The 115,343-nt window shown below is 74.2% G+C and carries 86 protein-coding genes and 2 pseudogenes (2 of these 88 cut by a window edge); 60 read left to right on the top strand and 28 right to left on the bottom strand.

Features of this window, described 5'->3' with window-relative positions; genetic code table 11:
• From OG896_RS04685 to OG896_RS40395, 10 genes are all read left to right on the top strand, one after another.
• Positions 1 to 1,539 carry the 3' portion of a ricin-type beta-trefoil lectin domain protein gene (locus OG896_RS04685; RefSeq protein ID WP_443056934.1) on the top strand. Its footprint begins 372 nt before the window's first position, so only the last 1,539 of its 1,911 coding nucleotides appear in the window; its start codon lies off the left edge, out of view; it ends in the stop codon at positions 1,537 to 1,539.
• Positions 1,540 to 1,849: 310 nt separating this feature from the next.
• The gene (locus OG896_RS04680) at positions 1,850 to 2,827 is read left to right on the top strand and encodes a lysylphosphatidylglycerol synthase domain-containing protein (RefSeq protein ID WP_329362645.1); all 978 of its coding nucleotides are present in this window, start codon (positions 1,850 to 1,852) and stop codon (positions 2,825 to 2,827) included.
• Positions 2,828 to 3,093: 266 nt separating this feature from the next.
• Positions 3,094 to 4,371: an RICIN domain-containing protein gene (locus tag OG896_RS04675; protein WP_329362643.1), complete on the top strand. Its 1,278-nt coding sequence runs from the start codon at positions 3,094 to 3,096 to the stop codon at positions 4,369 to 4,371.
• The gene (locus OG896_RS04670; protein WP_329362641.1) at positions 4,371 to 5,741 is read left to right on the top strand and encodes a ricin-type beta-trefoil lectin domain protein; all 1,371 of its coding nucleotides are present in this window, start codon (positions 4,371 to 4,373) and stop codon (positions 5,739 to 5,741) included. Before OG896_RS04675 ends, OG896_RS04670 begins: the two co-directional genes overlap by 1 nt.
• Positions 5,742 to 5,861: 120 nt before the next feature.
• Positions 5,862 to 6,716 carry a response regulator transcription factor gene (locus OG896_RS04665; protein ID WP_329362639.1) on the top strand — a complete coding sequence of 285 codons (855 nt, stop codon included), beginning with the start codon at positions 5,862 to 5,864 and terminating at the stop codon, positions 6,714 to 6,716.
• Positions 6,713 to 8,185: a sensor histidine kinase gene (locus OG896_RS04660; protein ID WP_329362637.1), complete on the top strand. Its 1,473-nt coding sequence runs from the start codon at positions 6,713 to 6,715 to the stop codon at positions 8,183 to 8,185. Before OG896_RS04665 ends, OG896_RS04660 begins: the two co-directional genes overlap by 4 nt.
• Before the next feature lie 108 nt (positions 8,186 to 8,293).
• Complete coding sequence (locus OG896_RS04655; protein ID WP_329362635.1) at positions 8,294 to 8,746, top strand: hypothetical protein; 453 nt, start codon at positions 8,294 to 8,296, stop codon at positions 8,744 to 8,746.
• A 17-nt stretch (positions 8,747 to 8,763) separates the two neighbouring features.
• Positions 8,764 to 8,970 carry a hypothetical protein gene (locus tag OG896_RS04650; protein WP_329362633.1) on the top strand — a complete coding sequence of 69 codons (207 nt, stop codon included), beginning with the start codon at positions 8,764 to 8,766 and terminating at the stop codon, positions 8,968 to 8,970.
• A gap of 140 nt (positions 8,971 to 9,110) precedes the next feature.
• Positions 9,111 to 9,503: a hypothetical protein gene (locus OG896_RS04645; protein ID WP_329362631.1), complete on the top strand. Its 393-nt coding sequence runs from the start codon at positions 9,111 to 9,113 to the stop codon at positions 9,501 to 9,503.
• Positions 9,436 to 9,786, top strand: coding sequence for an ATP-binding protein (locus tag OG896_RS40395; protein WP_443057226.1), 351 nt, complete (start codon positions 9,436 to 9,438; stop codon positions 9,784 to 9,786). Before OG896_RS04645 ends, OG896_RS40395 begins: the two co-directional genes overlap by 68 nt.
• Here OG896_RS40395 and OG896_RS04640 read toward each other — a convergent pair.
• Entirely contained in the window at positions 9,764 to 11,041 is a 1,278-nt protein-coding gene (locus OG896_RS04640; protein WP_329362630.1) for an MFS transporter, read from the bottom strand. The genes OG896_RS40395 and OG896_RS04640 overlap by 23 nt on opposite strands.
• An 82-nt stretch (positions 11,042 to 11,123) precedes the next feature.
• Between OG896_RS04640 and OG896_RS04635 the strand changes: the two genes are divergently transcribed.
• Positions 11,124 to 11,900 (top strand): DeoR/GlpR family DNA-binding transcription regulator, encoded by a 777-nt coding sequence (locus OG896_RS04635; protein WP_329362628.1) that lies wholly within the window; start codon positions 11,124 to 11,126, stop codon positions 11,898 to 11,900.
• Positions 11,901 to 11,960: 60 nt separating this feature from the next.
• Here the strand turns inward: OG896_RS04635 and OG896_RS04630 are convergent, their stop codons facing one another.
• Positions 11,961 to 13,658, bottom strand: coding sequence for a bifunctional 3'-5' exonuclease/DNA polymerase (locus OG896_RS04630; RefSeq protein WP_329362626.1), 1,698 nt, complete (start codon positions 13,656 to 13,658; stop codon positions 11,961 to 11,963).
• 265 nt (positions 13,659 to 13,923) lie between these two features.
• The gene (gene trxA / locus OG896_RS04625) at positions 13,924 to 14,322 is read right to left on the bottom strand and encodes a thioredoxin (RefSeq protein WP_329362624.1); all 399 of its coding nucleotides are present in this window, start codon (positions 14,320 to 14,322) and stop codon (positions 13,924 to 13,926) included.
• 120 nt (positions 14,323 to 14,442) lie between these two features.
• Between trxA and OG896_RS04620 the strand changes: the two genes are divergently transcribed.
• Positions 14,443 to 14,700: a hypothetical protein gene (locus tag OG896_RS04620; protein WP_329362622.1), complete on the top strand. Its 258-nt coding sequence runs from the start codon at positions 14,443 to 14,445 to the stop codon at positions 14,698 to 14,700.
• A 69-nt stretch (positions 14,701 to 14,769) separates the two neighbouring features.
• Here the strand turns inward: OG896_RS04620 and OG896_RS04615 are convergent, their stop codons facing one another.
• On the bottom strand, positions 14,770 to 16,203 hold the full coding sequence (locus tag OG896_RS04615; protein WP_329362620.1) for a citrate/2-methylcitrate synthase: 1,434 nt from the start codon (positions 16,201 to 16,203) through the stop codon (positions 14,770 to 14,772).
• Positions 16,204 to 16,308: 105 nt separating this feature from the next.
• On the opposite strand from OG896_RS04615, the gene OG896_RS04610 reads away from it, so the two are divergent.
• The 4 genes from OG896_RS04610 to pspAB all read left to right on the top strand — a co-directional run bounded on the left by OG896_RS04610 (position 16,309) and on the right by pspAB (position 20,312).
• Entirely contained in the window at positions 16,309 to 17,469 is a 1,161-nt protein-coding gene (locus OG896_RS04610) for a citrate synthase/methylcitrate synthase (RefSeq protein WP_328472043.1), read from the top strand.
• A gap of 224 nt (positions 17,470 to 17,693) precedes the next feature.
• On the top strand, positions 17,694 to 18,647 hold the full coding sequence (locus OG896_RS04605; protein WP_329362618.1) for a quinone oxidoreductase family protein: 954 nt from the start codon (positions 17,694 to 17,696) through the stop codon (positions 18,645 to 18,647).
• Positions 18,648 to 18,852: 205 nt separating this feature from the next.
• Entirely contained in the window at positions 18,853 to 19,752 is a 900-nt protein-coding gene (gene htpX, locus OG896_RS04600) for a zinc metalloprotease HtpX (protein WP_329362616.1), read from the top strand.
• Positions 19,752 to 20,312 carry a PspA-associated protein PspAB gene (gene pspAB, locus OG896_RS04595; protein ID WP_328472049.1) on the top strand — a complete coding sequence of 187 codons (561 nt, stop codon included), beginning with the start codon at positions 19,752 to 19,754 and terminating at the stop codon, positions 20,310 to 20,312. The genes htpX and pspAB overlap by 1 nt, the downstream gene beginning before the upstream one ends.
• Before the next feature lie 76 nt (positions 20,313 to 20,388).
• On the opposite strand, the gene OG896_RS04590 is transcribed toward pspAB, so the two are convergent.
• Both OG896_RS04590 and OG896_RS04585 read right to left on the bottom strand, forming a co-directional pair.
• Entirely contained in the window at positions 20,389 to 21,939 is a 1,551-nt protein-coding gene (locus OG896_RS04590) for an APC family permease (protein ID WP_329362613.1), read from the bottom strand.
• A 105-nt stretch (positions 21,940 to 22,044) separates the two neighbouring features.
• Positions 22,045 to 23,001 carry a hypothetical protein gene (locus OG896_RS04585; protein ID WP_329362612.1) on the bottom strand — a complete coding sequence of 319 codons (957 nt, stop codon included), beginning with the start codon at positions 22,999 to 23,001 and terminating at the stop codon, positions 22,045 to 22,047.
• Positions 23,002 to 23,282: 281 nt separating this feature from the next.
• Here OG896_RS04585 and OG896_RS04580 point away from each other — a divergent pair, with 281 nt between their 5' ends.
• Both OG896_RS04580 and OG896_RS04575 read left to right on the top strand, forming a co-directional pair.
• Positions 23,283 to 24,899: a hypothetical protein gene (locus OG896_RS04580; RefSeq protein ID WP_329362610.1), complete on the top strand. Its 1,617-nt coding sequence runs from the start codon at positions 23,283 to 23,285 to the stop codon at positions 24,897 to 24,899.
• A gap of 434 nt (positions 24,900 to 25,333) precedes the next feature.
• Complete coding sequence (locus OG896_RS04575; protein ID WP_329362608.1) at positions 25,334 to 26,791, top strand: MFS transporter; 1,458 nt, start codon at positions 25,334 to 25,336, stop codon at positions 26,789 to 26,791.
• Positions 26,792 to 26,920: 129 nt separating this feature from the next.
• On the opposite strand, the gene OG896_RS04570 is transcribed toward OG896_RS04575, so the two are convergent.
• Positions 26,921 to 27,361, bottom strand: coding sequence for a nitroreductase family deazaflavin-dependent oxidoreductase (locus OG896_RS04570; protein WP_329362606.1), 441 nt, complete (start codon positions 27,359 to 27,361; stop codon positions 26,921 to 26,923).
• A 197-nt stretch (positions 27,362 to 27,558) separates the two neighbouring features.
• Between OG896_RS04570 and OG896_RS04565 the strand changes: the two genes are divergently transcribed.
• From OG896_RS04565 to OG896_RS04550, 4 genes are all read left to right on the top strand, one after another.
• On the top strand, positions 27,559 to 28,755 hold the full coding sequence (locus OG896_RS04565) for a CaiB/BaiF CoA transferase family protein (protein WP_329373703.1): 1,197 nt from the start codon (positions 27,559 to 27,561) through the stop codon (positions 28,753 to 28,755).
• A 58-nt stretch (positions 28,756 to 28,813) separates the two neighbouring features.
• On the top strand, positions 28,814 to 30,028 hold the full coding sequence (locus OG896_RS04560) for an acetyl-CoA C-acetyltransferase (protein ID WP_328472063.1): 1,215 nt from the start codon (positions 28,814 to 28,816) through the stop codon (positions 30,026 to 30,028).
• A 115-nt stretch (positions 30,029 to 30,143) separates the two neighbouring features.
• The gene (locus tag OG896_RS04555; RefSeq protein WP_329362603.1) at positions 30,144 to 32,324 is read left to right on the top strand and encodes a 3-hydroxyacyl-CoA dehydrogenase NAD-binding domain-containing protein; all 2,181 of its coding nucleotides are present in this window, start codon (positions 30,144 to 30,146) and stop codon (positions 32,322 to 32,324) included.
• 187 nt (positions 32,325 to 32,511) lie between these two features.
• A complete protein-coding gene (locus OG896_RS04550; RefSeq protein WP_329362601.1) occupies positions 32,512 to 33,936 on the top strand; it encodes a M1 family metallopeptidase in 1,425 nt (474 codons plus the stop codon).
• A 48-nt stretch (positions 33,937 to 33,984) separates the two neighbouring features.
• On the opposite strand, the gene OG896_RS04545 is transcribed toward OG896_RS04550, so the two are convergent.
• Positions 33,985 to 34,461, bottom strand: a complete 477-nt coding sequence (locus OG896_RS04545; protein WP_329362598.1) for a macro domain-containing protein — start codon at positions 34,459 to 34,461, stop codon at positions 33,985 to 33,987.
• 100 nt (positions 34,462 to 34,561) lie between these two features.
• Complete coding sequence (locus OG896_RS04540; RefSeq protein ID WP_329362596.1) at positions 34,562 to 35,674, bottom strand: fatty acid desaturase family protein; 1,113 nt, start codon at positions 35,672 to 35,674, stop codon at positions 34,562 to 34,564.
• Between the two features lie 197 nt (positions 35,675 to 35,871).
• Between OG896_RS04540 and OG896_RS04535 the strand changes: the two genes are divergently transcribed.
• The 6 genes from OG896_RS04535 (at position 35,872) to OG896_RS04510 (ending at position 41,823) form a co-directional block, all read left to right on the top strand.
• Positions 35,872 to 36,063, top strand: a complete 192-nt coding sequence (locus OG896_RS04535; RefSeq protein ID WP_329362594.1) for a hypothetical protein — start codon at positions 35,872 to 35,874, stop codon at positions 36,061 to 36,063.
• 153 nt (positions 36,064 to 36,216) lie between these two features.
• The gene (locus OG896_RS04530) at positions 36,217 to 38,688 is read left to right on the top strand and encodes a Tex family protein (protein WP_329362592.1); all 2,472 of its coding nucleotides are present in this window, start codon (positions 36,217 to 36,219) and stop codon (positions 38,686 to 38,688) included.
• Between the two features lie 183 nt (positions 38,689 to 38,871).
• Positions 38,872 to 39,054, top strand: coding sequence for a hypothetical protein (locus OG896_RS04525; RefSeq protein WP_328472075.1), 183 nt, complete (start codon positions 38,872 to 38,874; stop codon positions 39,052 to 39,054).
• 65 nt (positions 39,055 to 39,119) lie between these two features.
• Positions 39,120 to 39,665, top strand: coding sequence for an MOSC domain-containing protein (locus OG896_RS04520; RefSeq protein WP_329362589.1), 546 nt, complete (start codon positions 39,120 to 39,122; stop codon positions 39,663 to 39,665).
• Between the two features lie 8 nt (positions 39,666 to 39,673).
• Positions 39,674 to 40,411, top strand: coding sequence for an NADAR family protein (locus tag OG896_RS04515; protein ID WP_443056932.1), 738 nt, complete (start codon positions 39,674 to 39,676; stop codon positions 40,409 to 40,411).
• Positions 40,408 to 41,823, top strand: coding sequence for an FAD-dependent oxidoreductase (locus OG896_RS04510; RefSeq protein WP_329362587.1), 1,416 nt, complete (start codon positions 40,408 to 40,410; stop codon positions 41,821 to 41,823). Before OG896_RS04515 ends, OG896_RS04510 begins: the two co-directional genes overlap by 4 nt.
• Here the strand turns inward: OG896_RS04510 and OG896_RS04505 are convergent.
• Positions 41,810 to 42,723, bottom strand: a pseudogene (locus OG896_RS04505) (hypothetical protein). The gene OG896_RS04510 and the pseudogene OG896_RS04505 overlap by 14 nt on opposite strands.
• 175 nt (positions 42,724 to 42,898) lie before the next feature.
• Here OG896_RS04505 and OG896_RS04500 point away from each other — a divergent pair.
• A complete protein-coding gene (locus OG896_RS04500) occupies positions 42,899 to 43,321 on the top strand; it encodes a hypothetical protein (RefSeq protein WP_329362585.1) in 423 nt (140 codons plus the stop codon).
• A 36-nt stretch (positions 43,322 to 43,357) separates the two neighbouring features.
• Here the strand turns inward: OG896_RS04500 and OG896_RS04495 are convergent, their stop codons facing one another.
• Entirely contained in the window at positions 43,358 to 43,966 is a 609-nt protein-coding gene (locus tag OG896_RS04495) for a class I SAM-dependent methyltransferase (protein ID WP_329362583.1), read from the bottom strand.
• A gap of 13 nt (positions 43,967 to 43,979) precedes the next feature.
• On the opposite strand from OG896_RS04495, the gene OG896_RS04490 reads away from it, so the two are divergent.
• The 3 genes from OG896_RS04490 to OG896_RS04480 all read left to right on the top strand — a co-directional run bounded on the left by OG896_RS04490 (position 43,980) and on the right by OG896_RS04480 (position 46,368).
• Complete coding sequence (locus OG896_RS04490) at positions 43,980 to 44,315, top strand: YnfA family protein (protein ID WP_328472085.1); 336 nt, start codon at positions 43,980 to 43,982, stop codon at positions 44,313 to 44,315.
• Between the two features lie 118 nt (positions 44,316 to 44,433).
• Positions 44,434 to 44,838, top strand: a complete 405-nt coding sequence (locus tag OG896_RS04485) for a roadblock/LC7 domain-containing protein (RefSeq protein ID WP_329362581.1) — start codon at positions 44,434 to 44,436, stop codon at positions 44,836 to 44,838.
• Positions 44,839 to 45,234: 396 nt separating this feature from the next.
• Entirely contained in the window at positions 45,235 to 46,368 is a 1,134-nt protein-coding gene (locus tag OG896_RS04480) for a DUF6397 family protein (RefSeq protein ID WP_329362580.1), read from the top strand.
• On the opposite strand, the gene OG896_RS04475 is transcribed toward OG896_RS04480, so the two are convergent.
• Entirely contained in the window at positions 46,275 to 48,788 is a 2,514-nt protein-coding gene (locus OG896_RS04475) for a DEAD/DEAH box helicase (RefSeq protein ID WP_329362578.1), read from the bottom strand. The two genes, OG896_RS04480 and OG896_RS04475, sit on opposite strands and share 94 nt — an antisense overlap.
• A gap of 133 nt (positions 48,789 to 48,921) precedes the next feature.
• Between OG896_RS04475 and OG896_RS04470 the strand changes: the two genes are divergently transcribed.
• Complete coding sequence (locus OG896_RS04470) at positions 48,922 to 49,716, top strand: metal-dependent hydrolase (RefSeq protein ID WP_329362576.1); 795 nt, start codon at positions 48,922 to 48,924, stop codon at positions 49,714 to 49,716.
• Here the strand turns inward: OG896_RS04470 and OG896_RS04465 are convergent.
• On the bottom strand, positions 49,652 to 50,983 hold the full coding sequence (locus OG896_RS04465; RefSeq protein ID WP_329362575.1) for an MFS transporter: 1,332 nt from the start codon (positions 50,981 to 50,983) through the stop codon (positions 49,652 to 49,654). The genes OG896_RS04470 and OG896_RS04465 overlap by 65 nt on opposite strands.
• A gap of 137 nt (positions 50,984 to 51,120) precedes the next feature.
• Here OG896_RS04465 and OG896_RS04460 point away from each other — a divergent pair, with 137 nt between their 5' ends.
• Entirely contained in the window at positions 51,121 to 51,873 is a 753-nt protein-coding gene (locus tag OG896_RS04460; RefSeq protein WP_329362573.1) for a hypothetical protein, read from the top strand.
• Positions 51,874 to 51,909: 36 nt separating this feature from the next.
• Here OG896_RS04460 and OG896_RS04455 read toward each other — a convergent pair whose 3' ends face one another.
• A complete protein-coding gene (locus OG896_RS04455; RefSeq protein ID WP_329362571.1) occupies positions 51,910 to 53,136 on the bottom strand; it encodes a DUF3500 domain-containing protein in 1,227 nt (408 codons plus the stop codon).
• A 149-nt stretch (positions 53,137 to 53,285) separates the two neighbouring features.
• Between OG896_RS04455 and OG896_RS04450 the strand changes: the two genes are divergently transcribed.
• Complete coding sequence (locus OG896_RS04450) at positions 53,286 to 53,702, top strand: winged helix-turn-helix transcriptional regulator (protein ID WP_329362570.1); 417 nt, start codon at positions 53,286 to 53,288, stop codon at positions 53,700 to 53,702.
• 81 nt (positions 53,703 to 53,783) lie between these two features.
• On the opposite strand, the gene OG896_RS04445 is transcribed toward OG896_RS04450, so the two are convergent.
• Together OG896_RS04445 and OG896_RS04440 are read right to left on the bottom strand one after the other, a co-directional pair.
• Positions 53,784 to 55,568 (bottom strand): ABC transporter ATP-binding protein, encoded by a 1,785-nt coding sequence (locus OG896_RS04445; protein WP_329362568.1) that lies wholly within the window; start codon positions 55,566 to 55,568, stop codon positions 53,784 to 53,786.
• Positions 55,565 to 57,547, bottom strand: coding sequence for an ABC transporter ATP-binding protein (locus OG896_RS04440; RefSeq protein WP_329362566.1), 1,983 nt, complete (start codon positions 57,545 to 57,547; stop codon positions 55,565 to 55,567). The genes OG896_RS04445 and OG896_RS04440 overlap by 4 nt, the downstream gene beginning before the upstream one ends.
• A 298-nt stretch (positions 57,548 to 57,845) precedes the next feature.
• Here OG896_RS04440 and mscL point away from each other — a divergent pair, with 298 nt between their 5' ends.
• A complete protein-coding gene (mscL, locus tag OG896_RS04435) occupies positions 57,846 to 58,319 on the top strand; it encodes a large conductance mechanosensitive channel protein MscL (RefSeq protein ID WP_329362564.1) in 474 nt (157 codons plus the stop codon).
• Between the two features lie 76 nt (positions 58,320 to 58,395).
• Here mscL and OG896_RS04430 read toward each other — a convergent pair whose 3' ends face one another.
• Positions 58,396 to 59,019 carry a MarR family winged helix-turn-helix transcriptional regulator gene (locus OG896_RS04430; protein WP_329362562.1) on the bottom strand — a complete coding sequence of 208 codons (624 nt, stop codon included), beginning with the start codon at positions 59,017 to 59,019 and terminating at the stop codon, positions 58,396 to 58,398.
• A 210-nt stretch (positions 59,020 to 59,229) separates the two neighbouring features.
• Here OG896_RS04430 and OG896_RS04425 point away from each other — a divergent pair, with 210 nt between their 5' ends.
• Together OG896_RS04425 and OG896_RS04420 are read left to right on the top strand one after the other, a co-directional pair.
• Positions 59,230 to 61,014, top strand: coding sequence for an ABC transporter ATP-binding protein (locus tag OG896_RS04425; RefSeq protein WP_329373699.1), 1,785 nt, complete (start codon positions 59,230 to 59,232; stop codon positions 61,012 to 61,014).
• 93 nt (positions 61,015 to 61,107) lie between these two features.
• Positions 61,108 to 61,485 (top strand): DoxX family protein, encoded by a 378-nt coding sequence (locus OG896_RS04420; RefSeq protein ID WP_329362560.1) that lies wholly within the window; start codon positions 61,108 to 61,110, stop codon positions 61,483 to 61,485.
• Here OG896_RS04420 and OG896_RS04415 read toward each other — a convergent pair.
• The 5 genes from OG896_RS04415 to OG896_RS04395 all read right to left on the bottom strand — a co-directional run bounded on the left by OG896_RS04415 (position 61,477) and on the right by OG896_RS04395 (position 66,831).
• Positions 61,477 to 62,193 (bottom strand): LutC/YkgG family protein, encoded by a 717-nt coding sequence (locus OG896_RS04415; protein ID WP_329362558.1) that lies wholly within the window; start codon positions 62,191 to 62,193, stop codon positions 61,477 to 61,479. The two genes, OG896_RS04420 and OG896_RS04415, sit on opposite strands and share 9 nt — an antisense overlap.
• Positions 62,190 to 63,686 carry a lactate utilization protein B gene (locus tag OG896_RS04410; protein ID WP_329362556.1) on the bottom strand — a complete coding sequence of 499 codons (1,497 nt, stop codon included), beginning with the start codon at positions 63,684 to 63,686 and terminating at the stop codon, positions 62,190 to 62,192. Before OG896_RS04410 ends, OG896_RS04415 begins: the two co-directional genes overlap by 4 nt.
• Positions 63,683 to 64,462: a (Fe-S)-binding protein gene (locus OG896_RS04405; RefSeq protein ID WP_329373697.1), complete on the bottom strand. Its 780-nt coding sequence runs from the start codon at positions 64,460 to 64,462 to the stop codon at positions 63,683 to 63,685. The genes OG896_RS04410 and OG896_RS04405 overlap by 4 nt, the downstream gene beginning before the upstream one ends.
• Before the next feature lie 175 nt (positions 64,463 to 64,637).
• Positions 64,638 to 65,864, bottom strand: a complete 1,227-nt coding sequence (locus OG896_RS04400; RefSeq protein WP_329362554.1) for an NAD(P)-binding domain-containing protein — start codon at positions 65,862 to 65,864, stop codon at positions 64,638 to 64,640.
• A 187-nt stretch (positions 65,865 to 66,051) separates the two neighbouring features.
• Complete coding sequence (locus tag OG896_RS04395) at positions 66,052 to 66,831, bottom strand: glycoside hydrolase family 3 N-terminal domain-containing protein (protein WP_329362552.1); 780 nt, start codon at positions 66,829 to 66,831, stop codon at positions 66,052 to 66,054.
• A gap of 224 nt (positions 66,832 to 67,055) precedes the next feature.
• Between OG896_RS04395 and OG896_RS04390 the strand changes: the two genes are divergently transcribed.
• The 5 genes from OG896_RS04390 to mftF all read left to right on the top strand — a co-directional run bounded on the left by OG896_RS04390 (position 67,056) and on the right by mftF (position 72,147).
• Entirely contained in the window at positions 67,056 to 67,478 is a 423-nt protein-coding gene (locus OG896_RS04390) for a secondary thiamine-phosphate synthase enzyme YjbQ (protein ID WP_329362550.1), read from the top strand.
• A 385-nt stretch (positions 67,479 to 67,863) separates the two neighbouring features.
• Positions 67,864 to 69,057: a pre-mycofactocin synthase MftD gene (mftD, locus tag OG896_RS04385; RefSeq protein WP_329362547.1), complete on the top strand. Its 1,194-nt coding sequence runs from the start codon at positions 67,864 to 67,866 to the stop codon at positions 69,055 to 69,057.
• Positions 69,054 to 69,797 carry a mycofactocin biosynthesis peptidyl-dipeptidase MftE gene (mftE, locus tag OG896_RS04380; protein ID WP_329362545.1) on the top strand — a complete coding sequence of 248 codons (744 nt, stop codon included), beginning with the start codon at positions 69,054 to 69,056 and terminating at the stop codon, positions 69,795 to 69,797. Before mftD ends, mftE begins: the two co-directional genes overlap by 4 nt.
• Complete coding sequence (locus OG896_RS04375; protein WP_329362542.1) at positions 69,794 to 70,597, top strand: mycofactocin-coupled SDR family oxidoreductase; 804 nt, start codon at positions 69,794 to 69,796, stop codon at positions 70,595 to 70,597. The genes mftE and OG896_RS04375 overlap by 4 nt, the downstream gene beginning before the upstream one ends.
• On the top strand, positions 70,594 to 72,147 hold the full coding sequence (mftF, locus tag OG896_RS04370) for a mycofactocin biosynthesis glycosyltransferase MftF (RefSeq protein ID WP_329362540.1): 1,554 nt from the start codon (positions 70,594 to 70,596) through the stop codon (positions 72,145 to 72,147). The genes OG896_RS04375 and mftF overlap by 4 nt, the downstream gene beginning before the upstream one ends.
• 96 nt (positions 72,148 to 72,243) lie before the next feature.
• On the opposite strand, the gene mftC is transcribed toward mftF, so the two are convergent.
• The 3 genes from mftC to mftA are packed head-to-tail and all read right to left on the bottom strand — an operon-like array spanning position 72,244 to position 73,958.
• Positions 72,244 to 73,410, bottom strand: coding sequence for a mycofactocin radical SAM maturase (gene mftC, locus OG896_RS04365; protein WP_328472129.1), 1,167 nt, complete (start codon positions 73,408 to 73,410; stop codon positions 72,244 to 72,246).
• Positions 73,407 to 73,754, bottom strand: coding sequence for a mycofactocin biosynthesis chaperone MftB (gene mftB, locus OG896_RS04360; protein WP_329362538.1), 348 nt, complete (start codon positions 73,752 to 73,754; stop codon positions 73,407 to 73,409). The genes mftC and mftB overlap by 4 nt, the downstream gene beginning before the upstream one ends.
• A 24-nt stretch (positions 73,755 to 73,778) precedes the next feature.
• On the bottom strand, positions 73,779 to 73,958 hold the full coding sequence (mftA, locus tag OG896_RS04355; protein WP_329362536.1) for a mycofactocin precursor MftA: 180 nt from the start codon (positions 73,956 to 73,958) through the stop codon (positions 73,779 to 73,781).
• Positions 73,959 to 74,492: 534 nt separating this feature from the next.
• Here mftA and OG896_RS04350 point away from each other — a divergent pair.
• The 4 genes from OG896_RS04350 (at position 74,493) to OG896_RS04335 (ending at position 79,190) form a co-directional block, all read left to right on the top strand.
• Complete coding sequence (locus OG896_RS04350) at positions 74,493 to 75,341, top strand: mycofactocin-coupled SDR family oxidoreductase (RefSeq protein WP_328472135.1); 849 nt, start codon at positions 74,493 to 74,495, stop codon at positions 75,339 to 75,341.
• Positions 75,342 to 75,370: 29 nt separating this feature from the next.
• A complete protein-coding gene (locus tag OG896_RS04345) occupies positions 75,371 to 76,675 on the top strand; it encodes a KamA family radical SAM protein (RefSeq protein ID WP_443056930.1) in 1,305 nt (434 codons plus the stop codon).
• 235 nt (positions 76,676 to 76,910) lie between these two features.
• Positions 76,911 to 78,167, top strand: coding sequence for a pyridoxal phosphate-dependent aminotransferase (locus OG896_RS04340; protein WP_329362533.1), 1,257 nt, complete (start codon positions 76,911 to 76,913; stop codon positions 78,165 to 78,167).
• A 72-nt stretch (positions 78,168 to 78,239) separates the two neighbouring features.
• Entirely contained in the window at positions 78,240 to 79,190 is a 951-nt protein-coding gene (locus OG896_RS04335; protein ID WP_443056929.1) for an ACP S-malonyltransferase, read from the top strand.
• A 98-nt stretch (positions 79,191 to 79,288) separates the two neighbouring features.
• Here OG896_RS04335 and OG896_RS04330 read toward each other — a convergent pair whose 3' ends face one another.
• The gene (locus OG896_RS04330; protein WP_328472139.1) at positions 79,289 to 79,540 is read right to left on the bottom strand and encodes a phosphopantetheine-binding protein; all 252 of its coding nucleotides are present in this window, start codon (positions 79,538 to 79,540) and stop codon (positions 79,289 to 79,291) included.
• Between the two features lie 123 nt (positions 79,541 to 79,663).
• On the opposite strand from OG896_RS04330, the gene OG896_RS04325 reads away from it, so the two are divergent.
• Complete coding sequence (locus OG896_RS04325; RefSeq protein WP_329362529.1) at positions 79,664 to 81,178, top strand: AMP-binding protein; 1,515 nt, start codon at positions 79,664 to 79,666, stop codon at positions 81,176 to 81,178.
• A gap of 94 nt (positions 81,179 to 81,272) precedes the next feature.
• On the opposite strand, the gene OG896_RS04320 is transcribed toward OG896_RS04325, so the two are convergent.
• The gene (locus tag OG896_RS04320; RefSeq protein ID WP_329362527.1) at positions 81,273 to 82,829 is read right to left on the bottom strand and encodes an AMP-binding protein; all 1,557 of its coding nucleotides are present in this window, start codon (positions 82,827 to 82,829) and stop codon (positions 81,273 to 81,275) included.
• Between the two features lie 164 nt (positions 82,830 to 82,993).
• Between OG896_RS04320 and OG896_RS04315 the strand changes: the two genes are divergently transcribed.
• The 9 genes and pseudogenes from OG896_RS04315 to OG896_RS04275 all read left to right on the top strand — a co-directional run bounded on the left by OG896_RS04315 (position 82,994) and on the right by OG896_RS04275 (position 108,649).
• Positions 82,994 to 99,922: a type I polyketide synthase gene (locus tag OG896_RS04315; RefSeq protein ID WP_443056928.1), complete on the top strand. Its 16,929-nt coding sequence runs from the start codon at positions 82,994 to 82,996 to the stop codon at positions 99,920 to 99,922.
• 11 nt (positions 99,923 to 99,933) lie between these two features.
• A pseudogene (locus OG896_RS04310) lies at positions 99,934 to 101,304 on the top strand (type I polyketide synthase); the annotation flags it as partial.
• Between the two features lie 20 nt (positions 101,305 to 101,324).
• On the top strand, positions 101,325 to 101,915 hold the full coding sequence (locus tag OG896_RS04305) for a flavin reductase family protein (RefSeq protein WP_329362523.1): 591 nt from the start codon (positions 101,325 to 101,327) through the stop codon (positions 101,913 to 101,915).
• Positions 101,916 to 102,005: 90 nt separating this feature from the next.
• Complete coding sequence (locus tag OG896_RS04300; RefSeq protein WP_329362521.1) at positions 102,006 to 103,268, top strand: LLM class flavin-dependent oxidoreductase; 1,263 nt, start codon at positions 102,006 to 102,008, stop codon at positions 103,266 to 103,268.
• Positions 103,269 to 103,332: 64 nt separating this feature from the next.
• Positions 103,333 to 104,103: a thioesterase II family protein gene (locus tag OG896_RS04295; RefSeq protein WP_329362520.1), complete on the top strand. Its 771-nt coding sequence runs from the start codon at positions 103,333 to 103,335 to the stop codon at positions 104,101 to 104,103.
• A complete protein-coding gene (locus OG896_RS04290) occupies positions 104,100 to 105,341 on the top strand; it encodes a cytochrome P450 (protein WP_329362518.1) in 1,242 nt (413 codons plus the stop codon). The genes OG896_RS04295 and OG896_RS04290 overlap by 4 nt, the downstream gene beginning before the upstream one ends.
• 14 nt (positions 105,342 to 105,355) lie before the next feature.
• Positions 105,356 to 105,553 (top strand): ferredoxin, encoded by a 198-nt coding sequence (locus OG896_RS04285; RefSeq protein WP_328472155.1) that lies wholly within the window; start codon positions 105,356 to 105,358, stop codon positions 105,551 to 105,553.
• Positions 105,554 to 105,632: 79 nt separating this feature from the next.
• Entirely contained in the window at positions 105,633 to 106,763 is a 1,131-nt protein-coding gene (locus OG896_RS04280) for a polysaccharide pyruvyl transferase family protein (RefSeq protein ID WP_329362516.1), read from the top strand.
• A 245-nt stretch (positions 106,764 to 107,008) separates the two neighbouring features.
• Positions 107,009 to 108,649 carry an MFS transporter gene (locus OG896_RS04275; RefSeq protein ID WP_329362513.1) on the top strand — a complete coding sequence of 547 codons (1,641 nt, stop codon included), beginning with the start codon at positions 107,009 to 107,011 and terminating at the stop codon, positions 108,647 to 108,649.
• Positions 108,650 to 108,944: 295 nt separating this feature from the next.
• On the opposite strand, the gene OG896_RS04270 is transcribed toward OG896_RS04275, so the two are convergent.
• Positions 108,945 to 109,376 (bottom strand): SRPBCC family protein, encoded by a 432-nt coding sequence (locus OG896_RS04270; RefSeq protein WP_329362512.1) that lies wholly within the window; start codon positions 109,374 to 109,376, stop codon positions 108,945 to 108,947.
• 237 nt (positions 109,377 to 109,613) lie between these two features.
• Between OG896_RS04270 and OG896_RS04265 the strand changes: the two genes are divergently transcribed.
• The 3 genes from OG896_RS04265 to OG896_RS04255 form a co-directional block, all read left to right on the top strand.
• On the top strand, positions 109,614 to 110,846 hold the full coding sequence (locus OG896_RS04265) for a DUF993 family protein (RefSeq protein WP_443056927.1): 1,233 nt from the start codon (positions 109,614 to 109,616) through the stop codon (positions 110,844 to 110,846).
• Entirely contained in the window at positions 110,843 to 112,252 is a 1,410-nt protein-coding gene (locus OG896_RS04260; RefSeq protein ID WP_329362507.1) for an FAD-dependent oxidoreductase, read from the top strand. Before OG896_RS04265 ends, OG896_RS04260 begins: the two co-directional genes overlap by 4 nt.
• A gap of 279 nt (positions 112,253 to 112,531) precedes the next feature.
• On the top strand, positions 112,532 to 115,343 hold the 5' portion of the coding sequence (locus tag OG896_RS04255) for an SDR family NAD(P)-dependent oxidoreductase (protein ID WP_329362504.1). It continues 6,938 nt past the right edge of the window; only the first 2,812 of its 9,750 coding nucleotides appear in the window; the start codon lies at positions 112,532 to 112,534; its stop codon lies beyond the right edge, outside the window.

Below are 115,343 nucleotides of genomic sequence, written 5' to 3'. Positions count from 1 at the left end.
ATGCAGAAGCTCTTCGACCCGGTCAACGGGATCGGCCTGGACTTCCTGCGCAACCCGATGGGCGCCTCCGACCTGGCCCGCAACAACTACACGTACGACGACATGCCGGCCGGCCAGACCGACCCGACGCTCGCCCACTTCTCCATCGCCCACGACCAGACGGACGTCCTGCCGCTGACCAAGCAGGCCGAGCAGATCAACCCGGACGTCACGGTGATGGCCACCCCGTGGACCCCGCCGCCGTGGATGAAGGACAACGGCAGCTACGTGCAGGGCTGGCTCCAGTCGCAGTACTACGCGGCCTACGCGCAGTACTTCGTGAAGTACATCCAGGCGTACCAGGCCGCGGGCGTGCCGATCGACTACGTGTCGGTGCAGAACGAGCCGACGGTCGGCGGCGACTACCCGGGCGCGAACTGGAACGGCTCCGGGCTGGCGTACTTCACCAAGAACGACCTGCTGCCCGCGCTGCACACCGCCGGCCTGTCCACGAAGGTGCTCGCGCTGGACTGGAACCCCGACTCGTACGACAGCTTCGCCGCGCCCACCGTGGACGACGAATCCATCCGCGACGACCCCAACTTCGGCGGGATCGCCTGGCACGGCTACGAGGGCAGCACCAGCGAGCAGACCACGATCCACAACCAGTACCCGAACGTGCCGGACTTCGACACCGAGCACTCCGGCGGCACCTGGATCGGCAACCAGCAGAAGGAGGACATGGAGAACCTGATCGACTACACCCGCAACTGGGGCCAGAGCTGGGTCAAGTGGAGCCTGGCGGTCGATCAGAACATGGGCCCGCACAACGGCGGTTGCGGCACCTGCACCGGCCTGGTCACCGTGCACAACGGCGACAGCCGCAGCGGGCAGGTCGACTACACCATCGAGTACTACACGATGGGCCAGCTGACGAAGTTCGTGCGGGCCGGCGCGCACCGGATCAGCTCCGACGACAACTCCACGATCCGCAACGTCGCGTGGAAGAACCCGGACGGCTCCAAGGCCCTGGTCGCCTACAACGAGTCGACCTCCGCGCAGCCGGTCACGGTCAACTGGGGCAACGAGCACTTCACTTACACCATGCCCGCGGGCGCCTCGGCGACGTTCACCTGGTCCGGCACCCAGGGCAGCGGCGGCGGCACCAGCCCCGGCCACACCGGCGCGATCACCGGCTACGGCGGCAAGTGCGCCGACGTGGCCGGCGGCAGCTCCGCCAACGGCACCGCGGTGCAGCTCTACGACTGCAACGGCTCCGCCGCCCAGCAGTGGACCGCCTCGGGCAACACTCTCCAGGCGCTGGGCAAGTGCCTGGACGTGACCTCGGCCGGCACCGCCGACGGCAGCCAGACGCAGTTGTACGACTGCAACGGCACCGCGGCCCAGCAGTGGACCAGAGGCCCGGACAACGAGCTGGTGAACACCGGCTCGGGCAAGTGCCTGGACGCCACCGGGCCGAGTTCGGCCAACGGCACCCGATTGCAGATCTGGACCTGCACCGGTGCCGCCAATCAGCAGTGGACGGCGCCCGCCGCCTGATCCGCTGCCCGAAACGGCCGGGTGGTGGACCTCTCACCACCGCCCGGTCGCGCTGAGGGAAGAGCCGCCGGTCCGCGCGTCCCGCGGACCGGCGGCCGGCGCGCGCCCGTGTCCGCCCCCGTATCCGCGCTCCGCGTCCGGGCCGTTCGGGGGCGCCGGCGGCCGCATAGTCGTCCATTGCGGGGCGGCGAAGTCGTCCCGTCGGCTGATGTTCCCCGGCGCGTTGACCCAAGTGGCCCTGCGCGGGTAGGAGAGCGGGTCCGTGACGTCCTAGCCTGGACGTGCCGTCCCCACGCGCCGAGGAGCCGCCGTGTCCGTCGCACGCACCGATGGAGCCTTGTGGCAGCGCGCTTCCGTGCGTTCGACGGCGATGGTGCTGCCGCTCGCCGCCGTCGCGGTGCTGCTGGCCAGCAAGTGGACGCTCATCAACTCCGGGGCCGGGCAGCTCGGTTCCGCCGACGGCGAGTGGCTCGCGGTGGCCTGCCTGGCCGCGGTCATGACCTGGGTCTTCTCCGCCGTCGCGCTCCAGGGCGCGGTGCTGCGTCCGGTCCCGCCCGGGCGGTTGCTGGCCGCGCAGTTCGCCGCCTCGGCCGCCAACCACGTGCTGCCGGCCGGCGTCGGCGGCAACGCGGTGAACCTGCGGTTCCTGGTCCGGCGCGGGATGACCCCCACCGCCGCGCTGGCCGCCCTCGCGGTGCGCGCGGCGGCGGCCGTGGCCGGGCGGATCGTGCTGCTGCTGGTGGCGCTGCTGGTCTTCCCCGACGCGCTGCACATCCGGCGGGTGGTCTCCGGGCGGCCCGCGCTGCCGGACCACCCCGTGCTGCTCGCGGTCGGCGGCGGCGCCGCGCTGGCCGGGATCGTGCTGCTGCTGCGGTACGCCCGCAGGCTCGGCGCGCGGCTGCGCGGCTTCGTCGCCTCGGTCGCGCACGACGTGCGGGCGGTGCACCGCGACCGGTCCAGGGTGGCGGCCCTGTGGGGCGGTTCGCTCGCCTTCCCGATGATGCACGGCGCGGTGGTGGCCGCCGTGATCCGCGCGGTGCACGCGCCGGTGCCGGTCAGCGGGGTGATGGTGGCGTACCTGTGCGCGAGCACCGCGGCCGGCTGGCTGCCGACGCCGGCCGGGATCGGTTCGCTGGACGCGGCCCTCGCGCTGGCGCTGGTCACCGCGGGCGCCTCCGGGGTCGCCGCGACCTCGGCCGTGCTGGGATACCGCCTGCTCACCACGTGGCTGCCGCTCATTCCCGGTGCCGCCGTGCTCGCCGTGCTGGTACGCCGCGGGGAACTTTAAGGTACGGACCTTTGCCGTTTCTCTTGACGACTCACAGGTTCGCCATTTAAATCACGTCCTGAACTAAGACGTGGCGTAAGTCTTTCCGGGGTCTCGGTGGCCCCGTTCGCCCCGAGCGTTCCCCATGTTCCCCCCACAGCGTTTCCCCCAGCACGCGAGTGGCGTCCCTCGCCTCGCTCCCGGTCCCGGCCGACCGCGTGTCAGGGGCATGACCAAATCTGCCCGCTCGATCGCTGCCCCGCCCCCCACCGACCGAGGAGTCCGGCATGTCGGCACCACCCCGCACCCGGCGTATCCGTCCCTTCGCGCTGCTCGCCGTGGCCGCGCTGCTGCTGTTCGGCTGGCTCCAGCAGGCCGCCGCCGCGACGAGCGCGAGCAGTTCGGCCGCGCCCGCGGCGGCGTCCCCCGCCGCGGCCACCTTCACCGACGACTTCAACGGCCCGGCCGGAAGCGCCGTCGACAGCTCCAAGTGGGGCTACGAGACCGGCGACAACGTCGACAACCACGAGCGCGAGTACTACACCAGCGGCACCCAGAACGCGGCGCTCGACGGGCAGGGCGACCTGGTGATCACCGCCCGCAAGGAGAACCCGGCCAACTACCAGTGCTGGTACGGCACCTGCCAGTACACCTCGGCGCGGCTGTCCACCCCGCAGAAGTTCACCCAGGCGTACGGCCACTTCGAGACCCGGATGAAGCTGCCCCGCGGACAGGGCATGTGGCCCGCGTTCTGGCTGCTCGGCGACGACATCGGGTCGGTCGGCTGGCCGAACAGCGGTGAGATCGACATCATGGAGAACGTCGGCTTCGAGCCCGGCTCCGTGCACGGCACCATCCACGGCCCCGGCTACTCCGGCTCCAACGGCATCGGCGCCGGCTACACGCTGCCCGGCGGCCAGAGCTTCTCCGACGCCTTCCACACCTTCGCCGTCGACTGGGCGCCGAACTCGATCTCCTGGTCGGTGGACGGCCAGGTCTACGAGACCCGCACCCCCGCCGACCTCGGCGGCAACCGCTGGGTCTTCGACCACCCCTTCTACATCATCCTCAACCTCGCGGTCGGCGGGTACTGGCCCGGCGACCCCGACGGCAGCACCTCCTTCCCGCAGCAACTCGTCGTGGACTACGTCCACGTCACCACCAGCGACTCCTCCGGCGGCGGCACCGGCGGCGCCATCACCGGCATCGGCGGCAAGTGCGTCGACGTGACCGGCGCGAACAACGCCAACGGCACGCCCGTCGAGCTCTACGACTGCAACGGCACCGGCGCCCAGCAGTGGACCTCCACCGGCGGCACCCTCCAGGCGCTCGGCAAGTGCCTGGACGTGACCGCGGCCGGCACCGCCGACGGCACACCCGTGCAGCTCTACGACTGCAACGGCACCGCGGCCCAGCAATGGGTGGTCAACAGCGCCCACGACATCGTCAACCCGGCGGCGAACAAGTGCCTGGACGCCACCGGGAACAGCTCCGCCAACGGCACCAGGCTGCAGATCTGGACCTGCACCGGCGCCGCCAACCAGAAGTGGACGTACACGGGCTGATGCGGAAGACCACCGGAATCCTCGCCGGCGCGGCGCTCGCCGCCGGCGCGCTGAGCACCCTCGGCCCGGCCCAGAGCGCGTTCGCGGCCACCGGCGCCATCACCGGCTACGGCGGCAAGTGCGTGGACGTCGCCTCGGCGAGTTCGGCCAACGGCACCGCGGTGCAGCTCTACGACTGCAACGGCACCACCGCGCAGAGTTGGACCGTCGGCTCCGACAACTCCCTCCAGGCGCTGGGCAAGTGCATGGACGTCACCGCCGCGGGCACCGCCGACGGCACGCCGGTGCAGCTCTACGACTGCAACGGTTCCGCCGCCCAGCAGTGGACCGCGAGCAACGGCGCACTCGTCAACACCGGCTCCGGCAAGTGCCTGGACGCCACCGGCCCGAGTTCCGCCAACGGCACCCGGCTGCAGATCTGGACCTGCGCCGGGTCCGCCAACCAGAAGTGGACGCTGCCCACCGGCGGCGGCACCACCCCACCGCCCGCGAGCGGCGTCCAGGCGGTCGCCCCCTACCTGTACAACGGCTGGGGCAACCCGCCCGACCCGACCACGATCATGAACGCCACCGGCGTGAAGTGGTTCACCCTCGCCTTCGTGCTCAGCAATGGCACCTGCAACCCCCAGTGGGACGGCAGCCGTTCACTCACCGGCGGGGTCGACCAGAGCACCATCGACAAGGTGCGCGCGGCCGGCGGCGACGTCGTCCCGTCCTTCGGCGGCTACAGCGGCAACAAGCTGGAGCAGTCCTGCACCAGCGCGAGCGCGCTCGCCGGGGCCTACCAGAAGGTGATCAGCGCCTACGGCCTGAAGGCGATCGACATCGACATCGAGGCCGACGCCTACAGCAACGGCACCGTCCAGCAGCGGGTGGTCGACGCGCTCAAGACCGTCAAGGCGGACAACCCGGGGCTGACCGTCTACGTCACCATCGGCACCGGCCAGTCGGGCCCCGACACCGGACTGATCAACAAGGCCGCCGCCTCCGGCCTGACCGTCGACGCGTGGACCATCATGCCGTTCGACTTCGGCGGCGCCGGACAGAACATGGGCACCCTCACCGAGCAGGCCGCGGACGGGCTGAAGAACGCCCTGAAGAGCGCCTACGGCTACAGCGACGACGTGGCGTACCGGCACAGCGGCATCTCGTCGATGAACGGCATCACCGACAACAACGAGACGGTCACCCTGGACGACTTCCGCACCATCCTCGGCTACGCCCAGGCCCACCACCTGGCCCGGCTGACCTTCTGGTCCGCCAACCGCGACCGGCCGTGCCCCGGCGCGTACCCCAACGACGACACCTGCTCCGGAGTGTCCCAGCAGGCCTGGGACTTCACCCGCATCCTCGCGCAGTACGCGGGGTGAGGCCCCGCGTACCGGGCTCCGACGGCGGACGCCCGGTACGCGGCTTCCCGCTCCCCGGCGTGCGGTCCCGGCCCGTGCGATGCGACCATGACCGCTGCCGGATAGCGGAGGGTCGTTCGGATGAGCGGGACAGCGGCAGACGGAAGCGGCAGGGACGCGTCCGGGGCGGACGCGTACGGTACGGGCCGCGGCGGGACGGGCCCGGGTGGCGGTGAGGGCGGGGCACCGACCGGGCGGGTCCTGGTGGTGGACGACGACGCGGCGATCCGCCGCTCGCTCGGCCGCGCGCTGCGGCTGCGCGGTTTCACCGTCGCCGAGGCGGGCGGCGGAGCGGAGGCGATCGAACTGCTCGCACGCACGCCACCGGACCTGCTGGTGCTGGACATCTCCATGCCCGACGTGGACGGCATCCAGGTCTGCCGCACGCTGCGCGGTGCCGGCAACGACCTGCCGGTGCTGGTGCTGTCCGCCCTCGACGAGGTCGCCGACCGCGTCGCCGGGCTCCAGGCCGGCGCCGACGACTACCTGGTCAAGCCGTTCGCGCTGGAGGAACTGGTGCTGCGGCTGCACGCGTTGCTGCGCCGCCGCCCCCCTCGCCCCGACGACCAGGTGTGTGCCTGCGGCCTCGTCCTGGACCCCGCCGCCCGCACCGCCAGCCGCGACGGTACCGCGCTCGACCTGACCCGCCGGGAGTTCGAACTCCTCGAAGTGCTTGCCCGCAACCACGGCCTGGTGCTCACCCGCGACCAACTCCTCGACCGTGTCTGGGGCTACGACTTCGCGGTCCGCTCCGACGCCGTCGACACCTTCGTCAGCTATCTGCGGCGCAAGCTGGAGGCCGGCGGGCGGCCGCGCATCCTGCACACGGTCCGCGGAGTCGGCTTCGTGCTGCGCGCTGACGCGGCGGGCCCGGACGAACCGGGGGGCGGGCACGGCGGGGACGTCGCCGGTGCCGGGCGGGACGCCGGCCGGTGAGGCTGTCCACGAGGATCGCCGTGGCGGTCGGCCTCCTCGTCCCGGTGCTGGTGATCTCCTCCGGCTGGATCATGGTGCGGCTGGTGGCGGGCGACATCCACCGGCAGGCCGACGCGCACCTGCGGCAGCGTGCCGCCGACGTCGAACCGCAGGCCCGCGACCTGCTGCGGGCGATGGCCAACGACCGTCCGCCCGATGTCGAGGAGGCCCGCAGCCGCAAGCTGTTCAGCTCCGCGCTCGACGTCGGCATCCGGGTCACCGGCTCCGGCGGCACCGTCTCCGGCGGCCCGCAGCCGGCCGGCTCCGCGCCGCTGCCGTCCGCCGCGAGCGCCGCCGGCCCCGTCACCGTGCGGGCCGGCGGCCAGAGTTGGCGGGTGCTCGCCGTGCCCGTGCGCGGAGTGCGCGCCGCCGCGTCCGGCACGCTGTGGGTCTTCAGCAGCGACACCGCGGGCCAGGCGCAGATCGGTCAGGTGCGACGCCGTGTCCTCACCGTGGCGCTGCTGACCGCACCCGTCGCCGGCGCCGCGGCCTGGTTCGCCGCCACCCGGCTCGCCCGCCCGCTGCTGCTCCTCCAGCGCCGCGCCGCCGGGATCGACCCCCGGGCCCGCACCGCGCGGCTCGACCACACCCCCACCCGGGTGCCCGAGATCGACGACCTCGCCCGCACCCTCACGACCGTATTGGCCCGGTACGACGAGCAGGCCGCCCGCAGCAGTGAAGCCCTCGCCACAGCCCGTACGTTCGCTGCCAACGCCTCGCACGAGTTGCGCACGCCGCTGATGAGCATGCGCATCAACCTGGACGTGCTCGACGGCACGCCCGCGCCGGGTGCGGCCGAGCGCGCCGAGATCGTCGCCGACCTGCGTGCCGAGCACGAACGGCTGCTCGGGCTGCTCGTCATGTTGCGTGCCCTCGCGGACGGCGACCTGGTCGAGGCCGGGTCCTTCGGCTGCGTCGACCTCGCCGAGGTGGTCGGCGCCGCCGTCGCCGACCTGCGCCGTACCCACCCGGCCGCGCGGGTCACCCTCGACCTCGCGCCCGGCTGCGCGGTGTACGGCTGGCCGCAGGGACTGCGCTCCGCGGTCGACAACCTCCTCACCAACGCGGCCGTGCACGGCCGCGGAGGCGACGGCACCGCGGCCGTCGAGGTCCTGCTGCGGCCGTCCGCCGACCGGGCCACGGTCCGCCTCACCGTCGCCGACCACGGTCCCGGCATACCCCCGGCGGCCCGTGCCGACGTCTTCCGCCGCTTCCACCGCCGCCCCGGCAGCCCCGGCTCCGGCCTCGGTCTGGCACTGGTCGGCCAGCAGGCGGCGCTGCACAGCGGCACCGTGGCCGCGGCGGGCCGCCCCGACGGGCGCCCGGGCACCGCCATCGTCCTCGACCTGCCCGCCGGTGCCGCGGGTGACGCGGACACCCTCGTCCTGCCCCGCCGCCGGGACTGGCTCTCCGGCCCGCCGCCCGCCTGACATCCGCGCGGGAGCGGGCGCCGGACGGCCACATGGTTTCCACAAAAAGCCTTCCTACGGTGACCGCGCCGGCGGGCGAAGGGCCCGCGGAGCGAAGGGAGCAGGACGATGCGCAGGTTCCGCAGCGCGGTCACGGCGACCGCGGCGATGGCGGCGGTGCTCGGGGCGGCGGGAAGCGCGGCGGCGGACACCGGAAGCGGGGCGACGCCCGGTGCCACGTCGAGCACTTCGGCCGGGACGGGAGCCACCAAGGGCGCGGGCGGTTCCAGGGACGGGGCGGTGCGCCTCTGCAAGCGCGTGCCGGCCATCGACGCCCGGATCGACCGCGCGCTGGCCCGCCTCAACGGCCCGGCCACGAAGCGCGGTTCGGTCGCCCGCTTGCAGAAGCGGGTGAGTGCCGCGCAGAGCAAGGGCCAGACGGCCGTGGAGACCTACCTCAACGACAGGCTGACGTTCCGCAAGTCGCTGGTGCCGACCCTGACCCAGCGCAGCAGCGACCTCGACGCCGTGCGGACCTGGTGCGGCGCACAGGGGTACGCCTCGAAGCCGGCAGCGAAGTGACCGCGCGCAAAGGGGCGTTGTCGGCACTGCCCGCGGTCGTTCTGGGAGCCGCTCTGCTGGCGGGGTGCGGGCAGCACGACCACGCGGCCGCCCCCGGCGCGTCCGGCACGGCATCGGCTCCGCCCGCGCCGTCCGCGTCCGAACTGGCCCACATGCGCAAGCTCGTGGACGGTGCGGACGCCGCGGCCTCGGCTGCCGAGAAGGACGCGGCCGGCGACAACTGACGGCCCGGCCGGCAACCCACCGGCTGCCGGCCCCCGTCACTGCCCCCGATGAGTTTCCGCCGGTCCGCCGGTCTGCCTTCCGTGGGCCGGGCCGGATACGGCCGAGGGCACGGCGGCGACGTCGGGAAAGGACGGGCGGCGTGGGCGTGGCGCGGCTCCAGTCGCTCACCTCCGACATGCTGTTGCCAGCCCGGCTCGACGCCCGCGAACCGCCGCGCAGGCAGGAGGTGGACCTCGCACAGCTCGTCGCGGAGGAGGCCGCGCGCCGCCGCCCGCGGCTGGACGTGCGGGTCACCCTCGACCTCACCCCGGAGGTCCCCGTGCGGGGCTCGCCTGAGCAGGTGCGCCGCCTGGTGGCGAACCTCGTGGACAACGCCGTCCGGTACGCGGCCACGGAGGTGGGCGTCGCCCTCGGCAGGTCCGGGACCCGGGCCGTGCCGGACGTCACCGACGACGGCCCCAGGCATCCCGCCGGAGCACCACGCCACCGTCTTCGACCGGTTCGCCCGTCTCGATCACGCCCGCCGGCGTGACACCGGCGGCTCCGGCCTGGGCCTGTCCATCGCACGGGACATCGCGACCGCGCAGGACGGCAGCCTCGTGGTGGTGCCGCGCGCCCAAGGCGCCCACCTGCGGGCGGAGTTCCCGATGCCGGCCCGCGCGGCGTTCGGAGCTGAGCCGGGCGGAGGTGAGCTGCGGGGACGTGAGCCGGGCGGAGGCGAGCCGCGTGGACGTGACCCGCGTGGACGTGAGCCGGGCGGGCGTGAGCCGGGCGGACGTGAGCCGCGTGGTGCTACGGGGCCGCCGTTCGGGTAGCGGGGGCGGCCGGCGCCTGGGCGGTCCGGTCCGGGGTGGCCGCCTCGGGCGGGGTGCGCAGCGAGCCGGCCGCGGCCGCGGCCACCGCGCACAGCAGCAAGGGCAGCAGGAACGCCACGTTGAGGGGGACGATCCGGGTCAGCGCGCCGATGGCCGCCGGGCCGGCGAGCATGCCGAGGTAGCCGAGCCCGGCCACCCGGGAGACGTTGGCGCCCGCGGCTTCGTGGTCCGCGTGGCCCGCCACGCTGAAGAGCTGGGGCACGCATCCCGACAGGCCGATGCCGAACACCGTCCAGCCGACGAGCGCCAGTGCGATCCAGGGCGAGCAGACGACCGCGACCATCCCGACCGCCGCCGTGCCCGCGCCCCACCGGACCACCGCGACCGGGCCGAACCGCCCCGCCACCCGGTCGGTGAGCAACCGTCCGGCCGTCATGGCCGTGGCGAAGCAGCCGTAGGCGAAGGCGGCGGTGGCCGGCGACGCGTGCAGGACGTCCCGGGTGGCCAGCACGCTCCAGTCGTTGGCGGCGCCCTCGGAGAGCATGACCATCAAGGCGAGCGCGGCCAGCAGCCAGATCCGCCCGGGCACCCGGCGCCGGGTCCGCTTCGCGGCGGCAACGGTGCCGGTCCCGGCCGCGTCGGGGGCCGGCGCACCCGTATCCGCGTCGGGTGCCTGCGCTTCCGCAGTCGCGGCCTGCTGCCGGGGCAGCAGCGCGGGCGCGACCAGCAGGGCGGCGACCAGGCACACCCCGGCGGTACCGCTCAGCGTGGCCGGCGCGCTCCAGCCCCAGCCGAGCGTGCGGGCGCCGACCAGCGACGCGGCCACCCCGCCGAGCGAGAACACCGCGTGGAACGAGGACATCACCGGCCGCCCGTAGCCGCGCTCCACCTGGACGGCGTGCGCGTTCATGCCGACGTCCAGGCAGCCGTTGCCGAAGCCGAGGACGAGCAGCGCCGCGCCGAGCGCCCATCCGCTGGTGGCCGTGCCCGGCAGGGCGACCGCCGCCGCGCACAGCGCCGCGCTGACCGGGACGACCCGGCGCGCGCCGAACCGGTCGGCGAGCGGGCCGACCAGCTGCATCCCGGCGAACGCCCCCGCGCCCAGCAGGAGCAGCAGTGAGCCGAGCACGGCGTGGCTGATGCCCGCGCGCTGCTCGATCGCCGGGATGTGGACGACCCACATCCCCAGGACGAACCCGTTCAGGGCGAAGTACGCGAAGGTGGCCGCCCGGGCGGCACGAAGGGTTCGCTGCATGGCCGCGAACATAACAAACATTCTTGGTGTTCGTCACTGCCGATATCGCACACCAATTTTGTTCGTGGTGTTCAATGGGGGCATGGCAAGCAGCGAGCGACACCGGCAGATCGTCGAGGCGGTACGAGCGGAGGGCCGGCTGGGCGTCGCCGAACTGGCCGCCCTGACCGGCGCCTCGGAGATGACCGTCCGCCGGGACCTGGAGATCCTCGCGGGGCAAGGCGTCCTGGAGCGCTACCGGGGAGGTGCCCGCAGCCTGCTGCTGCGCGGCGAGGAACCGCCGTTCGCGCTCCGGGAGACCGAGAGCCGCGCGGTCAAGCAGCGGATCGCGGCCGAGGTCGCCGCGCTCGTCGCCGACGGCGAGACCGTCGTGCTCGACAGCGGCACCACCTGCCTGGAGGTGGCGCGGGTCCTTCAGCAGCGGCGGCTCACCGTGATGCCGCTGTCCCTGCACGCGGCCAACGCGCTGACCGGCGCGGCGCGGCTCCGGCTGATCATCCCCGGGGGCGAGCCCCGCCCCGGCGAACTCGCCCTGACCGGCCCGCTCACCGAGTCGGCCCTGGCCGCACTCCGCTTCGACACCGCCGTGCTCGGCTGCTGCGGGCTGAGCGCCGCCGACGGGCTCACTGCCTACGACCTCGCCGAGGCCGCCGTGAAGCGTGCCGCGATCGCCTCCGCCCGCCGGGTGATCGCGGTCGCCGACGCCGCCAAGTTCTCCCGTACCGCCCTCGCCTTCGTCGTGCCGGTCACCGCGCTGCACACCGTCGTCACCGACGACCGCGCCCCGCAGGACGAACTGTCGGCCCTGACCACGGCCGGCGTGACCGTCCGCACGGTCCCCGCCGCCCCTACCGCCTGACCCCTGGCGTCGGGGTCGGGCGCTGGGGGTGGCGGGACGCGAACCCGCTGCTCCGGGGCGCTACTTCGCGTCCGCGTAGCACTCGACCGCGAGGGTCTCCAGCGGGAACGGCACCGGGGTCGGGCCGAACACCAGGCGGCGGGCCTCGTCGCCGGCAGCGGCGACGGCCGACTCGACGGCGGGGGCGAGTTCGGTGGGGGCGTGGACGATCACCTCGTCGTGCTGGAAGAAGACCAGACGCGGCTCGGGGCCGATCGCGGTGAGCCGGCGGCGGAGCGCGGCGAGCATGGCCAGCGCCCAGTCCGAAGCGCTGGCCTGGATCACGAAGTTGCGGGTGAAGCGCCCCCAGGAGCGGGCGGCGCGTTGATCGAGGGCGGAGGCGTCACCCGGGTCGGCGGCCTCCCCGGCGAAGCCGCCTTCCGTGTCGATGAAGCGACTTGCCGAGGGCGTGGGCGAGGTACGGCCGAGCTGGGAGCGTACGACGCCGCCCGCCTCGCCGGTGCGGGCCGCGGCCTCCACCAGGGCGAGCGCGGCGGGGAAACGGCGCCGCATCACCGCGAGGAGCTGCCCGGCCTCGCCACTGGTCTGCCCGTACATCGCCGCGAGCAGGGCGATCTTGGCGCGTGGCCGGTCACCGGCGAAGGCGTCCAGGGCGAGCGCCGCGTAGAGGTCGCCGGCGGCGGAGGCCCTGGCGAGCCCCGGGTCGCCGGACATCGCGGCCAGCACCCGCGGTTCGAGCTGGCCGGCGTCCGCCACGATCAGCCGGTACCCCGGGTCGGCGACCACCGCGCCCCGCAGCAGCCGCGGGATCTGCAGCGCGCCGCCGCCGCGTGTCGCCCACCGCCCCGACACCACCCCGCCGACCACGTACTCCGCCCGGAACCTGCCCGCCCGCACCCACGCCTCGCGCCACGCCCAGCCGTGCGCGGCGTGGATACGGGACAGCTCCTTGTAGCGCAGCAGCAGGGCGGCGGCGGGGTGGCCGACCTCGCGCAGTTCGTGCGAGCGGGTGGTGCGCAACTGGACGCCGACCCGGGCGAAGGCGGGCAGCACCTGGGCGGGGGAGTCGGGGTTGACCGGGCGGCCCAGCTCCTGCTGGATGCGCAGCGCGAGGTCACCGAGGATCGCGGGGCGGGCGCCGCCGGCCGGGCGCGGGCCGAGCAGGCCGGTGAGGAGTTCGTCGTGGACGGCCGCGCTCCACGGCAGGCCGTCCTGGCCCATCTCCACCGCGGCCAGCGCGCCCGCGGACTCCGCGGCGCACAGCAGCAGGGTGCGGTCCGGGTGCTCGCTCGCCGCGATCCGGCGCCGCTGGTCGGCGTAGACGGCGGTCAGGGCCGTCAACGGGTCGGTGTCCTGCGGCAGATGGTGCCGGTCGGCCGCGAACAGCACCGGCTGGTCGTCGGCGCCCGGCTCGGGCGCGTCCGGCGGCTCGGGCAGGTCCCGCAGCCGCGCCCACGCGGCGCCGAGCGACCGCGGCCGGCCGTGCCGCCCCGCCATCCCCAGCAGCAGCGACTCGACGAGCTTCACGTCATGGCACCGCGCCGGCCGCACCGCGGCGCGCTCCAGCAGCCGCGGGTACATCTCGTCGGTGGCCGCCCACACCCAGCGCGGCCGCTCGGCCGCCTCGCGCCGCGCCACCGCGGCGGCCAGATCGGGGGCCGTCTCGCCGGCCCCGACCGGCCGCCCGTCCGGGCCGAGCGGGCACAGCCGACCACCGGACCCCACCGGGTCCGGCACCACCGCCACCACGCTTTCCATACCCCGACCCTAGGTGCGACCTCTGACAATTCCCGCCGCCCGCGCGGGCGGCGGCTCCGGCCGCCGCGGCCGGACAGCGAACGGTGCCCCTCCCCCACGGAGGGGAGAGGGGCACCCGGGGTCGATGGGGAGCACGGCTCGGGCAGGGCGGAAGGCGCCGAAGCGCCGTCCCGGTCGGCGTCATTCCGTCCGCATCGGCTCGGCACCCGCTCGGCACCCTGCCGACCGGTCCGGCCGCACCGACGGCTTCCGCCGCGGCCGCGGGCTACGCGGAAGCGCCGCCCGCCGCGTCGCCGGCCTCGCCGGCCTGCGCGTCGGCGACCGCTTTGTGCACCTCGCCCATGTCCAGCGCGCGGGCCTGCGCGATGACGTCCTCGAGCGCCGGCTCGGGCAGCGCGCCGGGCTGGGCGAAGACCGCCACCTTGTCGCGCACGATCATCAGCGTGGGGATCGACTGGATCTGGAAGGCGGCGGCCAGCTCCGGCTGCGCCTCCGTGTCGACCTTCGCGAAGATCAGGTCGCCGTGCTTCTCCGACGCCTGGTCGTACACAGGCGCGAACATCCGGCACGGTCCGCACCAGGCGGCCCAGAAGTCGATGAGGACGAAGTCGTTGTCGGACACGACCTCGTCGAAGTTCTCCTTGGTCAGCTCTACAGTGCTCATGGCAGGAGAACGGGCGGTGCCCGCCGGAAATTCCGGGTCCGCGCGGTGCCGTTGTCACTCGTTCGTGTGCCGCGCCCGCCGCCGCAGTGGCGCACCTGACTTGTCCTCGTTGATCGGCGTATGGCAGCAACGAAGTGGATTCGCCAGGATCTCACGGTCAGCGGCACCGCCGCGGCCCCGCCCACCGGGGCGCCGGCGGCCTGGCGGTCGGGGAACGCTCCCGCCCCCGCTGGCGTAACGGTTCTGCAGGCGCGCGACGCGCCCCTCTTCGCCGCCCTGGTCGCCCAATGGCAGTCCGCCGGCCGCATGGTGCCCGGCCAGACGGACTCGGAGTGGGCCGAACTCGTCGGCCGCGTCCCCCGCCTCACCGGCGTCTGAACCGGGCGACACGGCCGACCCTCATGCCCTCCCGGCCCGGTCGTCCTGCCCCGGTCAGTCCCGGCCCCGTCAGTCCTGGCCGGCCCGGGGGAGGGGGCGTCCGGGCCGCGGGCCGGTGTAGGCGCCGATCAGGCGCATGCGCAGCGGGGGCTCGGCGTACTCCTCCAAGGCGTGGGCGATCCATCCGGCGGTACGGGCGACCGCGAACACGGTCTCGCCCGCCTGCGCCGGCATCCCGTGGGAGACGGAGAGCACGCCCAACGCCAGGTCCACGTTGGCGTGCAGGTCGCGGTGGCGGGCCGCGGTCGTCGCGACCACATCGCGGGCCGCGCCGAGCGCGGACGCGGCGGCGGGCACCTCGTCGAGCAGCGCGAACAGGGTACGGGCCCGGGGGTCCTCGCCCCGGTAGAGCCGGTGGCCGAGGCCGGGAACGCGCTGCCCGGCCCGCAGGTACTCCGCGACGACCGGACCCGCGCCGCCCTGCGCCGCGACCTCGGCGAGCATCCGGTGGGCGAGCGCGCTGGCCTGCCCGTGCAGCGGCCCGTCGAGGGCGCCGAGCCCCGCCGAGACGACGGCGTACGGGTGCGCGCGGGCCGAGGCGGCGACCCGTGCCGCGAGGGTGGACGCGGCCAGGTCGTGGTCAATGAGCAGCGAGAGCGCGGTGTCCAGGACGCGCAGCGCCGCCTCGCCCGCGGGGGCCGCGGTCAGCTTCGGCCACAGCCGCAGGGCCAGCGGGCCGTCGCCTTCGTGGGGGCGGCCGACCGGCGGCAGCGCGTCCACCAGCGTCGCGATCAGGCTGCGCGCGGTGCCCAGGACGGCCGGCCCGGACAGGTCGAAGCGCAACGGGTCCGCGCTCGCCGCCGCCGCGACGGCCACCCGCAGCCGGTCCATCGGACCGCTCCCGGCGGGCAGCGCGCCGGCCACCGTACGGGCCGCGGCGAGCGGCGCCGGGGCGGCGGTGAAGCGTGTGCCGGGCCGCAGCACCCCCGTCCACAGCCACTCCGCGACCTCCTCGTAGCCGTACGTCCCGGCGAGGCCGACCGCGTCGACGCCCCGGAAGAAGTACCGGTCGGAGTCGATCAGGGTGATCCCGGTGCGCAGCCGGCCCCAGCCTTCGGTGATGCCGCCGCCCGCAGCCGCGCCGGGGCCCGATCCCGCCGGGTCCGGCTGCGCCGCGGGTCGCCCGCGCCTGGCCAGCGCCGCGACCTGCTCCGGGTCGAAGGTGCTGCCCCGGCCGCCCTGCGCGCGGCGGCTGTCCAGCAGCCCGCGGCTGACGTACGCGTACAGCGTCTCCGGCTTCACCCCGAGCCGCCGTGCCGCCTCCCGGGTGCCGATCCGCTCCTCCGTGGCCGGACCGCCCAGGAGGCCGCTCACCGCGTCGGCCGGCGCGCCGGCCGGGTCCGGGGCGGTGCCCCCGCCCGTCCTGTCGACGCTCTCCGCGCTGTCCGTGCCCGCGTCCCGCGGTCCCGGCCGTCCTGCCTGCTCCGGCTGCTCCCTCGTCATGGACCCACCGTATCTGTACTCGACCACCCATCATATTGATTCAATCAACATTGACACTCCTGAATCAATCATGGACAGTCACGTACATACCCAAGGAGGAAGACCATGCCGACCACCGAGCCCAGCGCCCCGATCGACGTACCCCGCGGTCTCAAGGGCGTCGTCGTCACCGAGACATCCATCGGCGACGTGCGAGGGGCCGAAGGCTTCTACCACTACCGCGAGTACTCGGCGGTGGAGCTGGCGCGCACCCGCACCTTCGAGGACGTGTGGCACCTGATGTTCCACGGCGCGCTGCCGGACGCGGCGGAGCTGGCCGCGTTCCGGGCCCGCACGGCGGAGCTGCGGCACCTGCCCGCCGACGTCGCGGACGCGCTGCCCGCGATCGCCCGCTCCACGGCGCTGTCAGGGCCGCTCGCGGGACTGCGCACCGCGCTGTCGCTGGCGGGGGCGTCCGCCGGGTTCCGCCCGGTGTACGACATCGACCCCGAACGCCGCCGGGCCGACGCCCTGGCCGCGTGCGCCGCCGTACCCACGCTGGTGACGGCCTTGCACCGGCTCGGGCAGGGCCTGGCGCCGGTCGAGCCGCGCGACGACCTGCCGTACGCGGCGAACTACCTGTACATGCTGACCGGGCGGGAGCCGGAGGCGGCCCAGGCGCGGGCGGTGGAGAGCTATCTGATCTCCACGGTCGACCACGGCTTCAACGCGTCCACGTTCACCGCGCGGGTGATCGCCTCCACCGGTGCGGACCTGGCCGCCTGCCTGGTCGGAGCCCTGGGCGCGCTGTCGGGGCCGCTGCACGGCGGCGCGCCGAGCAGGGCGCTCGACACCCTGGACGCGATCGGCACCCCGGACCGGATCGACGACTGGCTGCGCGAGCGGGTGCTCGCCGGCGACCGGATCATGGGCTTCGGCCACCCCGTGTACACCACCGAGGACCCGCGTTCGCGGATGCTCAAGGCCATCGCGCGCGAATTCGGCGGCGACCTGGTCGACTTCGCCCTCCAGGTGGAGGAGCGGGCCGAGGCGATACTCGCCGAGCTGAAGCCGGGCCGCGACCTGCACATCAACGTCGAGTTCTACGCCGGTGTGGTCATGGAGCTGTGCGGACTTCCCCGGGAGATGTTCACTCCGACCTTCGCGGCCGCCCGGATGGTCGGCTGGAGCGCCAACGTGCTGGAGCAGGCGGAGGACAGCAAGATCATCCGCCCGCTGGCCCGCTATGTGGGTCCGCCGCCCGCGCGCCCGGTGCCGGCCGCCTGAGCGGTCCGCCCAGCAGACCGCCGGCCGATCGGCCGAGCCGCCCATCCGCCGATCGGCCCGGGGCGCCCGGGGCGCCCCGGGGCGCCCGGATCGCGGGGCCGGGCGGCGACATCCGGGCGACACCCGGGCGCCCCGGGTGCGGCACATACCGACCAGTCGGTAGTCTCTGGGGTCGAGGTTCCCGTCACCCGGCGGGCACCGCCCCACCCGGAGGAGTGGCGACCGTGCGCGCGATCCAGATCACCGAGTTCGGCGGCCCCGAGGTGCTGCGCCTCACCGAACTGCCCGACCCCGTCCCGCAGCCCGGACAGCTCCTGATCGAGGTCGACTCCGCGGGCGTCAACTACGCCGACACCCACACCGTCGAGAACAGCTACCTGGCGGCCTCCTCGCTGCCGATGGTGCCCGGCGCGGAGGTGGTCGGCCGTACCGCCGACGGCCGGCGGGTCGTCGCCCTCACCGACAACGGCGGCTACGCGGAGAAGGCGCTCGTGGCCGACCGCCTCGCCCACGACGTGCCCGACGGCGTCGGCGACGGGCAGGCCCTCGCCCTGGTCATCCAGGGCGTGACCGCCTGGCACCTGCTGCGCACCTGCGCGCGGCTCGCCCCCGGCGAGAGCGTCGTGGTGCACGCGGCGGCCGGCGGCACCGGTTCACTGGCGGTGCAGCTCGCCAAGGAGTTCGGCGCCGGCCGGGTGATCGCCACCGCGTCCACCGAGGAGAAGCGGGCGCTCGCCCTGGAACTGGGCGCCGACACGGCCGTCGACGCCGACCCGCGGGACCTCAAGGAGCGCCTGGTCGAGGCGAACGGCGGCCACAAGGTCGACGCCGTCCTGGAGATGACCGGCGGCCCGGTCTTCGACGCCTCGCTGGCGGCGCTCGCCCCCTTCGGCCGCCTGGTGACCTACGGCATGGCCTCGCGCGTCCCGCCGACCCCGATCGAGCCCGCCCGGCTGATGGGCCGCTCGCGGGCCGTCATCGGCTTCTGGCTCGCGCACTGCCTCGGCCGCCCCGGCATGTACCACGAGCCGCTCGACGAGCTGCTCGCCATGACCGCCGAGGGCCGGCTGCGCCCCCTGATCGGCGCGGTCCACCCGCTGGCCGACGCCGCCCGCGCCCACGAGGACCTGCGGGCCCGCCGCACCACCGGCAAGCTCGTCCTCGACGTGCGCGCCTGACCCCTGGGGCGTGGGTCGTAGCCCGTCCGGAGCACCGCTGTGGGCAAGACCACCCGAATGCCGTGGTGGAAGTGGAACCGGGCGGGACGTCCGAGACGTTGCATCGTTGGGTAGGTAGCCGACAGGCGCACCTGTTCACCAACCTCGGGAGTACGACGGGCCGCGGCCTAGCGACCCGCGCGCCCCGTACGACTCGGGAGGGGCCATGCCACGTAACCGCTTCGCCCCCGACCGGGGACTGACGACCCGCATGGTCGTCACGATGTTCCTGATCGGACTGCTCTACGTCGTCTTCGTCGGCGTGCTGCTCGCTCTGCTGCGCGGCGCCTGGCCGATGATCCTCCTCATCGCGGGCGGACTGTTCATCGCGCAGTTCTGGTTCAGCGACAAGATCGCCGCCTTCAGCATGGGCGCCCGTGAGGTCACCCCCGAGCAGGCCCCCGAGCTGCACGGCGTCGTCGACCGCATCTGCGCCCTGGGCGACATGCCCAAGCCCAAGGTCGCGATCGCCGACTCCGACGTGCCGAACGCGTTCGCCACCGGGCGGAACAAGAAGAACACGATGGTGTGCGCCACCACCGGCCTGCTGCGCCGCCTGGAGCCCGACGAGCTGGAAGGCGTCATCGCGCACGAGATGTCGCACGTCGCCCACAAGGACGTCGCCGTCATGACGATCGCGTCGTTCCTCGGGGTGCTGGCCGGCATGATGACCCGCGTCGCCCTCTTCGGCGGTTTCCGGCGCAGCCGCGATCCCAACAGCAGCGCGCTCATCATCCTCATCCCGCTGGTCAGCGCCGTCGTCTACGCGATCAGCTTCCTGCTCACCCGGATGCTGTCGCGCTACCGCGAGATGTCCGCCGACCGCAGCGCCGCGCTGCTCACCGGCCGCCCCTCCTCGCTGGCCTCCGCGCTCACCAAGGTCAGCGGCCAGATCGCCGCCATCCCCACCGAGGACCTGCGCAGGTCCCAGCCGTTCAACGCGTTCTTCTTCGCCCCCGCGCTGAGCGCCGGCTCCACCGCCTCCAAGCTGCTCTCCACCCACCCGACGCTGGAGCGGCGGCTGGAGCAGCTCAGCCAGATCACCCGCGAACTGGACCGCCGCTGATGGGCCTGCTCGATGTGCTGCTCGGCCGCAGCAAGCCGGTCCGCCCCGACCTCGACCAGCTCTTCGGCCTCACCTCCGCCGCGATCACCCTCCAGGCGGCGAGCGACCTGCGCCCCACCGGCATGGGCGCGGTCTGCTTCGCCGCGGTCGAGGGCGGCGCGTTCGCCGAGATCCAGCAGGACCTGCGCGCCCTGCTGCCGACGGTCGAGACCAGCCAGGACGGCTACGGCTACACCTGGCTGCTGTCCCGGCACGGTCCGGAGGAGACCACCGACCTCGTCACCGACCTGCACGCCATCAACTCGGCGCTCGAACAGCAGGGCTTCGGACCCCAGCTGCTGTGCTCGCTGGTCAGCTTCAAGGACCCGGCCGGCCGCACCCTCGCGCTGGTGTACCTCTACAAGCGCGGCAGCTTCTACCCGTTCTGCCCGCTTCCCGGCGAGAAGCGCGACAGCGCCCTGGAACTCCAGGTCAAGGCGCTCGTGGCGAACGACCTGCGGCTGGAGGAGGACCTGTCGCGCTGGTTCCCGGTATGGGGCGCGCCGGGGCTCGCGGACTGAGCCCCGGCGCGTGCCGCCGGGCGGAACCGGGTCCGGGCCGAGGCCGTGGCGGGCCAGGACCAGCGTCGGGGAAGGGTCAGGCGGTGCCTTCCGCCGAACCCGCGGCCGCGGCCGCCTTCTCCAGCTGGAACGCCTCGTTGCCCTTGCCGATCCTGGCGTGCACCTCCGGCCGCCGGGCCCGCAGCACCGCGCCGTAGACCAGGCCGATCACCGCGGCCAGCGCGATGATGCCCGGCAGAATCCAGCGCAGCCCGTGGCCCGGGTTGGCGCCGAGCAGCACCGCGAAGTCCTTCACCGAGTAGACGAAGATGACCAGCAGCCCGATCGCGGCGAGGCCCGAGGTCACCAGCCGCCAGCCCTGCACCGCGGCCGCGCCGCGCTTCACGAAGAAGACGATCACGGCGACGGCCGCCGTCGCCATCAGCAGCACCACGCCCAGCGCGCCGACGTTGCCCGCCCAGGTGAACAGCCGCAGCACCGGCGCCGTCGGGTCCGGGCCCTGCGGCCCGAACTTGCCGTGGTCGGTCACCGCGAAGAGCACCACGACGACCAGCGCCACCACCGACTGGAGGAACGACCCGACCGCGGGGGCGCCGCTGGACTTCGAGGTCCGGCCGACCGCCGGGGGCAGCAGGCCGTCGCGGCCCATCGCGAACGCGTAGCGGGCCACCACGTTGTGGAAGCTCAGCATCGACGCGAAGATGCCGGTGATGAAGAAGACGTTCAGCGTGTCGGTGAACGCCCCGCCGAGCCGGCCCTGGTTGAGCGCGAAGATCAGGTTCGCCGACTGCTCCTGCGACTGCCCGACCACGTGCGAGGGGCCGGTCGCCACGGTGATCGCCCAGGAGCTGAACGCGAAGAAGAGAGTGGCGAAGCCGATCGCCAGGAACATCACCTTCGACACCACGCGCTGCGGCTCGCTGGTCTCCTCGGCGTAGACCGGCGCCTGCTCGAAGCCGACGAAGCCGGCGATCACGAAGCACAGCGCGGTGCCGAGCCCGGCCCCGCTCAGCGTGCTGGGGTTGAACGCGTGCATCGACACGCCCTGCGGCCCCGGGTCGCCCAGGAAGCTGAAGTCGAAGACCAGCGTCAGCAGGGTCTCCACGATCAGCAGCACGCCCAGCGTCCTGGCGTTCAGGTCGATCTTCAGCGCGCCGAAGACCGCGGTGATCACCACGCCGCACAACGCCGGTATCCACCAGGACACGTTGTGGTGCCAGTGCTGGAAGATCTGCCCGGATATCTCGAAGCCGAAGATCCCGTAGGTGCCGACCTGCATGATGCTGTACGCGAACAGCGCCACGTAGGAGGCACCCGCGCCCATGGTGCTGCCCAGGCCGCGCGAGATGTACGCGTACAGGGCGCCCGCGTTGTGCACGTGGCGGCTCATCTCCGCGTAGCCGAAGCTGAACAGGGCCAGCACGACACCGACGATCACGAACAGCAGCGGCACCCCGATGATGCCCATGGTGCCGAAGGTGGTCGGAATGACACCCGCCACCACCATCAGCGGCGCGGTCGCGGCGAGCACCGACAGCAGCAGTGCGGGTGCGCCGATCCGGTCCGCGCGCAACGCGCGTTGCTCGCCCTTGAACGTGCTGATCTCGTTGGTACTACCCGTCAGCATGGCCGCGGTTCCTTCCGGTGCAAGGTGGGAGGTACGGGAGGTACGGGTGGAGCAGGGTCTGTCGGGGGGAGTTCGGGGGGGAGTTGGTGGGGAGTTCGGGGGGAGTCACGACGAACCGAAACCGAGCGCGTAGTTGCGCGCGGCGCGGAACGCCTTCTTCGGGTCGCGGTCCGGATACGACCAGGGCACGCGGGTCGCGTCCGCGCCGATCCGGTTGAACAGCGCTGCCGCGGCCACCGTGTCGCCGGAGTGGAACTTGCCGTACGCCAGGTGGTTGAGGTCGACCGGCAGCCGCGGGTACGGCACGCGGTCCCAGTCCAGCCACCAGTCGAAGCCCGCCCGCACGCTGTTGCGGGCCCGCGCGCTGGTCCAGTACGGCAGCCGGGCCGGGTCGGACGGCAGCGCGCCGGACGCCGCCAGCGCGCGGTACCGCTCCACGAGCGCGACCAGCGGCAACGCGGACAGCGGCGAGGTGCGCCCGGCCTCGCCGGCCGCCCACTCCGCGAACTCGTACACCTCGTGGAACGGGTCGTCCCCGTCGGTCTTCTGGCGCTCGGCGAGGCACTGCGTCATCAGGTGGTGCGCGTGGTGGTGGCCGCGGTGCCGGCCGCGCACCTGGTCGAAGGCGCGCACCTGCTCGTCGTCGCTGCCGGTGCGCCGGGCCAGGACCAGCAGGAACAGCCAGGGCGTCGGGTCGGTCGGCGCCATCCGCGCCACGCGCAGGCACAACTCCCGTGCGTCCTCGGGCTTCTGCTTGCCTCTGATGGCCCGGAAGACGGCCGCGGCGGCGGCCAGTGCCGCGGCGTCCGCGCTCTCCGGCTCGGCGAGCCGCCACTCCTCGGCCCACGCGGCGGAGGACTTGCCCTCGCCGAGGACCACCAGGCGGTGCCCGCGCGAGTCCCAGTCGTCACCGGTGGAAGCCAGCAGCGCGCGGACGTCTGTCCAGCGGCCCTGGGTGAGAGCGGCGCGGGCGGCGACCAGCTCCTCGTCGCCGAAAGCGGGATCGAAGGTGACGTCGTCCTTGCCTCGCCTGAAGCGGAAGGGTGGGGGCGGTGGGGTCATCCGCGGGCAGCCCTCCACGGCGCACGTGACGTCCAGTGATCGCGAACAGCCAATCGGTATGCGCCGGTTCAGGACAAGACCGGACCTGTTGTCTCGGTGTAGTCCCGTATTGTTGCCGGGGTTTGGGAACCGGATTCGGACCCGGGACGTCCGGGTAGGCCGGTCGCCGACAGGTGTGGGACACGGCATAGTTGACATTCGAAAACCTGATCGTCGCGCGCGGGCGCCGCGCGATGAGACGGGTGAGTCCAGTGGGGACCAGGTGAATGGACGAAAGTAACGTGGCAAGAGAGGGTACGCCCGCCGCGTCCACGCATCCACTGGCCTATGTGCGACGCCGGCACGGCTGGAGCTACCAGGACCTGGCGCGGGTGATCGCGGACCACGCGCGGGTGCTCGGCGTACCGATGGCCGCGCGGCGCGAGAAGGTGTGGCGGTGGGAGCACTGGGGCGTGGTGCCCGAGGCCGACAGCCAGCGCGCCCTCGCCCGCGCGCTGGGCATCGCCCCGCGCGAGCTCGAACTGCACCCGTGGCCGCGCTGGTTGCCCGCGCACACCGGGATGCCGGACGGCCTGCCCTGGGACGTGGACGGCAGTTGCGCCGCCCTCGACGCGCTCCTGGACGACGCGGCGGACGACTCCCGCGGCTTCCCGATCGCGGAGGGCATCGGGCTGCGGAACGCGATCGCCGACTGGGACACGGCCGTCGCCGCGCCCTGCGTACCCCCCTCATCACCGTCAGATCCCGTCCCGGACAAAGCATTTCCCGCTGCCGGCGGGCCGGGCGCGCCCATGCGGAGCGCGGGGCCGCGCGGCTCCGCCCTTCGCGGGGGACGAACCGGCCCTGACACGCGGGCGGTTCCCGGTGCGTGGCCCGGTCCCGACGTACGGGCCGTTCCCGGTGCGCGGACCGGTCCTCGCTCCGCCGGCCCCGCGAGCCGGGTGGCCGTATGGCCGGTCGGGCCGGGACGCGGCGCTCAGCCGGCGCCCCCGGGCCCGGCGCCCGGATCTGCCCGGCGCGCGCGGGTGCCCGAGCAGGTGGGAGCCCCCGGGACCGTCGACAGCGGGGTGCTGGACTGGCTGGAAGCCGGTGCGCTCGGGCTGCGGCGGCTGGACGACCGGCTCGGCGGCTCGGCCGTACGGCATCGGGTCGAGGCCGATCTGCGGCTGGTCCGCGGGCTGTTGGAGCGGCAGCCGCAGAGCCCCGCCATCGAGCGGCGCCTGCTGCGGGTCGCCGCCGACCTCGCCCAGCTCGGCGGCTGGGCGGCCACCGACGGGGGCCGGTACGGCGCCGCCCAGCGCCACTACCTGACCGGGCTGCGGCTCGCCCACGCCGCAGGGGACCGCCCGCTCGCGGTCGCCCTGTGGGGCGGCCTCGCGCTCCAGGCCGTCATCACCGGGCATCCGCAGGACGCGGTCGCCGCGTCCGAGGCGGCGGTCCGCGCCGCGGGCGGCACCCCTTCGGCGGTCCGCGCGCTGGCCGCGATCCGGCTGGCCCGCGCGCACGCCGCGCTCGGCGCCGAGGGCGCCTTCCGGCGGGCCGCCGCCGAGGCCGAACGCCGCCTGGACGCCGCCGAGAGCGAGTCCGCCCCGCCCTGGCTGTACGGGTTCGACACCGCCGAACTCGCCGCCCAGCAGGGCCTGGCGCTGCTCGACCTCGGCCTGCCCTACGAGGCCCGCCCGCTGCTGGAGCAGGCCCTGGCGATGCAGGACCCCTGCTTCGTCCGCGACCGCGCGCTGTACTCGGCGCGCACCGCCCAGGCCCGCGCCCTGACCGGTGACCACGACGCCGCGCGCTCCCTCGCCCGCGACGCGGCCCGGCTCGCCCGCCACTGCACGACCCCGAGGCTCACGCAGGCGCTCGACGCGCTCACGCCCCTGCTCACCAGCCCGCGCTGACGGTGCGTCCGCCCGGCTGACGGTTCGGCCGGCTCGCTGACGGCGCGGCCGGCCGCGTCATGGCCAAGCGGTCGAGGCGCGGGCACCCCATCGGGCGCGGCGCGGCCGCGTTGTGCCGGTGTACGGCCCGTTCCCGACGTCGTCCGGCCGTGTCGTGCCGGTGTACGGCCCGTTCCCGACGTCGTCCGGCCGCGTCGCCTCGGTGCGTCGCCCCGGTCGTGCCGCGCGGGTCATGACGGCGTGTCCGATACCGGCCGTCGCAAGTACCTAACCGTGACTGATTCGGCCGACCGGCTCGCTCCGTACCGTCTTGACCTGCAAGGACAACGCGCAAGCGACTCGGCTCCCAGGAGCCGGGGACGCGTCCCGCGATCCGGCCGGTCCGTGGTCCCCCACGGTCCGGCGGTCCCGCAGACAAGAACAGGAGCACCGTCATGGCCTCGGCCTCCTCCACCCTCAGCCCCTCCGTGCCCCACCGCCCCGCCGCGGACTCGGGCCGGTCCGGGCTGGGCCTCATGGTCCTGCTGGCCGCGACCTTCATGGCGGCCCTGGACATCTTCATCGTCAACGTGGCGATCCCCGCCATGCAGAGCGACCTGCACGCCGGAGCCGCCTCGATCCAGTGGGTGGTCGCGGGCTTCGGGCTGGCCGTCGCGACCGGCCTGATCACGGCCGGCCGGCTGGGCGACATCTTCGGCCGCCGCCGGGTGTTCGCTGTCGGGCTGGCCTTGTTCACCGTCACCTCGGCGGCGTGCGGTGTGGCGCCGACCGCCGACACCCTGATCACCGCCCGCGTCCTGCAAGGCTTGTCGGCGGCGCTGATGGGCCCCCAGGTGCTCGCGATCCTCCAGTCCGCCTACACCGGCAAGGCGCAGGCCCGCGCGTTCGGCATGTACGGCATGACGATGGGCGTCGGCGCCGTCTTCGGGCAGCTCATCGGGGGTCTGCTGATCAAGGCGGACGTGCTCGGCCTGGGCTGGCGCGCCTGCTTCCTGATCAACGTGCCGGTCGGGCTGGCCGCCCTGGTGCTCGCGCCCAGGGCGCTGGCCGAGTCGCGCGCTGCACGCCGGCCGCGGCTGGACAACACCGGTGTGGCGCTGTCGACCGCGGCCGTGGTCGCCCTGGTCCTGCCGCTGATCCAGGGCCGCGCGCAGGGCTGGCCGCTGTGGACCTGGCTCAGCCTGGCCGGCTCGGCGATACTCGGCGCCGCGTTCGTCGCGCACCAGAGCCGGCTGGGCCGGGCGGGCGGCGACCCGGTACTGAACACCGCGCTGTTCCGCGAGCGCGGGTTCGCGTGGGGCGCCCTGGCGCAGTTGGTCTTCTGGACCGGGCAGGGCTCGTTCTTCCTCGTCCTCGCCCTCTACCTCCAGGCCGGCCGCGGCCTCGGCGCGCTGGAGTCCGGCACCGTGTTCCTGTCCATCGGCGGCGGTTATCTGATCACCTCCACCACCGCGCACCGCATCGCGGCCCGCATGGGCGCCGCCACGGTTCCGGTCGGCGCGCTGCTGATGGCCGTCGGGCTGGGCGGGCTGTGGGACGCGGTGCACGCCTCGGGCACCACCGGCAGCCTGTGGGAGCTGGTGCCGGGCCTGGCCGTGGACGGTATCGGGATGGGCATGGTGATCGCGCCGCTCACCCACACGGCGCTGGGCACGGTCCGGGAGGACCTGGTCGGGTCGGCGTCCGGAGTGGTGGCGACCATCCAGCAGATCGGCGGCGCCCTCGGCATCGCGCTGATCGGCATCATCTTCTACGGCGCGACCGGCGACGGGGCTCCGGCCCGCTACCCGCACGCCTTCGGGCTCGGCCTGATGTTCCTGCTGGCGCTCGAAGTGGTGCTCGCGGCACTGACCGCGTCGCTCGCCGCCCGCGGCAGGAAGCACGGGAAGTAGTCGCCGGGGCGCGCGGGGCCGGGCCGTCCGTACGGGGTCGGGGAGCAAAGGAGTAAGGGGCATCCTCCAGGGAGGGTGCCCCTTACTCGTCCTACTCGGCGCGTTACTTGTCGCGCGGAGGCGGCCCGGTCAGACCCGGCGCAGGCGGACCACCGGGATGTCCCGCTCGGTCTTCTCCTGGTACTCCTGGTACGGCGGGTAGACCTCCACCAGATGCGGCCACACCCGCGCCTTCTCCTGCGGCGAGAGCACCTCGGCCCGCGCGGCGAAGCGCTCGGTGCCCACCCGCAAGTGCACCTCGGGGTTGTCCCGCACGCTCAGGAACCACACCGGGTGCTCGTCGGAACCGCCCTTCGACGCGACGATCAGATAGTCCTCCCCATCGCGCCCGTAGATCAGCACCGTCCGGTGCCAGACGCCGCTGCGGCGCCCGAGGTAGTCGATGAGCAGGCAGGGCGAGCCGTTCATGTCGGTGCCCTCCGTGCCGTTGGAGGACTCGTACCGCTCGGCCTGTTCGGCCACCCACGTCGACGGGCTGATCTTCACGTTGTTCGGGTCGTACGCGCTCATCGGCAACGCTCCATCGCAAAGGGTCGTGGAAGTGACGTTCAAGCGTAGGTACATCTGCCCACCGGGTCGCCACGCGACCCGCTGAGCGAGCGCTCAGTCAGCCCTTGCCAAAACTGGAACACGTTCCTACCATCGCGGAAGTGACACGAGAACCGTCGAACCCGGCCGCCGGCTCCCCACCCGGCCCGCTGGCGGGAGTGCGCGTCGTCGAACTCGCCGGCATCGGGCCCGGTCCGTTCGCCGCCATGCTCCTCGCCGACCTGGGCGCCGACGTCGTGCGCGTCGACCGCCCCGGCGGCCAGGGCCTGGGCGTCGACCCCGCCCACGACGTCACCAACCGCAACAAGCGCTCCGTCCTGGTGGACCTCAAGGCCGCCACCGGCCCGCCCGCCGTCCTCGACCTCGTCGCCCGGGCCGACATCCTCATCGAGGGCTACCGCCCCGGCGTCGCCGAGCGCCTGGGCGTCGGCCCGGAGCCCTGCCTGGCCCGCAACCCCCGTCTGGTCTACGGCCGGATGACCGGCTGGGGCCAGGACGGCCCGCTCGCGCACACCGCGGGCCACGACATCGCCTACATCGCGGTGACCGGCGCCCTCGACCTGGCAGGCGCCCCCGACCGACCACCCGCCCCCACCGCCAACCTCCTCGGCGACTACGCGGGCGGCTCCCTCTACCTCGTCACCGGGGTGCTCGCCGCCCTCCACCACGCCCGCGCCCACGGCCGCGGCCAGGTCGTGGACGCGGCCATCGTGGACGGCACCGCACACCTGACCGCGATGCTCCACGGCATGCGCTCCGCCGGCGCCTGGCAGGACCGGCGCGGCTCCAACCTGCTGGACGGCAGCGCCCCCTTCTACGGCGTCTACGCCACGGCGGACGGCGGCCACATGGCGGTCGGCGCCTTGGAGCAGCGCTTCTACGACGAGTTCACCGCGCTGCTCGGCCTGCCCGCCGAGGCCGCGGCCCTGCGCACCGACCCCGCCCGCTGGCCGGAACTGCGCGAGGCCGTCGCCGCCCGGTTCCGTACCCGCACCCGCGAGCAGTGGGCCGGCGTCTTCGACGGCACCGACGCCTGCGTCGCGCCCGTACTGCCGCTCGGCGAGGCCCACGACCACCCGCACCTCGCGGCCCGGGGCACCCTGGCGGCGTACGAGGGCGTGGTGCAACCCGCTCCCGCGCCGCGCTTCTCCGCCACCCCGGCCGCGCTGCGCCGCCCGCCCGCGCTTCCGGGCGCGCACACCGCGGAGGTGGCCCGGGACTGGGAATCCCCCGCCCTGATAGCCGCCGACCCCGCGCCCGCCGCAGGCTCCGTAGCTGCCGCCGGCTCCGTACCCGCCGTCAACACCGCGCCCGCTTCCGACGACTCCGGACCAGCCGGCGATCCCTCCGGCTGACCAGGTCCGACGCACCCAGCGCCACCCCACCCGCGAACCCTCACCGAAAGGCACGACGTTGAGCACCGACGCCTACGTCTACGACGCCGTACGCACCCCGCGCGGGCGCGGAAAGGCCAACGGCTCCCTGCACGGCACCAAGCCGATCGACCTCGTCGTCGGCCTCATCCACGAACTGCGCCGCCGCTTCCCGAACCTGGACCCCGCGGCCATCGACGACATCGTGCTCGGCGTGGTCAGCCCGATCGGCGACCAGGGTTCGGACATCGCCCGGATCGCCGCCATTGCCGCGGGCCTGCCCGACACCGTCGCCGGCGTGCAGGAGAACCGCTTCTGCGCCTCCGGCCTCGAAGCGGTCAACCTCGCGGCGGCCAAGGTCCGTTCGGGCTGGGAGGACCTGGTGCTGGCCGGCGGCGTGGAGTCGATGTCCCGCGTTGCCATGGGCTCCGACGGCGGCGCCTGGGCCATGGACCCGATGACGTCGTTCGAGACCGGGTTCGTGCCCCAGGGCATCGGTGCCGACCTGATCGCCACCATCGGCGGCTGGAGCAGGCACGACGTCGACACGTACGCGTCCTTGTCGCAGGAGCGCGCCGCCGAGGCGTGGAAGGAGGGTCGCTTCGACCGCTCCGTCGTCCCGGTCGTGGACCGCGCGGGCCTGACCGTCCTGGACCGCGACGAGCACATGCGGCCGGGCACCACCCCCGAGTCGCTGGCCGCCCTCAAGCCGTCCTTCGCCACCATCGGCGACGCCGGCGGCTTCGACGCGGTCGCGCTCCAGAAGTACCACTGGGTGGAGCGGATCGACCACGTCCACCACGCCGGCAACTCCTCCGGCATCGTGGACGGCGCGGCGCTGGTCGCCATCGGGAACCGCGAGGTCGGCGAGCGCTACGGCCTCACCCCGCGCGCCCGCATCCTGTCCGCGGCCGTCTCCGGTTCCGAGCCGACCATCATGCTCACCGGCCCCGCGCCCGCCTCCCGCAAGGCGCTGGCCAAGGCCGGGCTGAGCGTCGGCGACATCGACCTGATCGAGATGAACGAGGCGTTCGCGGCGGTCGTGCTGCGCTTCGCCGCCGACCTCGGCGTCAGCATCGACAAGGTCAACGTCAACGGCGGCGCCATCGCGCTCGGCCACCCGCTCGGCGCGACCGGCGCGATGATCCTGGGCACCCTCATCGACGAACTGGAGCGCCGCGACCAGCGCTACGGCCTCGCCACCTTGTGCGTGGGCGGCGGCATGGGCGTCGCCACCGTCGTCGAACGCCTCTGACCCGGCCGCGCTCCCGCACCCCGCGGCCGCCCGTGCCCCGCACCACCGCGCACGGCCGTTCCACCCCTCGCCCGCACCTCGCCGGACCAACCGGACCAACGGAGCTTCGAAGACCATGAGCGAGTCCACCAACATCCGCTGGGAGCAGGACGCCGAGGGCGTCGTCACCCTCGTCCTCGACGACCCGGCGCAGTCCGCGAACACCATGAACGCGGCCTTCGCCGACTCCCTCGACGCCACCCTCGACCGCCTGGAGGCCGAACTCGACGGCATCCGCGGCGTGATCGTCACCTCCGCCAAGAAGACCTTCTTCGCCGGCGGCGACCTGCGCGACCTCATCCGCGCCACCCCCGAGACCGCCGAGAACGTCTTCGCCGGGTCCCTGCGCATCAAGCGCCGCCTGCGCCGCCTGGAGACCCTCGGCAAGCCCGTCGTCGCCGCGATCAACGGCGCGGCGCTCGGCGGCGGTTACGAGATCGCGCTCGCCTGCCACCACCGGGTCGCCCTGGACGCGCCCGGCAGCAAGATCGGCTGCCCGGAGGTCACCCTCGGGCTGCTGCCCGGCGGCGGGGGCGTGGTGCGCACCGTCCGGCTGCTCGGCATCGCCGACGCCCTGCTCAAGGTGCTGCTCCAGGGCCGCCAGTACACGCCGGAGCGCGCCCTGGCGGCCGGTCTGATCCACGAGGTGGCCACCGACCGCGACGACCTGCTCGCCCGCGCCCGCGCCTTCATCCTCGCCAACCCCGAGGCCCGGCAGCCCTGGGACGTGCCCGGCTACAAGATCCCCGGCGGCACCCCCAAGAGCCCCGCGTTCGCCGCGAACCTGCCCGCCTTCCCGGCGAACCTGAGCAAGCAGCTCGCCGGCGCCCCGTTCCCGGCGCCGCGCGCCATCCTGGCGGCCGCCGTCGAGAGCTCCCAGGTCGACATCGACACCGCCTTCACCATCGAGGCGCGCTACTTCACCGAACTCGCCTGCGGCCCCGTCTCGAAGAACATGATCCAGGCGTTCTTCTTCGACATGCAGGCCGTCAACTCCGGTGCCAGCCGCCCCAAGGACGTGCCTGCCCGCCAGGTCGCCAAGGTCGCGGTGCTGGGCGCCGGCATGATGGGCGCCGGCATCGCCTACTCCTGCGCGCGCGCCGGCATCGACGTCGTCCTCAAGGACGTCACCCAGGAGGCCGCCGAGCGCGGCAAGGCGTACTCCGCCGGGCTGCTGGACAAGGCGCTCGCCAAGGGCCGCACCACGCCGGAGAAGCGGGCGGCGCTGCTCGCCCGGATCACCCCGACCGCCGACCCGGCCGACCTCGCGGGCTGCGACGCCGTCATCGAGGCGGTCTTCGAGGACGCCGCCTTGAAGCACAAGGTGTTCCAGGAGATCCAGGACGTGGTCGCCCCGGACGCGCTGCTGTGCTCCAACACCTCCACCCTGCCGATCACCGCGCTCGCCGAAGGAGTCCGGCGGCAGTCCGACTTCGTCGGGCTGCACTTCTTCTCCCCGGTCGACAAGATGCCGCTGGTCGAGATCATCCGCGGCCGGGACACCGGCGACGAGGCGCTGGCCCGCGCGTTCGACCTGGTCCGGCAGATCCGCAAGACGCCGATCGTCGTCAACGACTCGCGCGGCTTCTTCACCTCCCGGGTGATCGGCCACTTCCTCAACGAGGGCGTCGCCATGGTCGGCGAGGGCATCCCGGCCGCCTCCGTGGAGCAGGCCGCCGCGCAGGCCGGCTACCCCGCGAAGGTGCTCTCCCTGGTGGACGAGCTGACGCTGACGCTGCCGCGCAAGATCCGGGCCGAGGCCCGCGCGGCGGTCGAGGCGGCCGGCGGCACCTGGCGCGTGCACCCGGCGGAGCAGGTGATCGACCGCATGGTCGACGAGTTCGACCGCACCGGGCGCGCCGGCGGCGCGGGCTTCTACGACTACGAGGACGGCCGCAGGACACGGCTGTGGCCGGGCCTCGCCGAGCACTTCGGGGCGGCGGAGCCCGCGACGGCGGCCGGGTCGTCGCTGCGCGACATGCAGGAGCGCATGCTCTTCGCGGAGTCCCTGGACACCGTACGGCTGCTCGAGGAGGGCGTCCTGACCTCCGTCGCCGACGCCAACATCGGCTCGGTGCTGGGCATCGGCTTCCCGGCCTGGACCGGGGGAGTGCTCCAGTACATCAACGGGTACGACGGCGGCGTCGCCGGGTTCACCGCCCGCGCCCGGGAGTTGGCCGCCGCGTACGGGGAGCAGTTCGAGCCGCCCGCGCTGCTGGTGGCCAAGGCCGAGCTCGGCGAGCGGTTCGCGGACTGACGCGTCCGCGAACGCCCGGTGTCCCGGGGCACCGGGCGGCACCCATGGCACCGGGAGGGTCGCGGTAAGCCCCGCTCTCCTGGTGCACGGGCCTTACGGCCTGCCTGGACCCAGGTCGTCAGGCCGGCGGCGCGCCACCGGCCGCCTGGGCACGGCTACCGGCCGGACACCTCGTACGCTGGCCGGCGTGCGCCTACGCCCGCCGCCGCGCGCGGTCCCGCTGCCGCTGCTCGCGGGCTGCCTGCTCGCCTGCTGCCTGTCCTGCACCGGCGGCGACCGGGCGGGCGGCCCCGACGCCGGCGCGCCGGGGGTCGGCGACCGGCTCTTCCCCGACGCGGGCAACGGCGGCTACCACGTCGGCCACTACACGCTCGACCTCGACTACGACCCCGCCTCCGGCCGGCTGCGCGGCACCGCCACCCTCACCGCCACCGCCGACCAGGACCTGTCCCGCTTCGACCTCGACCTGGCAGGGCTCGACGTCCGGCGCGTCACCGTCGACGGCACGAAGGCCCGCACCTCCCGCGCCGGCACCGAACTCCGGATCAGCCCCGCCCACCCCCCGCGGCGCGGCGCGCACTTCACCACGACCGTCGAGTACCAGGGCGTGCCCCGGCTGCTGACCGACCCGGACGGCTCCCACGAGGGCTGGTTCCGCACCGACGACGGCGCCCTCGCGCTGGGCGAACCCGTCGGCTCCATGGCCTGGTTCCCCGGCGACGACTACCCCTCCGACAAGGCCGCCTACGACATCACCGTCACGGTCCCGCACAACCTCACCGCGGTCTCCAACGGCGAACTCCTCACCACCCGACCCGCCTCCGGCGGCCGCACCGCCTACCACTGGCGCAGCGCCGCGCCAATGGCCACCTACCTCGCGACCGTCGCCATCGGGCACTTCGACGTCACCCGTTCGACGACACCGGACGGGCTGCCGCTGTACGTCGCGGTCGACCCGCGCTCCGACGACGCCGAGACCGCCGCGACGCTGGCCCGCATCCCCGAGATACTGCGCTGGGAGGAGGGCCTGTTCGGGCCCTACCCCTTCGCGTCGGCGGGCGCGATCGTCGACCACCTGCCGCGCGGGCGGGTCGGCTACGCGCTGGAGGCGCAGAACCGCCCGGTCTTCCCCGGCGACGGCCCGCCGCCCGCGGTCGACCCCGTCACGCTCGTGCACGAGCTGTCGCACCAGTGGTTCGGCGACTCCGTCACCCCCGCCGCCTGGCAGGACATGTGGCTCAACGAGGGCTTCGCCACCCTCACCGAGTGGCTGTGGCAGGAGCACGAGGGCGGCCCGTCCCTCGACGCGAGCGCCGCGGACGCCTTCGCCGACAGCGCCAACTGGGCCTTCCCGCCCGCCTCCCCGCCCGACGCGGCCGCGGTCTCCGCCGCCCCTGTCTACGGCCGCGGCGCCCTGGTGCTGTACGAACTGCGCCGCACGCTCGGGGCGTCCGCCTTCGACCGGCTGCTCAAGGCGTGGCCGGCCGCGCACCGCCACGGCAACGCGTCCACCGCCGACTTCACCGCGTTCTGCGCACGTTTCACCTCCCGGGACCTGCGACCGCTCTTCGCCACCTGGCTGTACGGCGCGGAGCGGCCCGCGCACCTGTGAGGCGCGCCCCCCGCCCCGTCGGCAACGGGCGATCCACGGCCCGGCCCGTCAGTCGTGGTCGTAGACCGTGACAGCGATTCCGCGCTCCACCAGCCGGGCGGTGACCAGCGGCTCGACCCGCTCCCACTTCCCGCCGGCCAGGCCGCACCCGATCCGCGGCATGTGCACCGACGCGCCCAGCTCCAGGGCCCGTTCGGCCAGGGACCCGAGCGCGGTGCCGATCGCCTCGTACCGCACCGGCACGCCCTTGCTGCCGGTGCGTATGCCGCGCTGGCCGACCATGTTGGCCACCCATGTGTACGTGCCGACCCGGACGAGCTGGACCCCGCCCAGACCGAAGTCGTTGCGCGCCCGCTCGCGGTGCCAGCGCCGGTAGGCCGTCTCGGGCTCCGGCCAGCGGCGCGAGACCGCCAGCACGAACCCCTTGCCCCAGCCGCCCTGGTCGTTGCAGACGTGCGCGATCACCTTGACGCCCTTGCCCTGTGGTGCGGTGGCGTCCCCCCGCACGTACACGATCTCCCCCATGCCTCCACGCTAGCCCCGGCCACCGACAACCGGCCACCGACAATCGGCCCGGCCACCGACGACCGGTCAGGGCGCAGCTCCCGGCGCGGTCCCGGCCCGCTCAGCGCAGCGGCTCGCCGACCGCGTGCATGTGGCTCAGCGCCTGCCGGTAGGAGTCGATCAGCCCGGTCTCGGTGTACGGGATGCCGAGGCGGGCGCAGTGCGCGCGGACCAGGGGCTGCGCCAGCCGCAGGTGCGGCCGCGGCAGGCTCGGCACGAGGTGGTGCTCCACCTGGTAGTTGAGGCCGCCGAGGAAGAAGTCGGTCACCGGGTTTCCGCGTACGTTGCGCGAGGTGAGTACCTGGCGGCGCAGGTGGCCCCAGCGCGAGCCCTCCTCGGGCATCGCCATCCCCTTGTGGTTGGGCGCGAACGCGCACCCCAGGTGCACCCCGAACAGCGCGTGGTGCAGGGCCGCGAACGCGATCGCCTGCGCCGGGGACAGCGCGGTCAGCAGCAGTGCCGCGTATCCCGCCAGGTGCGCGACCAGCAGGCCGCCCTCCACCAGCCGCTCCCGGCGGTCCAGCCGGCGCAGGTCCTGGAAGCTGGCGACCTTCAGCGCCAGCCCTTCGAGCAGCAGCATCGGAAAGAACAGCCACGCCTGGTACTTCGTCAGGAACCGTGCGAAGCCCTTCCGTTCGATCGCCTGCGCCCGTGTCCACACCAAGGCGCCCACCTCGACGTCCGGGTCCTTGCCGACGTGATTGGGGTTGGCGTGGTGCTTGTTGTGCTTGTCGGACCACCAGGCGGCGCCCATCCCCAGCAGCAGGTTGCCGTGCAGCAGCGCGATCACCCGGTTCGCCCGCCGGCCCGCCGCGATCTGCTGGTGCCCGGCGTCATGCCCGACGAAGCCGGTGCGGGCCGACAGCACCGCTACCGGCAGCGCCAGCGCGAGCACCCACCACGACCCGGTTCCGCCGACCAGGAAGACCGCCGCCCACACCGCGGCGAAGGCCAGCAGGTTCACCGTCAGCGACAGCGCGTAGTGCCCGCGCCTGCGCCGCAGCAGGCCGGCGTCCTTGATCTGCCGCAGCAGCGGGGCGAACTCGCTGCCCGGGGCCCGTTCCTGCGCGCGTGGGACGGCTGGCGTGGCGGTCGGCGCTGCGGCAGGCGCGACGGGCGCGGCAGGCGGCGGCACGGGCGGCGCGACGGCGAGAGTGCGGCTGGCAGGCGGCATGGGCGCTCCTCGGGCATGGTTCCGCACCGCGTGTGTGCCGCGGGCCGGAAAAGTCGGTGGGCGGCCTTCGTCGGCCGCACTCCTGACGCTAGGAACCGGCGCGGCCCGCGGCCATGGCGCCATCACCCGGCTTCCCCTGGGGCGGCCCCACGGAGAACCGGGGGATAACCCCACCCCGCTACTGCCAGGACGGCGCCGTGACCTCGCCCGACCACCCCGACCGGAGCAGTACCGCGGGCACCCATCCCGTTGCCGCGATCGTCCTCCTGGGCGCCCGCAAGGACCTGGTCGAGGCCCGCGCGTTGTGCGCCCGGCTCGGCTACCGCGAGATCGAGGCGTACACCGAAAGCCCTTACGCGGACCACTGGTTCGAGAAGAAGCCGACCTGAGCCGCGCGTCCTGCCCGCACCGGCCGGCCCGGGTGCCGTGGCGCGGCCGGACCGCGCGGGCGTTCGGGTGCACCTACCGCTCCTGGTGCGGCCAACGACGTCCACCGCCGCCCGGCGTCTACGATGCAAGACACACGCGGGGCGGTGCGCGGGATGCGCCGCCCGGCAGGCGAGCTTAGGAGCGAGATCATCAGCGGCAACGTGTCGGTGGAAGCCAGGATCGCCGAGGAGCTTGGCGTACGCGAAGGACAGGTCAGGTCGGCGGTCGACCTGCTGGACGGCGGTGCGACCGTGCCGTTCATCGCCCGCTACCGCAAGGAGGCGACCGGCACCCTGGACGACGCGCAGTTGCGCACCCTGGAGGAGCGGCTGCGCTACCTGCGGGAGTTGGACGAGCGCCGCACCGCCGTCCTGGAGTCCATCGACGCGCAGGGCAAGCTCGACGACGCGCTGCGCGCCCAGATCATGGCCGCCGACTCCAAGGCGCGCCTCGAGGACATCTACCTGCCCTACAAGCCCAAGCGGCGCACCAAGGCCCAGATCGCCCGCGAGGCCGGTCTCGAACCGCTTGCCGACGCTCTGCTTGCCGACCCCGGCCTCGACCCGCAGGCCGAGGCGGCCGGATACGTGTCCGCCGACAAGGGCGTCGAGGACGCGGCGGCGGCACTGGAGGGCGCCCGGGCCGTGCTGACCGAGCGCTTCTCGGAGGACGCCGACCTCGTCGGAGAACTGCGCACCCGGATGTGGAACCGCGGCCGGCTGGTCGCCAAGGTGCGCGACGGCAAGGAGGAGTCCGGCGCGAAGTTCGCCGACTACTTCGACTTCGGCGAGCCGTTCACCAAGCTGCCCTCCCACCGGGTGCTGGCGATGCTGCGCGGCGAGAAGGAGGAGGTCCTCGACCTCACCCTGGAGCCCGAGGAGCCCGCCGAGGGCCCGACCAGTTTCGAGCGGCGCATCTCCCAGCAGTTCGGGATCACCGACCGCGGCCGGCCCGCCGACCAGTGGCTCGCCGACACCGTCCGGTGGGCCTGGCGCACCCGCTTCCTGGTCCGGCTGGGCATCGACCTGCGGGTCCAGCTCCGGCAGCAGGCCGAGGACGAGGCCGTCCGGGTCTTCGCCGCCAACCTGCGCGACCTGCTGCTCGCCGCCCCCGCCGGCACCCGCGCCACCATGGGTCTCGACCCGGGCCTGCGCACCGGCGTCAAGGTCGCGGTGGTCGACGGCACCGGCAAGGTCGTCGCCACCGACACGATCTATCCGCACGCCCCCCGCAACCGCTGGGACGAGTCCCTGGCCGCACTCGCCCGGCTCGCCGCCGCCCACCGGGTGGACCTGATCGCGATCGGCAACGGCACCGCCTCCCGCGAGACCGACAAGCTCGCCGCCGACCTGATCAAGGCGCACCCGGATCTGAAGCTCACCAAGGCGGTCGTCTCCGAGGCCGGCGCCTCGGTCTACTCCGCCTCGGCGTACGCCTCGGCCGAACTGCCCGAGATGGACGTCTCGTTGCGCGGCGCGGTCTCCATCGCCCGCCGCCTCCAGGACCCGCTCGCCGAACTGGTCAAGATCGACCCGCGCTCCATCGGCGTCGGCCAGTACCAGCACGACCTGTCCGAGGTGAAGCTGTCGCGCTCCCTGGACGCGGTCGTCGAGGACTGCGTCAACGGCGTCGGTGTCGATGTGAACACCGCGTCCGTGCCGCTACTGCGCCGGGTGTCGGGCATCACCGAAGGCCTGGCCGGCAACATCGTCGCGCACCGTGACAGCAACGGCCCGTTCCGTACCCGCAAGGACCTCAAGGACGTCGCCAGGCTCGGCCCGAAGGCGTACGAGCAGTGCGCGGGCTTCCTGCGCATCCAGGGCGGCGACGACCCGCTGGACGCCTCCAGCGTGCACCCGGAGTCGTATCCGGTGGTGCGGCGGATCAGCGCGAGCGCGGGGACCGAGATCCCGGCGCTGATCGGCAACGGCGCGGTGCTGCGGGCCCTTCGGCCGCAGGAGTTCGTGGACGACTCGTTCGGCCTGCCGACCGTCACGGACATCCTCGCCGAGCTGGAGAAGCCCGGCCGCGACCCCCGCCCCGCCTTCAAGACCGCGACCTTCAAGGAGGGCGTGGAGGAGATGAAGGACCTGCGGCCGGGGATGCTGCTGGAGGGCGTGGTCACCAACGTGGCGGCGTTCGGCGCGTTCGTCGACGTCGGCGTCCACCAGGACGGCCTGGTGCACGTCTCCGCGCTGTCCGACTCCTACGTGTCCGACCCGCACGACGTCGTCAAGTCCGGTGACATCGTGCGCGTCAAGGTCCTCGACGTGGACCTGCCGCGCAAGCGGATCTCGCTGACGCTGCGGCTCCAGGACGAGGCGCGCCCGCGCGGCGGCGATCAGCGCGGTGGTGAACGGCAGGGCGGCGAGCGGCGCGGTGGGCCGCCGCGCCAGGGCGGTCGCGGCGGTCAGGGCGGCGGTCGCGGTGGCAACGGCGGCAATGGCGGTCAGGGCGGTCAGGGCGCCGGTCGGGGCGGCAACGGCGGCCAGGGCGGCGGGCGGCGCGGTGGCTCCGGTCAGCCCGCGCCGAGCGGTGCGATGGCCGACGCCCTGCGCCGGGCCGGCCTGACCGGCGGCAAGTAAGCTCCACGACCCAGGAGGGGCACCCCTTACATCCCGGGCGACACCCGTGATGCCTTGCCCGGTTTTTACCCGCCGGGTCTTGCGTCGCGGGGCCCGGGGAACCAGGAGGGCTCGCGGCGCGTTCCACTGGATAGGTACGGTGAGCGCGCGGCGCGGGCCGCCGTGAGACGGAGGCTGGGGAGCATGACGAATCGTACGAAGGTCGCCATCGGCGGCGTGGTGGTGGGGCTGATCCTGCTCGCCTGGATTCCCTGGTGGGTGTTCTTCCTGGTCGTGATCGGCGTGCCGGCCGTCGCGTATTTCACGCTCGACTCCTCCCAGCGGCGCCGGCTGCGCCGGGTGAGCCGCCGGCAAATCGGTCGCTGACCGCGCGGTCCCCTCGATAGGATGAAGCGTCGGGTCAGGGAATCCGATCGAGGGGAAAAAACCTCATGCTCAGCGGTTCCGTCGTCGCGGTCAGCCGTGACGCCACGCACCGGTTCAGCAAGGTCAACCAGGACAGCGTCCGGCTGCTCGCCGGGCTCGGTATCGAGGGCGACGCGCACCTCGGCGTCACCGTCCAGCACCTGTCGCGGGTGGCCCGGGACCCCACCCAGCCGAACCTTCGGCAGGTGCATCTCATCCATGCCGAACTCTTCGACGAACTGCGCGCGGCCGGGTACCACGTAGGGCCCGGCGAACTCGGCGAGAACATCACCACCAGCGGCCTCGCGATCCTCGACCTGCCCGCGGGCACCCGGCTTCGGCTCGGGTCCGCCGCCGTGATCGAGCTGACCGGCCTGCGCAATCCCTGCGCTCAGATCGAGACGTTCCGCAGCGGCCTGCTCAAGCAGGTCGTCGGCCGTGACGAGGCAGGGGCGATCATCCGCAAGGGCGGTGTGATGAGCGTCGTCCTCGAGGGCGGCGTCGTACACCCAGGCGACCCGATCGCCGTCGAGCTGCCCGCCGCACCGCACCGCCCACTGGAAAAGGTCTGAACCCGCCCATGACGGCCGATACCCCCGCAGCCGCTCCGGGGCGCCCCCCGGTGTCCAAGGCCGGCGCCGTGCGCTCCGTCCCCGAACTGGCCGCCCTTGTGGCATCCGGCACCCGGGTGAAGTACCTGCACTTCTGGGGCCACCGCCCGCAGCGCGACGGCAGCGTCGGCCCGGGCTGCCTCAGCCAGTGGTGGCCGGCCCCCTTCACGGTGGACGGCGTCACCTATGCCACCGCCGAGCACTGGATGATGGCGGGCAAGGCCCGGCTGTTCGGCGACGAGGACGCGGCGCGCCGCGTCCTCGTCGCCGGCCACCCGAAGGCCGCGAAGTCCGTGGGCCGAAGCGTCCGCGGCTTCGACGAGGCGGTGTGGGAGCGGGAGCGCTTCGCTCTGGTCGTCGCGGGCAGCGTGCACAAGTTCGGCCAGCACCCCGACCTGCGGGCCTACCTGCTCGGTACGGCCCGCCGGGTGCTGGTCGAGGCCAGCCCGCTGGACCGGGTCTGGGGTATCGGCCTGGCCGCCGACGACGACCGCGCCGAGCGCCCCGACGCCTGGCGCGGCCTGAACCTGCTCGGCTTCGCCCTCATGGCGGCCAGGGACGAGCTCGCCGCCCCCGAAGGAGCTGCCCTGGAGGGTCAGGCGCCCGGAGCGCGGACTCTCGGCGGGCCGGTCCTCGGCGGACAGGTCCCCGACGGACAGGTCCTCGACGCGCAGGCCCTCGGACGAGAGGCACCCTTCGCCCCATGACCGAACGCCTCGTGGTCGTCGGTGGCGACGCCACCGGCATGTCCGCCGCCTCCCAGGCCCGTCGCCGCAGGCCGGCCGACGACCTGGAGATCGTCGCCTTCGAGCGCGGCCGGCACGTCTCCTACAGCGCCTGCGGCATCCCGTACTGGATCGCCGGCGACACCACCGGCCCCGACGCGCTGGTCGCCCGCACCGCCGCCGAGCACCGCGACCGCGGTATCGACGTACGCCTGGGCACCGAGGTGACGGAGATCGACCGCGACGGCGCCCGTGTCCTGGCGCGGGACGCCGACGGCCGCGAGCGGTGGACGGGCTACGACCATCTGGTGATCGCCACCGGTGCGCTGCCCGTACGGCCGCCGATCCCGGGCATCGACGCGCCCGGTGTCTTCGGGGTGCAGACCCTGGACGACGGCGAGGCCGTACTGCGCGGCCTGGACCGCGACGGGGTGCGGCGGGCCGTGGTGGTCGGCGGCGGCTACATCGGCGTCGAGATGGCCGAGGCGATGCTGCGGCACGGCCTCGACGTCACCCTCGTCGACCGCAACCCGCAGCCGATGACCACACTGGACCCCGACATGGGACGCCTGGTGCGCAAGGCCCTCGAAGGACTCGGCGTCACCGTCGTCTCCGGCGCCGCCGCCCGCGAGGTGCTCACCGACTCCGACGGGCGCGCCCGCGCCGTCGCCACCGACGACGCGGAGTACCCCGCCGACCTGGTCGTCCTCGGCCTCGGCGTCCGGCCGAACACCGCGCTCGCCCGCGACGCGGGACTCCCGCTGGGAACGCATGGCGGGCTGCTCACCGACCGTTCGATGCGGGTGCGCGACACCGAGCGGATCTGGGCCGGCGGGGACTGCGTCGAAGTGCTCAACCTCGTCTCCGGCGCCTGGCAGCACATCGCGCTGGGCACCCACGCCAACAAGCACGGCCGGATCATCGGCACCAACATCGGCGGTGGCTACGCCACGTTCCCCGGTGTGGTCGGCACCGCCGTCAGCAAGGTGTGCGACGTGGAGATCGCCAGGACCGGCCTCAAGGAGTCCCAGGCCAGGGCCGCGGGCCTCGACTTCGTCAGCGCGGTCATCGAGTCCACCAGCCGTGCCGGGTACTACCCCCAGGCGGCCTTGATGACCGTCAAGATGCTCGCCGAGCGCGGCACAGGACGGCTGCTCGGCCTCCAGATCGTCGGCGGGGAGGGCGCCGCCAAGCGCGTGGACGTCGGTGCGGTCGCGCTCACCGCGGGGATGACCGTCGGGCGGATGGTCGATCTCGACCTCGGCTACGCCCCGCCGTTCTCGCCGGTGTGGGACCCCGTGCTGGTCGCCGCACGCAAGGCGGCGGACACGGTGGCCGCCGACATCGCGCGCACGGCGGGCGGCTCCGACACCCGGGGCGTCAGCCCGACCTGACCTCGGCGGTGGCGAGCCGGCCGAGGGCTTCGAGCAGCGGCGGCAACGCCGGACCGCGCCCCACCGGCAGGACCTCGCCGGGCGCGTCGTCCAGCAGCACGAACGCCATGTCGTCCGTCCTGGCCACCAGGCTCCAGCCGGGCCCGTCGGCGCGCACCGCCCCGTACGTGGTGCGGACCCGGCCGGGCGGAGGGGGCTCGCGGGTGTACGCCTCGGCGCTTTCCAGGGCGCGCCGGACCCCGTCGTGGGAGAGGGCGGGGACGGGGGTCTCCACGTCGGTGTCGGTGGCTGTGCCGGTACGCGCGGCGGGCGCGTGGCTGCTCTCGGGTGCGGCGGGTGCGGCGGGTGCGTCGGGTGCCTTCGTGGCGGGGGCGTCGCCGCTGGTGTCCGCGTCCGCGGTGTCCTCGGCGGCGGAGCCGATCTGGTCGCGCCATTCGCGCCAACGGATCGCTATCTCGTCGGCGCCCAACCGCCGTTGCTGCGGCCCCCACACCGATGTGTCGGGCGGGGCGAGGGCGGGCCCCGCGCCGGCCGTCTCGTCGGGGTCGTGCGGCGCGGGGACGCCCGGCGCCGCGACGGCGACCGGCAGCGGCCAACCCGGGAGGGACGCGACCATGGTGCTCTCGTCCGGCGACAGGTCGTACTCAAGTCCGCAGTCCCACGCGGCGAGCGCGCACGCGACCATCGCGGCGTCGGTCGTGGCCACGGTCCAGCGCGCCCCGGCGGAGTCCTGACCGAACACCACCCGTAGCCGCCGGCCAGCGGTTCGAGCCCCAACCGCGAGCACGCCGCGGGGTAGTCGTCGCCCAGCACCCCAGGGAAACCGCCCGGCGTCAGCATCGCCGCGGTCAGCACGAGCAGCGCGTCCTCCTCCGGCGTGTCCTGCGCGTTGCCGTCCATCCCTGCCTCCCTGTCACCGCCCGGTCCGCCGCACCCTAACCAGCGGGTAACCTCCGCGTCGAGGGGCCTGGAAGTGAGGAAAACGTGCGTGCGGCGTTCCGGTGCCGCGCAGGAAGGCGCGTGCTCGACGCAAATCGTTGGCAGCAGGGGGGAGTTGGCGCCTACGATCGCGGCCATGGCCCGGATCATGCGCTCCCACTTCGTCTGCGTGCCGTGCCGCGCTTCGTGGAAGAAGCAGGGCAACGGCGTTCGCGGGGACGTCTGTCCGCGCTGCGGCGGCGCGCTCGTGGACGCGGGCGCGCAACTCGCCGTGCCGCCCAAGCGGGACACCGCCGGTTGGCGCGCCCTGGCCGCCGTGCTGGCCGCGGGGCTCCGGTTCGCCCCCACCTGCATGTGCTGCCTGGACGGGCCCGGATACCGTCCGCGCACCCCGCGCGAGGTCCGGGAACGGCTCGTACACGCGGCGGCCACGGGCGTCCCGGTCGAGAGGGCGCTCGCCTGCGAGGACCCCACCCATACCGATGTTCGCCGGGCGCCAGGGTCGGGGCGTTCCGCGCGGTCGGGGCATGCGGTGCGGTCGGGGGTGCGGCGGCGGTGAACAGCGGCTTCGCCGCGGCAGGTTCCGCCGGGTCGTTCAGGGCTTCCTGACCGCCAGCGCCAGATAGCGCGCGTCGGAGTCGTCGAGGAGCAGCAGTTCCCACCCGGTGCTGGCAAGCAGCCGGCCGAGTCGGGGCTGGGCGCGCATGTCATCGGGCGCGAGCGGGCGGCCGTGGCGGGCGGCGAGGGCGGCGCGGCCGAGCGGGTGGAAGAGCGCGAGACGGCCGCCCGGCTTGGTCACGCGGGCGAGTTCGCGCAGGCCGGCGGCGGGGTCGGGGAGGTGGTGCACCAGCCCCGAGGCGAGCACGGCGTCGAACGTGCCCGCCGCCAACGGCAGGCGCCCGCAGTCGGCTTCGACCAGCACCCCATGCGCCCGGCGGCCGAGCGCCACGGCCTCCCGCAGCATCTCGGAGGTCAGGTCCACGCCGACGACGACGCCCTCGGGGCCGACCGCGGTCCGCAACTGCGGCAGCGCACGCGCCGTACCGCATCCCGCGTCGAGCACCGTGTCGCCCTGCCGCGGTTCCAACTCGGCGACCACGGCCGCGAACGCCGGGCCGTCGCCGGGAAAACGACCTTCCCAGCCGGCGGCCCGTGCCGCGAAGAACTCCCGCACCTGCTCGTTTCCGCGCTCCATTCCGGCCATGCATCATGGTTGCATGATCACGCTGCGCTCCGTCGCATTGTTCCTGCTGGCCGCCGTTCTGGAGATCGGCGGCGCGTGGCTGATCTGGCAGGGCTTGCGCGAGCACCGCGGAATCGGCTGGATCGCCGCGGGTGTCGTCTCCCTCGGCTGCTACGGATTCGTCGCGACGCTCCAGCCGAGCGGGGACTTCGGGCGCATCCTGGCGGCGTACGGCGGGGTGTTCGTCGCGGGATCGCTGGTGTGGGGCATGATCCTCGACGGCTACCGGCCGGACCGCTTCGACGTGATCGGCGCGGTGGTCTGCCTCGTCGGGGTCGGCGTGATCATGTACGCCCCGCGCGGTGGCTGATTCCGTCCGTCCGCGGCCGGGCGAACTCCCGTCCGATCGTGCTCGCCACCGGGAGGGGCTTGCCCTCGCGCGCCCGGCGTACCAGGCTGCGTAGCGCAGCGGAGACGGGAGGTAGGCCATGACGGTGGGCAACGGGCTCGCATGGCTGCTCGATGACCTGACCAAGCGGGTGCCGCACGTGCAGCACGCGCTCGTGCTGTCCAACGACGGCCTGGTCACGGGTGCCAGCGGTGATCTCGACCGGCCGACCGCCGAGCACCTGGCCGCTGTGTCATCGGGTTTCCACAGCCTCGCCAAGGGCGCCGGCCGGCAGTTCGGCACCGGCGGGGTGCGGCAGACCATGATCGAGTTCGAGGAGGGTTTCCTCTTCGTCACGGCGGCGGGCGACGGCAGTTGCCTGTCGGTGCTCAGCGGGATGGACGCGGACATCGGCCAGGTCGCGTACGAGATGACCCGGCTGGTGCGGCGGGTCGGCGAACATCTCGGTGTCGCACCGCGGCAGTCCGGAACGACACGCGCCTGACCTGCGGGTTCGTCCTGTTTTCGGAGTTATCCACAGGCTCTCCGCGGGGTGTCGGCGTTTCGCGCTAGTTTGGTCACTGTCAGTGATCGAGCTTCGCGGAAGGTGATGGACATGGGTGCGACGCAGCAGCGGCAGCAGCGGCAGGAACGGGTCGGACGGGCGGGCGCGGACCGGGCGCGGGTCGCGCGGTCGAAGCAGGATCGGCGCCGTGTGGACCGCGGACTTCCGGGCCACGGTGGTCCGGTTCGCGGTGGACCGGGTGGACCGGATGGACCGGGTGGACCGGGCGGGGCGGGGCCGGAGAGCGTCGGGCCGGACCGCGGTGGGCCGGAGCGGGTGCGGCAGGACCGGCTCGTGGCGGACGGCCCGCCCCCGGCGGTGCCTGACGGCCCCTTGATGACGCTCGCCCGGGCCCGGGACGCGCTCGGCCTCGACTACGACGAGTTCGACCTCGCCGTGCAGATCGGGGAGGTCCCCACGGTCGCCTGCGGCTCGCGCAGTTGGAAGGTCAGATCGGACGAGGTGGACCGGCTCGTCGCGGAGGACGGCCACCCGCTGCCCCTGCTCGACCGGATCAGGCTGGTCGGCAGCGCCGAGGCGGCGAAGGAACTCGGTGTGGGCCGGGAGCGGTTCGTCCGGCTGGCCAGGGTGGGGCACATCCGCCCGGTCCGCTGGTATGTGAACCGATATCACGCGCTGGTGTGGATGTACCTGGCCCGGGACCTTCCGGTGCTCGCCGAGCACTGCCCGGCGCTGTTGAGCGGCCCCCTGCCCGAGGGGCTGCGGGCGGCGGTGGCCGACGGTGAGGACGAGCGGGCCCGCGGTTGGCGTTCCCGCCGTGTCGCCCAACTCGTGCGCGACACCTACGACGCGTGGGACGAAGCCGCCGTGTGGTCGGCGCTGCTCGGGCCGGAGCTCATCGACAGCGCGCTGCCCGACCCTTACGAACGGGCGCATCTGCGCAAACTGCGGGCGGCCCTGCCACCTGGCCGTCCCGGTCTGGCCACGCCCGAGCAGATCAAGGTGATCAGCACCGCCGACCATCCGGACGAGATCGCGCTGGCCCTCGTGGCCCTGGCCGACGCGCTCGGCCGGGCAAGGGAACTGCGGCCGGCACCGGGCCGGGCCGTCGGCGCCGCCGCGGAACTCGCTGCGGAGCCTGCGTCATGGCCCGTGCCACTGTCTGCCACGGCGCCGCTGGTTCCGCGCCCGCTTCCGCTGCCGGACGAGCTTGCCGCTGAGGTCGGGGAAGGCGCGGATGGCGCGGAACGCGCCGGTGTCGACGGCGCCGCCGGCCCGGCCCGGCCGGACGGTTCTGGCGACGACGGCCGGCCGGGCCTGCGGGGGCTGCTGCGGCTGCTGGGGCGCAGAAACCGGTCAGCGGATGCGGGTGCGGGTACTGCGGGTGCGGCTGGTGGTGGGGTGCGCGGCGGCCCTCACAGTTCGCCGACGTCGGTGACCCGGACCACCGCGCGGCTCTCCTCGTCGGAGGCCGCCAGGTCCACCTCCGCCGAAATGCCCCAGCCATGATCGCCGTTGGGGTCGGCGAAGGTCTGCCGGACCCGCCACAGGCCGTGCTCCGGCTGTTCCTCGATGAGCAGCAGCTTCGGCCCACGGGCGTCCGGCCCGGTACCGAGGTCGTCGTACTCGTCCCAGTAGGCGTCCATGGCGTCGGCCCAGGCGTCGGCGTCCCACCCGGACTCGGCGTCCAGCTCGCCGAGCTGGTGGTACTTCTCCAGCGCCGCCAGCTCGACCCGGCGGAAGAGGGCGTTGCGGACCAGCACCCGGAAGGCACGGGCATTGGCGGTCACCGGCTTGACCTGGTCGGCGCGCTCGGCGGCCTCCTCGGCGCTCTCCACCTCGGGGTTGGCCAGTTGCTCCCACTCGTCGAGCAGGCTGGAGTCGACCTGCCGCACCAGCTCGCCGAGCCAGGCCGTGAGGTCCTGGAAGTCCTCCGACTTCAGGTCGTCGGGCACGGTGTGGTCCAGCGCCTTGTAGGCGCCGGCCAGGTAGCGCAGCACGATGCCCTCGGTCCTGGCCAGCTCGTAGTTGGAGACGAACTCCGAGAAGGTCATGGCCCGCTCGTACATGTCGCGGATGACGGACTTCGGCGACAGCGGGTGGTCGCCGACCCACGGGTGGCTCTTGCGGTACACGCCGTAGGCGTGCAGGAGCAGCTCCTCCAGCGGCTTGGGGTAGGAGACGTCCTGAATCCGCTCCATCCTCTCCTCGTACTCCACCCCGTCGGCCTTCATCTCCGCGATCGCCTCGCCGCGCGCCTTGTTCTGCTGGGCGGCGAGGATCTGGCGGGGGTCGTCGAGGGTGGACTCCACCACGGAGACCATGTCCAGGGCGTAGGAGGGGGAGTCGGGGTCGAGGAGCTCGAAGGAGGCGAGCGCGAAGGTGGACAGCGGCTGGTTGAGCGCGAAGTCCTGCTGGAGGTCGACGGTGAGCCGGACGATCCTGCCCTCGGCGTCCGGCTCGTCGAGGCGTTCCACCACACCGCCGTCGAGCAGCGAGCGGTAGATCGCGATGGCCCGCCGGATGTGCCGGAGCTGGGACCTGCGGTCCTCGTGGTTGTCCTCCAGCAGGTGCCGCATCGCGTCGAAGGCGTTGCCCGGCCGGGCGATCACCGACAGCAGCATCGCGTGGGTGACCCGGAAGCGGGAGGTCAGCGCCTCAGGCTCGGAGGCGATCAGCTTCTCGAAGGTGTTCTGCCCCCAGCCGACGAACCCCTCCGGTGCCTTCTTGCGCACCACCTTGCGGCGCTTCTTCGGGTCGTCGCCGGCCTTGGCCAGCGCCTTCTCGTTCTCGATCACGTACTCGGGAGCCTGCGCCACCACGAACCCGGCGGTGTCGAAGCCGGCCCGCCCGGCCCGCCCCGCGATCTGGTGGAACTCCCGGGCCCGCAGCACCCGCACCCGCTGCCCGTCGTACTTCGTCAGCGCGGTGAACAGCACCGTGCGGATCGGCACGTTGACGCCGACGCCGAGGGTGTCGGTGCCGCAGATCACCTTCAGCAGCCCGGCCTGCGCCAGCTTCTCCACCAGCCGGCGGTACTTCGGCAGCATCCCCGCGTGGTGCACCCCGATGCCGTGCCGCACGTAGCGGGAGAGGTTGCGGCCGAAGGCGGTGGTGAAGCGGAAGTTGCCGATCAGCTCGGCGATGGCGTCCTTCTCGGCGCGGGTGCACATGTTGATGCTCATCAGCGCCTGCGCCCGTTCCACCGCGGCGGCCTGCGTGAAGTGCACGATGTACACCGGCGACTGGCGGGTCTCCAGCAACTCGGTGAGGGTCTCGGTCAGCGGCGTGGTGCGGTACTCGTAGCTCAGCGGCACCGGCCGGGTCGCGGACCTGACCACCGCGGTGGGACGCCCGGTGCGCCGGGTCAGGTCCTCCTCGAACCGGGCCACGTCGCCGAGTGTCGCCGACATCAGCACGAACTGCGCCTGCGGCAGCTCCAGCAGCGGGATCTGCCACGCCCAGCCACGGTCCGGTTCGGCGTAGAAGTGGAACTCGTCCATGACGACCTGGCCGACGTCGGCGGTCCGCCCGTCGCGCAGCGCGATCGAGGCGAGCACCTCGGCGGTGCAGCAGATCACCGGGGCGTCCGGGTTGACCGAGGCGTCGCCGGTGAGCATGCCGACGTTCTCGGTGCCGAACATCTTGCACAGGTCGAAGAACTTCTCGGAGACCAGCGCCTTGATCGGCGCGGTGTAGAAGGTGACCTCGTCGCGGGCCAGCGCGGCGAAGTGCGCACCCGCCGCCACCAGGCTCTTTCCGGAGCCGGTGGGGGTGGAGAGGATCACGTTCGCCCCCGAGACCACCTCGATCAGCGCCTCCTCCTGGGCCGGGTAGAGGGCGATGCCCTGGCCCTCGGCCCACGTCGAGAACGCTTCGAAGAGGGCATCGGGGTCGGCTTCGGAAGGGAGCTGATCGATAAGGGTCACCCCTCCATCTTGCCCGTCCGGACGCCCAAGGGCGGAACCGGCGGTGAAGCCGATGATCACCACGGGTAGGGTGTGGCGTCGGCCACGTGTCAACTCCGCCTGTGGGCGGCCGAATCGGGGGTATCGCCAGACCATGATGGGACCAGCACACTCGCTGTCGGGAGCGACGGCCTGGTTGGGTGTCGGCGCCATCGCGGCCGGCCTCGGCGATCCGATGCCGTGGCCGACTCTCGTGGTGGGTGCGCTGATCTGTGCGGGTGCGGCCCTCGCGCCCGACCTGGACCACCAGGCGGCGACCATCTCCCGGGCCTTCGGTCCGCTGTCCCACCTGGCCTGCAAGTTCATCGACTCGCTCTCCCACGTCACCTACAAGGCGACCCGGAAGAGTGGCGACCCCCGCCGGGCCGGCGGCCACCGGACCTTGACCCACACCTGGCTGTGGGCGGCGCTGCTCGGCGTCGGTTTCTCGGCGCTGGCCGTCTACGGTGGCCGGTGGGCGGTGCTGGCGATCCTCTTCGTGCACATGGTGCTCGCGGTGGACGGCCTGCTGTGGCGGCAGGCACGCGCCTCCAGCCACGTCCTGGTGTGGCTGCTGGGTGCGACGAGCGCGTGGATGCTCGCCGACGTGCTGGACGACCCGGGCAACGGCAAGGCGTGGCTGTTCACCGAGCCCGGCCAGCACTACATGTGGATCGGCATGCCGATCGTGCTCGGCGCGCTGGTGCACTGCCTCGGCGACGCGCTGACCGTCTCCGGCTGCCCGATTCTGTGGCCGATACCCGTCGGCCGCAGGCGCTGGCACCCGCTGGGGCCGCCGAAGTTCATGCGCTTTCGGGCCGGAAGCTGGGTGGAGATCAAGATCCTCACCCCGGTGTTCTTCGTGGCGGGCGGCGCCTGCGCCGTCGGCGCCCTCGGGCTGTTCGGCTAGTTCGGCCAGCCGCCTCCTCATCGGCCGGCGGCTCCGCGGGGCCGCCGTGGAGGGGGCGCTGCGGGCCGACGGCACGTATCGCGGGATGGGCGAGCACCGCGATCACCGCGGAGGTCTGCCACAGCACGCCGAAGCCGAGCACCCCTGAGGTGCCGACGAGCAGGGCGACCGGCCCGGCGGCGGCCAGTCCGACGGGGCCGAGGACGAAGGCCCCGAAGGAGCTGTAGGCGCTCACCCGGGCCAGCACCTCGCGCGGCACATGACGCTGCACGGCGGCCGGGTAGAGGGTGCCGCAGACCGCCGAGCCGATGCCCGCCAGGAAGGCGGCGCCACAGACCCCCGCCAGCGGCAGGCCGGTGGCGAGCGCGGCGGAGGGCAGTGACCAGCCCAGCGAGGCGGCGATCGCCACGAACAGCGGCCGTCGGGGCCGCCGGAGGAGCATGGCGATGCCGCCGGCCACCGCGCCCGCACCGTCGACGGCCATCACCAGGCCCCACGACGACGCCCCGCCGAGCCGCCGCTGGGAGACGACGGGACCGAGGACGAGGAACGGCCCCCAGACGAAGAGGTTCATCAGGCCGATGTGCGCCGTGGTCACCCACAGCCAGGTGCGGGAGCGGAACGCGGTCCAGCCTCCTTTCAGGTCCGCCGTGAAGGACGCAGCGCGTGCGGGCAGCGGGGCCGCACGCGGCAGCAGGAGGAGCACGACGACGCTGACGGCGTAGCCGGCCGCGTCCAGGGCGAGTACGCAGGACGGGCCGCTGACCGCGGTCAGGACGCCGGCGAGCATCGGGCCCGCGATGGACGTCGCGGACGCGGCCATGCCGAGCAGGGCGTTGGCGTCGGACAGCGCCGCACCGCGGGTGAGGTGCGGGACCAGGGCGTTGAGGGCCGGGTTGAACAGGGCTTCGGCCGCGCCCCAGAGGGCGACGAGGGAGACCAGCGCCCACAGCCCGGGACGCGCCCCGAGCAGGACCAGGGCGAGGGCGCCCTGGGTGAGGCAGCGCACCGTGTCGGCGGCCAGCATTACCCGCCGGCTGCCGAGCCGGTCGGTGACGACGCCGCCGGCGAGCAGGACGAGGACGAGCGGCAGGGTCCGGGCGGCGAGGACGCCGCCCAGTTCGGTCCCACCGCCACCGGTGTCGAGGATCGCGAAGGCGACCGCGACGGAGGCCATGGAGGAGCCGAGCAGCGAGGTGCCGTAGCCGATGAAGAAGCGGCGGAAGTCGCGCTCGCGCAGTACCGCCAGGCCGTTGGGGAGGGGCATGAGCGCAGCGTGCAAGGGGCCGTTGACGACACGCCAGATACGCGGTCGAGATAACGTGAGTCGGATCGAATCAAGTTAAGCTCCTGTTCGAGGCATTCAAGGGTGCGTTTACTGCGGTGAGTTGATAAGGGGGAGGTATGAGTCGACCCGTCGAGTACGCCGTGGCCGTGGACGGATTTGTTGCCGCCGCCGCGTTGGGAGCGGGCTCGCGCCGGGTCTACCGGATCGCCCTCACCACGTGGGCCTGGGCGCTGGTGGACAAGGTCCCGCCGGTGGGGGAGCAGCGGCGCAACGCCCTGCCGCCGGCCGTGCCGTTGGCCCTGCTGGACGCCCCGCACACCCCGGGGCGGCTGCGGGACGCCTTCGCCGCGCGAGCCGCGGTGGTCGGTGCCCGTACGGCCAATCGCGAGTTGTCGGTGCTGGCCGCCGCGGTCAACTGGTGGCGCGGGCAGGGCTGGTTGGCGGGAGACCCCCTCGCCGGCGTGCGGCGCCTGCCGGTGTCGGCCGCGCCGGCGGCCGGAATCCGGCTGGACGCCGCCCAGGTCGGAGCCGTTCTCGACCTGCCGGTCCCGCTGCGGGAGACGACCTTCTGGCACCTGCTGCACGAGACCGGGGCGACGATCGAGCGCGTCCTCGCTCTCGACGTCGACGACCTGGACCTGCCCGGCCGGCGCACTCGTGGGCGCGGCGCCCTGCGCTGGGGCGACGGATCGGCCGGGCTGCTTCCGCTGCTCACTCTCGGGCGCGTGGACGGACCGCTGTTCACGACCGCCCGGGGCCGGTTGTCCTACCGCCGCGCCGCGGAGGTCTTCACCGCCGCCACCCGGCCGCTCGATCCGCGGGGGCGCGGGTGGACGCTTCGCCGGTTGGCGGCCGGGGAACGGCGGTAGCCCGGCCGCCAGGGACTGGTCTCCGTTCCGCCCCGGTCAACCGCCGTGGTGGAGCCGGTAGTGCTGGGCGAGGAGATCACGTCCGTAGTCGTTGCCGTTGGGGGCTCGCACGATGGTGTGGACGTGGAAGCGGGCGGGCTCGGGGTTGGCGAGGAAGACACCGGGATGGTTGTCGTACTCGACCAGGAGCACGGGTGAGTGAATCCGGTAGTAGAAGGCGCACTCGTCGTCGTGGCCGCCGCGCCAGGCGAACCGCGTCTCGTCGAAGTGCTCACGGACGAGCGCCAGGGTGCGCTCGGCCTGGACCTGCGGGAGACGGTCGAGATAGACCCGGATCAGCTCCACCAGAGCGTCACGCTGGTCGGCCGGCAGGCTTGCGGCGACGATCCCCTCGGGAGCCAGGATGAGGTTGTCACTGCCCGCGCCGGCGAGGTGCCGGCCCTTCCACGGGCCGGCGAGTTCGGGCGGAAGGTCCTCCGCGCGAAGCGAGGGACCCATCAGGAACTCGCCCTCCCGGTCGGGGTCCAGGGCGCGGCGGAAGGAAAGGGCGACCTCGGTCTCGTCGCCGAAAGCCGTGACGCCCGCGAACCGTCCCGTCCCGGACGTCGGCTCGGCGCCGAGGAACACGGGGGCGAGAACCACCTGCCCTCCGACGAAGACGCAGTGCAGGTCCACGTGATGCCCCATCAGCTGCCACCCCCACGGGGAGTCGCCCGAAGGAGTCCCGAAGACGGTGAACCAGTAGGCGAATTCGGTGAGGGTGTCCCGGTAGTCGTCGATGAGCTCGCCCAGGTGCTCGTTGAGTGCCATCGCGGCTCGTACCTGGGCGTAGCCGGCAGGGCTGAGGCTCGCCTCGACGACGGCGAGCGCGCGATCGCGGTCACGGTCGGTGAGCCGCTCCAGGCGCATGCCCTTCGGGTGCCAGGTCGGGATCGCGTTCGTCCACAACCGCCATTCCGGGGCGTCCATCGGCAGCGCGGCGACCGCCCTCTGGTGGGGCGCCAGCCCGTCGAGGTAGGCCCGGGCGGCCGTGACGGTGGTCTTCGGGGATGCCGCCGGGTGGTGGAGACGGTAGAGGCCCCGGCGCGGGGTGCCGTTCTCGGTGATGCCGACGTAGGGCTCGCGATGCCGGCGTAAGGGTGTGGTCAGCTCGAAGGCCGCCTCCGGCGGGATCAGGTCGTCGAAGAGGTGGGAGTCGACGATCGGCAGGTCGCTTCGGGTGGCCGGCAGGGGGAAGTCCTCCGGGCGGGCTGGGCGCGACATGTTTCTCCGTACGTTGTCAGGTGGCCCGGGAGGGCCGGGCGCGGATACGGCGCCGACACACGAAGTGCCCTTCTCCGGGACGGGTGACGTCGGGCGACGCGATGCGATTACCGTAAGAAAGCAGCTCTCCCATGGGAAGAAGGCACTTTGTGGTAACCACCCGGGCCGAGTCGATGCTCCGCGACAGCCCCTACCGCGCGGACTGCCCGACTCGCCGCATCCTGGATCGGATCGGCGACCGTTGGACGGTGCTCATCGTGGGCGCCCTCTGGGACGGCAGCGCCCGCTTCTCGGAGTTGCGCCGGCGCATCGAGGGCATCTCGCAGAAGATGCTCACCCAGACCCTCCGCGGGCTCGAACGGGACGGGCTGGTGCGCCGCACCGTCCACCCCGAAGTCCCGGTCCGCGTCGAGTACGCGCTCACCGAGGCGGGCCGCACCCTGCGCGGGCCGCTGCGCGCGCTGGAGGAATGGTCGATCGCGCACCTCGGCGACGTATCAGCCTCGCAGGAAGCCTACGACCGCAGGGACCGACCTCCTCCTGGCTCCACGGGCCGCGACACGTGACGCTGCGACATCCGCGCCGCGCACTGCCGACATTCACCCTCCACCCGCCGCGGAAGGCTCACCCGTCCCGCCGTGGACGGCTCACCCGTGCCAGGAGCGCCACAGCGCCGCGTACGCGCCCTCCGCCTCGACCAGTTGGTGGTGGCTGCCCAACTCGCTGATCCGGCCGTCCTCGACCACGGCGATCACATCGGCGTCGTGCGCGGTGTGCAGGCGGTGGGCGATGGCCACGACGGTACGTCCGTCCAGCACCCGGGACAGGGACCGTTCGAGGTGGCGGGCGGCGCGCGGGTCGAGCAGGGAGGTCGCCTCGTCGAGCACCAGGGTGTGCGGGTCCGCCAGCACCAGCCGGGCGAGCGCGAGTTGCTGCGCCTGCGCCGGGGTCAGGACGGAGCCGCCGGAGCCGACCTCGGTGTCCAGGCCGTCGTCCAGCGCGCGCGCCCACTCCTGCGCGTCGACGGCGGCCAGCGCCTCCCACAGTTCGCCGTCGCCGGCCGTCGGACGGGCCAGCCGCAGGTTGTCGCGGAGGGTGCCGACGAAGACGTGGTGCTCCTGGTTGACCAGGGCGACGTGCTCCCGCACGCGCTCGGCGGGCATCCGGGCCAGCGCGGCCCCGCCGAGGGTGACCTCGCCGGTCCGCGGCGCGTACAGCCCGGCCAGCAGCCGCCCGAGCGTGGACTTGCCCGCGCCCGACGGCCCGACCAGCGCCAGCCGGGTGCCGGGCGGCACGTTCAGCGACACGTCGTGCAGCACATCGGTGCCCTCGACGTAGCCGAACCGCACCCGGTCCGCGGTCATGGTCCGGCCGTCCGGCGTCAGCGCGCCGTCGCCCTCGTCGACCGCGACCTCGCGCACCCCGACCAGCCGGGCCAGCGACGCCTGCGCCGTCTGCAACTCGTCGTACCAGCGCAGCATCAGGCCGATCGGGTCGACCAGCATCTGCGCGTACATCGCGCCCGTGGTCAGCGCGCCCACGGCCAGCCAGCCGTGCAGCGCGAATCCACCGCCGATCATCAGCACCGAGGTGAGGATCAGCACGTGGGTCATGGTGATCGCCGGGAAGAGCACGCTGCGCAGCCACAGCGTGTAGCGGCTCCAGCCGACCCAGTTCCGCAGCCGGGTCCGGGACAGCTCCTCCCGGCGCTCGCCCAGGCCGTGCGCCTCGATGGTGCGGCCGGCGTCGACGGTCTCGGCGAGCGCGGCGGCGACGGCCGCGTAACTCGCCACCTCCGCGCGGTAGGCGGCCGGTGCCCGCCGGAAGTACCAGCGGCAGCCGGCGATCAGCAGCGGCAGCCCCACCAGCACGGCCAGCGCCAGCGGCGGCGCGGTCACCGCGAGGGCTCCGAGCAGCAGCAGCGCCCACACCACGGCGATCGCGAGTTGCGGCACCGCCTCCCGCATCGCCTCCGACAGCCGGTCGATGTCGGTGGTGATCCGCGACAGCAGGTCGCCGGTGCCGGCCCGCTCCAGTACGCCCGGCGGCAGCGAGACCGAGCGCACCAGGAAGTCCTCGCGCAGGTCGGCGAGCATGCGCTCGCCCAGCACCGCCCCGCGCAGCCGGACCATCCGCACGAAGCACGCCTGCACCGCCAGCGCGGCCAGGAACAGGCAGACGGTACGGGTCAGATGGATGTCGCGATGGCCGTCGGCCAGGTCCTGCACCAGGTCACCCAGCAGGAACGGCCCGATCATCGACGCGACGACCGCGACCGTGTTGACACCGAGCAGCACGGCGAACGCGCCCCGGTGCCGCCGGGCCAGCTCGCGGACGTAACCGCGCACCGTGGCGGGCGAACCGACCGGCAGCGTGATGCTGTTCCGGGTCGGCATCGAGGGGTCGTGCTCCGGCGGTCGTACGCCGATCATGCGGACTCCTCCATCGACATGTCGTCACGGACATCGGCGGTTCCGGCGGTTCCGGCGGTTCTGGCGGTTCCGGCTGTTCCGGCTGTTTCGTCTGTTCCGGTTTCGCCCGCCGCGCGAGCCGCCGCTCCGGTCTCCGCTCCGGTCGCGGTCGCGGCGTCCCCCTGGGCCTCGTCCTCACGGGTGACCACGGCCCGGTACAGCGGGGTGGCGCGCAGCAGTTCGTGGTGGACACCGGCGGCGACCGCGGTGCCGTCGTGGACGAACACCACCTGGTCGGCACGGTCGAGCACCAGCGGGCTCGACGTGAACACCACGGTGGTACGGCCGGCGCGGATCTCCCGCAGACCGTGCGCGATCCGCGCCTCGGTGTGCGCGTCGACCGCCGACGTCGGCTCGTCGAGCACCAGCACCTCCGGGTCGGCCACCAGCGAACGGGCCAGCGCGAGCCGCTGCCGCTGCCCGCCCGACAACGACCGGCCGCGCTCGATGATCCGGGCCCGCATCGCGTCGCCGGAGTCCGCGTCAGCCCCGTCCAGGGACCGCACCAGCGCGTCGAGCACGTCGGCGCACTGCGCGGCGGCCAGCGCCGCCGGGGCGGTGACGCGCCCGGACGCGGGCACGTCGAGCAGGTCGGCCAGGGTGCCGGACAGCAGCACCGGGTCCTTGTCGTGCACGAGTACGGCGGAGCGGGCCACCGCCAGGGGTACGGCGTCCAGCGCCCTGCCGCCGATCAGCGCCGACGGCTCGCCCTCGACGGCGACCGGGCTGTGCCCGCCCAGCCGGTCGGCGAGCCGGCCCGCGGCGTCCGGGTCCCCGCACACCACGGCCGTGAGCAGCCCGGACGGCGCGCGCAGCCCCGTCGCGGGGTCGTACAGTTCGCCGCTGAGCGCGAGCGGGTCGCCGGCCGCGCCGTCGAGCGCCCCGCCGCCCACTCCGCCGGCGACCTCTCCGGCCACCTCTGCGGGCGCCCCGTCGACGTCGCTCCGCCGCAGCGCCAGCACCCGCGCGGCGCGCTTCGCCGACGGCCTGGAGAACGACCAGGCCATGGCGATCTCCTCGAAGTTCTGCAGCGGGAACATCAGGAACGACACCGAGCCGTAGACCGTGACCAGTTGGCCGACCGAGATCTGCCCGTCCAGCGCCAGCCGCGCCCCGTACCAGGCCACGCCGACCAGCAGCAGTCCCGGCAGCGCGACCTGGACGGCCGCGATGGTGGCCCACATCCGGGCGCTGTGCACGGCGGCCCGGCGCACCTCCTGCGACACGCGGCGGTAGCGGTCGAGGAAGAGCTGCTCGCCGCCGATCCCGCGCAGCACCCGCAGCCCCGCCACCGTGTCGGCGGCCAGCTCCGTGGCCCGGCCGCCCTTCTCCCGCTGGAGGTCGGCGCGGCGGGTGGCCGCGGGCAGCAGCGGCAGCACGGACAGCGCCAGCACCGGTACGGCCGCGGCGACCATGACACCGAGCTTCGGTTCGTACACCAGCAGCGCCACGGCCACGCCCACGGTGGCCAGCAGCGCCGAGGTGAAGCGGGCCAGCGCCTCGACGAACCATCCGATCTTCTCGACGTCGCCGGTACTCACCGCCACGACTTCTCCTGCCGCCACCCGCCGGGTCAGGATCGCGCCCAGCTCGACCGCCTTGGCGGCGAGGAGCTGCTGCACCCTGGTGGCGGCGCTGATCCAGTTGGTGACCGCGGTGCGGTGCAGCATGGTGTCGCCGAGCGCGGTCAGCAGGCCGAGCACGAGCAGCACGACACCGGCCAGTACCAGCCGGGTGCCCGAGCGGTCCACGACGGCCTGCACGGCCACCCCGACCACCGCGGGGAAACACGCCAGCGAGGCCATGTGGAGGGTGCCCCACGCGGCCGCGGCCACCTGACCGCGCCACTGGCCCAACTCCAGCCAGATCAGGAGCCGTCGGCCGGAACGGGTGTCGGGCCGACCCGGGTCGGCGAAGGGGATGCTGCTGAGGGACGGCATGATGTCCTGAGGTGGATGCGGGCGTGCGGGCAGGAGTCGGAGCCCGGACGGAACTGCGGCCCGGGCGGCGGCGGACGAGGTACGGCGCTCCGGGTCTTCCGGGCGATCCCCCGCAATCGGGCCGGAAACAACCGTGAGCCGTGCAAGACTCGCCGCGCCCCCGCCGTCGGGTCAAACGGTTTTCGAACTCGGCCGCCACCCGTGCGAGTGACCTGAACCACACCGACTTTGCAGGTCCGCGGCCGGAAACGGCACACTGTGTGGCTCCACACCATGGTCACCAGAGGAGACCCCCCACATGAAGGGCTTTCGGGCATTTCTGCTGCGCGGCAACGTCGTCGACCTCGCGGTCGGCATCGTCGTCGGTGCGGCCTTCACCGCGCTGGTGAACGGTTTCGTCGGGGCGTTCCTGACACCGATCGTCGGCCTGGTGAGCGGTGCCACCGGAGATTTCAGCCACCGGAACTTCCACGCCTCGGGCGTCACCTTCCCGTACGGCGTGTTCATCAACGCGGCGATCAGCTTCGTCATCGTGGCTGCGGTGATCTACTTCCTGGTCGTGCTGCCGATGAACCGCATGCAGGAGAAGTTCTTCCCGAAGGCCGCGAGCGCCCCGACCCGCGAGTGCCCGGAGTGCCTGAGCGCGATCCCCGCCGCGGCCAAGCGGTGCAGCGCCTGCACCGCGGTGCTCACGCCGACGGTGCCGGCCCAGGGCGGTGAGAAGGACGGCGCCGGTGTGAGCGACGCCGCCGGGGTCGACATCACGAAGTAGCGGCACAGGCAGCCACGCGCTGCCGACGAAACGGCGCGCCGCGTCTCCACCGCGGCGCGCCGTTCGCCGTCCCTCCCTACTGGCGACCGTGCCCGCGCTCGTGCCCGTGCCCGTGTCCTGACGGCTCGCCCTCGCCGAGCACGTCCAGCAGCGCCGACAGCGCGGCGCGCTGCTCGCCGTCCAGCGGCGCCAGCAGTTCGGCCGCGGCGGCCCGGCGCGCCCCGCGCAGCGCGGACAGCGCCCGCGCGCCGTCCTCCCGCAGCTCGATCCTGATCACCCGCCGGTTGTGCGGATCGGGGACCCTGCGGACCAGTTCCAGCTCCTCCAGCGCGTCCACGAGCGTGGTGACCGCGCGCGGCACCACGTCGAGGCGCTGTGCGAGGTCGGCCATCCGCGGCGGCGCCTCGCAGTGCGCGAGGGTGCGCAGCAGCCGGGACTGGGCGGGTGTGATGCCCAGCGGCTCCATCAGCCGGCGCTGCGAGCGGTGCAGCCGCCGGCTCAGCGTCAGCAACTGGTCGGCGAGTCGGCCGGTGACCTCGTCGGCGCCGGACGCGAGCGCCCGGGCGGCGGCTTCGTCGCGTGCCTGGCCGGCGGCCGTGGCGACCTGGCCGGAATCCGGAGCTGCTGCCTCGCTGTCCGCCGGACGCGAAGCCTGTCCGGCCGCGCTCTCCTCGGCGGTCGCGGTGGTGCGGGGGTCCATGTCCTCAGGCTATCAGGACACACTCCATTGTGAGTATAGGTAACAATGACCTACACTCCCTATGTCCGCGTATCCCGAACGCGGACCCTGGCCCGTATCCGTACCCGAACCCGGAGGAGCCCTTTGCGCCCCGAGAACGACCTCGTCAGCCGGTGGACGCCACCGAAGAGCACACCCGGCACCCGCGCGGACGTCGACGTCCGCCGCATCATGCGCCTGTTCCGCCCGTACCGCGCCCGGCTGGTCTTCGTCGGCCTGCTGGTCGCCCTGTCCTCGCTGGTGTCGGTCGCCTCGCCGTTCCTGCTGCGCGCGATCCTCGACACCGCCATCCCGCAGGGCCGCACCGGCCTGCTCGCCGTGCTGGCCCTGGGCATGATCGCCACCGCCGTCGCCAACGGCGTGTTCGGCGTGATGCAGACCCTGATCTCCACCACCGTCGGCCAGCGCGTCATGCACGACCTGCGCACGTCCGTCTACGAGCGGCTCCAGCGGATGTCGCTCGCCTTCTTCACCCGCACCCGCACCGGCGAGGTGCAGTCCAGGATCGCCAACGACATCGGCGGCATGCAGGCCACCGTCACGTCCACCGCCACCTCCCTGGTCTCGAACCTCACCTCGGTGGTCGCCGCGGTGGTGGCCATGGTCGCCCTGGACTGGGAGCTGACGATCGTCTCGCTCCTCCTGCTGCCGGTGTTCGTCTGGATCGCCCGCAAGGTCGGCCGCGAGCGCAAGAAGATCGCCACCAAGCGGCAGAAGCAGATGGCCACGCTGTCCGCGATCGTCACCGAGTCGCTGTCGGTCAGCGGCATCCTGCTCGGCCGCACCATGGGCCGGGCCGACTCCCTGACCCGCGACTTCTCGACCGAGTCCGAGAGCCTGGTCGACCTCGAAGTCCGCTCGAACATGCAGGGCCGCTGGCGGATGGCCGTGATCGGCATCGTGATGTCCGCGATGCCCGCGCTGCTGTACTGGGCGGCCGGCCTCACCGGCGGCGGCGGTCCCGGCTCGGCGATCTCCATCGGCACCCTGGTCGCGTTCGTCACCCTCCAGCAGGGCCTGTTCCGGCCGACCGTGCAGCTGCTCGCCACCGGCGTGGAGGTGCAGACCTCGCTCGCGCTCTTCCAGCGCATCTTCGAGTACCTCGACCTGCCGGTGGACATCACCGAGCGCCCCGACCCGGTGCGCATCGACCGGGTCCGCGGCGACATCCGCTTCGAGGACGTGGACTTCGCCTACGAGGCGGAGGGCGGCAAGCACGCCGCGCCGACCCTGCGCGGCATCGACCTCACCCTGCCCGCGGGCGGCAGCCTGGCCGTGGTCGGCGCGACCGGCTCCGGCAAGAGCACCCTCAGCTACCTCGTGCCGCGCCTGTACGACGTGACCGGCGGCCGGGTCACCCTCGACGGCACCGACGTGCGCGACCTCAGCTTCGACACGCTCGCGGCCGCCGTCGGCGTCGTCTCCCAGGAGACCTACCTCTTCCACGCCTCCGTCGCCGACAACCTGCGCTTCGCCAAGCCCGAGGCCACCGACGCCGAGATCGAGGCCGCCGCCAGGGCCGCGCAGATCCACGACCACATCGCGGGCCTGCCCGACGGCTACGACACCCTCGTCGGCGAGCGCGGCTACCGCTTCTCCGGCGGCGAGAAGCAGCGCCTGGCCATCGCCCGTACGATCCTGCGCGACCCGCCGGTGCTGATCCTGGACGAGGCCACCAGCGCGCTCGACACCCGCACCGAGGCCGCCGTCCAGGACGCGATCGACGCCCTCTCGGCGGGCCGCACCACCATCACCATCGCCCACCGGCTGTCCACGATCCGCGACGCGGACCAGATCGCCGTCCTCGACGCCGGACGCATCGTCGAACGCGGCACCCACGACGAACTCCTCGCCCTCGACGGGCGGTACGCGGCCCTCAGCCGGCGCGGCGAGCAGCACGCCGACGAGGCCGCCGGAGCCCCGGCCGCGCTCGAACCGGCGGTCATCGCGCCCTGAGAATCCGGTGCGCGGGCTTGCCGACACGACATTACCCGTGGGTAAGGTGGGCTTCCGGCGGGAATCGCCCGCCCGTTCGAGGAGGCCGTCCACGTGCTCATACGCCCCGCACCGCTGCTCGCCGGACTGCTCGCGACCGCCGGCGCCCTGCACTTCCTGCGGCCCGAGCCCTTCGACTCCATCGTGCCCACCGCCCTGCCGGGCCGCCCCCGCGACTGGACCCGGGCCAGCGGCGTCGCCGAGGTCGCGCTCGCGGCCGCCGTCGCGCTGCCGGCCACCCGCAGGACCGGCGGCCTGCTCGCCGCCGGCCTCTTCGCCGCGGTCTTCCCGGCCAACGTCAAGATGGCCTACGACTGGCGGCACCGCCCCGCCCCGCTCAGGGCCGCCGCCTACGCCCGGCTGCCGCTCCAAGTGCCGCTGGTCATCTGGGCCGTGAAGGTCAGCCGCTCGGCGGCGTCCGGCTCACACTGAGCCCGGCGCTGAGCCCGGCACCGAGTCCGGCGCGGACCCGGACACGGGCGGCTCGGCCCCCGACACCAGCACGACGTCCAGGGTGCGCGGGCCGTGTACGCCTTCCACGCGGTCGAGTTCGATGTCGCTGGTGGCCGAGGGGCCGGAGATCCAGGTCAGCGGGCGGACCGGGTCGAGCCTGGGCAGCGCCTGCGGCACCGAGTCCACCACCTGCTCCGGTACCCGTACGACGCACACGTGGTGGTCCGGCACCAGCGTGATCCGGCGCCGGCCCTGGTCCGGGCTCGCGTCCAGGACGATGGTGCCGGTCTCGGCGATGGCGAGTGCGCAGCAGGTGACGACGCTGTCGATGCGGTCGAGTTCGTGCGTGCCGAGGTCGTCACCGCCGACGGTGATCTCGATGTCCGCCGCGTCCCGCAGCCATCCGTCGGGCAGCGCGGGTGGCACCACGACGCTGCGGCTGCCGTGTGCGGTGAGCAGTTCCGCGATCGTACGGGGCAGGTCGGCGGCGGTGCAGCGGTGGACGTGGGCGCGGTAGTCCGACAGGTGCTCGGCGAGCAGGTCGGTGCTCTGCTCCGGGGTGCGCTCGGCGTGGACGACGGCGTAGTCCCGGAGGATCGGCCGCTCGTCGGGGGTGCCGGGCACGTCGGTCAACGCGGCGCGGATACGGCGCAGGATCTCGGTACGGCTGCTGTTGTCGTCGGTCACTTCTGCTCGCCCTTTCCGCGCTTCGCGTCCTTCTCCCGCTGCTGCCACCAGGCGCGGAACCCCTGTGCGGGCACCTCGGGGAGGTCCCGGCTGCCGCTCCACGCCTGTGCCGGGCCGGGCAGCGGCAGCCGCCTCGGGTGCAGGCGGCGGGTCGCGCCGGCCATCCGCTGGGTCGTGCCCCACACCGCCGGACGGTCCAGCGTCCACCGGGCGGCGCGCATGGCGGCTCGCTCGGCGGCGTGGCCCTTGGCGGGCTTGATGGTGGTGCGGGTGCCGCGCACGGTGACCGGGCCGCCTTGGACCACGCGTTCGCGGAGGTGGACGAGGATTTCGGGGATGTCGATGGCGACGGGGCAGACGTCGTAGCAGGCGCCGCAGAGGGTGGAGGCGTAGGGGAGGGAGGCGTCGAGGGGGGTGGTGGTGCCGCGGAGTTGGGGGGTGAGGATGGCGCCGATGGGGCCGGGGTAGGGGGAGCCGTAGGCGTGGCCGCCGGCGCGTTCGTAGACGGGGCAGACGTTGAGGCAGGCGGAGCAGCGGATGCAGCGGAGGGCTTGGCGGCCGGTGGTGTCGGCGAGGGTGTCGGTGCGGCCGTTGTCGAGGAGGATGAGGTGGAAGTTTTTGGGGCCGTCGTGGGTGGTGGTGCCGGTCCACATGGTGGTGTAGGGGTTCATGCGTTCGGCGGTGGAGGAGCGGGGGAGTGTTTGGAGGAAGACTTCGAGGTCTTGGAAGGTGGGGATGGTTTTTTCGATGCCGACGATGGAGATGAGGGTGTCGGGGAGGGTGAGGCACATGCGGCCGTTGCCTTCGGATTCGACGACGACGAGGGTGCCGGTTTCGGCGATCATGAAGTTGGCGCCGGAGATGGCGATTTTGGTGCGGAGGAATTTTTCGCGGAGGTGGAGGCGGGCGGCTTCGGCGAGGTCGGTGGGGTTGTCGGTGAGGTGGTCGGGGGCGGGGCGGCCCCAGTGGGTCATTTCGTGGTGGAAGATGTCGCGGATTTCGGTGCGGTTTTTGTGGATGGCGGGGACGAGGATGTGGGAGGGCTTGTCGTGGGCGAGTTGGACGATGAGTTCGGCGAGGTCGGTTTCGTAGGCGTGGATGCCGGCGGTGTGGAGGGCTTCGTTGAGGCCGGTTTCCTGGGTGGCCATGGATTTGACTTTGACGACTTCGGTTTCGCCGGTGGTTTGGATGATGTGGGTGGTGATGCGGTTGGCTTCGTCGGCGTCGGTGGCCCAGTGGACGGTGCCGCCGGCGTTGGTGACGGCGGTTTCGAGTTGTTGGAGGTAGTGGTCGAGGTGGTGGAGGGTGTGGTCTTTGATGGCGGCGCCGGCGGTGCGGAGTTGGGGCCAGTCGGGGAGTTCGTTGATGGCGGTGGCGCGTTTGGTGCGGATGGTGTGGGTGGCGTGGGTGAGGTTGGCGCGGAGTTGGGTGTCCTTCGTCGAGGTGTGTGCGGCTTCGGGGAAGGAGGGGAGTCCCAGGTAGGTGCCGCTCATCGGACGACTCCTGTGTCGGTTCGCCGGTAGGGGTGTTGTTCGGTGGAGGCGAGGATTTCGGCGAGGTGGAGGGTGTGGAGGGGGGCGTGGTCGCGGCGGAGGATGCCGTCGAGGTGGAGGAGGCAGGAGTTGTCGGCGCCGCACAGGACGCGGGCGCCGGTGTCGAGGGCGTGGCGGACTTTGTCCTGGCCCATGGCGACGGAGACGTCGGGGTTTTTGACGGCGAAGGTGCCGCCGAAGCCGCAGCATTCCTCGGCGCCTTCCAGCTCCCTGAGTTCCAGGCCTTTGACGGCTTGGAGGAGTTTGCGGGGGCGTTCGCCGAGGCCGAGCATGCGCAGGCCGTGGCAGGAGGGGTGGTAGGTGACAGTGTGCGGGAAGTAGGCGCCCACGTCGGTCACTTCGAGCACGTCCACCAGGAACTCGGTCAGTTCGTAGGTCTTCGGAACGGCCGCGGCCGCCGCGGCGGCCAGCCCGTCGTCCCGGCCCTCGGCGGCGGCCCGCTCCGCGATCCGCGGGTAGTTGTCGCGCACCATCGCCGCGCACGAGCCCGACGGGGTGACCACGTAGTCGTAGCCGTCGAAGGCGTCGGCGTACCGGCGGACCAGGGGCTCGGTCTCGTGGCGGTAGCCGGTGTTGAACTGGGGCTGCCCGCAACAGGTCTGGGCGGCGGGGAAGTCCACCTCCACGCCCAACCGCTCCAGCAGGGTCACCACGGCCCGGCCGGTGTCCGGGTAAAGGAGGTCGTTGACACAGGTCACGAAGAGGGCGACCCGCAGGGCGCCTTCGTGCCGCACCCCGCCGCCGCTCGGCTGTCGATCACGCATGCGCTCATACTGCCCCAAGCGTGCACAGCAGGGGAAGTATACATCCGATGTCTGTTGGGCGAGTTGGCGCTGAACTGGCCTGTGAGCTGCGCCCGGACGCGGTTGCGGGTGACGCCGGCGGGCCGCGTCAGCGGGCGGCCACGGGCATCGGTGCGGGGGCGGGCGAGGCAGCTTCGGGCGACGTGGCGTCGGCGGACTCGGCTCCGGACGGCGTGCCGTCGGAGGACTCGGTGTCGGGCGCGGCGCCGGTGCCCGCGAGCAGCGCGCGGATCTCGCGGACCGCGCTGCGCCCGGCCCGGTTCGCGCCGATCGTGCTCGCCGAGGGCCCGTAGCCGAGCAGGTGCACCCGCGGGTCCTTCACCACGCGGGTGCCCTCCAGCCGGACCCCGCCGCCCGGTTCGCGCAGCCGCAGCGGGGCGAGGTGGTCCAGGGCCGCCCGGAACCCGGTCGCCCACAGGATGACGTCGGCGTCCAGCGTGCGGCCGTCGGCCCAGGCGACGCCGTGCGGAGTGATCCGGTCGAACATCGGCTCGCGCCGCAGGATGCCGCGGGCCCGCGCGTCCCGGACCGCCTCGGTCGCCGCGAGACCGGTCACGCTCACCACGCTCTGCGGCGGCAGCCCCCGCCGTACCCTGTCCTCCACCCGGGCCACCACCGAGCGGCCCCACTCCTCGTCGAACGCCATGTCGCGGAAGACCGGCGGCCGACGGGTCACCCACGTGGTGCGCGCCGCGCCGCCCGCCTCGTGCAGCTCCATCAGCAGCTGCACCGCAGACGTGCCACCGCCCACCACCACGACGTGCAGTCCCGCGAACTCCGCCGCCCCCCGGTAGCCCGCGGTGTGCAGCTGCCGCCCCAGGAAGCTCTCCTGACCCGGGTAGTACGGCAGGAAGGGCCGGTCCCACGTGCCCGTCGCGTTCAGCAGCGCCCGCACCGACCACGTGCCCCGGTCCGTCTCCACCCGCAGCCGCCCGCCGGCCCCCTCGCGTACCGCCGACACGTCCACCGGGCGCAGCACCCGCAGGTCGAACGCCTCCTCGTACCGGCGGAAGTACTCCCCGACGACCTGCGACGACGGCTGCTGCGGGTCGCCGCCCTCCAGCTCCATCCCCGGCAGCGCGTGGACCCGGTGCGCCTTCCCGTACGTCAGCGAGGGCCACCTGAACTGCCAGGCGCCCCCGGGGCCGGGGGAGTGGTCGAGCACCACGAAGTCCGTGCCGGCCCGCAGCCCCGCCCGGCCCAGGAAGTACGCCGCCGACAGCCCCGCCTGCCCCGCACCCACCACGGCGACGTCCGCGTCCACCACCGCGGATTCGCCTGCTTCCGGCCGTCGCCCCGCACCCGAGTCCTTCATGCCTCTGCCAACCAGCGCCGCCGCCCATTGCTTCCCCCGCCGCGCCAGGTTCCCCCGCCGCCCCCGCTTCTCCCGTCGCGCCCGGCGGCGAGGGGGCGGGGGCGCCGTGACGGCACGCGTAGAGGCCGGCGGAGGAGGCGGGGTGCCCTGGGCCCCGGGTCGTGTCGGGCGGGTCGGGGCGGGCGGCTCAGGCCCCGCAGGGCTGGGCGAGCGGGTTGGAGGCCCACCGCCGCAAGCGGGCGACGCGTTCCGCCGCTTCTTCCAGGCGGGAAAGCGGGAGGTCGCCGTCGGAGACCGCACGGGCGGTGGCCGCGTGGATCGCGTCGCGCACCCCGGGCCCGCTGGCCGGGCCGAGCCTGATGAGGTCGACCCCGGCGATCCAGGCGAGGACGGCGGCGCCCGGCACCCCCCACCCGTCGACGATGGACGGCGCGTCGAGGGTGTCGCTCAGCACGACGCCGGTGTAGCCGAGTTCGCCGCGCAGCACCCCGGTGATCGCGTGGCTGTGGAGCGCCGCGGGCACGGCGGCCGAGATCGCCCGTACCCCCGCGGCCGTGCCCTCCGCGAAGGGAAGCAGGTTCCCGGCGCCGGTGAAGGGCCCCAACGCCGCCGCCACGCCGTGTGTCTGAAGGTCCGTCACGAACGTTCGGGTCTCGCCGGGCCGCGCGCCCGGCCGCACCCCGAGGTGGAGATTCGCCCCGGTGGCCATCGACGCCGCGGCGGCGGCGCCACCTCCCACGGCGGCGTCTACCGGTCCGCAGTGGGCGGTCAGCGCGTCCGGCAGGGCGGCCCGTACCGCGTCGGCGGCGGCCCGGGCGGCGGCGGGCTCGTACGCGTGGACGGCGGCGCCCGGCGTGCCCCGTTCCAGCCCGCGCAGAATCCACTCCGGCAGAGCGGAGCCGCCGCCGTTCACGGACGGCAGCAGGCAGGAGTCGACCAGCACGGCGAGCCGGTGCAGCGTCTTCACGTCTGGGGTCCCCCTCCGGGGCGCGGCAGTCGGCGAACCCCCCGAATGGTACAGACCAATCTGCGGCCGGGGCAATGATCCCCATCACCCGCGACGCTCGCCCACGACGCTCGCCCACGACGTTCACCCGCAACGTTCCGCCCCGGGCCGCGGACCGCCGGTCGGCTCCCGACGCCGGACGCGGCATCCGGACGGGCGGGCCACCATGGGCCACCATGGAAGGCATGGCCGAACGCTTTGGAACCCGTGTCCTCGACATCCACACCGGCGACCGTGAGATCGTCCACGACCTGACCGACGCCTGCACCGGCTTCCTGCGGGGGACGGCGCAGGGGCGGGACGGGCTGCTCAACGTCTTCGTACCGCACGCCACGGCGGGCATCGCGGTCATCGAGACCGGCGCGGGCAGCGACGAGGACCTGCTCGCCCTGCTCGGCGACCTGCTGCCGGCCGACGACCGGTGGCGGCACCGGCACGGCCCGCGCGGCCACGGCCGCGACCACGTGCTGCCCGCGCTGGTGCCGCCGCACGCGACGCTGCCGGTGATCGGCGGCCGGCTGGAGCTGGGCACCTGGCAGTCCGTCGTGCTGGTGGACACCAACGTCTCCAACACCGACCGCCAGGTCCGCCTGAGCTTCCTGGGCTGAGCGAACCGCGGTCCGGACGAAGCCGCGGTCCGGACGAAGCCGCGGTCCGGACGAAGCCGCGGGCCGGACGGAGCTGCGGGCCCGACGAATCCGCGGTCCCGGCGAAGCCCTGCCGGCTCCGAACCGTGCCGGCCCGGCCGTACGCGCTGAGTGCGGCCGCGGGCAAGGGAGTTGGGCCGGCCCGGCGAGCCGGGGCAGTGATCGGCGACTTCGGCATGTGCCCTTCTTTTCCCCACCCGGCGCCACTATCGTCCAGATGCACGGCGGACGACCGCCTCCCCCCGGAGCCGTGGGGGCAGCCTCTCATGGGCCACACGCCGTGAGCTCCCGTGCCCGAGTCCCCATCGGCGGCGAGCGCGGCCTCCACCGAGTGAAGGGGTATGTCGTGGGCAGCAATTGGTTCGAGACCGTCGCACACGCCCAGCGACGAGCCGAGAAGCGCCTTCCGAAATCCGTCTACGGCGCGCTGCTCGCCGGGTCCGAGGCGGGGGTGTCCTACCGGGACAACACCGCGGCGTTCCGGGAGCTGGGAATGGCCCCGCACGTGGCCGGCCAGCCCCCGGAACAGGATCTGGCGACCACGGTCATGGGGCAGCCGATCGCGCTGCCGGTGGTCATCTCCCCGACCGGGGTCCAGGCCGTCCACCCCGACGGCGAGGTGGCCGTCGCCCGCGCCGCCGCGGCGCGGGGCACCGCGATGGGGCTCAGCTCCTTCGCGAGCAAACCGGTCGAGGAGGTGGTGGCGGCCAACCCGAAGACGTTCTTCCAGATGTACTGGATGGGGTCGAAGGACGCGATGGTCCGCATGATGGACCGGGCCCGTACCGCCGGGGCGGTGGGCCTGATCGTCACCCTCGACTGGTCCTTCTCGCACGGCCGCGACTGGGGCAGCCCCTGGATACCGGAGCGGCTGGACCTGCGGGCCATGGCGAAGCTCGCCCCGCAGGCCCTGACCCGGCCCTCCTGGCTGCTGGACTACGCCCGCTCCGGCAAGCTCCCCGACCTCACGACTCCCAACCTCACCGGCCCGGACGGCGTCACGCCGACGTTCTTCGGCGCCTACGGCGCGTGGATGCAGACCCCGCCGCCCAGTTGGGACGACATCCGCTGGCTGCGGGACGAATGGCGCGGCCCCTTCATGCTCAAGGGCGTCTCGCGGCTGGACGACGCCCGCCGGGCCGTGGACTGCGGGGTCACCGCGATCTCCGTCTCCAACCACGGCGGCAACAACCTCGACGGCACCCCCGCCCCCATCCGCATGCTGCCCGCGGTGGCCGAGGCGGTGGGCGGAGAGGTGGAGGTGCTGATGGACGGGGGCATCCGGCGCGGCAGCGACGTCGTCAAGGCCCTCGCCCTCGGCGCGCGCGCCGTGATGATCGGCCGCGCCTACCTGTGGGGGCTCGCCGCCGCGGGACAGGGCGGCGTGGAGAACGTCCTGGACGTCATGGCCGGCGGCATCCGCTCCGCGCTGCTCGGCCTCGGCCGGGCCGGCGTCGGGGAGTTGGTGCCCGACGACGTGATCGTGCCGGCCGGCTTCACCCGCACGCTCGGTGACACCGACCGCACGGGGCGGAAGTGAAGCCGGGCGCGCAGCCCGCGAACCTGGCCCACCGCACCTGGACCTCGCTGCCGCACCGCCCGGTGGTCCTGGTGCCGGTCGGCTCGATCGAGCAGCACGGCCCCCACCTGCCGCTGGACACCGACACCACGGTCGCCACCGCCGTGGCCGAGGGTGCGGCCCGGCGCCTGGCCGGCACCGGCCCCGCGGACCGGATACTGCTGGCGCCGCCGATCGTCTACGCGGCCAGCGGCGAACACCAGTCCTTTCCGGGCACGATGTCGATCGGCAACGAGGCGCTGCGGTTCATGCTCGTCGAACTCGTCCGCTCCCTGTCCCTCTGGTCCGGCCGGGTCGTGTTCGTCAACGGCCACGGCGGCAACCTCGCCTGCCTGACCGGCGCGGTCGGCCAACTGGTCGACGAGGGGCACGACGTGGGCTGGGTGGCCTGCGTACCGGAGGGCGGCGACGCGCACGCCGGCCGCTGCGAGACCTCGCTGATGCTCCATCTGGCCCCGGAGCGGGTCGACATGCTCCGGGCCGAGCCCGGAAACCCCGCGCCGCTCGCGGAGTTGCTGCCGACGATCATCGCCGGGGGCGTGGCCGCGGTCTCGCCGTCCGGCGTGCTCGGCGACCCGACCGGCGCGACCGCGCAGGAGGGCGCCCGCCTCCTCGACGCCCTGGTGGCGGACGCGGCCGAGCGGATCGGCGGCAGCCCTGACGCCCGCGGCCGGCTGAGCCGCGCCGGGGCCCGGGCATGACCGGCACCCGGCGGGTCGCGCTGGTCACGGGCGCCGCGCGCGGCATCGGCGCCGCGACCGTACGGGCGCTGTGCGCGGACGGGTACGCGGTCGTCGCCCTCGACGGCTGCGCGGGCGACGGTCCCGGGCGCGGCCCCGGCGTGGACTACCCGCTGGCGAGCCGTGCGGAGTTGGAGGCGCTCGGCGCGCGGTGCCCCGGCCAGGTCGTCACCCGGGTCGCCGACGTCCGCGACGCCGACGCGCTGCGGGCCGCCGCGGCCGCCGCGGTCGAGGAGTTCGGCCGGCTCGACGCGGCGGTGGCGGCCGCGGCCGTCATCTGCGGCGGCCTGCCGGTGTGGGAGACCCCGCCGGAGCAGGTGCGGACCCTGTGGGAGGTCGACGTCATGGGGGTGTGGAACACCGCGGCGGCCTGCGTGCCGCACATGCTGAGCGGGCCCGACCCGGCCGGCTGCCGGTTCGTCGCCGTGGCCTCTGCCGCGGGCACCCGCGGCCTGTTCCACCTGGCCGGGTACGGCGCCGCCAAGCACGCCGTCGTCGGCCTGGTCCGCGGGCTGGCCGCCGACCTCGTGAACACCGGGGTGACCGCCGTCGCGGTGTCCCCCGGCTCGACCCGGACGGCCATGCTGGACGCCACCGCCGCGCTCTACGACGTCGGCACCGAGACGTTCGCCGGCTCGCAACTCGACGGCCGGCTGATCGAGCCCGAGGAGGTCGCCGACGTCGTCGCCTTCTGCTGCTCCCGGCCCGGCGGCGTCGCCAACGGGACGGTCGTCAGCGCCGAGGGCGGGTTCCGCGGATGACGCTTCCGGTCGGTTCCGTGGTGGAACTCGGCTCCAGGGTCAGGCGGTACGACCGCGGACGCGTCCTCGTCGGGGGAGCGCCGCCCCGCCTGCTGCGCCTGTCCGCGCCCGCCGTGGCGCTCCTGGCGGGCCGGCGGATACGGATCGACGGTCCGACCTCGCTGCGGCTCGCGACCCGGCTGGTGGCGCTGGGGATGGCGCACCCGGTCGTCACCGCGCTCCCGCCGGCCGACCTCGGGCAGCTCACCGTGGTCGTGCCGGCCCACGGCCGGCCCGACGCGCTGGAGCGGCTGCTGGCCGGCGTGGCCGGACGGGTCGAGGTGATCGTCGTGGACGACGCCTCCCCCGACCCGGACCCGGTGGCCCGCGTCGCCCACCGGCACGGCGCTCGCCTGATCCGCCACCCCGGCAACCGCGGGCCGGCCGCCGCCCGCAACACCGGGCTGCGGCAGGTCCGCACCCCCTTCGTGGCGTTCATCGACAGCGACATCACCGTCGAGCCCGACACCCTGCCGATGCTGCTGCGCCACTTCCACGACCCCGAACTCGCCGTCGTCGCCCCCCGGGTCCTCGGCCTGCACGGGCCGGGCACGCCGGAGCGGGGCAACTGGATCGTCCGCTACGAGGGGGCCCGTTCCTCGCTCGACCTCCAGGCGCACCCGGCCCTGGTCCATCCGCGCTCGCGCGTGTCGTGGGTGCCCAGCGCCTGCCTGGTGGCGCGCGTCGACGCGCTCGGGCCGGGGTTCACCGAGTCCATGCGGGTCGGCGAGGACGTCGACCTGGTCTGGCGGCTGGCCGCCGAGGGGCACCGGGTCCGCTACGAGCCGTCCGTCGCGGTCCGGCACGACCACCGCAGCGGCCTCGCCGACTGGCTGGGCCGCAAGGCGTACTACGGCACGGGGGCGCACACGCTCTCCGCGCGGCACGGCCCGGCGGTGGCCCCGGCGGTCCTCACGCCGTGGGCCGCGGCCGTCGGCGTAGCGGCGCTGGCGCAGCGGCGCTGGTCGCTGCCGGCGGCCGCGGTGGTGCTCACCGCGGTGACCCGCCGGAACCTGCGCAAGGTGCCGGCCGGGAGCGCCGGACGGCACCGGATCGCCGTTTCCCTGACCGGCCTGGGGGTGGCGGCCACCGCCGAGCAGGCGGCCGCGCTGCTGCTGCGGCACTGGTGGCCGCTGAGCCTCGCCGGCTGCGTGGTGTCGTCCCGGGCCCGCCGGGCGGTGGCGCTGGCCGCGGTCGCCGACGGGCTGCTGGAGTACCGCCTGCGCGCCCCCGACCTGGACCCGGTGCGTTTCGCGCTGGCCCGCCGGCTGGACGACCTCGCGTACGGCTCGGGGCTGTGGGCGGGGGCGGTCAGGGGGCGGTCGATCCGCTGCCTGCTTCCCGAGATCCGCCGCTCAGGGGCGGGGGCGGGGGCGGGGGCGGGTGTGCGTGCGCGTTCTGCCGCGGGTGCCGCGGGTACTTCGGCCGCTGCTGGTGCTTCGGCCCCTGCTGCAGCGCGTCCGGGGGCCGGGACCCGGGGCGACCGGCCGTTCCCGCGCAACGCACCGTGAACGCCCCGGGGGGACCGCGACGCCCGCCGCGATCCCCCCGGGCCACCCGAGATCCGAGGGCACCGGCGCCCGAACGGCCGCCGGTGCCCTCCGGGTTCACAACGGGCTCTCGTCGCAGGGCTTGGCCGGCATCCGCCGCCCGATGGTCACCGGGACCGGCCCGACGCCCGCGCGTACGGGCCGCGAGTGGTCCTGGGAGGGGCGCGGCGCGTGTCCCGCCGCCACCCCCTCCAGGGCGCGTTCGCCGAACCCCCGCACGCACTCGGGGTCGGGGCCGTCGAGCGGCAGTCCGGTGAAGAACTTGGCCGCCATGCAACCGCCCTGGCAGGCGTCGAAGTGGCCGCAGGACGCGCAGGCGCCCGCGGACTGCGGTTCACGCAGCTGCTCGAACAGCTCGGAGGACCGCCACACCGAGGTGAAGCCGCCCGGCTCGCGGACGTTCCCGGCCCGGAAGGCGTCGTGGATGGCGAACGGGCACGCGTAGACGTCGCCGACCGGGTCGATCAGGCAGACCACCCTGCCGGCTCCGCACAGGTTGAGCCCGGGCATCGACTGCCCGAAGGCCGACAGGTGGAAGAACGAGTCGCCGGTGAGCACCTTCTCCCCGTGCGCCACCAGCCAGTCGTACAGCTCGCGTTGCTGTTCGGGCCGCGGGTGCAGCTCGTCCCAGGTGTCGGCTCCGCGCCCGGAGGGGCGCAGCCGGGTCAGCCGCAGTTGGGCGCCGTAGCGGTCGGCGAGTGCCGCGAAGTCGTCGAGCTGGCCGATGTTGTGCCGGGTCGCGACGACCGAGAGTTTGAAGCCGCGGAACCCGGCCGCCGCCAGGTTGCGCATCGCCCGGACCGCCGTGTCGTACGAACCCGGCCCGCGCACCCGGTCGTTGACCTCGGCGGTGGCGCCGTCCAGCGAGATCTGCACGTCCACGTAGTCGCTCCCGGCGAGCCGGGCCGCGACCTCCTCGGTGATGCGTACCCCGTTGGTCGAGAACTTGACGCCGACCTGGTGCGCGGTGGCGTAGTCGACGAGTTCCCAGAAGTCCGGGCGCACGGTGGGCTCGCCGCCGCCGATGTTCACGTAGAAGACCTGCATGCGCTGCAACTCGTCGATCACCGAACGGCATTCGGCGGTGGACAGCTCGCGCGGGTCGCGCCGCCCGGAGCTGGACAGGCAGTGCACGCAGGCGAGGTTGCAGGCGTACGTCAGCTCCCACGTCAGGCAGATGGGGGCGTCCAGCCCCCGCTGGAAGTGTTCCACCAGGCGGGTCACGGAAGCCTCCTGTCCTCTCGGCCGGGCGCGGCAGAGGGCACCCTCGGCGCGTCCCCGGCGGTTTCGGTGCTCGCGGCGTGCCGCTCGACGATCATCCGGGTGCGGGCGAGCGTGGACAGCGCGGCCGTGAAGGCGGGCAGGCGGTCGCCCGCGACCACCTCGCACGCCCGGCGAGCACTGGGCTGCGCGTCCAACTCCCGTACCACGCTCAGAAGTTCGGGGTCCTTGAGGAATGACAGCCGCCGCGTGCCGAAGTGGTACAGCAGCGCGCCGAACGGCTCGGGGCGTACCGAGACCTGCGGATGCAGCGTCCAGGCGCGCTCGATGTCGAACTCCACGGGCATACGGTCCTCACTCCTCGTCGCCGGTCAGTACACGCCGCACATGCCGTCGATCGACACGTCCTCGACGAGCAGGTCCTCCTCGACCGGCTGCTCGGCGCCGCCGGGGGCCGGGGAACCGGCAGCGGTGGAGGCGGCGGTGGAAGCGGCGATGGAGGCGGTGGTCGAATCGGCGGTGGCGGGATCGGTGGTGGCGAGATCGCTCATGTGACGCTCCTTCATGGGGCACAGGCGGTGCGCGGAAGGATCGCCGGGAGCGCGGAGGGAGCCGCGAACCGGCGCGGACGGCACCACGTCGTGGGCACCGGACGCACGGATGATATGGCCCGGTCCGGCTGGGGCGGAAGAGGCGCCAGGGCCCGCCGGACCCGGGCCGGCAGCGCCTGGGGCCGCCTCCCGCGAACACCGCGCGAGCCCCCCGCGGCCTCCCGCAGGGCACCGGACCAGGGCCGGGAGCGGCGTGCGAGCGCGGCGGCCGGCCGCCGTCAGGGGAGCCGGACCGGTGCCGGTCGGCTCACCCCCCTAAAACCGTCCCTTCCCGCGATCCACGGAGGATAGGGGGACCCCTGAGGTGCGGTGACGGCGTGGGCTAGGGGTCATCGGCGGCCGTTCCGCCCGGGCCCGGGCGGTAGAAAAGCTGCGGGATCGCCGCTGCCGCCCCGCCTGCCGGCGGGCGCGGTTCGACTTCCCTGGTACGTCCAGGAGTTGAAGCACGTCCACAACGCATCAAGGAGGGCCTCGATGGGCCGGGTGGAAGGCAAAGTCGCCGTGGTGACGGGCGCCGCGCGCGGGCAGGGGCGCAGTCACGCAGTGCGACTGGCCGAGGAGGGCGCGGACATCATCGCGATCGACGCGTGCGAGGACAACGACGCGGCGACGTATCCAATGGCCACGCAGGCCGACTTGGACGAGACCGCGCGGCTGGTCGAGAAGGCCGGCCGCCGCGTCTTCGCCAGGCGCGCCGACGTGCGGGACGCGGCCGCGCTGCGCGCCGCGATCGACGCGGGAGTGGCCGAACTCGGCCGGCTCGACGTGGTCGTCCCGAACGCGGGCATCCTGCCGATGGGCGCCCAGCTTCCGGTCGGCTCGTTCACCGGCACCATCGACGTCAACCTCGTCGGCTCCATCAACACCGTGCACGCCGCGCTCCCGCACCTGGGAGAGGGCGGCTCGATCATCCTCGTCGGCTCGATCATGGGCTTCCTGCCGCCCGGCCCCGAGGACGCCATGGCCGGCCCCGGCATGGGCGGCTACAAGTTCGCCAAGCACGTCATGGTGGACTACGCGAACGCGCTCGCCAACCAGCTCGCCGCCTCCGGCCGCCGGGTCAACGCCGTCCACCCGACCAACGTGGACACCTCCATGCTCCTCAACGACGCCGTCTACCAGGCGTTCCGGCCCGACATGGAGAACCCCGGCCGGGCCGACGCCGAGCCGATCTTCACCACCATCCAGGCCATGCCGGTCCCGTACGTGCACGCCGAGGACGTCTCCAACGCCGTGGTGTACCTTGCCTCGGACGAGTCGCGGTACGTGACCGGGCTGCATCTGCGGATCGACGCCGGCGCGCTGGTCAAGCAGGGCCGGTGACCGTGTCCGCGGCCTTGCCGGACGCGGGGGTGTCCCGATTCCGTGCGTACGGCCCGCGCCAGATCGACACGATCGCGGCGCGGTACGGCCTGCCCGACGAGCTCAGGAAGACGGTGCGGCTGGTCTCCCAGGTGCTCCCCTTCCGGGTGAACGAGTACGTCCTGTCGAACCTCATCGACTGGCAGAACCTCCCGGACGACCCGATCTACCAGCTCGTCTTCCCCCAGCAGGGGATGCTCTCCAGCGAGGACGAGAAGCGGCTGTCGGTGCTGCTGGACGCCGACGACACCGTCTCGCGCCGCGAGCTGACCGAGACGGTGAACTCGATCCGCGCGCGGCTCAACCCGCACCCGTCGGGGCAGATGCAGCTCAACGTGCCACAGCAGGACGGCGTCGAACTCAAGGGCATGCAGCACAAGTACCGCGAGACGGTGCTGTACTTCCCCGGCCACGGCCAGAGCTGCCACGCCTACTGCACGTACTGCTTCCGCTGGGCGCAGTTCGTCGGCGAGGCCGACCTGCGCTTCGCCGCGCCCGACCCCGGGCACCTGCTGACGTACCTCGGCGACCACCCGGACGTCAGCGACGTGCTGGTCACCGGCGGCGACCCCGCGATCATGTCCACCGACCGGCTGCGCAGCCACCTCGAACCGCTGCTGACGGTGGACACGCTGCGCACCATCCGGATCGGCACCAAGGCCGTGGCCTACTGGCCGCAGCGGTTCGTCACCGACCAGGACGCGGACGACCTGCTCCGGCTCTTCGAGCAGGTCGTCGCCTCCGGCCGCAACCTCGCGGTGATGGCGCACTTCAGCCACCCCCGCGAGCTGGAGACCGACATCGCGCGGCGCGCGGTGTCGCGCATCCGGTCCACCGGGGCCCTGGTGTACTGCCAGGCACCGCTCATCGCGCACGTCAACGACGACCCGCGGACCTGGGCGGAGCTGTGGCGCCGGGAACTGGCCGCCGACGCGGTGCCGTACTACATGTTCGTCGAGCGCGACACCGGCCCGCACGACTACTTCAAGGTCCCGCTGGCCCGTGCCGCCACCATCTTCCGCGAGGCGTACCGGACCCTGCCCGGCCTCGCCCGCACCGTGCGCGGCCCGGTGATGTCGGCGACCCCGGGGAAGGTCCTCGTCGACGGCGTCCAGGACACCCCCGAGGGGCGGTACTTCGCCCTGCGCATGGTGCAGGCCCGCGATCCCCAGCTGGTCGGGCGGCCGTTCCGGGCCCTGTACTCGCCGACCGCCTGCTGGATCGACGAGTTGGAGTGCGACCCCTCGACCCCGGAAGACATCGTCGCCGCCGTCGCGGGCCGGGTGCGGTCCTAGGCCGTGTTTTGGAAGTCCCGCCTGCCCCGTGGCGCCTGATACGCACGCTCGCTGCGTTGTCGGGCTTGTCCGAGTAGGCCCACTACGAGGACAACCCTCCGCCTTGCGATCGCACGCACCAGACGCCACGGGCCCCGCCCAAAGGGCGGACGGCGCTACTTCCAAAACACGGCCTAGGCGCGAGCCCCGACGGGCCGCGGGTGGCCCGCCTCGAACAGACTAAGGAGCCCGGAGCATGGCCGGTCGGAAAGTCTCGCCCAACCTGGAGCTCAACCGCATCGTGGACGAGCGGCGTGCCGTCGGCGAGTCACTCGTGCACCTGGGGTTCGGAGAGGCCCGCCTGCCCGTCTTCGCCCCCCTCGCGCGGCAGCTCGCCGCCGGGGCGGCGTACAACGCGTACGGCCCGGTGGCGGGCGGCCTGCCGGTACGGGAGGCGGTGGCGGGCTACTTCACCCGGCGCCGCCTGCCCACCGGGCCGGACCAGGTACTGGTGGCCCCCGGCAGCAAGCCGCTGCTGATGGGCCTTCAGCACGTGACCGGCGGCGAGGTGTACCTCCCCAAGCCGGCCTGGAACACCTACGCCCCGCAGGCCGCGCTCGCCGGCAAGCGGGCGATCGGGGTCCCCATCCCGCCGGAGAGCGGCGGCATACCGGACCCGGCCGTCCTGCGGGAGGAGTTGCGCGCCGCCCGCACGCGCGGCGCGACGCCCGGGATGGTGATCCTCACGCTGCCCGACAACCCCACGGGGACCATCGCCCCCGCCCGGCTGGTCCGGGAGGTGTGCGCCCTGGCGGAGGAGTACGACCTGCTCGTCGTCTCCGACGAGGTCTACCGCGATGTGATCCACGACCCGGCCACCGAGTTCCTCAGCCCCGCCGACGTGGTGCCGCACCGGACCGTGGTGACCACCGGCCTGAGCAAGAGCCTCGCCCTGGGCGGGTGGCGGATCGGCTGCGCCCGCTTCCCGGACAACCCGCTCGGCCGGCGGCTGCGCGACGACGTGGTCGCCGTCGGCAGCGAGGTGTGGTCGACGCTGGCCGCCCCCATGCAGGAGGTGGCCGAGTACGCCTTCTCCGAACCGCCGGAGCTGCGGGCCTGGCTGGGCCGCGCCGCCCGTCTGCACGGGACGGTGGCCCGGGCGGTGCACGCCCTGCTCACCGACGCCGGCGCCTCCTGCCGGCCGCCGACCGGCGCGTTCTACGTCTACCCCGACTTCGAGCCGGTCCGGGACGCGCTGGCCCGGCGGGGCGTGACCGACTCGCCCTCGCTCTTCGCGCACCTGCTCGACGAGTACGGCATCGCCGTGCTGGCCGGTCACCAACTCGGCGACGACGAAGGGGCGTTGCGTTTCAAGGCGGCGACCAGCCTGCTGTACGGGCCGACCCGCGAGGAGCAGCAGGCGGCCCTCGACGCGGAAGACCCGCTGCGGCTGCCCCACGTGGACTCGGTACTGACCCGGCTGGCCGAGAGCTTCGCGAAACTCACCGCCTGAACCGCACGCCGGCACCCGCCGGACCCGCCCGCACACCCCGGCAGACACCCCCAACCGTCAGGAGGACGAGCCGTGTCGGGAACCGACGAACGGACCGCGAACGCCGTGGCGTTCCCCGGCATGGGGCCCTCGCGCTACGCCGACGTGGCGAAGTTCATGCTGGTCAACCCCTGCGCCAGGGACCTGCTCGGGCGCGCGGAGAAGGTCCTCGACTACGACCTGCTCCAGCGCTACCGCGACGCCGACGACGACTACTCCGAGTACGCCCAGGTCGCCTTCCTCGTCAACTGCCTCGCGCTGGCCCAGTGGTCGGAGCGGACCATGGACGCGCCGCCCGTCGCCTGCGCCGGGGCGAGCTTCGGCGGGAAGGCCGCCGCCGTCCACGCGGGCGCCCTCGCCTTCGAGGACGCGGTGTGGATGACCGCCCGCATGGCCCGGTGCGAGACCGAGTACTTCGCCGAGCACCACCAGGACGTGGTCACCCACTCCTTCGCCCGCACCCCGTGGGAGACGCTCGATCCGATCCTGCGGGACCTGGCGGAACAGGGGGAGTGGTACGACATCTCCTGCTACATCGACGCCGACTTCTACATGGTCTCGCTGCGCGAGGAGAAGGTCGCCTGGCTGGAGGAGCGGCTGCGCGCCGCCTCCGGGCTGCCCATCTACACCATGCGCCCGCCCATGCACTGCGCCGTGTTCGCCCCGCTGCGCGACCGGGTCGAGGAGGAGGTCGTCGGGCGGCTGGAGTTCCGCGACCCCGAACTGCCTTTCGTCGCCGACCAGGACGGCTCGGTGCTGACCACGGCCGCGCAGGTGCGCGCGACCCTGCTGGACGGCTACGTGCGGCCGGTGCGCTGGCCGGCCGTGATCGAGGGCCTGCGCGGGCTGGGGGTGGGCCGGCTGCACGTGTGCGGCCCGGACGCGCTCTTCGGCCGGGTCGGCTGCACCGTCGCCGCGTTCGAGGTGGTCAACGTGCTGCCGAGGAACGTCATGCGGCCGCGCGGAGGACGGCCGGCCGCCTGATGGCAGTGGCCGGTACGACGGTCCGTCCCCGCCCCCCGGTGAGCCGGGCGGCGGGGACGGACGTCGGTCGTCGGCGGTGGCCGCCGGGGTCGGAGAGGTCAGCCGGCGGTGGACCGGGTCAGCTCGCACAGCCCGGACCACAGGACGTCCGGCGTGGCGAAGGTCTCGACCCGCATCATGTCGTTCACGAACCGCACGTTATACGTGTTCTCCAGAGCGGCCATCAGGCCGACCATACTCAACGAGTCGAGACCGAGGTCGCGCAGATCGCTGTTCTTCTCGATCGGCTGCTCCGGCGAGAGGAACGGAAGATAGGTGCGCAGAATTTTCTCGAACCGATCGTCCCACATGACGACTCCGAATTGTCGTGGACCCGAGCCACCGGGCGATGGCTCTCCTGTTCCATGATGCAAAGCCCGGGACGACTGCGGGCAACCCTTGCCACCCCCTATTCCCTGTGACCGGGAGCGAGAATGGACTCCATCGCCGAGCACGCCCTGTACGCGCGATTCCTCCGCGGGCTGCGCGCATTTCCGCGGCGCCCCGCGCTGCGGGTCGGCACCCGGACCGTCAGCTACGAGGAGGCCCACGAGACGGCGCTGCGGTGGTCCGGCGCCGCGCTGGCCGCCGCCACGCCGCCGCCGCGCGCCGTCGGCGTGCTCACCGGCCGCAGCACCGACGCCTACCTCGCCGTCCTGGCCGCGCTCTACACCGGCGCCGCGGTCGTACCGCTGCACGCGGAGTTCCCGGTGGAGCGCACCCGCGAGATGCTGCGCGCCGCCGGGGTGTCGGTGGTCCTGGCCGACGAGCAGGGCTTGGCGACGCTGGCCGCCACCGGCCTGGACCTGCCGGCGGTGCCGGCCGCCGCGGCCCGCGGGCCGGCCGGCCGCGCGGCGGGCCTGGCCGCGCCGCGCCCGGTCGCCCCGGACGACACCGCGTACGTGCTGTTCACCTCGGGGTCGACGGGCCGGCCCAAGGGCGTGCCGATCACCCACGCCAACACCGCCCACTACTTCGGGCTGATGGACCGGCGCTACGACTTCAACGAGACCGACGTCTTCTCGCAGACCTTCGACCTCAACTTCGACTGCGCGATGTTCGACCTGTTCTGCGCCTGGGGAGCCGGGGCCCGGGTGCAGGCCATCCCGCCGCTCGCCTACCGCGACCTGCCGGACTTCCTCACGGAGTGCGGGATGACCGTCTGGTTCTCCACACCGAGCGTGGTCGCCCTCAGCCGGCGGCTGAGCGGCCTCGTCGCGGACTCGATGCCGACGCTGCGCTGGAGCCTGTTCGCGGGCGAGGCCCTGCGCCAGGCGGACGCCGAGGAGTGGCAGCGGGCCGCCTCCCGTTCGACGCTGGAGAACATCTACGGACCGACCGAACTGACCATCACCATTGCCGGCCACCGCTGGGACCCCGAGCGCTCGCCGGCCCGCTGCGTCAACGGCCTGGTGCCGATCGGAGCGGTGCACGCCGGCCACGACCACCTGCTGCTCGGGCCCGACGGAGGCGTCGACCCGACCGAGGGCGAACTGTGCGTCTGCGGGCCGCAGACCACCCCCGGCTACCTCGATCCGCGGGACGGCGAGGGGCGGTTCCTGGAACGCGCCGGAGCCGTCTGGTACCGCACCGGCGACCGGGTGCGGCGGCTGGACGGCGGCGAACTGGCGTACCTCGGGCGGCTGGACGCCCAGGTGCAGGTGCAGGGCTGGCGGGTGGAGCTGGCCGAGGTGGAGGCCGCGGCGCGCACCTGCGACGGCGTGGAGGACGCGGTCGTGGTGCCGAGGAGCACCGAGGACGGCACCGAACTGGTCGTCTTCTACACCGGAGTGCCCACCGCGCCGGCCGTGTTGGCCCGCCGGATGCGGGAGGTGCTGCCGAAGGGGATGCTGCCCCGGGAGTACCACCACCTGGCGGAGTTCCCGCTCAACGCCAACCGGAAGATCGACCGCAGGCACCTGGCGGGTCAGGCCGTACGCCCGGACTGACGCCCCGCGAGGCCCCGGCCGCCACCCTCTCCGACAAGCCCGGCCCGCCCGATGTTCGCATCGGGCGGGCCGGGCGCGTTGCTCTGTCCTCTGCTCAGCGGACCGGCGCCGCCGCGTACCGCTCGGCCAGCGCCGCCTTGTCGACCTTGCCGTTGGCGGTGATCGGCAGCCGGTCCACGATCCGGATGCGCGCGGGGGCCATGTAGGCGGGCAGGGCCTGCTTGCAGAAGACCGCGACCTCCGTCTCGCCGAACGGCGCCGCGTCCGAGGCGGCGACCACGAACGCGTGCAGCGCGAGTTCCCCGCCGTCCAGCGGATGCGCCAGCACCGTGGCCGCGGTGATGCCGGGGAACTCCAGAATCCGGCGCTCGACCTCGTCCAGCTCGACCCGGTTGCCGCGGATCTGCACCTGCGAGTCCTTGCGCCCGCAGAAGTGCACCTCGCCCCCGGGCCCGAGGTAGCCCAGGTCGCCGGTGCGCAACACGAGCCTGCCGGAGGCCGGTTCGAGCGGGTCGGGCACGAGCGCGGCGCGGGTGGCCTGCGGGTCATCCCAGTAGCCGGTGAACAGCGCCGGGCTGTAGAGGTGGATCTCGCCCAGCACGCCGGGCCCGTCCACCGGCTGCCCCGACTCGTCGAGGACGAGCATCTCGGCACCGGGGTGGGCGAATCCGATCGACAGCTCCCGCGTGTCCTCCGGGAGCGGGTTGGGCACGTCGGCGAAGGACGACGCCATCGACTCGGTGGCGCCGTAGCAGTTGATGATCCGGATGGTGGGCCGCAGCCGCTGGAGCGCGCGCAGTTCGGGCAGCGGGAACATCTCACCGCAGAACAGGATGCTCGCCAGGTGCTCCAACGCGGCCAGTTCCTCGGGCTCGTGGGTGAGCACGGGCCGCCAGATCGACGGCACGCCGTCGACGTGGGTGACCTCGGCCTCCCGCAGCAGCCCCAGGAACCGCCGGGGGAAGTGCAGTACCGCCCGCGGCACCGGCACCAGGGTCGCCCCGGTGCCGAGCGCCAGACCGATGTCCAGCAGCGAGAAGTCGAACTGCAGCGGCGAGGTGGTGGCCACACGGTCGTCAGCGGTGATCAGCCGCTCCGCCAGCATGCCGCGGTAGAAGGAGGTGACGCCGCGGTGGCTCATCACCACGCCCTTCGGGCGCCCGGTGGTGCCCGACGTGAAGATCATGTAGGCGGTGTCGGTCTCCACCGCCACCTGGCGCCGGCGCGGGCGCCGGGCCGGCATCCGCTCGACGACCAGCCCGCCGGGCCCGAACCTGGCGGTGCCGAGATCGGCCGGCAGTCCCTCGCGCGGAGCGGGCGCCGCCCGCAGGTGCAGGGCGGGCCGCGCGGTGTCGATGATGGCGGCGAGCCGCGCCGGCGGGGTCTGCGGGCTCACCGGGATGAACGCGGCGCCCACCGTCGAGCAGGCGAGGAAGGCCGCGATGGCGGCGGCGGAGGTGTCGGACTCCAGCACCACCCGGTCCCCGACACCGATGGACAGATCAGCCAGGGAATTCGCGTATTCCCTTACCAGGGACTCCAGTCGGCGAAATGAGGTGGTAACCGCGCCGTCCGGCCCGTCGAATTCCATGACGGCGGGTCGGTCCGGAGTCGACCGCGCGGCGCTCAACATGAATTCATGAAGCAGCATTGCGGCAGCGTAGGCCAGGGCGGTTCCGAGCCGTCCCGGCCCGGCGGAAAGCTAGGGGTGCGTCCGGGCGGTCCGCCGAACCCGGCGGGCGGCTAGGGGGACCGAATAGGGGTGGGGACGGCAATGGTCGGCGCAGTACGCTCAAGCGCGTTTTGGGTCCCACCGTGCTCATGAATACGGCCGCATTGCACATATTGGTTGAGGGGAAACGAATGGCGTTCGCCCGCGCGCTGGAGGGGCTGCCCGCGACGGAGCAGACCAGAATGCTGCTCGACGTGGTGTCCGAGCAGATGCTGACGGTGCTGCGGCGGTCCGACGCCGAGGCGCCGGCCACCGTGGCGGCGCAGCGCCCGTTCCGCGAGCAGGGCCTGGACTCGCTCGGCCTGGTCGCACTCCATCTGCTGGTCAACACGGCCACCGGTCTCTCCCTGCCGCCGACCGCCGTCTTCGACCATCCGACGCCGGACGCCCTCGCCGCGCACCTGCGCCGCGAACTCCTCGGGCTCGGCGACGACCCGGCCGCCGCCACGAGCCCGTCGGCCGCGGCCCGTTCGGCCGCGACCGGGCCGGTCACGTCGGGGCCGGAGGAGGCCGTCGCCATCGTCGGCATCGGCTGCCGCTTCCCGGGCGGGGTGCGCTCCCCGGAGGACCTGTGGCGGCTGGTGGACGACGGCCGGCACGTGCTGACCCCGTTCCCCGAGGACCGCGGCTGGGACCTGGCGGCCCTGTACGACCCGGACCCCGACGCTCCCGGCACCACCTACGTCCGGCACGGCGGATTCCTCGCCGACGCCGCCCACTTCGACGCGGAGTTCTTCGGGATCGGGCCGCGCGAGGCGTCGGCGATGGACCCGCAGCAGCGGCTGGTGCTCCAGACCGCGTGGGAGGCGCTGGAGCACGCCGGCATCGACGCGCTGGGACTGCGCGGCGACGACTGCGGCGTCTTCGTCGCGGCCGAACCGCAGGAGTACGGCACGCGGCTGCACGAAGCGCCCGACGGGCTCGACGGATACCTGCTGACCGGCAACTCGCCCAGCGTCGTGTCCGGCCGGGTCGCGTACGCGCTCGGCCTGCAAGGGCCCACCCTCACCGTCGACACCGCCTGCTCCGGCTCCCTGGTCGCCCTCCACCTCGCACTGTCCGCCCTGCAACGCGGCGAGTGCTCGATGGCGCTGAGCGGCGGGGTGGCCGTCATGGGCAGCCCCGGCGTCTTCACCGCCTTCAGCCGGCAGCGCGGCCTGGCGCCCGACGGCGTGTGCAAGCCCTTCGCCGCCGCGGCCGACGGCACCGCCTGGGCCGAGGGCGTCGGCATCCTGGTGCTGGAGCGGCTTTCCGACGCCGTCCGCCTCGGCCACCCCGTGCGTGCCGTGATCCGCGGCTCGGCCGTCAACCAGGACGGCGCGAGCAACGGCCTGACCGCCCCCAACGGCCTGGCGCAGCAGCGCGTCATCCGGCAGGCGCTGGCCGCCGCCGGGCTCGACGCCGGCCAGGTCGACGCCGTGGAGGCGCACGGCACCGGCACCACGCTCGGCGACCCCATCGAGGCGCACGCGCTGCTGGCCGCCTACGGCCGCGACCGCGCTGCCGACCGCCCGGCGTGGCTCGGCTCGATCAAGTCCAACTTCGGCCACACCCAGGCGGCCGCGGGCACCGCCGGCGTCATCAAGATGGTGATGGCCATGCGGCACGGGCGGCTGCCCGCCACCCTGCACGTGGACCGGCCCAGCCCGCACGTCGACTGGTCCGCCGGAGGCGTCCGCCTGCTCACCGAGGCCCGGCCGTGGGACACCGGCGACGCCCCGCGCCGGGCCGCGGTCTCCGCGTTCGGCGTCAGCGGCACCAACGCCCACGTCATCCTCGAGCAGCCGCCCGCCGGGACCCTCGGCACGCGGGAGGAACGGCCCAGCGCCCCCGGGCAGACCGGCTCCGACAGCGCCCGCGCGGACGCGCCGCTCGTACCGGCCACCGAGGCGCGGCCGCCACTGCCGGTGGTGCTGTCCGCCAAGAGCACGCCGGCCCTGCGGGAGCACGCCGGCCGGCTGCTGGAGCACCTCGCGCGGCAACCCGCGGACACCCTCGCCGACATCGGGCTCTCCCTCGCCGCCGGCCGCGCCGCGCTCTCCCACCGGTCGGTCGTCGTCGCCGAGGACCGCGACGCCCTGGCCGACGCCCTGCGGGCGCTCGCCGCCGGCGAGGACGCCCCCGGCACGGTGCGCGCGCAGCCGCAACACGGACGGCTCGCCTTCCTGTTCACCGGACAGGGCAGCCAGCGGCCGGCCATGGGCCGCACGCTCTACGAGGAGTACCCGGTCTTCGCCGACGCGCTGGCCGACGCCATCGGCCACCTCGACCTCCAGCTCGAACACTCGCTGTGGGACGTCCTGTTCGCCGCGCCGGACTCCCCGCACGCCGCGCTCCTCGACCACACCTCCTACGCCCAGGCGGCCCTGTTCGCCGTCGAGGTGGCGCTCTTCCGGCTGCTGGAGTCCTGGGGGATGCGCCCGGACTACCTGGCCGGGCACTCCGTCGGCGAACTGGCCGCCGCCCACGTAGCGGGCGTGCTGTCGCTGGAGGACGCCGCCACCCTGGTGGCCGCGCGCGGCCGGCTGATGGGCGCGCTGCCCGCGGGCGGCGCGATGGCCGCGGTGGAGGCCACCGAGGAGGAGGCGCTGCGGCTGGTCGCCGAACTGCCCGGCGCCGCCGACCGGGTGGGCCTGGCCGCCGTCAACGGCCCTCGGGCGGTGGTGCTTTCCGGCGAGGAGGACACCGTCGAGGCCCTCGTGCGGCAACTCGCCGACCAGGGCCGGCGCACCCGGCGGCTGCGGGTCAGCCACGCCTTCCACTCGCCGCTCATGGAGCCCGTGCTCGCGGAGTTCCGGCGCGTCGCCGGCGTCCTGTCCTACCACCCGCCGGCCACGCCCGTCGTCTCCGCGGTCCACGGCCGCCTGGCCACCGCCGAGGAGCTGTGCGACCCGGAGTACTGGGTCGAGCACGTCCGGCGCACGGTCCGCTTCGACGACGTGCTCGGCTCCCTCGACGGCGCCGGGGTGCGCACCTGCCTCGAACTCGGCCCGGACGGCGTGCTGTCGGCGATGGCACGGGACCGCGCGGCGGACGCCGACGACGACGCCGCCGACGATGGCAGCGACGGCGACGGTGGCGCGCCGGTCTTCGCGCCGGTGCTGCGCCGTGACCGCGACGAGGCGCGCGAGGTGCTGTCGGCGGTCGCGCTGGCCCACACCCGCGGCGTCCCGGTGGACTGGGCCGCCTGCTACGCCGGGCGCGACGCGCGGCGGGTGGACCTGCCGACCTACCCGTTCCAGACCCGCCCGTACTGGCTGACCGATGCCGCCCGGCACGGCACCGACGCCTCGGGCCTGGGCCAGATCCCCGCCGGGCACCCGCTGCTCGGCGCGGTGCTGCGGCTGGCCGGCGGCACGGGCACCGTACTGACCGGACGGGTGTCCCCGCACTCGCACCCCTGGCTCGCCGACCACGTGATCGGCGGTGTCCGCCTCGTCCCCGGCACGGCCTTCGTGGAGCTCGCGGTCCGGGCCGGCGACGAGGCCGGCTGCGGGACGGTCGAGGAACTGACGCTGCACAGCCCGCTGGTGCTGCCCGACAGCGGCGCCGCCGCGTTGCAGGTCGTGGTCGGCGAACCCGACGCGGCCGGCCGCCGCGCGGTCGCGGTCCACTCGCGCCCGGAGCAGGCCCCGCCGGACGCCCCATGGGTCCGGCACGCCGAAGGCGTCCTGGCCCCCCAGTCGTCGGCGACCGACTCCTCGGCACCCGACTCCGCGGCGCTCAGCTCCCGTACGCCCGCCGCAGCAACGGCCGCCGGAACACCCGCCGCGGCGCCATGGCCCCCCGAGGGCGCGCGACCGCTCGACGTGAGCGGCCTCTACGACGACCTGGCCGACCACGGGTACGCCTACGGGCCCGCGTTCCAGGCGGTGCGCGCCGCCTGGCAGCACGGCGCGGAGATCCTCGCCGAGGTCGTACTCCCCGAAGCCGCGGGCGACGCGGCGGTGTTCGGGCTGCACCCGGCCCTGCTCGACGCGGCCCTGCACACCGCCGACCTGCTCGCGCCGGAGGAGGAGAAGGCGCGGCTCCGGCTGCCGTTCGCCTGGTCCGGCGTGACGCTGCACGCCGCCGGCGCGTCCTTCCTGCGGGTGCGGATCACGCCCGCCGGCACCGACACGCTGTCGCTGCGGCTCTCCGACGCGCAGGGGCGGCCCGTCGCCACCGTCGAGGGCTTCGCCCAACGGGCCGTCGACTCGGCGCAGTTGGCCGGGGCGGGCGCCGACGTGCCGCTGCGCGTCGAGTGGACCGCCGTCCCCGCCGGCCCGTCGCGGGCGACCGCCGGGTGGGTGTGCGCCGGGCCCGACCCGCTCGGGCTGGTAGCCGCGCTCGGCGCGCGACCCGCCGACGGCCCGGACGGGCTGTCCGGCGAGGCGGCTGGCGAGGCGGCCGGGGCGGTGTCCGGGGCGGTGGTGTTCGCGGCCCCCGCGACGCCGCAGGGTCCGGTCCCGAAGGCCGTACGGGCGGTCACCTCCTGGGCGCTGGAGCGGATCGGCCCGTGGCTGGCGGCCGATCACCCCGCCGCGTCCCGCCTGGTGGTGGTCACCCGCGGCGCGACCGCCGCCGTTCCGGGGGAGGAGGCCGACCTCGCCCAGGCGTCGCTGTGGGGGCTGCTGCGCTCCGCGCAGGCCGAACACCCCGGCCGGATCGTGCTGCTCGACCTCGGCGAGGACACCGGGCCCGAGGCCATACCCGGCGCCGTCGCCACCGGCGAACCCGAACTCGCCCTGCGCGGCGACCTCCTGCTGGCGCCGCGGCTCGCCGCCGGGCCGCGGCCCGACCCGGACGCGCCCTCGCCCTGGCCGGCCGACGGCACCGTGCTCATCACCGGCGGCACCGGCGGGCTCGGCGCGCTGGCCGCCCGCAGCCTGGTCACCGAGCACGGCGTGCGCCACCTGCTGCTCGCCGGCCGCCGCGGCGAACAGGCCCCCGGCGCAGAGGAGTTGCGCGAGGAACTGACCGCGGCCGGCGCGACCGTCACGATCCGCGCCTGTGACGTGGGCGACCGGCGGGCCCTCGCCGACCTGCTGGCCGCCATCCCGGCGGACCGTCCGCTCAGGGCCGTGCTGCACACCGCGGGCGTCATCGACGACGGCCTGTTCGCCGCCATGACCCCCGAGCGCGTGGACACCGTGCTGCGCCCCAAAGCGGACGCGGCCTGGCACCTGCACGAACTCACCCGTGACCTCGACCTGTCCGCCTTCGTGCTCTACTCCTCGGCGGCCGGTTTCCTCGACGGCGCCGGACAGGCCAACTACGCGGCCGCCAACGTCTTCCTCGACGCCCTGGCCGCCCACCGCCGGGCAGCCGGCCTGCCCGCCACCGCCATCGCCTGGGGCCTGTGGCCCGGCGACGCCGGCATGGGCGCCGCGCTGGACGCCGCCGCCCTGCGGCGCATCGCCCGGCTCGGCGTCGAACCCCTGACGGTGGCGGAGAACCTGGCCCGGCTCGACACCGCGGTCCGCACCGGCGAGCCGTACGCCGTGCCGCTGCGGGTGAACTCCCGCGCGCTGCGCGAGCGGCCGGACGGCGTGCCGCACGTGCTGCGCGGCCTGGTACGGGCACCGGCCCGGCGCAGCGCGGCGGGCGAGGGCGGGCCGGGCGAGGGCGGCGCGGTCGCCGCCGAGCGGTCACTGGCCCGCCAGATCGCCGCCCTGCCCGAGGCCGACCGGGTCGCCGCCCTGCTGGACCTGGTGCGCGCCCAGGCGGCCGACGTCCTGGGGCACAGCGGGCCGCAGGACATCGACGCCAAGCGGGCCTTCAACGAGATCGGCTTCGACTCGCTGGCCGCGGTCGAACTGCGCAACCGGCTCAACGCGGCGACCGGGCTGCGGCTGACCGCCACGCTCGTCTTCGACCACCCGACACCGCGGGCCGTGGCCGAGCACATGGTGGCCAAGCTCTTCGACGGCGCCGCCACCGCGGCCACCGTCCTTCCCGGCGCCCCCGCCGACCCCGAAGAGCCGATCGCCATCATCGCCATGAGCTGCCGCTACCCCGGCGGCGTCCGCTCCCCTGAGGAGCTGTGGCGGCTGGTGGCCGACGGCGCCGACGCCGTGTCGTCCTTCCCCGACGACCGCGGCTGGGACGTCGAGGCGCTCTACGACCCCGAGCCGGGCAAGCCCGGCAGGACCTCCACCCGCGAGGGCGGGTTCCTCTACGACGCCGCCGACTTCGACCCGGACTTCTTCGGCGTCAGCCCGCGCGAGGCGCAGGCGATGGACCCGCAGCAGCGGCTGCTGCTGGAGCTGTCCTGGGAGGTCTTCGAGCGGGCCGGCATCGACCCGCACGCCGCGCACGGCACGCCGACCGGGGTCTTCGCCGGCGTCATGTACCACGACTGGGCGGCCCGGATGGGCGACGTGCCCGAGGACGTCGCCGGGTACCTGGGCAACGGCGGCCTGGCGAGCGTCGTCTCCGGCCGGGTCGCCTACACCCTCGGCCTGGAGGGCCCCGCGGTGACCGTGGACACCGCCTGCTCCTCCTCGCTCGTGGCGCTGCACTGGGCGGCCCAGGCACTCCACCAGGGCGAGTGCACCCTCGCCCTGGCCGGCGGGGTCACCGTGATGTCGACACCGGACACCTTCGTCGACATGAACCGGCAGCGCGGCCTGGCGCCCGACGGCCGCTGCAAGTCCTTCGCCGCCGCGGCCGACGGCACCGGGTGGGGCGAGGGCGCCGGCCTGCTCCTGCTGGAACGGCTGTCGGACGCGCGGGCCAACGGGCACCGGGTGCTGGCAGTCGTCCGTGGCTCGGCGGTCAACCAGGACGGCGCGAGCAACGGCCTGACCGCCCCCAACGGCCCCTCGCAGCAGCGCGTCATCCACCAGGCGCTCGCCAAGGCCGGACTGTCGCCGGCCGACATCGACGCCGTGGAGGCGCACGGCACCGGCACCACCCTCGGCGACCCGATCGAGGCCCAGGCGCTGATCGCCACCTACGGCGAGCGGCGTCCCGAGGACGGCACGCCGCTGCTGGTCGGCTCGGTGAAGTCCAACCTCGGCCACACGCAGGCCGCCGCGGGCGTGGCCGGCGTCATCAAGACGGTGATGGCGATGCGCCACGCCGAACTGCCCAGGACCCTGCACGTCGACGCGCCCTCGCCGCAGGTCGACTGGTCGGCCGGCACCGTGGAGCTGCTCACCGAGCCCCGCCCGTGGCCGGAACACCGCCGGCCCCGCCGGGCCGGCGTCTCCTCCTTCGGCATCAGCGGCACCAACGCGCACGTGATCCTCGAACACGTCCCGGCGGCCGAGGACGTGGCCGCGGCCGTCGCGGCTCCCGACGGCGATGGCGACACGGACGGCACCTCCCGTGCCGCGGGCGGCGCGCTTCCCTGGCTGCTGTCCGGCCACACCCCGCAGGCGCTGCGGGCGCAGGCCGCCCACCTGCTCTCCTGGCTCGACGCGAACACCGGGCCGGGCGAGGACCCGACCCCGGGCGAGACTCCGGACACGAACGCGGGCGAGGTCCCGGACCCGACCACGGGCGAGGTCCCGACCACCGGGGCCGACGACCTGCTCGGCCCGATCGCCCGCACCCTGGCCACCGGCCGCGCCGCCCTGGAACACCGCGCCGCGGTCGTCGGCGCGGACCGCGCGCAGATCGTCAGCGGCCTGCGCGCCGTGGCCGACGGCGCCACGGCGCCGCACACGGCCACCGCCACACCCGTCACCGGCAAGGTCGCCTTCCTGTTCACCGGCCAGGGCGCCCAACACGCGGGCATGGGACGGGAGTTGTACGAACGCCACCCCGTCTTCGCCGCAGCCTTCGACGAGATCGCCGCCGCCCTCGACGAGCACCTGGAACGCCCGCTGGCGGAGGTCCTCCGGGACACCGACGCCACCGACCTGAACACGACCGCGTACGCCCAACCCGCCCTGTTCGCCGTCGAGGTGGCCCTCTTCCGGCTGCTGGAGTCCTGGGGGGTGCGGCCGGACTACCTCGCCGGGCACTCCGTCGGCGAGCTGGCCGCCGCCTACGTCGCCGGCGTGTGGACGCCGGCCGACGCCGCCCGGCTGGTCGCGGCGCGCGGCCGGCTGATGCAGGCCCTGCCGGTCGGCGGGGTGATGGTCGCCGTACAGGCCGGCGAGCGGGACGTGCGCCCGCTGCTCACGCCGGGCGTGGGGCTCGCCGCGGTGAACGCGCCGGCCTCGGTGGTGCTCTCCGGCGTCGAGCAGGAGGTCGCGGCCATCACCGCCCGCCTGGCCGCCGACGGCCGCAGGATCACCGGGCTGCACGTCAGCCACGCCTTCCACTCGCCGCTGATGGAACCGGTGGTGGCGGAGTTCGCCCGGATCGCCGGCAGCCTGGCGTACGCCCCCGCCGCGGTGCCGATCGTCTCCACCGTGACCGGCGCCCCCACCGACGACCTCGCCACGCCCGGGTACTGGGTGCGCCACGTCCGCGAGACCGTACGGTTCGCCGACGCGGTGCGCCACCTGCGGTCCCGAGGGGTGACGACGTTCGTCGAGATCGGCCCGGACGCGGTGCTCAGCGTCCTCGGCCCGCAGAACACCGGCGACGACCCCGACACCGACTTCGTGCCGCTCCTGCACCGCGGCCGTCCCGAGGCCGCCGAACTGGCCCTCGGAGTCGGCCGCCTCCACTCCCGCGGCACGACGGTCGACTGGCACGCCTTCTTCGCCGGGGTCCGGGACCGCCCGCTCGACCTGCCCACCTACGCCTTCCAGCGGCGCCGCTTCTGGCTGGACGCCGGCCGGCCCGCCGGCGACGTGTCGTCGGCCGGGCTCGGCACGGTGGACCACCCGCTGCTGGGCGCGGTGCTCACCGCCCCCGACGGGGACGGCGCGGTGCTCACCGGCCGGCTGTCGACCGCCACGCACCCCTGGCTGGCCGACCACGGAGTGCTGGGCGGTTGCCTGCTGCCGGGCACCGCCTTCGTGGAGATGGCGGTCCGCGCCGGCGACGAGTTCGGCTGCGGCCGCGTCGAGGAACTGACGCTGCACGCCCCGCTGCTCCTGCCGGAAAGCGGCGGCGTCGCGGTCCAGGTGGTCGTCGGCGCCCGCCAGGACTCCGGCGGCCGGACGGTGCGGGTCCACGCCCGCCCCGAAGGCCCGGACGGTGACGCGCCGTGGGTGCTGCACGCCGAGGGGACCGTCGTACCGGCGCTGCCCGCCCCGGCCCCCGAGGCCGGGCCGTGGCCGCCCGCCGGAGCCGTGCCGGTGGACGTCGCCGGCCTCTACGAACGCCTCGTGGACCGCGGTTACGCCTACGGCCCGGCCTTCCAGGGGCTCAAGGCCGCCTGGCGCGCGGACGACACGTGGTACGCCGAGGTGGAACCGCCCCAGGACGCGCTGGCCGACGCCGCCCGCTTCGGCCTCCACCCGGCGCTGCTGGACGCCGCCTCGCACGTGGACTTCCTTCCCCGCGACGGCGAGGCGGACGGCGACGGCACCCTCATGCCGTTCTCCTGGCGCGGCGTCACCCTGCACGCCTCGGGTGCCCGCGCGCTGAGGGTGCGGCTGCGCCCGGCCGGCGGCGCGGACGCCACGGCCCTGGACCTCGCGGACGCCGCCGGGCAGCCGGTCGCCACGGTCGAGTCCCTGGTGGCCCGGCCGGTCACCGCGGACCGGCTCGGCGCCCGCGGCACGGACGCGCCGGACCCCGTGCTGCGCGTGGAGTGGACACCGCTCACGGTCGCGGCGGGCCCGACCGCCCCCCGCGTCGCGCTCCTCGGCGACGCGCCGTTCGCCGCCACGGCCGAGCGGTACGCCGACATCGCGGCGCTGCTGGCCGCACTCGACGCGGGGGCGCCCGCGCCGGACCTCGCCGTGCTGCCGACGCAAGCGTCGATACCGGTGCCGGCCGGCCCCGGGCCGGTGGCGGTGACCGAGGCACTGCGGGCGACCTGCGGGACCGCGCTGGACGCGGTGAACGCCTGGCTCGCCGACGACCGGCTCACCTCGACACGGCTGGCGGTGACGACCTCTGCGGCGGTGACCATAGGCGCGGGCGACGCCCCCGGCGACCTCGTCCAGGCCCCGGTGTGGGGCCTGGTGCGGGCCGCGCAGGCCGAACACCCGGGCCGGTTCGTCCTGGTGGACACCGACGGCACGGCGGCCTCGGACCGGGCGCTCGCCGCCGCGGCCGTCTCGGGCGAGCCCGAGACGGCGCTGCGCGACGGCGCCGTCCACGTGCCGCGGCTCGCCCGGGCCGCGGCCGGCGCGGGCGACGAGACCCCCGGCGTGGTCCTCGACCCGCGGGGGACCGTCCTGGTCACCGGCGGCACCGGCGGGCTCGGCGCCCTCGTCGCCCGGCACCTGGTCGCCGAACACGGCGTGCGCCACCTGCTGCTGGCCGGCCGGCGTGGCGCCGCCGCCCCCGGAGCCACCGCGCTGCACGAGGAACTGGCCGGGCTGGGCGCGCACGTCACCGTCGCCGCGTGCGACGTGTCGGACCGCCGGGCCCTGGCCGGTCTGCTCGCCGCCGTCCCCGCCGAGCACCCGCTGACCGCCGTGGTGCACGCCGCCGGGGTGCTCGACGACGGCCTGGTCGGCACGCTGACGCCCGCGCGCCTCGACCGGGTGCTCGCCGCGAAGGCCGACGCCGCCTGGCACCTGCACGAGCTGACCCGGGACACCCCGCTGCGCGCGTTCGTCCTGTTCTCCTCCGCCGCCGGCACCCTCGGCGCCGCCGGCCAGGCCAACTACGCCGCCGCCAACGTCTTCCTGGACGCGCTCGCCCGGCAGCGCGCCGCCGCGGGACTGCCCGCCGTGTCGATGGCGTGGGGCCTGTGGGCCCACGCGGCCGGGATGGGCGGGCGGCTGGCCGAGGCCGAGGTCCGGCGGATGCGCAGGGAGGGCTTCCCGCCGCTCGCCGACACCGACGGCCTCGACCTCTTCGACCGGGCCCTGCGGGCCGGCGAGCCGGCCCCGCTGCTGGTGCGCCTGGACCTGCCCGCGCTGCGGGCCCGCGCCGCGGCGCCCACCGGTTCCGTACCGCACCTGCTGCGCGGCCTGGTCCGGGGACCGGCGAGGCGCGCCGCCGGCGACGCCCCGGCGGGCGCCGCGGGGCCCACCGACCGGATCGCCGCCATGCCGCCCGAGGCCCGCGCCCGCTTCGTGCTCGGCCTGGTGCGCGCCGAGGTCGCCGACGTGCTCGGGCACGACTCCGCGGCGGCGGTCGAACCGTCCCGGGCCTTCACCGAGTTGGGCTTCGACTCGCTGGCCGCGGTCGAACTGCGCAACCGCCTCGGCACGCGCACCGGGCTCGCCCTGCCCGCCACCCTCGTCTTCGACCACCCCAACGTGCGGGCCCTCGCGGACCACCTGCTCGCCCGGCTGACCGGCACCGGCACCGACGCCGAACCCGTGGCCGCGGACACCGCGGACCGGCCCGGCGACGAGCCGATCGCGATCGTCTCGATGGCCTGCCGCTTCCCCGGCGGCGTGGAGACCCCGGAGGACCTGTGGCGGCTGGTCGCCGACGGCGTGGACGCGATCGGCGACTTCCCGTCCGACCGCGGCTGGGACACCGACGCGATCTACGACCCCGAACCCGGGCTGCCCGGGAAGACCTACGTGCGGCGCGGCGGCTTCCTGCGCGACGCGACCGGGTTCGACCCCGAACTCTTCGGCATCATGCCCCGCGAGGCCGTCGCGATGGACCCGCAGCAGCGCCTGCTGCTGCACGGCGCGTGGGAGGCGTTCGAACGGGCCGGCATCGACCCGTCGTCCGTCCGCGGCAGCCGCACCGGGGTCTACGTCGGCGTGATGTACCACGAGTACGCCAGCCGGCTGCGCGACGTGCCCGACGACCTCTTCCCGTACCTGGGCAACGGCAGCGCCGGCAGCGTCGCCTCCGGCCGGATCGCCTACGCGCTCGGCCTGGAGGGGCCGGCGGTCACCGTCGACACGGCGTGCTCCTCCTCCCTCGTCGCCCTGCACACCGCCTGCCAGGCGCTGCGCCAGGGCGAGGTGGGCATGGCGCTGGTCGGCGGGGTCACCGTGCTGCCCACGCCGGAGGTCTTCGTGGAGTTCAGCCGCCAGCGCGGGCTCGCCGCCGACGGCCGCTGCAAGCCCTTCGCCGCCGCCGCCGACGGCACCGCGTGGTCCGAGGGCCTCGGCCTGCTGCTGGTCGAGCGCCTCTCCGACGCGCGGCGCCACGGCCACCCCGTCCTGGCCGTGATCCGCGGCTCCGCCGTCAACCAGGACGGCGCGAGCAACGGCCTGACCGCGCCGAGCGGACCGTCGCAGCAGCGGGTGATCCGGCAGGCGCTGGCCGCGTCCGGTGTGGCCGCCGCCGACGTGGACCTGATCGAGGGGCACGGCACCGGCACCCGGCTGGGCGACCCGATCGAGGCGCAGGCCCTGCTGGCCACCTACGGCAAGGAGCGCGCCGCGGACCGCCCGGCGTGGCTCGGCTCCGTCAAGTCCAACATCGGGCACGCCCAGGCCGCCGCCGGCGTCAGCGGCGTCATCAAGTCGGTGATGGCGCTGCGGCACCGCCTGATGCCCAGGACCCTGCACGTCGACCGGTCCACCCCGCAGGTGGACTGGGCCGGCGGCGTCGAGCTGCTGACCGAGGCCCGCGCGTGGCCCGGGACGGACCACCCGCGCCGCGCCGCCGTCTCCTCCTTCGGGCTGAGCGGCACCAACGCGCACGTCATCCTCGAAGAGGCCGCCGCCACCGACACGGCCGCCGTCATCGCACCGGAGGACCCGGCCGACCGGGACGTCCCGCCGCCCGGCGAGGGCTCCGCGCGGCCGTGGACCGCGCCGGTCCCGCTGCTGCTGTCCGCCCGGACCGCCGACGCCCTGCCGGGCCAGGCCCGCCGCCTCGCCGCGCACCTCGCGGACCCCGCCGCCCCCTCGCTGCTGGACGCGGGCTTCTCCCTTGCCACGTCGAGGGCCGCGCTGGACCACCGGCTGCTGCTGCCCGCCACCGACCCGGACGCGGCGCTGCGCGCGCTGGCCGCCGTCGCCGCGGGCGAGGCGCCGGCCGAGGCGATCACCGGCGCGGTGCGGACCGCGGGCGCCACCGCCTTCGTCTTCACCGGCCAGGGCGCCCAGCACCTCGGCATGGGCCGCCGCGCCCACCAGGCGTTCCCCGTGTTCGCGGCGGCGCTCGACGCGGTCTGCGCGGAACTGGACCGGCACCTGGACCGGCCGCTGCGCGAGGTCATGTGGGGCGACGACGAGGAGGCGCTGAACGCGACCGGCCACGCCCAGCCCGCGCTGTTCGCCGTCGAGGTGGCGCTGTCCCGGCTGTGGGAGTCGTGGGGGGTGCGCCCGGACTTCCTGGCCGGCCACTCCGTCGGCGAACTGGCCGCCGCCCACGTCGCCGGGGTGCTGTCCCTCGCCGACGCGGCGACGCTGGTCGCCGCCCGCGGACGGCTCATGCAGGCGCTGCCGCCCGGCGGGGCGATGGCCGCGATCCAGGCCACCGAGGAGGAGGTGGCGGCGGTCCTGTCCGGGCCGGCCGGCATCGCCGCCGTCAACGACCCGGCGTCGGTGGTCGTGTCCGGGCCGGAGCAGGCGGTCGCCGACGTCGTCGGCCACTTCGCGGCCGCCGGGCGCAGGACGAGCCGCCTGCGCGTCAGCCACGCCTTCCACTCGCCGCTGATGGAGCCCATGCTGGCCGAGTTCGGCGCCGTCGCCGCCGGCCTGACCTATGCCGCCCCGGCCGTCCCGGTCGTCTCGAACGTGACCGGGGAACTCGCCACCTCCCTGGACACCCCCGCGTACTGGGTGCGCCATGTACGGGAGGCGGTGCGCTTCGCCGACGGGGTGCGCTGCCTGCGCGCGCAGGGCGTGGACCGGTACCTCGAACTGGGCCCGCGCGGGGTGCTGTCGGCGATGGCCGCGGCCACCCTCGCGGACGGCGCGGACACCGATACCCGTACCGGCACCGACCCGGAGCCGGTCGTCGTGGCGGCGCTGCGCAAGGACACCGACGAGGCGCACAGTCTCGTCGCCGCGCTCGCCCGGCTGCACGCGGCCGGCACCCCCGTCGACTGGCGCTCCTTCTACGCCGGTTCCGGCGCCCGCCGGGTCGACCTGCCCACGTACGCCTTCCACTCCCGGCGGTTCTGGCTCGACGCCGGGTCGGCGGTCGACGGGCCCCCGGCGACCGGCGGCCCGGCGACCGCCGACCCGGCACGGCTCGGGCAGGCCGCCGGCGGGCATCCGCTGCTCAGCGCGGTGCTGGAGACGCCGGAGGACGGGGGAGCGGTCCTCACCGGCCGGGTCTCGCTCGCCTCGCACGCCTGGCTCGCCGACCACGACGTGCTGGGCACGCCCCTGATGCCGGGCACCGCCTTCGTGGAGATGGCGTTGCGGGCCGGGCGCGCGGTGGGCTGCGCGACGCTGGACGAACTCGTCGTCGAGCGGCTGCTCCCGCTGCCGGCGAGCGGCGGCGTGGCCGTACAGGTCGCGGTCGGCGCGGCCGAGGAGGACGGCGCGCGCCGGCTGACGGTCCACTCCCTCGCCGAGAGCGCCGCCCCGGGCAGCGGCTGGACCCGGCACGCCCAGGGACGGCTGTCGGCACGCGACGCGGCGGCCGGCGATCCGGACCTCGCGGTGTGGCCGCCGGTCGGCGCCCAACCGGTCGACATCGCCCGCCTCTACCCCGCGCTGGCCGAACGCGGCTACCGCTACGGGCCGATGTTCCGCTGCCTGCGCGCGGTGTGGCGGCAGGACAAGGAGGTCTACGCCGAGGTCGCGCTGCCGGCCGAAGCCGCCGCGGACGCCGCCGGGTTCGGCCTGCACCCGGCGCTGCTGGACGCCGCGCTGGGCGCCACGGACTTCCTCGCCGGACGCACCCCGTGGGACACCGCCGGCTCCCCGCTGCCCTTCGCCTGGAGCGGGGTCGGCCTTCGGGCGCACGGCACGGACCGGCTGCGGGTCCGCCTGACCTGGCTCTCCTCGGACGAGGCGGCCGGCTCGGAGTCGGTCGCGCTGCGGCTGGCCGACGGCGCCGGCCGGCCAGTGGCCACGGTGGAGTCGCTGGCCGTCCGCGCGGTGACCGCGGAGCAGGTCGCCGCCGCCTCGGGCGTGGCCGAACCCGGCCCGGCCGACCAGGTCTTCCGGCCCGGCTGGGCGGAGACGGAGCCGGCCGCCGGGTCCGAGCCGTCCGGCCGCTGGGCGGTGCTCGGCGGCGACGGGACGTGGACGGACGCGCTCGGCGCGGCGGTGACCTCGTACGCCGACGTGTCCGCGCTGGCCGCCGCCGTAACGGCGGGTGCGCCGCTGCCCCGGGCCGTGGTCGCGCCGTGTGCCGCGTCCGCCGGCGACACCCCGCAGGCGGTGCGGGAGGCGGCCGAAGGCACCCTGACCCTCCTTCAGGAGTGGTTCGGGCACGCGGTCCTGGCCGACGCGGTCCTGGTGGTCGCCACCCGGCACGCGGCCGCGTTCGACGGCGGCGCCGTCGATCCGGCGCAGGCGTCGCTGGGCGGCCTGGTGCGCGCCGCGCAGGCGGAGCACCCCGGCCGGGTCGTCCTCGCCGACCTCGACGGCTCGCACCGGGCGGTTCGGGCACTGGTCGGGGCCGTCGCCGGCGGCGAACCGGAGGTGGCGGTGCGCGGCAGCCGGGTGTTCGTGCCACGGCTGGAGCCGGTGCCGGCGCCCCCGACGGGAGCCGGGTCGCCGTGGGACGAGGACGGGACCGTGCTGGTCACCGGCGCGACCGGCGGCCTGGGGCCGCTCTTCGCCCGGCACCTGGTCGCCGAACACGGCGTGCGGCACCTGCTGCTGACCAGCCGGCGCGGGCCCGACGCCCCCGGCGCGGACGCCCTGCGCGCCGAACTGGCCGCGCTGGGAGCCGACGTGACGGTGACCGCGTGCGACGCCGCCGACCGCGACGCGCTCGCGGCGCTGCTGGCGGCGGTGCCCGCCGACCACCCGCTGACGGCCGTGGTCCACGCGGCCGGCGTCCTGGACGACGCCCTGCTCGGCTCGATGACGCCGCGGAAGCTTGCGGCCGTGCTGCGGCCGAAGGTCGACGCGGCCTGGAACCTGCACGAGCTGACCCGCGACCTGCCCCTGTCGGCGTTCGTGCTGTTCTCCTCCGCGGCCGGCTTCCTGGACTCCGCGGGCCAGGGCAACTACGCCGTCGGCAACCTCTTCCTCGACGCGCTGGCCCGGCGCCGCAGGGCCGCACGGCTCCCGGCGACGTCCCTGGTGTGGAACCTGTGGGAGTCCGACGGCGGCGGCATGGCGGCCCGCACGGACGAGTCCGTCGGCCGCCGCCTGCTGCGGATGGGCATGCCGCCGATCCGCCCCGCCGAGGGCCTGGCCCTGTTCGACGCGGCGATGCGGCTGGCCGAACCGGTGCTGGTGCCCCTGCCGGTGGCCCGGGCCGGCAGCGGCCTCTCACCCGACGACGTGCCCCGCGCGCTGCGTGCCGTCCTTCCCGCGCCGGCCCGTGCGCTGCCGTCCGCGGACGGCGTCCGGTCCGCCGCGGCATCGCCGGCGGCGGGCGAACCGGCCGCCGAGGGGCCCTCGCTGCCGGAGCGGCTGGCCGGCGCCACCGACGCGGAGCGGCAGCGCCACCTGCTGGACCTGGTCCGCGAGCACGTCGCCGTGGTGCGGCACGACGAGCCCGCCGCGGTCGAACCCGGCAAGGGCTTCACCGAGATGGGCCTGGACTCGCTCGCCGCGATCGAACTGCGCAACCGGCTCGCCACCGCGACCGGCCTGCGGCTGCCGGCCACCTTGATGTTCGACTACCCGACACCGACGGAGCTGGCCGAGTTCCTGCTCGCCGAACTCCTCCCCGACATCCCGCAGGCCCCGGCCGAGTCCGCCCTCGACGACGAGGCGGTCCGTACGGCCCTGCTCGCCATCCCGGTGGGACGGCTGCGCGCGTCCGGGCTGCTGGAGCGGCTGCTCACCCTCACCGGGCCGCCGCAGCCGGGGGCCGCGGCCGAGGCCGCGCCGGGAGACGGCGCCGGCGCCGCGCCGGACGCCGACGCCCTCAAGACCATGGCGGTCGACGACCTGGTCCGCACCGCACTCGCCGCAGCCGAGTCGAACCGAGCCGGAGGCTGACCCAGATGGAAGTGGACCGGATAGTCGAAGCGCTGCGCAAGTCGCTGATCGACAACGAGCGCCTGCGCGAGCACAACGAGGAACTGGCGAGGGCCGCCGCCGAACCGATCGCGGTCATCGGCATGGCCTGCCGCTACCCGGGCGGCGCCGACTCCCCCGAGGGGCTGTGGCGGCTGGTCGCCGAAGGCCGGGACGCCGTCACCCTCTTCCCGGGCGACCGCGGCTGGGACACCGCCGGCATCTACGACCCCGAGCCCGGGGCGCCGGGCAAGAGCGTCACCCGCGAGGGCGGGTTCCTGCACCAGGCGGGCGACTTCGACGCCGACCTGTTCGGCATCTCCCCGCGCGAGGCCCAGGAGATGGACCCGCAGCAACGGGTGCTGCTGGAAGTGACCTGGGAGGCCGTCGAGAACGCCCGGATCGACCCGCTGTCGCTCAAGGGCAGCCGGACGGGGGTCTTCGCCGGGCTGATGTACCACGACTACGACGGCGCCGACGGCAGCGGCAGCCTGGTCAGCGGCCGGGTCGCGTTCACCCTCGGCCTGGAGGGGCCGGCCGTCACCGTGGACACCGCCTGCTCCTCCTCGCTGGTCACCGCGCACCTGGCCGGCCACGCGCTGCGCACCGGGGAGTGCTCGCTGGCGCTGGCGGGCGGCGTGACGGTGATGTCGACGCCGGAGACGTTCGTCTACTTCAGCAAGCAGCGCGGGCTGTCCCCGGACGGGCGCTGCAAGTCCTTCGCCGCGTCCGCGGACGGCACCGGCTGGGGCGAGGGCGCCGGCGTCCTGGTGCTGGAGCGGCTGTCGGACGCGCTGCGCAACAACCGCCGGATACTGTCGGTGATCCGCGCCTCGGCGACCAACCAGGACGGCGCCTCCAGCGGCATCACCGTCCCCAACGGCCCGTCGCAGCAGCGCCTGATCCGGCAGACCCTGGCCGCCGCCGGCCTGCGGCCCGACGACGTGGACGCCGTCGAGGCGCACGGCACCGGCACCCGGCTGGGCGACCCGATCGAGGCGCAGGCCCTGCTGGCCACCTACGGCCGCGACCGGCCCGACGACCGGCCGCTGTGGCTCGGCTCGGTCAAGTCCAACATCGGCCACACCCAGGCCGCCGCCGGGGTCGCCAGCATCATCAAGATGACCCAGGCGATCCGGCACGGCCTGCTGCCGATGACGCTGCACGTCGACGAGCCCACCCCGCAGGTCGACTGGGGCGCCGGCGCGGTACGGCTGCTGACCCGGCCCGAGCCGTGGCCCGAGACCGGCCGGCCGCGCCGCGCCGCCGTCTCCTCGTTCGGCATCAGCGGCACCAACGCGCACCTGATCGTGGAGCAACCGCCGCCCGACAACGCCCACCTGACCGAGGAGCAGCCGCCGGCCGGCAGCGCGGAGGTGCCGCGGTGACGACAGCGCGCACCTCCGTGCAGCGCCCCGGGCCGACCGCCGCGGCGCAGCCGGACCCCGCCGTGTTCCGGCAGGTCCTGGGCTTCTTCTGCACCGGCGTCACCGTCATCACCGCCGCCGACCGCGGCCGGCCGGCCCCGGTCGGCCGGACGGCCGTCGAACCGGTCGGGTTCACCTGCCAGTCCTTCGGATCGCTCTCCCTCGACCCGCCCCTGGTGGTCTTCTCCGCCTCGCGCGACTCCACCTCCTGGTCGCGTATCCGCTCCTCCGGCGCCTTCTGCGTCAATGTCCTCGGCCGGGACCAGGAGGCGCTGTGCCGGGCCTTCGCCGTGAGCGGCGCCGACAAGTTCGCCGGCGTCGAGTGGAGCCCGGGCCCGGCCACCGGCTCGCCCCGGATCGCCGGGTCGGTGGCCTGGGTGGAGTGCGTCATCGAGGCCGTCCACCCGGGCGGCGACCACAGCATCGTGGTGGGCGGGGTACGGGCCCTGGACATCGCCGACTCGCCCGTGGAACCCCTGCTCTTCTACCGCTCCGCCTTCCGCGGTATGGCCCCTAGCGGACCAGGGGTCACCCCGGCACCCCCCTGATGCGGCCGCGGCCACCCCAGAGCGCCGCCGGGTCCGGCCGGAGCCGGTGCGGGCCCCCCTACCGTGTCAACGCCGACGAGAGGAATGGACATGCGATTCGGTCTCAGCTATCACCACCAACTTCCCAGGCCCTGGGCCGAGGACAGCGAGGAACGGCTGCTCAAGGAGTCCCTGGAACAGATCGAACTGGCCGACCGGATCGGTATCGACTGCGTCTGGGCGACCGAGCACCACTTCCTGGAGGAGTACTCGCACGGCTCGGCCCCGGAGGTGTTCCTCGCCGCCGCCGCGGCCCGGACGAAGAACATCCGGCTCGGCCACGGCATCGTCTCGCTGCCCCCGGCGGTGAACCCGCCGGCCCGCGTCGCGGAGCGGCTGGCCACCTTGGACCTGATCTCCGGCGGCCGGGTGGAGTTCGGCTCGGGACAGGGCAGTTCGCAGCTGGAACTCGGCGCGTTCAACGTCGAGCGGGCGACCAAGCGCGAGCAGTGGCGCGAGGCGCTGGGCGTCATCGTCAGGCTGCTCACCGAGACGCCGTTCACCGGCCACAAGGGCCAGTGGATCGACATGCCGCCGCGCAACCTGGTGCCCAAGCCCAAGCAGAAGCCGCACCCGCCGCTGTGGGTGGCCTGTAGTGTCCGCGAGACCATCGAGACGGCCGCCCGCAACGGGCTCGGCGCGCTGTCGTTCTCCTTCGCCTCCCCCGAGCAGGCCAAGGAACGCGCGGACGCCTACTACGCCATCATCAACTCCGAGGAGTGCGTGCCGGCCGGACTGAGCGTCAACCCCAACTTCGCCGTCGTCATGCCGCTGATGTGCCACCACGACGAGGAGACGGCCGTCGACCGGGGCCTGGAAGGCGCCCACTTCTTCGCCTACACGCTGATGCACTACTTCGTCTTCGGCCAGCACCACCCCGGCACCACCGACATCTGGCAAACGTTCCAGCAGACGAAGGAGGCGATGGGCTTCACCCGCAACCCGGCGCCGATCGACCCCTCCGCCGAGCCGGACCCGATGGCCCAGCAGATGATCGACCAGCTCACCGCGCTGCGCCGGGGGATCGGCACCCCGGACCAGATCGCCGCCATGCTCACCGAGTACGAGGCGGCCGGCGTGGACCAGGTCGTCTTCCAGGTACAGCTCGGCAAGACCAAGCACGAGCACGTCATGGAGTCCTTGCAGCTCTTCGCCGACGAGGTGCTGCCGCGGTTCGTCGAGGGCCGCGAGGAGCGCGAGGCGGCCAAGCGCGAGCGGCTGTCCGTCCCGGTCAAGGAGGCCCTCGCCCGGGTCGAGCCGGCCTCCGTCGACGTCTCCGACTACGTCATCGGGAACGAGCTGTCCACGTCCTGACGCGACGCCGACACGTCAACTCCCCCCTGCCCCAGCCTCGTCCCGAAACGGAGGCCGACCCGACATGCCCGTGACCCCGGTCGACAGCGGCACCTGGATTCGCCGGTTCCACCCGGTGCCGGAGCCGGCACCGCGCCTGGTGTGCTTCCCGCACGCGGGCGGATCGGCGTCGTACTTCTTCCCGGTCTCGCGGGCGCTCGCCCCCCGCGTCGAGGTGCTGGCCGTGCAGTACCCGGGCCGGCAGGACCGCCGTACCGACCCGCTCATCGACGACGCCGAGCAGCTCGCCGACCGGGTCACGGCCGCCCTGGGCCCGTGGACCGACCGGCCGTTGACGTTCTTCGGCCACAGCCTGGGCGCCGTCGTGGCGTTCGAGGTGGCTCGGCGGCTCCAGGACGCCGGACGCCCCGTCGACGGCCTGATCGCCTCCGGCCGCCGCGCCCCGTCCCGCTTCCGCGAGGAGCGGGTGCACCTCGGCACCGACGCGCAGGTGCGCGACGAGCTCAGCCGGCTGAACGGCACCGACGCCAGGGTGCTGGCCGACCGGGAACTGCTCGCGTCGCTGCTGCCCGCGGTCCGCAGCGACTACAAGGCCGTGGAGACCTACCGGTACCGGCCCGGCCCCGCGCTGGGCTGCCCGCTGCTCGTCCTCACCGGCGCGGACGACCCGCACGTCACCGCCGACGAGGCCGAGGCATGGCGGGAGCACACCACCGGCCCGTACGAGGTGCGGGTGTACCCCGGCGGCCACTTCTTCCTGACCACCCACGCGACCGCGGTGACGGAACTGATCGCCGCGCGCATCACGCGATCCGAGAGGGACAACGCCCCATGACCGACGTCGAACCCGAGGTGGACCCGGCGGCCGAGCCGCTGCTCTTCCCGCTGCCCCGCAAGGACCCGCTGGCCATGCCGCCCGAGTACGCCGGCCTGGTGGGCGGCGGCTGCCCCGTACGGGGGGTGATGCGCCAGGGCGGCCGCAAGGTGTGGGCGCTGTCCCAGCACGAGCACGTGCAGCAGGTGCTCGCCGACGCCACGCTCAGCTCCAACGGCAAGCACCCGGCGTACCCGATCGTCTTCCCCATCCCGGAGGAGTTCATCGACATCGTCGAACTCCCGCTGGTGGCGATGGACCCGCCCGGGCACACCGTGCAGCGCCGGCTGCTGATCCCCGAGTTCACCGCGAAGCGGATACAGACGCTGCGCCCGCGCATCCAGCAGCTGGTCGACGAGCGGATCACCGCGATGCTGGAGAAGGGCGGCCCGGTCGACCTGGTCCGCGAGCTGGCGGTCCCGCTGCCGTGCGGGCTGTTCTGCGAACTGCTCGGCGTACCCGGCACCGACGCCGACTTCTTCCGCCGGTTCGCCGAGGCCACCACCAACCGCAACGCCACCCCCGAAGAGGCCGGCGCCCTGCACCTGGAGATGGACGCCTACCTGGAACGCGTGGTCACCGAGAAGACCAAGAACCCCGGCGACGACCTGCTCAGCCGGGTGATCCGGAAGAACGCCGAGGAGCCCGACGAGGCCAAGCGCCTGAAGCACTCCAGCCTCGTCACCGTGGCGAAGATGCTGGTCTACGGCGGCTTCGACACCACCGCCAACATGATCTCGCTCGGCACGGTCGTGCTCCTGCAGCACCCCGAGCAGCTCGCCGAGATCCGCGAGAACCCGGAGCTGACCTGGAACGCCATCGACGAACTGCTGCGCTTCCTCAGCATCGAGGACGCGGCCACCGTCCGGGTGGCGACCAGGGACCTGGAGATCGGCGGCGTCCTCATCCGCGAGGGCGAGGGCATGGTCGCCCTCAACGGCGCCGCCAACTGGGACGAGAAGGTCTTCCCCGACCCGGGCGCCTTCGACATCCACCGCGAGACCAAGGGCCACCTCGCCTTCGGCTACGGCATGCACCAGTGCCTGGGCGCCAACCTCGCCCGGGTCGAGCTGGAGATCGTCTTCAACACGCTGCTCACCCGCATCCCCGGCCTGCGGCTGGCCGAGCCCGTCGAGCAGTTGCCCTTCAAGCACGACGCGCACATCTACGGCATCTACGAGCTGCCGGTCACCTGGTGACGGGAGACCGACAGATGCGCGTGCACGTCGACCACGAACGCTGTGTCGGCTCCGGGTCCTGTGTCTTCAGCGATCCGTCCGTCTTCAGCCAGGACGACGAGGACGGCCGTGTCGTCCTTCTGATCGATCCGCACGTGGACCCCGACCGCCGGCAGTCCGTCCGGGACGCGGCCTTCCGCTGCCCGGTGGGCGCCATCACCGTCGCCGAGTGATGTCGCCGGCTCGTCCACCCGCCCGGCCAGTCAACCACCGCTGCGCACCTGGGTGTGCGCGAAACCATAGGAGCCCCGCGTGACTGCACGCACCCGGCACTACCTCGTCACTCCCGCCGGAGTCGGGAACTACGGCGACGAGCTGATCGCCAAGATGTGGCTGCGCCACCTCGCCAAGGTCGCCCCCGACGCGGAGGTCGTCATCGACTGCGCCGGCCCCGACGTGGTCGCCCGACGGTTGCAGGGCATCCACCCGAGGGTCCGCTTCGTGGCCACCCTGTGGCGGCTGTGCGCCTTCATGTGCATGGACAAGAACGTCGAGGAGTCCGTCGCCTTCGTCGAGCGCTCCGTCGCCGACCCGGCCTCGGTCCCCGACCTGACCGAGGGCATCGAGGAGCTGCGGCGGGCGGACACCATCCACATCGTCGGCGGCGGCTTCATCAACAGCCACTTCGCCCGGCTGCTGAGCATGCTCGCCGCCGCGCCCGCGGCCGCCGCCCACTCCGGGGCGCTCACCGCCTTCACCGGCCAGGGCCTGTGGCCGCTGGCCCCGGGCACCGAGGACCTGGCCCGTCGGCTGATCTCCCGGTTCGGCATCGCGGACGTGCGCGACTCGGTGACCTACGACTTCCTCAAGGGCATCGACGCCGCCGTGCAGAGCCCGGACGACATGTTCCTGAACATCTCGCCGGACCTGTTCCGTGCCGACGCGGACGCCCCCGAGGTGATGGTCAGCCTGCAGACGAAGTTCTCCGAGGTCGACACCTCCGACCTGGTCGACTACGTGGCCGGCATGGTCAAGGCGTGGGGAGTCGACCGGGTCGGGCTGATCGAGTCCTCGCCCGACTTCGACAAGGAGGTGATGGAGCTCGCCGAGCAGCGCATGCCGGTGGCCCGCCGCTACACGATGGACGAGCTGCTGGAGTCCGGCCTGCCGGCCAGCCCCGGGCAGACCTGGATCGCCACCCGCTTCCACCCGCACCTGTTCGCCGCGGCACGGGGCGCCTCGGGCGTGGCGGTCAGCATCGCGCCGGACTACCTGGGGGTCAAGCACCGCTCCCTGCTGGAGTGCGGCTCGCGCTGGACGCTGGTGGAGAAGCTGGAGGGAGTGCCGGAGCGGCCCACGCAGGGCGGGTTCACCCCGGCCGAGCTGGAGGGCCTGCGCGTGGCCAAGGCGAAGATCGCGGACAGGATCTACCCGGCTTCCTGACGGCTGCCGCCGCACCACCGGTACCGCCGGCACTACCGGCACTACCGGCAGTACCAGCACTACCGGCACCACCAGAACCACCAGAACCACCAGAACCACCCACGGACCTCCCGGGCGCGCCCGCGGTTCCCCTGTCGGGAGCCGGGCGGCAGGCCGGGAGGTCCGTGCGTCGTTCTAGACGGCCGTATGTATTGGTCGCTCGTCCGTCCTGTACAAGCGACTTACACGGACGTATGATTGACGGCATGACAGAAACCCGCACGCGAGCCGGGGGCCGGGAGTGGACCGCCCTCGTCGTGCTCCTGCTGCCGCTCCTGCTGGTCTCCATGGACGTCTCGGTGCTGTTCTTCGCAGTGCCCTACATCACCCGCCAACTCCAGCCGAGCAGCACCCAGCAGCTGTGGATCTTCGACATCTACGGCTTCGTGCTGGCCGGCATGCTGATCACGATGGGCTCCCTCGGGGACCGGATCGGTCAGCGGCGGCTGCTGCTGACCGGCGCGGTGGCGTTCAGCGCGGCGTCGTTCATGGCCGCCTACGCCTCCAGCGCCGGCATGCTGATCGCGGCCCGCGGCATCCTCGGCATCGCCGGCGCCACGCTGACGCCGACCACGGCCGGGCTGATCCGCAACATGTTCAACGACGAGAAGCAGCGGCAGACGGCCATCGCCATCTGGGCCGGCGGCCTGGCCACCGGCGTCTCGTTCGGGCCGGTGATCAGCGGCCTGCTGCTCGCGCACTTCTGGTGGGGCTCGGTCTTCCTGATCAACATCCCGTTCATGGTGCTGCTCCTGGTCGCGGCGCCGCTCCTGGTCCCGGAGGCGCGGCCGCGGAAGACCGGCGGGATGGACTTCGTCAGCTCCGTCCTGTCCCTGCTGGCCATCCTGCCGATCATCTACGGCGCCAAGGAGATGGCCACCTCGGGAGTGAACACGCTGCGGGTGGCCAGCCTCGTGGTCGGTCTGGTCTTCGGCGTGCTGTTCGTGCTGCGGCAGCGCCGGCCCGACCCGATGATCGACCTCAACCTGCTGCGCAGCCGAGCGGTCAAGGGCCCGATCCTCACCAAGTTCATCGCCAACCTGACCATGTCAGGCACGGCGATCCTCACCGCCCAGTACCTCCAACTGGTGCACGGCCTCAGCCCGCTGGCGGCCGGCCTGTGGAGCCTGGTGCCGTCGATCGGGGTGGGTGTCACCACGCCGGTGAGCACCATCCTCCTCAAGCGCGGGGTCGATCGCAGCCACCTGATCAGCGGCGCGTTCGTGCTCGGGGTCGCCGCCTTCGGGGTGATGACCCAGGTGCAGAGCGACTCGCAGCTGTGGGTCGTGCTGCTCGCCTCCACGCTGCTGGCCGGCGGCATGGTCGTGGTGATGACGCTCGGCACCGAACTGCTGATCGGCGCCGCCCCGCGCGAACGCGCCGGCACCGCCTCGGCGATCCTGGCCACCGGCACCCAGTTCGGCGGCGCGATGGGCATGGCCGTCCTGGGCACCATCACCACCGCCGTCTACCGGCGCCACATCACCGGCAGGCTGCCCGCCTCCGTGGACGCCGACAAGGTGCACGCCGCCCGGCAGACGCTCGGCGGGGCGACCGTCGTCGCCCAGTCCGTTCCCGGCCGGGCCGGCGCCGCGGTGCTGGCCGCCGCCCGGGACTCCTTCACCGCGGGCATCCACGTCGCGGCCGTCACCGCCGCCGTCCTGATGGCCCTGTCCGCGCTGCTGTCCGCGCTCTTCCTGCGGCGGGTCCGGCCCCAGGAGGCGCAACAGGGCGGCGCCGCGCCGAAGGCGCGCGAGAAGTCCCGTGGCGCCGCTCCGGCGGGCGCGCCCGCCGCCATGGAGGAGGACCGCGGGCCGTCGCAGGCGCCCCGGCCGTCGCACGGCTGACCCCTTGACCGCCGTTCGCCCACGCGCCCCCGTCGCGGACGAACGGCTCACCCAGAAGGCTCCCGCCGGTCCTGCCGGCGGGAGCCTTCGCCGTGCGCGGTGCGGCCGTGCCGCGGCCCGGCGCGGCGGGCGGGGCGCGGCGGGTTGCCGTAGCCGGTGGGTGCGGCCGGCGGGGGAGGGCGCGGCCGCGGTGGGGCGGCCGGAGACCGGCGGTCAGACCGCCGGTGGGCGCGGGCGCGGCCGCGGTGGGGTGGCCGCGGCGCCCGGATGGGGCGCCGCGGCCGGGAGGGGTCCGTCAGGACGTCAGGACCTTGGCCAGGCGGTCGACACCCGTGCGGAGCGCCTCTTCCAGCTGCGCGCCGATCTGGGCGCCCATCTGCTCGCTGCCGGGCCCGTCCAGCTCCGCCCGGTGGGTGATCCGTACGCCGTCGCCGGCCGGCGCGATCGCGCACACCGACCGCATCTCGACCTGCCCGCCGATCCGGGTCAGCAGCGTGAAGCCGCTGCCGTCGGTGACGTCGGTGAGGGTGAACGGCACCGGGGCCGTCCGGTTGCCGGACTCCATGGACTGCTCGATCACCCCTTCCGAGCCCGCCGCGAACGGCCCGTCGAGGCGGATCGAGCTCAGCGCGCCGTACCACTCCGGCCACGTGTCGAGATCGGTGTACCGGGCCCAGACCTCCGCACCGGTGACGCCGACCTCGACCCCGTACTCACAGTTCCACATGTGTCCAGCCTCTCCGTTCCCGCGGCCGCGCGGCCGCGATATCGCCGTCCCCGCCATCAACGCATCGCGGCCCGGCGGCGCTCCAGGGCGGGGACCCCCAGAAGTACCGTCCGGCAGCCCCTACAAGGGCTCTGGGCAGGGCAGTTGGGGTGGTGCCGGGCCGCTCGCAGGTAGGGGGGTCACCCAGGTCCTTTAGGGGGCGGTTGATCTGGTTCGGCCACTCGCGGAGTCGATTCAATGAAGCGCCCGTGGTGGTCGAGCAGAGACTGGGAGCCGAAAGTGATCAAACTTCCCGAGGCCGACGGAACATTGACGTCGTACGAGCCGAACGCCTCGCCGCGCGTCTTCACGCCCGACGACTCGCCGTTCGCCAAGCGGAGCCCACTGGCCACCGCGCACGTGCTGGGCGACCCGCTCGCGGCCAACGAGCCGTTCGGGCCGCCGATGGGCCCGCCGCCGCCCCAGCCGATCGACTGGGAGGCGTCCATGGCCTACCGGCGCCACCTGTGGGCGCACGGCTACACGCTCGCCGAGGCGCTCGACACCGCGCACCGCGGCATGGGCCTGGACTGGCCGACGTCGGTGGAGCTGATCCGCCACTCCGCCGCCGAAGCCCGCGCGGTGGGCGGCCGGATGGCCGTCGCGATCACCACCGACCAGCTCGACCCGTTCTCGCCGGCCAGCGTCAAGGACGTCCGGCTCGCGTACGAGCAGCAGCTGGAGGTCGTGGAGGCCGCCGGCGCCACCGCGATCATCATGTGCAGCCCGCAACTGGCGGCCGCCACCCAGGACCCCGCCGACTACGCCGAGTTGTACGGCGCGCTGCTGCGGCAGTGCTCGAAGCCGGCGATCCTGCACTGGATCACCTCCGTGTGGGACCCGCGCCACACCGGCTACTGGGGCCAGATGGACGTGGACAGCGCCTACGGTGCGCTGCTGTCGATCGTCCGCGACAACATCGACAAGGTCGACGGTGTGAAGGTGGCGCTGCTGCCGGCCGAGCAGCAGGTGCAGATGCGCCGGCTGCTGCCGGAAGGCGTGCGGTTCTACACCAGCGACACCGACCGCTACCCGGAGCTGTTCGCCGGCGACGAGCGGGGCTTCAGCGACGGCCTGACCCCGGTCTTCGACCCGATCGCGCCGCTGGCGGCCGAGGCGCTGCGCGCCCTGGACCGCGGTGACACCGCGCACGGCCGCCAACTGCTGGACTCCACCGTGCCGTTGTGCGCCCACCTCTTCGAGGGCCCGGGCCGCAGCACGTTCTTCTTCAAGACCGGCCTGGTCTTCCTCGGCTGGCTGGGCGGTCACAGCGCGCACACCCGCATGGTGTGGGGCGAGCAGTCGGCGCGCTCCGTGCCCCACCTGGCCACCGCCTACCGGCTCGCCGACGGCCTGGGCCTGTTCGCCGACCCGGCGCTGGCCGAGCAGCGCATGAAGACCTACCTCGCCACCCACGGGATAGCGCAGTGACCACCGCTGTCGTTCTCGGCGGTGGCCTGGCGGGCCTGTTCGCCGCGACCGTCCTCGCCGACCACGCCGACGAGGTCGTGGTGGTCGAGAGCGACGTGCTGCCCACGACGCCGGCCCCCCGCAACGGGCTGCCGCAGGGCCGGCACAACCACATCCTGATGCGGGGCGGCGCCGAGGCGTTCGACGAACTGCTGCCGGGCACCACCGAGTTGCTGATGGCGGCCGGCGCCAAGCGGCGCGGCCTGCCCGGCGGCACGCTGACCCGCGGTCCGCGCGACTGGTTCCAGCGGCACCGTACGGACGCCTACCTGCTGCTGTGCGGGCGCGACACGCTCGACCACGTGGTGCGCGGCCAGGTGCTGGGCGCCGCCCGCCTGACGCTGCGGCAGGGCGTCAAGGCCGTGGCGCTGACCGGGGACGCCCAGCGCGTCACCGGCGTGCGGATCAAGCCGCTCGAATCCGGCCAGGACACGCGGGAGGAGACGATCGCCGCGGACCTGGTGGTCGACGCCACCGGCCGCCGCTCCGACGGCCCGCGCTGGCTGGCGGAGCTCGGCGTGGCGGCGCCCCGGGAGGACTTCGTCGACGCCGGGTTCGCCTACGCCAGCCGCTGGTACCAGGCGCCCGAGGGGACGGAGGACTTCCCCGGCGTGATGATCCAGGTGCAGCCCGGCACCGGCGAGCCGGGCCGCGGGATCGCGATCCTGCCGAACGACAACGGGCGCTGGATCGTCACCAGGTTCGGCAGCCGCGGCGGCGAACCCCCCACCGACGAGAAGGAGTTCGTCTCCGACTGCGGTGACTGGGAGGACCCGCTGGTGTCGCGGCTGCTGTCCCGGGCCAAGCCGCTCAGCGACATCCGCTCCTACCGGCGGATGCCCAACTGGCGGCGCCACTACGAGAAGCTGCCCCTGCCCGAGGGGTACTTCGTGATCGGCGACGCCGCCTCGGCGCTCAACCCGACCTACGGCACCGGCATGTCGGTGGCCGCCCGCTCCGCCCTGGTGCTGCGCGCGGAGCTGCGGCGCACCGGACTCGGGCCGGGCCTGGGCCGCCGGGTGCAGCGGGGCGTCGCCAAGGCGAACGCGTTCGCCTGGCAGAACGCGGTCAGCAACGACCTGTTCTTCCCCGGCGTCACCTCCAGCGTGCCGGTGCGCGGCGCCGCCTTCCAGACCTGGATGGCGGCTCGGGTGGCACACGTGGCGGCCCGCGACCGGACGGTGTCCGACATCGCCTTCACCGTGGGCACGTTCTGCGCGCCACCCAGCCGGATGTTCTCCCGCGCCTTCATGTGGCCGGTGATCCGCGGGCCGCGCCGTCCGCCGCTCACCGCGCAGCAGGCGATCGAGCAGTTCCCGGAGTTCGGCGACCTGCTCGCACCGGAACCCGTCACCGACCCCCGGTAGTGCCGTGACCGCGAGGGTCCACCTGCTCGCGGTGCCCGTAGGGGCGCTCCGCCTCCGCCTTCGGCGGGTGGAAGCGCCCGCGGCGAAGCCAGGGGGAGTGCCCGCGGCGCCGGCGGGACCGCCCGTGCGAGCCCGTCACCAGGACGGTGCCGCACCGGGCGGTCCCACCGCGCCGGGCACCGCGCGCCGACCGGCGAAAGCCCCTCGCGGTCACAGCACCAGCGGCCGCCGCTCGGGGGAGCGACATGTCACTCGGTACCAGTCAAGGGGGTGCCCCGCATGAGCGGCGAGCAACGACTTCCCGGAACCACCGCAGAGCCGGTGGACGGCGGCCTGCCGTCCGGTGACGCGCAGGCGTCCCGGGCCGTCCCCTGGGTCCTGCACGGACGCGACGAGCAAGCGCTGCGGGCCCAGGCCGGCCGGCTGCTGTCCTGGCTCACCGGGCCCGAGGCGGAGGCCGGCGGGTCCGCGCCCGACATCGGCCTGTCGCTGGTGACCACCCGGTCCGTGCTCGGCCACCGCGGGGTGGCGGTCGGCACGGACCGCGCCGACCTGCTCGCCGGCGTGGCCGCCCTGGCCGGCCACGGGCTGGGCGGCACCGTCGTCAGCGGCCCGGTGCGGCCCGCGGGCAGCACCCGGGTGGCGTTCGTCTTCCCCGGACAGGGCTCGCAGTGGCCCGCGATGGCCGGTGAACTCCTCAGCACCGCACCGGCGTTCGCCGAGCGCATGGCGGAGTGCGCGCGGGCGCTGGAGCCCTTCGTGGACTGGGAACCGATGGACGTGCTGCGCGAGCGGCCCGGCGCCCCGTCACTGGAGCGGGTCGACGTGGTGCAGCCGCTGCTGTGGGCGATGATGGTGTCGCTCGCGGCCTTGTGGCGCTCCTACGGCGTGGAACCGGACGCGGTCGTCGGCCACTCGCAGGGCGAGATCGCCGCCGCCTGCGTGGCGGGGGCGCTCTCGCTGTCCGACGGCGCCCGGATCGTCGCCCTGCGCAGCCGCCTGATCGCCGAGGAACTCGCCGGTCTCGGCGGGATGATGTCGGTCCCGCTGCCCGCCGCCGAGACACAGGAGCGGCTGCGCGCCTGGCAGGGCCGCGTCCAGCTCGCCGCCGTCAACGGGCCCGGCTCCGTCGTGGTCTGCGGCGACACCGCGGCACTGGACGAGATCTTCGACCAGCTCACCGCGCAGGACGTCCGCGTCCGCAGGATTCCGGTGGACTACGCCTCCCACTCGCACTACGTGGAGCAGCTCAAGGACAAGCTGCTCGCGGTGCTGGCGCCGGTCGCCCCGCGCTCCTCGGCCGTGCCGTTCTACTCCACCGTGACCGGCGCGGCACTGGACACCGCCGCCCTGGACGCCGGGTACTGGTTCACCAACCTGCGCAGCACGGTGCGCTTCGAGGAGGCCACCCGGGCGCTGCTCGCCGACGGGCACGGCCTGTTCGTGGAGTCCAGCCCGCACCCGGTGCTGCGGCTGGGCCTCCAGGAGACCGTGGACGCGACCGGCACCGAGGCCCGCGTGGTCGGCTCGCTGCGGCGCGGCGAGGGCGGCCTGCTCCGCCTGACCACCTCGCTGGCCGAGGCGTCGCTGGCCGGTGCCCCGGTGCAGTGGCGCGCGTCCTTCACCGGCACCGCCGCACGCGTCGTGGACCTGCCCACCTACGCCTTCCAGCACCGGCGCTACTGGGCGCGGCCGGACCAGGACGCGACGAGCTTCGCCGCCGCGGGCCTCGATCCGGCCGGCCACCCGCTGCTGGGCGCCGTGGTCACCTCCTCCACCTCCGGCGAGACCGTCTTCACCGGCCGGCTGTCGCTGCCGGCGCAGCCGTGGCTTGCCGACCACGAGGCCCTCGGCGCCGTCCTGCTGCCCGGCGCGGCGTTCGTGGACCTCGCGCTGCATGCCGGCGCGCGGACCGGCTGCGAGCTGCTGCGCGAACTGACCCTGCAGGCACCGCTCGTGCTGCCCGAGGAGGGCTGGGTCCAGCTCCAGGTGACCGTGGGCGCCGAGGGGCCGGACGGCGAACGCGCGGTCACCGTCCACTCCCGCGCCGAGGACGCCGACGGCCCCTGGACCCGGCACGCCGCGGGCGTACTCGACCCGGGCCCGGCCGCCGCGCTCGCCGCGATCCCCGAATGGCCGCCGCCCGGCGCGGAGCCGATCCCGCTCGACGGCGCCTATCCGCGGCTGCTGGAGCGCGGCCACGCCTACGGGCCGGCCTTCCAGGGCCTGAAGTCCGCCTGGCGGCACGGCGAGGAGATCTACGCCGAGGTCGCCCTCGCCGAGGAGGAGGGTGCCGCCGCCGCGCACTTCGCCGTCCACCCGGCGCTGCTCGACGCCGTGCTCCACGCCGACCTGGTGGCCGGCGGCGGCGACCCGGACGCCTCGCGCGGCGCTGTCCTGCCGTTCGCCTGGAACGGGGTGTCGCTGCACGCCTCCGGCGCCACCACCGCGCGCGCCGTACTGCGGCCGGCCGGCCCCGACGCGGTCCGGATCGACGTGTTCGACGGCACCGGGCGGCCGGTGCTCGCGGTGGAGTCGCTGGTCGCCAAGGCGGTCTCCGCCCGGCAGTTGGCCTCCGCGGGCGCGACGCGGGGCCCGGTGCCCCACGCGGTCCGGTGGACCGCGGCGCCGCGCGCCGAGGAGGCGGCCGCGCTCCCCGCGTGCGCGGTCGTCGGCGACGGCCGCGCGGCGAAGGCACTCGCCGCCGCGACCGGCACCGCCCGCCACGCCGACCTCGCCGCGCTGGCGTCCGGGCTCGGCACCGGGACGCCGCCCGGTGTGGTGGTGCTCTGCGCCGCGGCGGAACCGGCGGAAGTGTCGGAACCGGCGGAACCGGCGGAACCCGAGGCGCCCGGCGCGGGCGGCGGGAGCGGCGCCACGGTCCTCGACGCCGTCCGCCGCCGTACCGGACACGTCCTCCACGAGGTGCAGTCGTTCCTGGCCGATCCGCGCTTCCAGGACAGCGTGATGGTCCTCGTCACCACCTCGGCGGTCGCGGCCGGCGGCGGGGAGTCGCCGGACCTCGAACAGGCCCCGCTGTGGGGGCTGGTGCGGTCGGCGCAGGCCGAACACCCCGGCCGCTTCGTGCTGG

This window comes from Streptomyces sp. NBC_00669, assembly GCF_036226785.1.
Taxonomy (GTDB): Bacteria; Actinomycetota; Actinomycetes; order Streptomycetales; family Streptomycetaceae; genus Actinacidiphila.
This window is presented reverse-complemented; position numbering and strand designations above follow the sequence as displayed.

Excerpts from the sequence above, each read along its gene's own strand:
- mscL (WP_329362564.1), top strand. The coding sequence starts at position 57,846 with ATGAAGGGCTTTCGGGCATTTCTGCTGCGCGGCAACGTCGTCGACCTC.
- OG896_RS04375 (WP_329362542.1), top strand. The coding sequence starts at position 69,794 with ATGACCGGCACCCGGCGGGTCGCGCTGGTCACGGGCGCCGCGCGCGGC.
- OG896_RS04440 (WP_329362566.1), bottom strand. The coding sequence starts at position 57,547 with ATGCCGTCCCTCAGCAGCATCCCCTTCGCCGACCCGGGTCGGCCCGAC.
- OG896_RS04500 (WP_329362585.1), top strand. The coding sequence starts at position 42,899 with ATGGCCCGGATCATGCGCTCCCACTTCGTCTGCGTGCCGTGCCGCGCT.
- OG896_RS04610 (WP_328472043.1), top strand. The coding sequence starts at position 16,309 with ATGCCGACCACCGAGCCCAGCGCCCCGATCGACGTACCCCGCGGTCTC.
- OG896_RS04300 (WP_329362521.1), top strand. The coding sequence starts at position 102,006 with ATGCGATTCGGTCTCAGCTATCACCACCAACTTCCCAGGCCCTGGGCC.
- OG896_RS04265 (WP_443056927.1), top strand. The coding sequence starts at position 109,614 with ATGAAGCGCCCGTGGTGGTCGAGCAGAGACTGGGAGCCGAAAGTGATC.
- OG896_RS04620 (WP_329362622.1), top strand. The coding sequence starts at position 14,443 with ATGGCAGCAACGAAGTGGATTCGCCAGGATCTCACGGTCAGCGGCACC.
- htpX (WP_329362616.1), top strand. The coding sequence starts at position 18,853 with ATGCCACGTAACCGCTTCGCCCCCGACCGGGGACTGACGACCCGCATG.
- OG896_RS04575 (WP_329362608.1), top strand. The coding sequence starts at position 25,334 with ATGGCCTCGGCCTCCTCCACCCTCAGCCCCTCCGTGCCCCACCGCCCC.
- OG896_RS04520 (WP_329362589.1), top strand. The coding sequence starts at position 39,120 with ATGCTCAGCGGTTCCGTCGTCGCGGTCAGCCGTGACGCCACGCACCGG.
- OG896_RS04670 (WP_329362641.1), top strand. The coding sequence starts at position 4,371 with ATGCGGAAGACCACCGGAATCCTCGCCGGCGCGGCGCTCGCCGCCGGC.
- OG896_RS04350 (WP_328472135.1), top strand. The coding sequence starts at position 74,493 with ATGGGCCGGGTGGAAGGCAAAGTCGCCGTGGTGACGGGCGCCGCGCGC.
- OG896_RS04495 (WP_329362583.1), bottom strand. The coding sequence starts at position 43,966 with ATGGCCGGAATGGAGCGCGGAAACGAGCAGGTGCGGGAGTTCTTCGCG.
- OG896_RS04530 (WP_329362592.1), top strand. The coding sequence starts at position 36,217 with ATGCGCCGCCCGGCAGGCGAGCTTAGGAGCGAGATCATCAGCGGCAAC.
- OG896_RS04340 (WP_329362533.1), top strand. The coding sequence starts at position 76,911 with ATGGCCGGTCGGAAAGTCTCGCCCAACCTGGAGCTCAACCGCATCGTG.
- OG896_RS04400 (WP_329362554.1), bottom strand. The coding sequence starts at position 65,864 with ATGAAGGACTCGGGTGCGGGGCGACGGCCGGAAGCAGGCGAATCCGCG.
- OG896_RS04285 (WP_328472155.1), top strand. The coding sequence starts at position 105,356 with ATGCGCGTGCACGTCGACCACGAACGCTGTGTCGGCTCCGGGTCCTGT.
- OG896_RS04465 (WP_329362575.1), bottom strand. The coding sequence starts at position 50,983 with ATGCCCCTCCCCAACGGCCTGGCGGTACTGCGCGAGCGCGACTTCCGC.
- OG896_RS04590 (WP_329362613.1), bottom strand. The coding sequence starts at position 21,939 with ATGCTGACGGGTAGTACCAACGAGATCAGCACGTTCAAGGGCGAGCAA.
- OG896_RS04470 (WP_329362576.1), top strand. The coding sequence starts at position 48,922 with ATGATGGGACCAGCACACTCGCTGTCGGGAGCGACGGCCTGGTTGGGT.
- OG896_RS04615 (WP_329362620.1), bottom strand. The coding sequence starts at position 16,203 with ATGACGAGGGAGCAGCCGGAGCAGGCAGGACGGCCGGGACCGCGGGAC.
- OG896_RS04490 (WP_328472085.1), top strand. The coding sequence starts at position 43,980 with ATGATCACGCTGCGCTCCGTCGCATTGTTCCTGCTGGCCGCCGTTCTG.
- mftB (WP_329362538.1), bottom strand. The coding sequence starts at position 73,754 with ATGCCCGTGGAGTTCGACATCGAGCGCGCCTGGACGCTGCATCCGCAG.
- trxA (WP_329362624.1), bottom strand. The coding sequence starts at position 14,322 with ATGAGCACTGTAGAGCTGACCAAGGAGAACTTCGACGAGGTCGTGTCC.
- mftA (WP_329362536.1), bottom strand. The coding sequence starts at position 73,958 with ATGAGCGATCTCGCCACCACCGATCCCGCCACCGCCGATTCGACCACC.
- OG896_RS04515 (WP_443056932.1), top strand. The coding sequence starts at position 39,674 with ATGACGGCCGATACCCCCGCAGCCGCTCCGGGGCGCCCCCCGGTGTCC.
- OG896_RS04655 (WP_329362635.1), top strand. The coding sequence starts at position 8,294 with ATGCGCAGGTTCCGCAGCGCGGTCACGGCGACCGCGGCGATGGCGGCG.
- OG896_RS04570 (WP_329362606.1), bottom strand. The coding sequence starts at position 27,361 with ATGAGCGCGTACGACCCGAACAACGTGAAGATCAGCCCGTCGACGTGG.
- OG896_RS04295 (WP_329362520.1), top strand. The coding sequence starts at position 103,333 with ATGCCCGTGACCCCGGTCGACAGCGGCACCTGGATTCGCCGGTTCCAC.
- OG896_RS04635 (WP_329362628.1), top strand. The coding sequence starts at position 11,124 with ATGGCAAGCAGCGAGCGACACCGGCAGATCGTCGAGGCGGTACGAGCG.
- OG896_RS04460 (WP_329362573.1), top strand. The coding sequence starts at position 51,121 with ATGAGTCGACCCGTCGAGTACGCCGTGGCCGTGGACGGATTTGTTGCC.
- OG896_RS04545 (WP_329362598.1), bottom strand. The coding sequence starts at position 34,461 with ATGGGGGAGATCGTGTACGTGCGGGGGGACGCCACCGCACCACAGGGC.
- mftF (WP_329362540.1), top strand. The coding sequence starts at position 70,594 with ATGACGCTTCCGGTCGGTTCCGTGGTGGAACTCGGCTCCAGGGTCAGG.
- OG896_RS04525 (WP_328472075.1), top strand. The coding sequence starts at position 38,872 with ATGACGAATCGTACGAAGGTCGCCATCGGCGGCGTGGTGGTGGGGCTG.
- OG896_RS04540 (WP_329362596.1), bottom strand. The coding sequence starts at position 35,674 with ATGCCGCCTGCCAGCCGCACTCTCGCCGTCGCGCCGCCCGTGCCGCCG.
- OG896_RS04270 (WP_329362512.1), bottom strand. The coding sequence starts at position 109,376 with ATGTGGAACTGTGAGTACGGGGTCGAGGTCGGCGTCACCGGTGCGGAG.
- pspAB (WP_328472049.1), top strand. The coding sequence starts at position 19,752 with ATGGGCCTGCTCGATGTGCTGCTCGGCCGCAGCAAGCCGGTCCGCCCC.
- OG896_RS04330 (WP_328472139.1), bottom strand. The coding sequence starts at position 79,540 with ATGTGGGACGATCGGTTCGAGAAAATTCTGCGCACCTATCTTCCGTTC.
- OG896_RS04630 (WP_329362626.1), bottom strand. The coding sequence starts at position 13,658 with ATGGAAAGCGTGGTGGCGGTGGTGCCGGACCCGGTGGGGTCCGGTGGT.
- OG896_RS04485 (WP_329362581.1), top strand. The coding sequence starts at position 44,434 with ATGACGGTGGGCAACGGGCTCGCATGGCTGCTCGATGACCTGACCAAG.
- OG896_RS04585 (WP_329362612.1), bottom strand. The coding sequence starts at position 23,001 with ATGACCCCACCGCCCCCACCCTTCCGCTTCAGGCGAGGCAAGGACGAC.
- OG896_RS04275 (WP_329362513.1), top strand. The coding sequence starts at position 107,009 with ATGACAGAAACCCGCACGCGAGCCGGGGGCCGGGAGTGGACCGCCCTC.
- OG896_RS04430 (WP_329362562.1), bottom strand. The coding sequence starts at position 59,019 with ATGGACCCCCGCACCACCGCGACCGCCGAGGAGAGCGCGGCCGGACAG.
- OG896_RS04445 (WP_329362568.1), bottom strand. The coding sequence starts at position 55,568 with ATGATCGGCGTACGACCGCCGGAGCACGACCCCTCGATGCCGACCCGG.
- OG896_RS04325 (WP_329362529.1), top strand. The coding sequence starts at position 79,664 with ATGGACTCCATCGCCGAGCACGCCCTGTACGCGCGATTCCTCCGCGGG.
- OG896_RS04390 (WP_329362550.1), top strand. The coding sequence starts at position 67,056 with ATGGCCGAACGCTTTGGAACCCGTGTCCTCGACATCCACACCGGCGAC.
- OG896_RS04425 (WP_329373699.1), top strand. The coding sequence starts at position 59,230 with ATGCGCCTGTTCCGCCCGTACCGCGCCCGGCTGGTCTTCGTCGGCCTG.
- OG896_RS04510 (WP_329362587.1), top strand. The coding sequence starts at position 40,408 with ATGACCGAACGCCTCGTGGTCGTCGGTGGCGACGCCACCGGCATGTCC.
- OG896_RS04675 (WP_329362643.1), top strand. The coding sequence starts at position 3,094 with ATGTCGGCACCACCCCGCACCCGGCGTATCCGTCCCTTCGCGCTGCTC.
- OG896_RS04640 (WP_329362630.1), bottom strand. The coding sequence starts at position 11,041 with ATGCAGCGAACCCTTCGTGCCGCCCGGGCGGCCACCTTCGCGTACTTC.
- OG896_RS04410 (WP_329362556.1), bottom strand. The coding sequence starts at position 63,686 with ATGAGCGGCACCTACCTGGGACTCCCCTCCTTCCCCGAAGCCGCACAC.
- OG896_RS04665 (WP_329362639.1), top strand. The coding sequence starts at position 5,862 with ATGAGCGGGACAGCGGCAGACGGAAGCGGCAGGGACGCGTCCGGGGCG.
- OG896_RS04290 (WP_329362518.1), top strand. The coding sequence starts at position 104,100 with ATGACCGACGTCGAACCCGAGGTGGACCCGGCGGCCGAGCCGCTGCTC.
- OG896_RS04555 (WP_329362603.1), top strand. The coding sequence starts at position 30,144 with ATGAGCGAGTCCACCAACATCCGCTGGGAGCAGGACGCCGAGGGCGTC.
- OG896_RS04320 (WP_329362527.1), bottom strand. The coding sequence starts at position 82,829 with ATGCTGCTTCATGAATTCATGTTGAGCGCCGCGCGGTCGACTCCGGAC.
- OG896_RS04455 (WP_329362571.1), bottom strand. The coding sequence starts at position 53,136 with ATGTCGCGCCCAGCCCGCCCGGAGGACTTCCCCCTGCCGGCCACCCGA.
- OG896_RS04480 (WP_329362580.1), top strand. The coding sequence starts at position 45,235 with ATGACGCTCGCCCGGGCCCGGGACGCGCTCGGCCTCGACTACGACGAG.